Origin of the sequence: Undibacterium sp. Ji49W (genome assembly GCF_049340205.1) — a bacterium.
Taxonomy (GTDB): Bacteria; Pseudomonadota; Gammaproteobacteria; order Burkholderiales; family Burkholderiaceae_D; genus Undibacterium.
The window spans coordinates 1-115,343 of record NZ_JBMPOW010000008.1; the positions used below are offsets into that span (position 1 = coordinate 1).

The window sequence follows — 115,343 nt, forward strand, 5'->3', positions numbered from 1 at the left end:
CATGCCGCCAGCGTTCAATCTGAGCCAGGATCAAACTCTTCAGTTTAATCTCTGTTTTTCGACAATTTCTTGTCTATGTCACCGTAGTGACATGTCGCTCACTCAAAATACTGACAGTTCAGTGACTCATTACTAAGTCACTGTCTTGCTTTATACTTCTTGTGAACACTTGCTATATTATTTAAGCATTTCCAAACAACCTAAGTTATTTGGTGCGCTTCGCAAAGTGCCCACATTTATTGACTGTTAATTGTTAAAGAACTGAAATCTTTTCTGCTTCACCAGACTACTTATTCATCCAGTTTTGCGTCGCAGCGTTGTGTGCGTCAGCAGCAGAGAAACGAGATTATGAAGCACTTTATCTTCACTGTCAACACCTGCAACTCATTTCGTTTCTCTTCGCTCTTTCGAACTACTTAAACTGTTGCACGGCATTCACAGCTACCGGCTTATTCCGCAATCTATTCAATCGCTCATTTCGCCAGCTTTACTTCGCTTCATTTCTCCCCGCTCTTCAGCGGGAGGCGAACTATAGCAAACTACCCGCCCTCTTTGCAAGCCTTTGCCGTAAATTATTTAGCAGGTTCCTGGGTGCTGCTGGTTTTGTAGGGTGCGCTCCGCGCACCGGCTTTTGGGGTTGATCAGACGTCTTATATAAACGTAATGCAATGGTGCGCGTGGCGCACCCTACTATGCTTTGGCTTTTTGCCATGGGGTTTCCTCTCAAGGAAATCCTGATGCCCCTGTCACATGCGGTTAAAATACGGGATTCATCAAATCATTAAACCAGCCCACTGCTATATAAGAGCAATGGGCGCTTAGTGTTATCCGGACCGAATTTATGTTGCGCATTACCGATTTACAACTCCCGCTGGACCATACCGACGCAGAACTGAGGGCCGCCGTATTGGCTGAACTGGGTATCGATGACAAGGAGCTTGTCAGTTTTTCCATTTTTCGCCGTGGTTATGATGCACGTAAAAAAACCGCGATCATTCTTATATATACAATCGATATCATCACTACGCAGGATGAAGAGTTACTGCGCCACCACAAGAATCGTCCGCGCCTGTCCCCAACCCCGGATACAGAATACAAATACGTCACACGTGCCGGTGATACGCCATTTCAGCGCCCGGTAGTCATCGGGTTTGGCCCCTGTGGTCTGTTTGTGGCACTGCTGCTTGCGGAAATGGGATTTCGCCCTATCGTACTCGAACGTGGAAAACCGGTCAGGGAACGTACCAAGGATACCTGGGGTCTGTGGCGCAAGCGTGAACTGCATCCGGAATCGAATGTGCAGTTTGGTGAAGGCGGTGCAGGTACTTTCTCTGACGGCAAGTTGTATAGCCAGATCAAAGACCCGAAACATTATGGCCGCAAGGTGCTGGCCGAATTCGTCAAGGCGGGTGCGCCGGAAGAAATTCTGTATGTCAGCAAACCACACATCGGCACCTTCCGCCTGGTCAAGATGATAGAGGAGATGCGCCACAACATAGAAGCCCTGGGCGGGGAAATACGTTTCCAGCAAAAAGTGACGGATATTGATGTGGTGGATGGCAAAGTCCAGGGCGTGCGCCTGAACGACAGCGAATATATAGCGACATCACATGTGGCACTGGCCATAGGCCATAGCGCCAGGGATACCTTCAAGATGGTGGCAGAGCGCGGCATCTATGTCGAAGCCAAACCATTTTCCATAGGCTTTCGCATTGAGCACCCGCAATCCGTGATTGACAAGGCGCGCTTTGGACCGAATGCCGGCAATGAGATTCTGGGAGCAGCCGATTACAAGCTGGTCCACCATGCAAAGAATGGCCGTTCTGTCTACAGCTTTTGCATGTGCCCGGGCGGCACTGTCGTGGCAGCAACGTCAGAGCCGGGCCGGGTAGTGACGAATGGCATGAGCCAGTATTCACGCAATGAACGGAATGCCAACAGCGCCATCGTGGTCGGCATTACACCGGCAGATTACCCTGGCGATCCTCTGGCCGGCATAGAGTTGCAAAGAAAGCTGGAAGAAAAGGCGTATGCCATGGGCGGTGGCAACTACAACGCCCCCGGTCAGTTGATAGGCGATTTTCTGGCGGCGCGCGCTTCGACTGAGCTTGGCAGTGTGGAACCATCCTACAAACCGGGCATCACCTTGTGCGACCTGGCAGAAGCCTTGCCCGACTTCGCCATACAGGCCATGCGCGAAGCCATTCCGGAATTTGACAAGAAGATCAAGGGCTTTGCCATGAAAGACGGGATATTGACCGGCGTAGAAACACGGACCTCATCTCCGATACGCATCAAACGCAATGATGGTGATTTACAGAGCCTGAACACACGGGGCTTGTTCCCGGCAGGTGAAGGTGCGGGTTATGCTGGCGGGATTTTATCTGCTGCCGTCGATGGCATCCGGGTTGCCGAAGCGATGGCAACGGATATACAGGGCATACAAGCTCAATAAATCAAACAGGGCAGATGCCAGTCTGGTCATCTGCCCTGCCTCATTCCTTCTTGCTGGCGGACCTAACCCAGCAAATCGTCCAATCCGGCACTCAACTCACTCAAAGGTGGCATGTCAACGGTGACCACTTCGGGCTTGATGCCCAGTTTCTGCGCAACATCGACAGGGAAAGTTGCTTCCTGCTCTTCTTTGGAATAATGATTTTCTTCACCACGGGCACACCAGGATGCCAGGTGAACCACGGCACCAATCTGATCAAACTCAGTCTGTTGCAAGGGTTCAGCACAAGCCTTGATAGCCGTCGCAAAACTGTCCGGGAAACGCCAGCGCTTTGACAACTCGGCACCAACATCAAAAAAATCGTAGCCAAATGAGGTGCGTTCCACGTCTGGCCTGCGGACATCAAGTGGGCCAGCTATTTTATCGATCTGCAACATTTGCTCAGGCATGCCTGCATGCATGACCAATTGGCCGATGGCATGCATCAAACCAACGGTAAAGGCAAAGTCTGAATTGGCATGGGCTTTTTTTGCCAGCCATTTTGCCACTACCGCCGTATGCAGGCTGTAACGCCAGAATTGCTTGAGGTCGACACCTGGCATGGACTTGAAACCACTGGTCAGGCCACTGCTGACCACCAGGGTACGTACTGTCATAAAGCCCAGCATCAATACGGCATCATCGACAGAACCCACCGTTCTTGATGCATGGTAGTAGGATGAATTAGCCAGACGCAGCAGTTTGGCACTAAGTACCTGATCTGCCGAGAGTTTCCTGGCAATTTCGTCGATAGACACGTCATCGTTATTAAAACTGTCTATCACTTCCTGCACAACCTTGGGAATGGAAGGCAAAGCATTTTGTTGCTGGAACAGTGTCTCGATTTTCATAGGGCATCTCCTTTAGATGAGGGGACAGCTACTACATGTCTCTCTTTTTATGTCTGGAAATTGATACGCCAGTCAGCAAATTGCCCAGGACGCATTTCATTAACCAAACTGGAACGCATCCTAATAATGTAAGAGCATTAATTCTTGCTATAAAAAATCATACTCTGATATGCGTTTTTCAGAAATGCTTTTTTTGATATCAGCATGGTTTTAAACATAAGCCACAATTGAGGCAACGCATTTATTATGTGTACGTCGCATATTTCGGGATGTTTCAGTCATTCAACGAGATATGCGTCCATTCATAAACGAAAATGACCTGACCTCCCCGCCCTGCCTCGTCGCTCCCGGAAGATTTACAAATGCAATACTCTCTTTGCTTCACTTCCAGCCAGACATGGTGGTAAAGTAAGTTTGTACACGCGATGCCGTAGTAACCAGACAGGAGACAAATCATGAAAAATGCACTTGAACTGGCAACACAGGTCGGTGAAGAACTTAAATCCAGAAAACTGATACTTACCACAGCCGAATCATGTACCGGCGGTGGCATTTCACACGCCATTACCGAAATTGCCGGCTCTTCGGAATGGTTTGACTGTGGTTTCGTCACTTATTCCAATTCATCGAAGACTGAGTTACTCGATATTCCTGCGGCACTGATTGCGCAGCATGGTGCAGTCAGCGAAGAAATCGCCGCAGCCATGGCACAGGGAGCCATCGCCAATTCAGAAGCACATATTTCGCTGTCCACCACCGGCATTGCCGGGCCTACAGGTGCAGTCCCCGGCAAACCCGTAGGCACCATCTGTTTTGGCTGGCATGTTGGTGGCATCACACATACGGAAAGGCTGGTCTTTCCTGGCGATCGTCAGGCCGTGCGTGAACAAACCGTGGTTCATGCATTGGACAAATTGCTGAGGTTCGTCAAGGAGTTGTGATTTGTCACTGAACACAGGGCGCCTCCAGGTATTGCTGGTTGACGATGACGCTGACATAGGTCAGTTATTGAGCAACTACCTGGGAAAATTCGATATCACCTGTGTCGCCGTCCAGGATGGTGTGGCGATGCAGGCGGCTATCCAGGCGCAGGACTTTGATGTTATTTTGCTCGATCTGATGTTGCCCGGCGACGATGGTATGACTTTATTGCGCAAGCTGCGCCGCCATGACACAACACCGGTCATCATGCTGACTGCAAGAGGCGAATTCGCCGACAAGATATTGGGGCTGGAATCTGGTGCCGACGACTATCTGATCAAACCGCTGGACGCACGTGAACTGGTGGCTCGCATACAAAGCGTGGTCAGGCGTTGCAGCACGGCGACAAGACCCATCCATGAAACGACTGAAAACCAGCAAACGGAACTGCGCTTTGCATCCTGGACCCTGCATATAGCAAGCCGCCAGTTACGCAACCCGGACAAACTGGTCATCCCGCTATCGAACGCCGAATTTCGTCTGCTGCATGCCTTCATCCAGAGGCCCGGTCAGATACTTAGCCGGGATCAGTTGCTTGACATTGCCCGCAATAAATCCAGCGAAGTATTTGACCGCAGCATAGACTTACTGGTCTCCAGATTACGCCAGAAACTGGGGGATGACCCGCGCCACCCAGGTATGCTGAAAACCATACGTGGCGAAGGTTATATGTTCAGCGCCAGCATGAAATGAAACGACTGATTCGCGACACCATCTTCAGCCGCCTGTTTGGCCTGGCCATGGCCGCCGTTGTGGTCAGCCATATCGCCACCTTCATATTGATGTTTGTATTTCTGGGCGATCACCGGCCACCACCCCGGCCAGGACCACATTTGCATCATCATCCGGAGCCTGGTTTACTGGGCGGCCCTTTTATGGGCTTTACCCTGAGTATGCTGTTGCAACTGCTGGTGCTGGCCATCGCCGCATGGATAGGCTCGCGCAGCCTGGCCCGCCCCATGCAGGACCTGGCTGCCGCAGCGAGTACGCTGGGCGACGCAAAAAAACCCACACCTATACCTGAGACCGGCCCGGAAGAGGCCAGACAAAGTGCACTGGTATTTAATCAGATGCAACAACGCCTGTATCTGCAAATGGAAGAAAGGGAACGCTTCCTGGTCGCCGTTTCGCATGATCTGCGGACACCGCTGACCCGCATGAAATTGCGGATTGCCCAGATACATGAAGACGGCAATGGCGAAAAACTCTTGCAGGACGTGGAAGAAATGCGTCTGATGCTGGATGCCACCCTGGAGTATTTGCGCGGCAGTGAAGAAACCCTGCAAATGCTGGATGTCAGTTCCCTGGTTGCCGCCATAGTCGACAATATGCAGGATGAAGGTAAAGCCGTCAGTATGCAGGGTACAGCGAGACCCTTATTGGCATTACCGAACGAGCTAAGACGCTGCCTTTGCAATTTGCTGGAGAACGCCATTTTTTACGGCAAATCTGCCGACATCTTCCTGCAAGACAGTGATGCAGAACTATTAATCCGCATTACCGACCAGGGACCAGGGATTCCGGAACAAGAGCTGGAAAACGTATTTTCACCCTTTGTTCGCCTGGCTACGTCACGGAACAAAAATAGCGGTGGCGTTGGCCTGGGCCTGAGCATTGCCAGGGAAATAGCCAGACGACACCGTGGTTCACTGATACTCAACAATCGCAAGGAAGGAACTGGCCTGATAGCAGAATTGCATCTGCCACGGCATTAGGGGCAACTTGTTGGGGCAGCTTTTTTGTTACAGACCACATATCCTGACTACGTAACTTTACATTTGCCCTGATTTTGTATCAACACCGATACAAAGCCGACACAAGCAGGCAACATCCAACTGACACACTGACATCTGACTGATAGTGGTTAGACTTCCAGGAGGATGCGATGACAAGCGTAAGTGGTGTAAGTGGCAGCAGTAATTATTACTCCCAGGCCAGCAGCGGTGTTCAGAGACAGGGGCGCGGCGATCCGGCAAAAATAGCGGACAGTGTATTTTCCAAGCTGGATACAAAAAACCAGGGTTATCTGGAAATATCAGACCTGGAAACAGCGTTTGGAAATATTTCCGGGACATCATCCAGTACAGCCCGCAGCACTACTGCCAGCACCGCTACCGGCGCGAGCAGCACTTCCAGCTCATCAACCGTCAATGATCTGTTTAAAAAGCTGGACAGTGATGGCGATGGCAAGGTCACCAAGGATGAGTTCAGTAGCGGCATCAAGAAATTAAGTGATGAACTGGAAACCCAGTTCAATGCACGTCGTACCAGCGGCTCACGTCCGCCACCACCACCTGATGGCGGCGGTGGTCAGGGTGAAGATGGTGGCCTGGATAAAACCCAGCTGACAGATCTTGCCTCCAAAGTCGGTGAAAGCAATAGCAGTGCGGGTGCAGCCTTGACGCAAGTGGCTCAGAACTTCGAAGCAGCCGATACCAATCAGGATGGCAAAGTCAGCATACAGGAATCGATTGCCTATCTCGAAAAGACAGCATCCGCCAGCGGTAGCTCCAGCACAGGCACCAGTACAAGCGCTACTGCCAGCACAACCAGTACCAGCGCTTCTTCTGGAACGTCCACCAGCAGCGATAGTACAGGTACCAGTGCGACCTCGGGCACCAGCGGTACGACAGCAAGTTCCAGCACGGACAGTACCAGCAGCACCAGTGATGCGGCGATTTTCAAGAAAGCCCTGCAACTGCTGCGCGCTTACGCTGTTCCTCCGCAAGATCAGACCCAGGGTCTGTCAGTCACGGCCTGAGCTTATTGATACTGCATTGACGCCGCACTGCGGCACCGATATCCCGGCAGGCAGGTTTTGGAAAACAAAAAGCCCGGACAGTCATTGAAGACTGTCCGGGCTTTTTTGAAGTTGCAGCCAGAACTCGTTTCACCATTTCACAAATAGGGGTGAGATGCGTTCTAGTTATTCAGGATCGCGGTTTTGCATGAGCAGCTCATTAATCAGTACCGATTCGACTTTGTCGGTTTGCAAACCCTTGTTCAACCCCTCCTTCAATTGAGCCCTGACCAATTCAAACCCTGCTTCCGAATGCAGATCGTCAGGATTCACCTTGGCCAGCTCAATCTGGTAATAGGTGGCAAGGGTTTTTTTGTTTTCATATAGCCAGTCCTTGTCGTCTTCCCTCACCTGTATGGTGACCTTCATTCGCACCACCTGGCCATCCACATACGCCACCTGTTGCGGCAGTTCGATATAGGCCAGCCCGGCGGCATTGCCGCGTATCGTGCGAAAGTAAAAGAAAATTGCCAATAAAATAGCAAATCCACACAGAATAATCAGCGCAGCATAACGGCCAAAGTGATCGGGTTCAGCGGCTTTTGTTACTTTACCAGGCTTTCTTTCCAGCGCAGGTTTTTTGGATGCTGTGGATGATGCCGGACGCTTGCCGGTTGTAGCAGGCCTTTGCGCAGCAGATACTACAGGCTTGGCAGTTGCCGGTGGCTCCAGCTCAAATTCCAGCGTATCGCGCTCTGGCGCCCTGGATTCACCATCAATGGATTCAAAATCCAATTGCTCACTTAACAAGCTGGCCTTTGACCTGTCTTTCGGCATACCTACCTTATCTAGCAAACATCATGCGTTTGGCCATTACATAGTTTTCCATGAGGAAACTTTTTGAGAGGATAACTCAGCTTAAGTTCCCTGTATTTTACTTAAATTAAGTGACCGCTTGATAAAATCGGGAGAGTAATTTTGTCCAAAAAAATGATGTACAACAATTCATGATCAAGTTTCGTTACAAACTAAGGGTATAAAACAGCAGCTGATTTCGCTATCATGGCGACATTTCAAGCATTTGTATTAATCGCATGTCAAGCCCCTCCACACTTTCCGACCGAAATTCCAGCATAGACAATATCAAAGCTGTTTTGATATTTCTGGTGGTTTTTGGCCATCTGATAGAAATATATGTGGGTGAAGATCATGTCTTGCGTTCCATCTGGATTTTTGTCTACTCATTCCACATGCCGATGTTCGCCCTCATGTCCGGCATGTTTTCCAAAGCACAATGGAATGAGAAGAGTTCAAGCCAACTGATTTCTGGCGTACTTGCGCCCCTGCTGGCCTTTGAAATCATTTATGAACTGACAGAATTTGCCCTGAAAGGTAGCGTCAGCGTCTATGCCAATCTGGTGGCACCTTACTGGATGCTGTGGTATCTGCTGAGCCTGCTGTGCTGGCGTCTGTTATTGCCACTGTTTGCGCGTATACAATTCCCGGTCATGCTGGCGCTGGCGCTGTCTTTGGTCGCCAGTTATTCCGAACATGCAGGTTATTTCCTTGGCGTTTCGAGAACCCTGGTCTTCTTCCCGTATTTCTTACTGGGCTGGCAGTTGGGTCAGCGTGGACTGGCAGACAAGAAAAAAGAAAAACTGATCTTCAGCGCCGCGGTGGTACTGGCAGCCCTGATCGGTTCTTTCATGCTGAAAAGCGATTTCGATTATCGCTGGTTTTATGGCAGCTATTCCTTGCACAGGCTGGAAATGGCGACGCTGGCCGGTTCTGCTTATCAACTGCTGCAATATGCCGTGTCGACAGTCATCGGCCTGTCTGTGCTGTATTTGCTGGCACAAAAGAATTTGCGTCTTGCCGGCATCGGTCAACGTTCGATTTATGTGCTGGTATGGCATGGAATGGCTTTGATCATCCTGCAAGAATCAGGCGTATTGCGCCATATCTTCAAGCTGGACCATGGAATGGCCTTGCTGATTTCGGCCCTGGTATCGATGGCTATCGTCTGGCTGTGCGCACATGAAAAATGTGAGGCAGTGACCAAGCGCTTTATTCTGAACCCCATGAGCTGGCTGCTGACAGCGCAAGGCAACAGCAACAACCCGGCTACAGTGGCACCAGCCACGGCAGAAACCGGTAAAAAAGCCCTGAGCCAGGAACCTTAAAGCCCCAACCGTCGCAGATGGTCTGGGCTGCGGTAAACACCACCAATAAAACAATTGGCCATGTACTGACATGGCCAATGCCGCTTAATCCCTGTTTTGATCCTTGTTGCCAGTCTGAATAGTCTGGCTATCAAACTGCTGTGGATTCTTGCCAGCAATACCGCAATAAAACTGCTGAATCTCGGCCATGTCGGCAGCGATATCTCCGGTTGGCATAAACATCTTGCCTATACCACCGGCTTTACGTTTGAAATCGAGGTAACCGAGTGCAATGGGTACACCTGCTCCCAGGGCAATGTAATAGAACCCGGTTTTCCAGTGCGTCACCTTGCCACGGGTTCCTTCTGGCGGCACGATCACTGTCAGGCGTGGATTTTCATTGAAGGCATCTACCGTACCCTGCACCAGATTACCGGATTTGCTGCGGTCCACAGCAATGCCCCCCAGCCAGCGCATGATGCCGCCTATGACAGGTGGAAACAGGCTGGATTTGCCCATCCAGTACACCCGCAGGCGCAAGGCAAAGCAGACCGCCAGAGTGACTGGAAAATCCCAGTTGCTGGTATGGGGTGCCGCAATCAATACATATTTCTGCTCTGCCGGGACGATGCCTTCAACTTTCCATCCCGCCAGGCGCAAGCCCATGAGAGACAGGTAGCGCATGATCGCATTAATGATGGGAGTTTCAAAAATAGTAAGGTGCATGCCGTAAGTCTTTGATCACAAAAGAGAATTTTGCCTTCTCTTCAAGCAAGCGGCATTATAGTGATCTACGGCAAATACAGGGGAGTAAATCGGGAAGTTTTTCCAAATTTCACGAAATTGTCATACCAGTTGAGAGAAGTCCGGCCTAGGGGCGCTAGCTGTTTTTAAGCCACTTCAATACTTCTTCCCACTGCGGTAAGTCTTTCTCGACACGAGATGGGGCGACATCCCAAAGGGTGGCACCATGGGCAGCCAGTTGTACATAGTTCTGGGTATCACGCAAAAACCCCAGCACTGGCAAACCCAGTTGGCCAACGTAATGGCCCAACTGATCGGCCGCGCGGCTACGGGTATTCACACGCATGCCCAGGATGCCAATCTGGCTGTCCAGCTTCATTTTGGACAGGGATTTCAAAAAATCCTCAGTTGCCAGAATATCAAAAATCGACGCCTGCAAAGGAACGATCACCTTGTCCGCCAGCTTCAATACGGCTTCCAGCCGATTGCCCTTCAGACCAGCCGGCGTATCCAGTACCACATGGGTGGTCCCCTTGGGTGGTTTCAAGACTTTGCCATCGGCGATGTCCCAGGGATGGATGACAGGTAAATTGCCGGGGCGCAAAGACAGCCAGGTGCGAGAAGATTGCTGTACATCGGTATCACCCAGCATGACCTTGTGCCCCTGCGCAGCAAAATAACCTGCCAGATTGGTAGCGACCGTGCTTTTTCCTACCCCGCCCTTGGGATTGACAATGGCAATGACTGGCATGTGTGTTCCTTTTATTCAATTCATGGAAGCGATACCTGCCAAATAGCAGTTCTGCTTCCCAATTTCATGTCTAAAACCAACAATCTACAAGCAAACCATCTACAGCAATTAGAAATGATTGTCCTTATGGTACCAGCAAGCCCAGTTGTTCGGGTGTAAGGTAGCACCATTCGCCTTCCGCGATATCCAGCGAGGTCAGCGTCAGCTTGCCTATGGCGGTACGCTGCAGGGCGGCGCAATGGTTGCCCGCAGCGGCCAGCATGCGCTTGACCTGGTGGTATTTGCCCTGTTCCAGCACAATTTCTATCAGGTATTCATCCAGTTTCTGGCAATGCACCGCTGCCAGCGGGGCAGGTTCATCATGCAGCTTAACCCCTTGCAGCAACAAACTGACCAGTTCGTCTGTCACCGGCTCTGCCGTGGTTGCCTGGTAGACCTTGGGCACATGTCGCTTGGGTGAAGATTGTGCGTGAATAAAGGGGCCATCATCCGACATCAGCAACATGCCGGTCGTGTCATGATCCAGACGCCCTACCGGCTGCACATCACGCCAGCTAAATTGTTCTGGCAGTAGCGTCAACACGCCAGGGTGATGGCTGGGCTTGCGTGAGCATTCGAAATTCGATGGTTTATTGAGCACGATATACACGCGCTCACGGTATTCCCAGTCTTCATCAAAGATATGGAATTGCAGGCCACTGGTTTCAAAGCTCAACTTGGTACTGCGTACCACTTCGCCATTCACGCTCACTTCGCCATCTTCCACCAGATCGCGACAGTATTTCCGGGTTCCAAATCCTTGCGACTGCAAGATTTTATCTAAGCTTAATTTTGTCATGACGCGACTTTATCAGATGTAGCCACTACCACGCTAGCCGGGTCCAGGCTTTCATGTGGTATGACCTTGCTCATCGTCATTCAGTTTCGGGGCCAGCGGCAAAGTAATTTTAAAACTGGTTCCCTTGTTCAATTCGCTTTCTACAATAATATTACCGCATAAGACTTCATTGACCAGGTTATAGACGATATTCAAACCCAGCCCGCTGCCACCTTGCCCCAAACGTGTGGTAAAGAAAGGGTCAAAAATACGACCGAGATTGACTTCCGGTACACCCTTGCCATTGTCACTGACTACAATTTCTGCAAATTCTTCATCGATCACCCGTGCCATGATCGACACTGTACCGCGATAATCACCTTCAAACGCATGGATGAAGGCATTGTTGATCAGGTTCGTGAGCACCTGCCCCAAAGGTCCGGGATAACTATCCATCATCAGTTTAGGCGGCACTTTAAGGATGATATCGTGACGGGTCTTGCGTATGGTCGGGCCCAGTGTGACGATCAGTTCGGACAGCATTTCATCCAGGGCAAACACGCGGCGGTTGGCGCTGGTACGGTCTACTGCCACCTGCTTGAAGCTGATCACCAGTTCCGAGGCTTTGCTCAAATTACGTAACAACAAGTCTGCGCCAGTCTTGGCATTCTTCAGGTATTCTTCCAGCACCGAACGACGCATGCCCTTGTCAAATTCCAGCAAGACATCATCGGTGTGCTGCGCCAGCGTACTGGCCACGGTGACACTGGTGCCGATAGGTGTATTCAGTTCATGCGCAATACCTGCCACCAGCGAGCCTAGTGCTGCCATTTTTTCGGTGCGCAAAAGCTCGCGCTGGGCGCGTTGCAGGTTTTCCAGCACCACCGTCAATTCACTGTTTGCCACTTCCAGTGCCTGGGTTCGCTCTGATACCCGTCTTTCCAGCGTGGTGTTCATGTTACGGATTTCCTGTTCATTCTGGCGCTTTTCGGTAATGTCTTCCTGCACCAAAATAATCAGCGGTTCATTTCCCAGCCGTATCATGCGTCCCGATACCTGGCAAAGAATAATTTTTTCTTGCCGCCCACAAGTCAGCCAGGCTTCGTAATCATGAATTTCACCATCACGCTCAACGATACGCAAAATTTCAAAGAAATCATTTTCACTGCGCCACAAGGCTTTCTGGGTGTCGGTATCTCCCAGGATTTCATCATGTGACCATAAAAACTGCCTGACCCAGGCATCATTGACGTCAATCATGTTGTAGTGCTGTGACTTGCGCAAGACAGTCATGGCAACCGGGGATGCCTGGAAGATGCCGATAAATTTTTCTTCGGTAATCTTCAATGCCTGTTCGGCACGCAGGCGCTCGTTCAATTCCTGTTGCAGGACAATGTTTTGCGCTTCGCGCTCAGTAATCAGACGCCCCAGGTTCAAGCGCATTTTATCCAGGCCCTGCGCCAGGTTGCCGATTTCATCCTGACGCAACCATTCCAGCGGCTGATCCAGCTTGCCACGTGCCAGACGGCCGGTTGCCAGTTGCAACTCCTGTATCGGCCTGACGATGCGACGCTCAAACAGCAACCAGATCAGGATGAAAGAAAATATCACCTGCACCAGCAAGGCCAGCCCCAGCTTGAGGAAGTCGGCCCACAATTCTTTTTCTATGTGTTCCGTGGTCAGTTCCAGCATGACCGTGCCGATCACCTTGGTTTCCAGCAAGATGGGTCTTTCCTCATGCAGGAATTTGGCGTCGGCTTTTTTGAATTTGGCGCTGCGTGCAAAGATGGATTTGGATTCGTCAAATACTTCAACGCTCACCACTTCGGGGTTGCGCATGACGGCCTGGATAAATTGATTGGCAACGGCCTTATCCAGCGTCCAGACCGGCACCGCCATGGCCCGGGACAGCATGTCAGCATATTGCGACATGGGATTGCGGACGCGTAACTGCAACTCGCGTTCGTAACGGTCTTGCACCAGAAAACGCCCCAGCACGGTCGCTGGCAATACTATCCCAACTACAACGCCAAGAATAAGAATTTGTCGGAGAGAGAGCGTTCGCAATGGATTACCTGTCGTAAGCGGCAGTTACTTCGATTGCTGCTTGCGCCATAACTGTATATTCGACGCAATCAATTTATTCATCACGTTCTGTTTATCCAGTTTGTATACGGCCTTGGCAATCCGCCCGCGCATCTCCGGTGTATTGCAAGGCGATTTATGCGACAGGGTCAGATACAGGTTTTCATTCGTGATGGGCGGCGAGACTGTTTTCAGTCCCGTGATATTCAGCTTGGCTACATAGGCCAGACCAGGGTCTTCTTCATAAATCAGATAATCGGCCCGCGACAGGCTCAACATCTTCAAGGCTTGTTCCAGGCTGGGCACCATGGAAATTTTAAGGGATTCCTTGGCATAGCGGTCAAACTCTTCGCCAAAGCTGTTATTGATCACGGTCACGCCTTGTTTGCCAGTCAGATCAGCCCATTTTTTGTAGGGCAGATTGAAATTGCTGCGGGTCCAGATCACTGTGCGGGTTTCGCGAAAAGCCGGATAAAAATAATCCATGTATTCCAGCCGAGGCTGAGTAAAAAAAGCGCCAGCGAGCAAGTCGACGCGACCCAGCTTTGCTTCTTCCTGCACCCGCCCCCAGGGGCCGACATATTTCACGTCAATCGGCACACCAATTTCTTTGGATAGCAGTTGCATCCATTCAGCATTGGCCCCAATCAGGCGATTTTCATCTTCAGGATCACGCCACAGATAAGGAGGATATTCAGGATTGCCGGTTGCCAGCAAACTCTTGCAGGATTCATTGGCATGAGCCGGAAAGCCAACAACCATCAGTGCTACCAGTATCATCCAGCAAGCTAGTTGCCACACGGCACTACTGGAAGGAATAGCTTTGCAAGAATACCGCTTCATAGCACAACCTTCTCAGCAAGAATGGGGGAATAGATGTTTAAGTCTAACTGCTGGAATTAGGCTTGGCAAGAAAGTAGTTGTGCTTAAGGAACGGTTTCCAAAAAGAAAATAATTGACCGACGTTTGCCGGTCAATTTCACCCTGTTCCATGCAGCCTATGCATACGCTGCACGGCAAAACAAAGACAGGACAAGCCGACTTAACGTCTGGCGATACTGTTGCCGTTGCTTCTCACCAGATCACCAGACATCATGCCAGGGTCATGTTCAAAGCTATAGGTTTGTTTGTTGCCACCTTCGAACACCACCGTGACATTCCAGATCTTGGTGGTTTTTACTTTTTGCTCGATTTTGTGGCCAGCCAGGGCACCGCCTGCGGCTCCGGCGATGGTGGCCAGATCACGTCCGGTGCCACCACCAACCTGATTACCCAGTAAAGCACCAGCAACACCACCAGCAATCACACCCAGCGCACCACCCTCGCCTTCCTTCTCGGCCATCTCTACTGCCACTACTTTGCCGCATTCAGGGCAAACCGGTTCTACCCTGGCAGCAGCAGGTGCGGGAAGCGACTTGCTCATGTTTTGTTTGGCCTGAACCAATGCCGCATTGTATTCCGCCCTGGCGTCGCGCAGGCATTGCATTCTGGCAGATGAAGTGGATGCGTCTGCACACAATTTTTTATCATCGTTATAGCGGACTGAAGCACGTTTGCTTTCCTCAGCATAACGTTGCCTGGCAGCAGGATTTTGCGCAAATGCGCCAGTCACTGCAGTCAACATCAGGCTGGCAATCAGCACTTTCTTGTTCATGTAAAGCTCCTTAATTAATCAAAATTTGTATCGCTTTGCGAAACATATTACTTATAACGTCGATACGGGAAATTTGATGACCTAAATTACAATAATTGACAGTTCCTGTCCTGCATTTAAGCAAGAATTTAAACGATGTTGCGCACGCCCACAGGCTTGCTTGTTGTCGCTGACGAACTTAGTGACGCGAGGATCTTGTCGCGGCAGATCGACAGGATTTCGTCGGCCAGGGGTGAATCGTCCGGGCAGGCCCGCGACATGGCAATGGCACCAACTGCATGCGCCAATATGTCCAGGGACCTGGCTCGCGCCTGGCCTGCGTCTGCACCATCCAGCGACATGTCTTTCTGACTCAGCGCAGCCAGCAGACTCTCAATGCCGACTGCAAACGTGGTCCGGACAGCTTCCGGTTGACGCCCGGCATCCCCGCACAACGCAGCCATCGTGCAGCCGGTCCCACGCGTGTCGCGATGCTCGCGTGAGAGGTAAAGCCGCACAAATTCCGACATGTCCACACCAGCGGTCTGCGCCGCAGCCTGTGTGATGGTGCAGGCTGCCGATTCCGCCATCAGATCGGCCTTGGAGCGAAAGTGCTTGTAGAAGCCGCCGTGGGTAAAGCCAGCAGCAGCCATCAGATCGGCAACGCCAACCCCATCGTAGCCACGCTCCCGAAACAATGTGGATGCCGTCTCGACAACATGTGCCCGGTTGGCCTGCACCTGGGCCTTGGTGATCTTCATTTCTCGTCCTCGGTGGATTTAAGCATGTATGAAGACCTCATTATATATTGATGTCAATCGTAATCAAAGTCTTGACAATTTAGATTATGATCGTCATCATTATAAAAATACTCAACACCTGAGGCCGAAGCAACATGACCAATAAACCACTTTTCGAACCTTACGACCTTGGCAGTCTGAGGCTCGTCAATCGCATCGTCATGGCGCCGCTGACCCGCAGCCGGACCAGTGCCCAGCATGCTGGCCTGATCATCACCCACCCCTTGCAAACGCTAACGCCCAGTAAGGTCGGCGGGCCGCGCATCGGTGTGGCCTCAATCTGCATATCACCCATCGGGGGCTGAGCCCCTTTTTAACCCAGAGAGAAAACACATGACTACATCTACCTCCGTTCTTATTACAGGCGCTTCCACCGGTATCGGTGCAACCTACGCCGAGCGTTTCGCGCGCCGTGGCCACGATCTCGTGCTGGTGGCACGCGACAAAGTGCGACTGGATGCCCTTGCGGCCCGCCTGCATCAGGAGCATGGCGTTACCGTCGATGTCCTGCCGGCTGACCTTACCAAATCCAGTGACCTGCTCGCCGTCGAAGCACGTCTGCGTGATGATGAACGCATCGAAACGCTGATCAATAATGCCGGGATGGCACAGTCTGGCAGCTTCATCGAACAGACCCCCGATCAGGTCGAGCGGCTTATTGCGCTTAACACCATCGCCCTGGCACGACTCTCAAACGCAGTTGCTCCACGCTTGGTGCGTGCTGGTAAAGGCGCAATCATCAACATCAGCTCAGTTGTTGGCCTGGCACCTGAATTCAGCATGTCGGTCTATGGCGCAACCAAGGCCTTCGTGCTATTTCTTTCGCAAGGCCTGCACCTGGAACTATCGCCCAAAGGCGTCTATGTCCAGGCCGTGCTTCCCGCTGGAACCTACACTGAAATCTGGGAACGTGCGGGTATCGACATCAGTACCTACTCCGAGATGATGAAAGTAGACGATCTGGTTGATGCAGCGCTGGTCGGCTTTGATCGCCGTGAACTGGTCACCATTCCGCCGCTGCAAAACGCTGCGCGCTGGGACGCTCTCGATACAGCGCGCCAAGTGCTGCTTTCGGATATTCAACAAGCGAACGTGGCCGGGCGCTATCGTCCACAAGCCTGACCCTGACCATTTCCCCCTAAGCTTACCCGAAGATCCACGCCATGCCGTCTCTATTGAGAACTACCCTTTGCCTCCTGGTGCTGTGCGCGGCGCTTGTTTCACCGTTCGTTTCACCGCTTGCCGTGGCCAGCGATGTAATTGCAACGAACGTCAATACGAGCACTGCGACCACACCACAGGGAGTGACGTGGAGGGACGTACCTACGCAGAGCGTGTCCGCTGGCGGCGTGGACTTCGCGTATCGTGAACTCGGACAACACAACGGTGGCACACCGGTGGTGTTTCTCGTACACCTGGCTGCTGTCCTGGATAACTGGGACCCACGTGTTGTTGACGGGTTTGCTGAAAAACATCACGTGGTCACGTTCGACAATCGTGGCGTCGGTGCATCGACGGGCACGCCTGCAAACACGATAGAGCAAATGGCGGATGACGCCATCACTTTCATCAAAGCCAGGGGATACAAGCAGGTTGATCTCTTCGGCTTCTCGATGGGCGGAATGATCGCGCAAGAGATTGTGTTGAAGGAGCCTGACTTGGTACGCAAACTGATCCTGGCTGGCACAGGACCTGCGGGTGGCCCAGGTATTAGTACGGTGGCGGGTGTGGCCAACTACGATTTGCTCCGTGCGACCTTCACCGGTCAGGATCCCAAGCAATATCTCTTCTTCACGCGTACACCGGGCGGCATCGAAGCTGGGAAGGCCTTCTTGACGCGTTTGCAAGAGCGCACCCAGAACCGCGACAAGGAAATCACAGTGCGGGCCTACGTGGCACAGCTACAGGCGCTCGGCGCGTGGGGACAGAAGCTTCCTGCCGATCTCTCGGTGGTCAAGCAAGCCGTTCTGGTGGCAAATGGCGATGGCGACCGGATGGTTCCGACCAGTAATTCGCATGACCTCGCCAAGCGCCTGCCACATAGCCAGTTGATCATCTACCCAGATGCTGGCCATGGCGGGATATTCCAGTACCACGAGGATTTCGTATCCAAAGCGCTGGCATTTCTGGCGAACTGAGCTTTCATCCCTTTTTTTGCTGTTCTGAATGATGCTTAACATATCAAACACCTAACCCCACAGGAGAAACAACCATGACATTCAAGGCACTGCTTACCAGCAAGACGGGCGACGTGATTTCCACCACCCTGGTCGACTTTGACGAAGCCGACCTGATGCCGGGCGACGTCACCGTCGCGATCGACTATTCGACAATGAACTACAAGGATGCGATGGCGGTCAGCGGCCGCTCGCCGGTGATACGCCAGTTTCCGCTGATTCCAGGCATTGACTTCTCGGGCACTGTTGAAACCTCGTCGCACCCAGGATTCGCAGTGGGTGACCGCGTTGTCGCCAACGGTTGGGGTCTGAGTCAAACCCACCATGGCGGTTTCGCGCAGAAGGCACGCGTCAACGGCGACTGGCTGGTCAAACTGCCTGACGTGTTTTCAACGCGCGATGCCATGGCCATTGGTACGGCAGGGTACACCGCAATGCTGTCGGTGCTCGCGCTGGAGCATGCGGGTGTGACGCCGGGCAAAGGTGATGTGTTGGTGACTGGGGCTGGCGGTGGCGCTGGCTCCATCGCTATCGCTTTGCTGTCCAAGCTGGGTTATCGGGTGGTCGCCTCGACCGGGCGACAGGAAGAGACGGACTACCTGCGCGAACTGGGTGCAGCCGAGGTCATCGATCGCAGCACGCTGTCCGGGCCGGGCGCGCCGATCGCCAAGGAACGCTGGGCCGGAGCGATCGACTCGGTGGGTAGCCACACACTGGCCAGTGTGCTGGCACAAACCTGCTACCGTGGCGCGGTAGCAGCCTTCGGACTTGCGCAGGGCGCGGACCTGCCCGGCTCAGTGCTGCCCTTCATCCTGCGCAACGTGACCCTGGCCGGTATCGACTCGGTCAACGCGCCGCAGGACGTGCGGCTGCAGGCATGGGCACGTCTGGCCACCGATCTGGACTTGGGCAAGCTGGCCCGCGCAACGCAGGTCGTCGGCCTGGCCGATGTACCTGGTCTTGCTGCTCCGGTACTCCAGGGCCAGGTACGTGGCCGCACGGTCGTGGATGTCAACGCGTAAAGGCCTAGCCTGCTACGCCACATCAATTAACCAACATTCGAGTTAGTGAACACGGTTCTCCAGGAAAACTCGCCGTGGCGGGCGTCAGCGAACATGAGCCCAATTCGATGCTAATGTCCGGTTAAATAAAAAAACCCGCCGGATGGCGGGTTTGCACTGAGGACAACCGGAACACTTACAGTTTTGCCTTGATCAGCTTACCGAGTATTTCCACACCCTGATTGATGCGCTCTGGCGATACGGTCACGAATGACAGGCGGAAGGTATTCGGTGCTGGATTATTGGCATAGAAAGGACCGCCTGGAACAAAGGCCACGTTTTGCTGTATCGCTTCATCCAGCAACTGCTTGCTATCCATATGCGCAGGCAGGGTCACCCAGATGAACATGCCGCCTTCTGGCCTGGTCCATTGCACGCCTTCCGGGAAATATTTGCTCATGGCTTCCAGCATGGCATTGCATTGCTTGGCATACAAAGTACGGATGGTAGGAATATGTTCGGTCAGGAAACCATCCTTGATGACTTCATACACCACCATCTGTGTCAGTTGCGCCGTATGCAGATCAGCTGCCTGCTTGGCTTGTTCCAGCTTGCGTATCAGTGGTGCAGGGCCGACTACATAACCAAGGCGTATGCCTGGTGTCAGTACCTTGGAAAAAGAACCCATATAGATGACGCCACCCGGATTCATGTTCAGCATCTTCGGCAGGGGTTCACCGCTATAGCAAAGATCACCGTAAGGATTATCTTCAATCAGCGGTATGCCCATGCGGGCGCAGGTTTCTACTAACTCGAAGCGACGTTCTACGGACAGGGTACGACCGGTAGGGTTCTGAAAATTCGGCAAGGCATACATCAGGCGTGCGCCTTCACCCTTGGCAGCGACAGATGCCGGTACGACGCCATGTTCGTCAGTATCCACCGATTCAAATTCAGGACGATATACAGAAAACGCCTGCAAGGCACCCAGATAGCTGGGCGTTTCCACCAGAACTTTGCTGCCCTCATCGACCAGTACTTTGCCTAGCAGGTCCAGACCCTGTTGCGAGCCAGATACCATCAGCAATTGATCTGGCAATATTTTGGAGTCACTGGTAGACAAGGAATCTGCCAGGAATTCGCGCAGCGGTGCATATCCATCGGTAGGACCGTATTGCAGGGCCGATTTGCCCTGTTGCGACAATACCTTGTCAAAGGCGGCGCGCATGCGCTTTACCGGGAAAGTTTCAGGGGATGGCAATCCACCAGCGAAGGAAATAACTTCAGGACGCATGGTCACTTTCAGAATTTCGCGGATGGCCGAGCTTTGCAACTGCTCTGCACGTTGGGAAAATTTCCAATCTATCGGGCTGGGATTCTCAAGTTTCATGCTGGTCTCACTGTATAAGGATTGCCATCACAGGCAGGTTATCGTTTTATAAAATTTAAGCGATTTCGGCGATCAATTCGATTTCCACGCAAGCACCCATAGGGATTTGCGCCACACCAAATGCTGAACGGGCATGCTTGCCCTGCTCGCCAAAAATTTCGCCTATCAGTTCGGAAGCACCGTTAGTTACCAGATGTTGCTCGATATAGTCAGGCGTGGAATTCACCAGGCTCATAACTTTGACGATGCGTTTGACGCGGTTCAGGTCGCCGCCGCAAGCAGCCTGCAACGTAGCAATCAGGTCAATCGCCACGGCACGTGCCGCCAGTTTGCCTTCTTCAGTAGTAATATTTTTACCCAACTGACCTACCCATGGCTTGCCATCTTTTTTGGCAATGTGGCCAGAGAGGAAAACCGTATTTCCGGTTTGTGCATACATCACATAAGCCGCAGCCGGAGTTGCTACTGCTGGCAATTCAATGTTCAGTGCTTGAAGCTTTGCATAAAATGACATGTGTTTTTTCCAGGAAAAGTCGGACAGCCCTCACTGGCCAACATAATTAAATTAAATTTTTATTATTGTTTTTTGCAGAAAAAAATCTGCTTCTGCAAAATGAAGAATCTCGCCCACCAGTTGAGGAATAACGGAAGTCTTCTTATTAGACCTCTATTGTAAGCCCCTGCCACCCCGATTAACACCCCCAAAGCTGGCGCTGAAGGCAGATTAAATTCGGTCATGGCTTTTTTTCAAGCCGTTTCAGCGCCGGATATTCATGCGCCTGCCAAAGCCCACCACCACGATCACCGCCAGCGCAAACAGGATTTCTCTGCCACTCAGGGTTTCACCCAGTATCACAGCCGCGCCCAGCAGGCTCAAAAAGGGTTGCAGTAATTGCACTTGTCCGACACGGGCAATCCCGCCCAATGCCAGCGCCTTGTACCAAAAGAAAAAGCCGATGAACATGGAAAACACGGATACATAGGCAAACCCGGCCCAGGCCCGGCCCGATGCCTGAATGCCATAATGCCAGCCCAGCCACAAAGTAATTGGTAACAATACCGGCATCGCCAGTAGCAAGGCCCAGGAAATCACCTGTTGCCCACCCATGCTTTGTGACAGGCGCCCGCCTTCGGCATAGCCCATGGCAGCGGCGATCACGGCCACAAACAAGGCCAGGTCAGCCATCTGGAAAGAACCGCCCCCTTGCATCAGAGCAAACACGATCACCAGGCCACTGCCAAGCAGGGCCATCAGCCAAAAGCCCATGGAAGGTTTTTCATTGAAACGCAATGCTGCAAACAAGGCGGTTGCCAGTGGCAAGATACCCAGCACGATAGCACCATGTGAAGCCGGCACATGCGCCATGGCAATTGAACTGAACAGGGGAAAACCCACTACCACACCCAGCGCTGTGATCAGCAAGGGTTTCATTTGCGCACGCTGTGGCCACTTGCCGCCCTGCATCCATAACAATATGCCGGAACAACAGGCCGCCACCACGGCACGCCCAAGCGCGACAAATACAGGGTTCAATTCTGCCACTGCCATGCGGGTAAATGGCAGGGTCAGGCTGAAGATGATGACACCGACCAGGCCCAGTACCATGCCCTTGTTTTCCTGTATCACCATGGCGAACCTGTCCGTTCAATAAATAAGTTGTTATGCATCATGAAGTCACCAGCATGGGGTACAGCGACAAAACCAGCAGCAGGGCCATGCCATAGTTGAAGATGCGCAGATTCCGTTCCACCTTCAGTAAATGCCTGACTTTGGCACCAAACAGCACCCACAGACTGATACTGGGTAAATTGATCAGGGCAAACACAGCCGCCGCCAGGGCGACCACCCAAAAACCACTTGAGGCCGGAATATAAGTGCTAAAAGCACCGAGAGCCATGATCCAGGCTTTGGGATTGATCCATTGAAACGCTGCCGCACTCATGAAACTCATGGGACTGGCTTTATGCGTGCCATCCTGGGTCTTGTTTTCCGACGAACCGGCATTGGCGATATTCCAGGCCAGGTACAGCAGATAAGCTGCGCCGCCCCATTTCAAGACAACATACAACCATGGAAAAACTGCAAACAGGCCAGCCAGGCCCACACCTACGGCCAGTACCAGCACCATAAAACCCAGGTTGATGCCCATCATATGTGGCAAAGTGGCACGAAAACCGAAATTGACACCAGAAGCCAGTAACATCAGGTTATTGGGGCCCGGTGTGATCGAAGAAACCAGGGCGAACAGGGCAAATGCCATGAAAGTATGTATCGCCATATCAAGCCGCCAATAAAGTAAGGGGCTGCAATGTGTGCTGGCTGAATGTAAGTGTCTCGTCCATCATGATTCTCCGTTTTTTGCTTTGGTGTTGTGCTATCCTAAACGCAAAAACCAATACAGTACCAATACACTACAACCAATAATATTCATACTGTAATGGCTCTTTATCCATTACAGCACGGAGACATGGCATGCTGACACCCACCTTTTATATCTCGCGCGACTCTGGCGGTTCACTGGTAGAACAAATCGTCAATGCGGTGGCAACCCGCATAGACGACAAACTGTTGCGCACGGGGGCACGCATGCCGTCGATACGCCAGTTTGCCGATGAACAGGCGGTATCGCGCTTTACCGTGGTGGAAGCGTATGACCGGCTAGTGGCCAAGGGTTACCTGGAGTCGCGGCGTGGTGCAGGTTTTTTTGTACGCGAGCGGGCGTCCATGCTTAACAATGTGCCTAGCACAGCACAGGCCATTCTCCCCACCCAGAATCTGGATGTGGTGTGGCTGGTACGCAATATGTTCCGTCAATTGCCGCCACAAAAAATGCCAGGATCAGGGGTCTTGCCACACGACTGGCTTGATGGCGAACTGGTCGCCAATGGCCTGCGCGCCATCAGCCGCCTGAACCAGAACTTGTTATTGCATTACGGCACCCCACAAGGTTTTTTGCCGTTGCGTCAGCAGTTGCAACTGAAACTGGCTGAACTGGAAATTGCTGCATCCCCAGAACAGATCGTCATGACCAGTGGTGTTACACAGGCGCTGGACCTGGTCGCACGTGAATTTACCCAGCCCGGCGACACCATCTTTGTCGATGATCCTGCCTGGTTTTTGATGTTTGGTTCTTTCGCCATTCTTGGCACCAAAGTGATAGGCATACCGCGCCTGCATGATGGTCCGGACGTGGCAAAACTGGCAGAACTGGCGGCCTTGCACAAACCCAGGCTGTATATCATCAACTCGGTTTTGCATAACCCGACCTCGACGTCGCTGTCCGCTGCCAAGGCTTTCCAGGTATTGAAAACTGCCGAAGAACATGATTTCATCGTCGTCGAAGACGATGTGTATTGCGACATGCATCCGGGCCCGGCAGTACAGGCCGCCACCCGTATTGCTGCACTGGATCAGTTGCACAGGGTGATTTATCTGGGTGGATTTTCCAAGACACTGGCGGCAAATCTGCGGGTAGGTTTCATCGCCACCTCACCAGAACTGGCGATACGCCTGGCTGACCGTAAAATGCTGTCAACCCTGACCACTACTGAAATTGGTGAAAGGGTGGTCTACAAGATCCTGTCGGAAGGACATTACCGCAAGCATGTCGACCGCATACGCGTCAAACTCGATGGTGTGCGTGATGACATCACCAAACGTCTTGAGCAACTGGGCATGAAGATCGATTACCGCACGCCGGCAGGCATGTTCTTGTGGACAGAAACCGGCTGCGACACCAACAAGCTGACCGAAAAAGCCATGGAGCAAGGCTATTTGCTGGCTCCGGGCAGCCTGTTTTCACCCAATCAGCTACCGTCCACCAGGATGCGCATCAACATCGCTGCAATGTCTGACCCTGGTGTGTGGGAATTCTTGAAACGAGAAGCACGCTGATGCAGCTTGATGCAACTGAATGCAACTGAATAGCGGCTCTCTTGTGACAATTGTGACAATTGTGACGAATTACGTATCAATGCAGGCTGGCGTTCGCCAGTTTGACTCCAAACCAGACAAACAGGCCACCTACGCCACTGGACAGGCTGGCCGACAGGCGGCGACGCTGGCTAAAGCCGCGTGCCAGGCGTGCGCCCACAAAAATCAGTACGGACAAGTACACTGAACTGAACACCATCACCACCGCACTGAGGACAAGGAAGGGAATCGCCGGTGTCGGGTAATTCGGATCGATGAATTGCACAAAGAAAGACAACAGGAACAAGATCGCCTTGGGGTTCAGCAAACTGATCACCAGCGCGCGCTTGAACGGGTTTTGCATATTCACCGCAACCGCCTGTGTTTCAGTCACCGTTACGGTTTTGTTGCGCCACTTTTGAACAGCCGCCCAGATCAGATTGATACCCACCCACGCCAGGTAAGCCGCACCTGCATATTTCACCATCAGGAATAAGGCTGGGTAGGTACGTAAAATACCGGCAGCGCCCAGGGCTGTCAGCGTCAACAGCACACTGTCACCAACAAAAATACCCATGGCCCCCTTATAGCCCTCGCGCACGCCGCGTGCGGTAGCAACTGCCAGCACATAGATAGAATTCGGGCCCGGCAACAAAACTATACCCAATGCACCCAGCACATATGTCCACAAATCGGTTACGCCATAAAAACTCATTTTTCACCTGCCCTCATTGATAACTGATCGCTGATTATGCATGCCCACGTGGGCATCAAAACTCATGCGGATACAGCCTCAAGATTACCAGTTTGCCTTGCTTCCCGCTCGTGCCTGACCAATGCCTCACCGGCTCTGCGCATCAGGCTGAGGGCGGTATCGCCTTCACGCAAGGTTGCCGTACGTACCGAAGCGCTGATCTTCATTTCCTTGCCGGATACGGCAATAGGCATGGCCACCACGGTAGCGCGGGCGCGGTCAGCAATCTTGTCGGCATCCTCTGCCGATGCTTCTGGCAGCAACACGCAGAATTCTTCACCGCTATAGCGGGCGATGCAGTCATAAGAGCGCATCGCCCGTTTGACGCGCCTGCTTACTTCGACCAGGATGACATCCCCTACCTGTGGCCCATGGATATCATTGATATGTTTGAAATCATTCAGATCCAGCACCAGCACCGATAACTGTTTGCCCAGCCGCGTGTGGCGCTGTAGCTCTGCATCGGAAACACGCATGAACTCGCGCCAGTTGGCAACGCCGGTGACCGGGTCCGTATTTGCCTGTCTTTCCAGTTCCTGTTCGGCACTCAGCAATTTTCTTCTGTACCGGTGCACATAGGCTGCAATTGCATGGCCGGTAATGGCAACGGCTGGCAGGATAAGTACCACGCTGGCGGCCTGGGAAAACGTGCTGGCCTGCTTATACAGCAACAAGAAACAGGACGCTGCCGCAAATACAAACAGCGGCGCGCGTAACTGGGTCAAAGCCAGCGGAAAGGAAATAAAAGCCATCAGTATCAACCAGGCATCCACCATGTAATGCCCGAAATATTCACGCGGCAGGCAGGCATTGCTGATGAACTGTGTCAGCAATACCATCACTATCCAGTGCAGGGCATAGCGGTCCAGTACCGGCACATTTTCCACCTTCGCATATTGCCTGATCAGCCATATCGAATAAGCCAGCACAGCAACGCGCAGCAATAACAGGCCAGCCAGTGGCCAGCCTATATCATGAAACAACACATCCACCAGTGCCAATGGCAAAAATGCCCACAGCATGATGCGTACCACCCGACGTACCTGTGCCCGGTCCTGTTTTGTATATTGAGAACGGTAATTCTCTTCGCTGACATCTTTGTAGTTCATCTGGATTCCGGAACCTGACTTTTTATCATGTTTGTGATGCTTTACTTCTCAGTCAATTATTATCAATTGAGCACTTCGTTTGGCCATATATGCATATCTATGCTACATTCTCATTCTGAATTTCCGTCGCTTCAGATAAGCCCTATAAAGCACAACAAAGCCAGACAAAGCCCGACTTAATTATATGCCCCACTTGCAGCAACAACATGTTAAAGATTGCATAGGCAACGCGCCTTTGCCTGGCATGTTCGCGCGCGCAAACATAGTCACGCCAACAGGCGCAGCAGTCTTCCAAGCCACCTGCTGTTGTTGTTGAGTCTGCACAATTAGCGCAGAAGGGCACTGCCCTACCCCTGCCATGCGATGCATCAGGTCACACCTACCACATTTTCAATTTCATATTTTTATAACAAGATGGACATACTTCTCTACGACAATTGGGAACGCCGCCTGCGCCCCTTCAGCCCGCTGAACAAAGACTGGGTCGGCATGTATTGCTGCGGCCCTACCGTGTATGACTATGCCCACATCGGCAACCTGCGCACCTATCTGTTTGAAGACTTGCTGCGTCGTGCTCTGGAATGGAATGGCTATACCGTGCGTCACGTCATCAACATCACCGATGTTGGTCATCTGGTGTCTGATGGTGATGACGGTGAAGACAAGATGGAAAAAGGCAGTCGCAAAGCCGGTGAATCTGCCTGGCAGATTGCTGACCGCTTCACCGCCGCCTTCAAGGATGACCTGCACCGTCTGCACATCCTGGAACCGGCCATCTGGTGCAAGGCCACCGATCACATTGCTGAACAGATCGATTTCATCGCTGCCATAGAAAAAAATGGCTACACCTACCGCACCAGCGATGGCATTTATTTTGATACCAGCAAACAGGATGACTATGGCTTTCTGGCGCGCATCAAGCGTGATGCCATCAAGGCTGGCAGCCGTGTTGACCTGGGTGAAAAACTGCATGCAACCGATTTCGCCCTTTGGAAATTCAGCCCGCCAGATGAACACCGCCAAATGGAATGGGATAGCCCCTGGGGCCGTGGCTTCCCTGGCTGGCATATAGAATGCTCGGCCATGTCAGCCAAATACCTGACGCCCTGGTTTGATATCCATTGCGGTGGTGAAGACCATATCGCCATCCATCATAGTAATGAGATAGCGCAAAACCAGGCTTGCCATGGTACCCGCCTTGCCAACTTCTGGATGCATGGTTATTTCCTGCAAATCGATTCTGGCAAGATGTCCAAATCGACTGGTGAATTTTTGCGCCTGCAAACCCTGCTGGACCAGGATATTGATCCGCTGGCATATCGCTACCTGTGCCTGACTGCGCATTACCGCAGCCAGATGCAATTCAGCTTTGAAGCCCTGCTATCCGCACAGACAGCCTTGCAACGCTTGCGTGAGACTTATCACGCATGGCCAGAAGGCGGCAACGTCAGTGCCGAATACCGTGAGAAATTCACTGCCTTCATCAATGAAGACCTGAATGTTCCGCGTGCTTTGGCACTGGTCTGGGAAATGCTGAAAGCCGATTTATCCGACGCCGACAAAAAAGCCACGCTGACAGAATTCGATAAAGTCTTTGGCCTGGGCCTGGCGCAATGGCAACCTGCCGTGCTGGCAATTCCGGCAGAAGTGCAACATCTGGCAGAACAGCGCCAGGCAGCGCGCAAGGCCAAAAACTGGGCCGAAGCAGACCGCCTGCGCGGCGAACTGCATGCATTAGGCTATGAAGTAGAGGACAAGGCCGAAGGCATGCAGATCAAGAAACTGTAATAATTAGCAGCATAAAAATAATTAACAGCATAAAGCCAGCAGGGGAAACAACCGTTTCCCCTATTTTCTTTCAAGACCAGGGGAAGCATCATGCAAAAACCTTCACTGTTAAGCAATGCAGCAATCATCGCCAGCATGATGGTACTGCCGGGTTTCAGCCAGGCGGGTACTTATATCGAGGGCAAGGACATACCCGCAGACTTGCGCCCCTTCGTCACTGCCGATACCAAACTGCTGGCCTTTGTCAGCGCGGACCTGAACGGTGACGACAAGGCTGATTATGTTTTCATTGTGGAAAAACAAAAGAAACGCCCTACAGATGAAGATATAGAAGATGGGCAGCGCCCTTTGCATATCGCCATACGCCAGGCCGATAGCAAATTGAAACTGGTCAAGACCAATGAAAAAATCGTCCTCTGCTCCACCTGTGGTGGCATGATGGGCGACCCGTTTGCCGACCTGACGGCAAACAAGAAAAGCTTCACAGTGTCCCATTACGGCGGCAGCGCCTGGCGCTGGGCGAATGCCTATCAGTTCAATTATTCGCGCAAGGACGATACCTGGCAGTTGGTGAAAGTGTCTGAATCTTCCTTCCACACCAGCGAACCGGATAAAGCCAAAGAAAAGATTTATACGCCACCCAGGCATTTCGGCAAAATTGATATCGCCGATTTCAATCCTGAAAAATTCAAGAATCCTGGAATCAAATAAAAACAGGGGAAATGAATTCCCCTGTTGCGTCTATAAATTGCGCCTATAAATTGCGTCTATAAATTGCGTCTATAAACTCCTCTCAACCTGCAAACGTATCGTTGTACTTCCCGGCGTCACCGAACTGCGCAGCCTGCGGCCGTCCTGATCCTTATATTGCGAGGCCTGCAGCACATCCTGATGCAAGAGATTGCTGATCGACAAACGCAGTTGCACTTTATTTCCCAGCTTCCACAAACCATACATATCCAGGTTACGGCTGACACCACTATAGTTGCGCAAGCCAGTGGCGACCTGTACATTGCCACCCGTCTGCAAATTGAAGTTGAAACCAAATGACTGCTGCTCACCGGGCTTGTAATCCATACCCAGATTGGCGGTCAACGGTACCTGATCAGTCAGGCGATTGTCCGGCCCTGGTATGGCATCCAGCTTTGACCAGTTACGTGCCGCATTCACACGCACCTCCACCGGGGGTGCCGCAAGCAGCCAGTTCTGCAAGGCAAACCTGGCGTCAAACTCTATACCCATCACCCTGGCTGTGCCATGGTTATACGGAGAGGTAATCCAGACTTTGTCTTTTTCATACAGATTTTGCACTGTCACGTCCTGTACCCGTTTGGCATAGGCAGACAGGCTGAACATACTGTTCTTGGCAAAATAAGATTCATATGCCAGATCAGCTCCCCAGGCCAATTCTGGTAAAAGCTTGGGATTACCCTGATAGTCTGGATTATTCGGGCCATTGTCATTATTGGCCGTATAACGGCGCGGCACCAGGCTGCGCGGGGTCGGTGCCTTGTAGGTGCGTGATAGAGCAAAGCGCAACTGGTCTTTTTCCTGCTCTGGCAACTTCCACAATAATTGCATGACCGGGCTCCAGACACTGGACCGTGTTTGTACCACTGGCATAAGGCGCCCTGCGGTTTCGGTATTCAAACCTTCCCAGCGCAAACCCAGATAGGCTTGCAGGCGATTCGTCATATCCCATTCATCCTGCATAAACAAGGCCAGGCGACGTACATTGGCCTTGTAATCTTCATTCAGATCCTCCACAACACTGCTACCCGGTTGGCGATCAAATTGCAGGCGCGCTTCGCTGCGCTGCGTCAGCGCTGCATCCCAACCCAGCGCCAGGCTATGGTCATCGCGAAAGCGGCTCAGGTATTTACCGCTGCTGCTGACACTGCTGTCTATCGCATTCGATACCACATGGCGATTGAAAGGCAGTACCTGTTCCTGTGGGTAACCATAGAAGTTGTAATCCGTCTCGCGCTTGTTGTAACTCAGGCCCAGCTTCGCATTCAGCTTGCTGTCTGCATTGATTCTGTGCGCCCAGTTCAGGTCAGACCGCAACATACCCGTATGCGAAGAAGCACGGTAATTATTGTCGGGATACAGCGTGTGGTCTCCCTCCAGGAGAATTTCATGATCACGTCCCCAGTTCACATTGCGATAATAATCAAGCAGGCTTTGCCAGCTCAGCGTATCGCCATTGTCCAGTTCCCAGTTCAGGCGTGGCGTAAGCGCCAGACGCCAGAAATCAGCCAGATTTTTTTGCTGTATCAAACGCAAGGTCCGGGCCTGTGTGGCTGTGCCGTCAAGACTCTCGGTCACCACGGGTGCATTCTCATAACCAGTTTTTGACAAGGTGCCAGTGACGGCATAAGAAAAACCTGCATTCTTGTCGGCCCTCTTGTCAGTCATCTCCAGGGACAGCGAAGGGTTCCAGTTATTTTCGCCGTGCGCAAGACTGAACTTGAGAACTTTCCTGGCACTGCTCACTCCTTTTTTCAAGATGATATTGATGCTACCGGCCACTGCCTGGGCACTGAATTCCGCGCTCGTCGTACGCAGGATTTCCACCCGTTCTATCAATTCAGGCGCAATGCTGTCTATGGAAAATCCGGGAGCTACCGCATCACCATTCAGTAATATCTGGGTATAACCAGAACCCAGGCCGCGCATGCGCAGCTCATTCCCAACGACGGAAATACCCGGCTGCCGCTTCAAGACCGAAGATAATTGCGCGTCTCCATATTGCAATAACTCTACCGCGTTAATGACGATTTTGGCAGCGGTATCGTTTTTCCTTTGGGCACTGGCACCCGGCCCAGCCACCTCCACTGTTTGTACCACATCGTCTTTTTTGGCTGGCACGTCCGCAGCATGGAGATGATTACCCCAAAGCAGAATGGCACTTCCCAAACCGGTAGTTCCCGTTTTTATGAATGTTTTGAGATACAAAGAGGACGTGCGCGTTGGACGACTTGAGACAAGCTTGGACATGACGATGATCAGGTTGGGCGGAAATTAAATATGGCCAGATGTAGCAACTAAATCGATAGCTAAATCGACTGCCGAATCTGGAAAACAGGAGAGATTATGAAGTGGGAAAAACCATCACAGAATCAGCTTGTGACCAAAACCCGCAATGAGGTGACAGAGCAAGAACTTTTAAGCGCTTGTTATCTCAAGCTTTTATTTTGCGGGTTGCAATCCTGATCTGGTGTATTTGAAAAACTCATCAAGGATGCGGGCAATACTGCCGTCATTTTTCATCGCCAGCAAATTGGCGCTCAAAACTTTAGAAGTGGAACTGGTGGCAAATTCTGGCCGCACCCGCATCACATGGGAACCATAGGCGATCACCAGGCTGGGGCCTAATAACTGCATGGACGCATTTCTTTCTGCCGCAGCCAGGATAGCCGGCTGGCTACCGACAAGGCCGGAAATACGACCAGCCTCCAGCATACGCAAGCCATTTTCCAGGTTATTGATTTCCACTTTCTTGACACGTTCATCCTGCCCGAAAGTGCCATAACTCAGTCTGCGCATCATGCCTATGCCTTTTTCCGCAGACAGGGCAATCAAATCATCAAAATTTCTCAGGTTTACCCCACGCTGCGCGACGACAATGATGGGGTATTGCGTTACCTCGGACAAGATAACACCATCCAGATCGGTAAAATTTTCAGCCTGTGAGATGCTATAGGCTTCTTTGTCCGCAGGAAACATCGCAACATGGCGGGAACTAGGTACGACCTGCACCTCAATGGGCACCGCAGATCGCCTGCGCAATTCATTCACTATGCGCACATTAATGCCATCGTAAATAGTTTTGCCATCCTTGCTGTCCTTGATAAAGGCAAAAGGGGCCACTTCCGTCAGGTACAGGTTTGCCGCCATGAGCTGCGGGGCATACCCGCATAGCCCCAATAGTCCACATAACCCACATAGCAGACAAAACCCCGGCAAATTCAATACCTTAAGCAACATTCACTCACTCCATGCGCCTGGCAACATTAGCAAAGGATTCAATCATCATGAAAGTTTAGTAATTTTTTGCAAATATTACAAATATGTGTACAACTAAATATGCATATCTGTGCATAAGCCATGAATATTTCATGTTTTTTCTACAACGATCTTGAAATCCACTAAAGCGGCCTCACCTACCGCTAGCAAAATCAATGTTGCGATAAAAAGCAGCAGGCAGGTAGTTGCTACCACTTGCTATCACTTGCCGCCACTACATAATGAAATCTTTGAGGGAAACCATGTCAGAAAAGCAAACCCTGGGCTTTCAGGCCGAAGTCAAACAACTCTTGCAGTTGATGATTCACTCCTTGTATTCAAACAAGGAAATATTTTTACGTGAACTGATCTCGAATGCGTCCGACGCGGCAGACAAACTGCGTTTTGAAGCCATCAATGATGCCAGTCTATTTGAAAACGACCCAGACTTGCAGATTCAGGTCAGCTTCAACAAGGAAGCACGTACCATCACCATTGCCGACAATGGCATAGGCATGAGCAAGGCAGATACGATAGAACATCTGGGTACTATCGCTAAATCCGGCACCAAAGAATTTTTCGGCAAACTGTCGGGCGACCAGCAAAAAGATGCGGCCATGATAGGCCAGTTCGGGGTCGGCTTTTACTCCGGCTTTATTGTCGCTGACCGCATCACCGTAGAAACCCGCCGTGCCGGTCTGCCTGCAGACCAGGCCGTGCGCTGGGAATCCGAGGGCGCGGGCGACTTCAGTGTCGAAGACATCGTCAAACCTGGTCGCGGCACCAGCATCACCCTGCATTTGCGTGAAGGTGAAGATGAATTCCTGTCGGCATGGAAACTGAAATCCGTCATCCGAACCTATTCCGACCATATCTCCCTGCCGATCAAAATGCAGAAAGAAGAATGGGATGAAGAGAAAAAAGAACAGGTCCTGAAAGACGAACTGGAAACCATCAACCAGGCCAGTGCCTTGTGGGCGCGCAGCAAGTCTGACATCACGCCTGAGCAATATGATGAGTTCTACAAGCATGTATCGCATGATTACACCGCACCACTGACACATACCCACAATCGTGTCGAAGGCCGCAGCGAATATACGCAACTGCTGTATATACCCGCACGTGCACCGTTCGACATGTGGGACCGCAACAAGCGCGGCGGCATCAAGCTGTACGTCAAACGTGTCTTCATCATGGATGATGCAGAACAACTGATGCCGGTATACCTGCGCTTTGTCAAAGGTGTCATCGATTCGAATGACCTGCCTTTGAATGTCTCACGCGAAATCTTGCAGGAAAGCCGCGACATCAAGGCCATACGCGAAGGCTCCACCAAGCGTGTACTGGGCATGCTGGAAGACCTGGCAAATGCCGATGGTGATGACGACGCACAAACCAAAAAAGACAAATACACCACGTTCTGGAAAGAATTTGGCCAGGTCCTGAAAGAAGGCGTGGGCGAAGACAGTGCCAACAAAGACCGCGTCGCCAAACTGTTGCGCTTTGCCTCTACCCATAATGACAGCGATGTACAGAATGTCTCGCTGGCAGATTATCTGGCACGCGCCAAAGAAGGCCAGGACAAGATTTACTATGTGACAGCTGAAAGCTATGCCACAGCCAAAAACAGCCCGCACCTGGAAATCTTCCGCAAGAAAGGTGTAGAAGTCTTGTTGCTGACTGATCGCGTGGATGAATGGATGCTGTCCTTCCTCACCGACTTCGAAGGCAAGGAACTGGCATCTGTCGCCAAAGGTGGCCTGGACCTGGGCGAACTGGAAGACGAAGCAGAAAAGAAACAGCACGAAGAAACGCAGACCGAGTTCAAAGACCTGGTCGAGAAAATGAAAGTTGCACTGGCCGATAAAGCCAAGGATGTACGCGTGACTTTCCGTCTGACTGACTCACCGGCCTGCCTGGTGGCGGATGAACATGATTTGTCCGGTAACCTGGCGCGCATGTTGAAGGCAGCAGGCCAAAGTGCGCCGGAATCCAAGCCTATTCTGGAAGTCAATCCTGACCACCCACTGGTTCAGAAATTGAAATATGAAGAAGCGAAATTCAGCGACTGGTCACACATCCTGTTTGATCAGGCCCTGCTGGCCGAAGGCGGCAATCTCAGCGACCCTAGCGGTTTCGTGAAACGCCTGAATGAATTGCTGTTGGATAAATAAACAGATCAAACAGAAAATTCGCTCAAAAAAAACGGGCTCAGTTCAAACTGAGTCCGTTTTTTTATACGCCATCAAAATCAGCGTACAGGAAAAATCTTTTCCTTTTGCTGCTTGTTGAACCAGTCGCGCAGCATCTGCTCTTCATACTGAAAACTGGTATGACCGCTGGCAACGCCCAGACGCATGAGGAAACTCATGTCCTTCACATCTTCGGTGCCAGATGCCACGGTTTTTCCCTGTTCATCCTTAAGATCAAAGCGAAAGCTCATGCGTGGCCAGTATAAATCCCGGATCACACGAACATCATTCACCATAGGGGTAAAGAATGGTCTGACATCACCAGCCAGATCGACATCTGTCACCGTAATTTCCCATACATAACCATCCGGCAGTTTTTTGGCCAGATCGTCAAAAATGCGGTCAAATTCCTTGATGACTCTTTCCTGAAAACCGATCTTGCTTTCATTGGTGGGGCGAATATCGGTAAATTTCTCCGGCTCTTGCCAACTGACCCTGACACTCCCGGCATATGCTGGCCCCACCATGGCGAGAGCCAGCAACATTACGGTACAAATCTTTTTCACTTTGAGCTCCTTTTCCCTGCCCGCGGATAATGCATTGATGATGCACCAGAACCCTTACTATACTTGAATTCCGGCACGGCCCGTATCAGCAGAAAGCTGAGGGAAGCACGGAATAAAGCACAGAAAACAGGCGAATCCACTCTTCAAGCATAGTCGATGAAAACAAAAACGACCAGACTGGCTGGTCGTTTCCGGAGATCGAATTTGTGACAAGACTTTTCAGCCCCTGGCCTCAGTCTGCCAGGACAAACATACGGCTTCCTGCCAGAATCAATGTGTTACGCGGGTAGTCCTGCCATTTGACAGCAAACGCACCCTGTCACCGGCGCGGAATGGTTCATCCGCATCCTGGGTAATGGCGCGCAACTCACCATTATCCAGCTTGACCGTAATTTCCAGACCGCGCACCTGTGTCGCATTCTTTTCCACATTCTGTCCTATCATGCCACCTGCAATCGCGCCGACAATACCGGCTGCCAGGGCACCGTTACCCTTGCCTATGGATGATCCGGCGGCAATACCGCCCAATGCTGCACCTGCAGCAGTACCGACACCACTCTGGCCACGGTCTATGGTGACGTCACGTATTGATTCTACATAACCCATACGTACACTTTGCTCATTCTGGGTCTGTCTGGAGTTATACACGCTACCCGAATTGTGCGACGTAACGGCACAGGCACTCAGGCTGGCTACTGCGGCCAGAATAATAAGACGTTTCAAGATACACTCCTTTATCATTTCAATTAGCATAAAACGCACGACTTTCAATAAGGTTGACCGGCAATGATGCTGGTAAGTTCCCTGCCTTATTTTCCCCATGCCGGCACGCAAGCAAAATTGATGAATGCTTGCTAAGCTGACGCAAGTTCAGGCTTCACAAATTCACGCTTTACCAGTTATCACTACGAAAGAACAAGGCATGCAGGCTGATATAAGGCCACTATTACAGGGTTTCCCTCCCGTCATTGATCAGCACACCCATACGCTGGTGCTGGGCAGCTTCCCTGGTGAAGCCTCCTTGCAGGCGGTTCAATACTATGCATATAAGCAAAACCAGTTCTGGCGCCTGATGTCCGCCTCGCTGGATACCGATATGCTGGCTCTGGCTTATCCGCAGCGCCTGGATTGTTTGCTGGCGCATGGTGTCGGTTTATGGGATGTGTTTCATTCTTGCCTGCGATCGGGCAGTCTGGATTCGGCCATACGTGAGGGCAAGCTGAATGATTTCAGCGGATTGCAGGCACAGCATCCGCAGTTGCGTAAGCTCTGCTTCAACGGCCAGACTGCTGGCAAGATGGCTGGCTATTTCAGTGAACGTGGTTACCAGACGGCTATCCTTCCGTCCTCTTCACCGGCGTATGCCATGCGGTCTTTTGAAGACAAGCTGCGGGAATGGAAGGCGCAATTTCAAGGCGAATGACGGGCAGCATTCCAAACTGAAATGTAATGCTGCTCTTAACACCCTGATGTGGGTGTCGCGGGTGACATGGCGACATTTTTGGCAAATAGCTGGTTTATGTCTGGAAATCTGTTCAAATGAGTCATTTTCAGGCGAAAATCATGACTGACAACAGGAATCATGTAAATTTCCTTTTTAAGCGTCAGGTGACTGGTTAAAATAAGCCCATGCTAATCAAACGAAAATCCATAGAAGCCGAAGCGAATCATCGCTCCGGCCCCAAAGCTGCGGTCATCAAGAAGGCCAACCGCAAACCCAAATTTGCCCCGGTTACCCTGTCCGAATTCGACGGCGTACGCTTTCTCCATTTCGGTACCGAATGGGTGCAAGGTGCCATGCGTCTGCGCAAACCGGACGCCATAGAACTGGAATACGCTCAACAGATGATGGCCTGGATGCTGTTCATCGACACACCTGACCATCTGGTACAACTGGGTCTGGGCACCGGAGCACTGAGCAAATTCAGTTATCGCCAGTTTGCAAATGCGCGTGTAACGGCAGTGGAATTGAATCCCTCGGTGATTGCCATCTGTGAAAGCATGTTTAAACTGCCACTCAATGATGAGCGCCTGCAAGTGCTGGAAATGGATGCCCTGGAATACGTCAACGATGAAAACAATCATGGCATTGCTGATGCCATGCAGGTAGACCTGTATGATGCCACCGCACGTGGCCCGGTACTGGACAGCGCCGAGTTTTATCAGGCCTGCGCCGCCTGCCTGAAAGACGATGGCATACTGACCGTCAACCTGTTTGGTGACCACCCCAGTTATACCCGCAATCTGAAAGCATTGCGCTTTGCCTTTGACCAGGTATTGTGCCTGCCAGAAGTGCATGAGGGGAATGTCGTAGCGATCGCCTTCAAGCAAAGAAAAACACTGGACTTCGACAGCCTGTATGAACGCGCAGAGCAGATCAAGGCCAGCACCAAACTTCCTGCCAAAACCTGGGTCAATGGGCTAAAAGCGGCCGGCAATCCAAAATGATTATTTGAAACGTCAAAACAATATGAATAAACCCGCACACCGCAGCCTGAATCTCCAGCAGATTTTTACCTGGTTGATGGCAGATGGCATCGTTCCCAAAGAAGAAGCAAAAGCACATTTTAATGCGACCCAGGCCTTGCTGAAAAATGGCCCGGCTTCCATGCATCCGCTGACGGCTGTGGCACAGGCAAAAATACATTCCGCCATTTCGCCGCATATTTTGCTGACGCTGGACTGGTTGACGGAATGGACTGCCGGTAAGGTCAATATGCCTTTCTACCGCATAGACCCGCTGAAAATTGACTTCACCAACGTCTCGGACGTGATGTCATCTTCGTATGCGACACGTTTCAACATCCTGCCGGTGGAATCCAATGCGAATACGGTGGTCATTGCCACCACCGAGCCTTTCAATCTCGAATGGCAGCAGGAAATCCTGAAATTCACGCGCAAGGAAATTCGGCTGGTATTGGCGAACCCGCTGGAAATTTCACAATACATCGTCCAGTTTTTCTCATTGGCGAAATCGATCAAGGATGCGCGCAAGGCCAACAAGAATGATGCAGCACTGCGTCAGAACTTTGAACAACTGGTCGAACTGGGCAAAGCCAACAAACAGGTAGACGCCAACGACCAGCACGTCATCAACATCGTCGACTGGCTGTGGCAGTTTGCCTTTGACCAGCGCGCCTCGGATATCCATCTGGAACCGAAACGCGACATTTCCATCATCCGTTTCCGTATCGATGGCGTGCTGCATCAGGTCTACCAGGTGCCAGCCACCGTCATGATCGCCATGACAGCACGTATCAAATTGCTGGGCCGTATGGACGTGATCGAAAAACGACGCCCGCAGGATGGTCGTATCAAGACCAGGACCAATGATGGCCAGGAAGTGGAATTGCGTTTGTCCACCCTGCCCACCGTCTTTGGCGAAAAAATGGTCATGCGTATTTTTGATCCGGAAGTCGTGGTCAAGACCCTGCCCGAACTCGGTTTCCCCATCAATGATGCGAAACGCTGGGACCATCTGACCAGCAAGCCGCATGGCATCATCCTGGTGACCGGGCCTACCGGGTCCGGCAAGACCACCACTCTGTACACCACTCTGAAGGCCCTGGCAACACCGGACGTTAACGTCTGTACGGTGGAAGACCCTATTGAAATGGTGGAAGGTTCGTTCAACCAGATGCAGGTACAGGCATCGATCGATCTCGGTTTTGCCGATGGTATCCGGGCGCTGATGCGTCAGGATCCGGACATCATCATGGTGGGTGAGATCCGTGACCTGCCCACTGCTGAAATGGCGATACAGGCCGCGCTGACCGGCCATCTGGTCTTGTCCACTCTGCATACCAATGATGCGCCGTCGGCCATCATGCGTCTGCTGGAACTGGGAGTGCCGTATTATTTATTGGAAGCAACCATCATCGGTATCCTGGCACAGAGGCTGGTCCGTACCCTGTGCAAACACTGTAAATCCCCCGACGGGGAAATGCAGGATGCCGTCTGGTCGTCACTGGTAGAAGACTGGGGCATTCCCAAGCCACAATCGATTTATCGCCCGGTCGGCTGTCCGGAATGCCGGCAAACCGGATTCCTCGGGCGTACCGGCCTGTATGAATTGCTGACCGTCACCCTGCCGTTCAGCAAACTGATCACCGAAGAAGCTGATATCCATGCCTTACGCACACAAAGTGTCAAGGATGACATGAAACCCTTGCGCATTGCAGGTGCCTATAAGATCATAGAAGGTATGACCACCGCCGATGAAGTATTGAAAGTGACTTCATCACTGATTTAGCGCAGTTTTCAGGGTAAGCAGGAATGCAGACAGCACCGTCCAGCACATCCATTACAAGGCGACAACTGCTACAGCAAATCCTGGCAGTCGCCTTGGTCTATGCGGTGCTGGGACGGCTTTCCCTGCTATTGGCCATCCCACCCGGCTACTCTATCGCCATTTACCCACCAGCCGGTATCGCCCTGGGTGTGGTACTGGCAGGCGGTTACCGGCTCTTGCCTGGCGTCGCTGCCGGTGCCCTGTTCGCCAATCTGCTCATCAATTTTGAACTGAACAGAGGGCTGGATGCCAATGCCTGGATTGCCTCATCCGCCGTCGCTATCGGCGCAATGTTACAGGCAGCGGCTGGTTGCCGCATGGTGCGTCATTTCTTGCAGGACGATCTGTCACTCGACACAGACAGACGTATTTTCCAGTTCTTTTTTTATGGCGCTCTGGTCGCCTGCCTGATTAATGCCAGCATAGGCGTGGTCACGCTGGCGATCCTGGATATCGTGCCCTGGCCAGAATTCACCAACAACTGGATAGCCTGGTGGACCGGTGACACCTTCGGCGTGCTGACGATCACCCCCATCGTCATGGTCATCTTTGGCAAACCCCGTGCCATCTGGCATGCCCGCAGATGGAGTGTCATGCTACCGCTGTTTGTCTGCCTGCTGTTGGTGGTCACAGCATTCACCTTCACCCGCTATCGCGAAGAACAGAAACAGCAGCTTGAATTTCGCCTGAAAGCAGAACGTGTCGGTCAAAGCCTGCAAAACCGGCTGGACAGTCATTCCGACATCATGCGCAATGTCGAGCGTTTGTATGCCAGTTCCAATCATGTGGACAGGGGGGAATTCGCCACGTTCGTCAGCCACACTGTCGCCAATCAAAAGGCTATTTCCTTTCTGGCATGGGTACCCAAAGTGATGCAGTCGCAAAGGGAAAATTTTGAAGTATCAGTGCTGCGCGAAGGTTTTGCCAACTTCCAGATACTGGAAATGAATGAACAGCAATCGCTGGATGAAGCAAGAATCAGGGATGAATATTACCCCATCAAATATATAGAACCATTTATCAGCAACCATCAATTGTTCGGCTACGACATGGGTTCCAGCGTGTTGCGCAGGAACGCTATTGAAGATGCACGCGACAGCGGCAACCTGACCGTCACCGATCCGCTGACATCACTGGAGGCTAGCGACCAGCAACTGCATGTGCTGCTGTTCGCCCCGGTCTATGAGCATGGCAAGCCGTTGGATAACATAGAGCAGAGAAAGGCCGCATTTTCAGGTACGGCAGTCAGCATGTTACGCATGGGAAGCCTGGTCAAGGACAACCTGGCAAGCGAAGACCTGAAAAATCTCAGCGTCAAATTCTATGACCTGTCCTACCCCGGTAAAAAAGGTATCTTTCTGGACGACATTGCAGAAATCGACAATCGTTACCTGTTCCAGGCCACCATCAATTTCGGCGGCAGACAATACGCCTTCCTGGCACAGCCTTCGTCCGAATACTGGAAATCCCATGTCGCCTGGATCACCTGGATCACCATGATAGGTGGCCTGCTGTTCACTGGCTTGCTGGGCGCTTATTTGCTGGTAGCTACCGCGCATACCTATGGCATTGAAAACCTGGTGGCGCAAAGAACCTCGCAATTGCACGACAGTGAAGAACGCTTGCGCACGATACTCGACAATGCGGCGGAAGGCATACTCACGACCGACGAATATGGGATCATCGAATCGGCTAATCAATCGGCAGAGATCCTGCTCAAATACGAACATGACAGCCTGCTGGGCCTGAACATGCTAAACCTGTTTCCCGATCCCGATTCCCGCATGCTGCTGATACGCCATCTGACCAGCTCAAGCCTGGGCATGTCATTTGAGGAGACTGGAAAAAGCGACAGAGAAGAAGTCATGGCCATCAAAAAAGATGGTCAGGAAGTACCGGTAGAGTTGGCCATCACCCGCGTCAAGCTGGGACAAAAGATACTGTTGGTCATCATCATGCATGATCTGTCAGAGAAAAAACGGGTAGAAAAACTGAAGACGGAATTTGTCTCTGCGGTCTCGCATGAATTGCGTACCCCGCTGACATCCATACGCGGCGTACTGGGTTTGCTGGTAGGTGGTGTCGCCGGGGAAATTCCTGACAAGGCACATACCATGCTACTCATGGCAAATGACAATGCGACGCGCCTGACCACGCTGATCAATGATTTGCTGGATTTTGAAAAACTCGAATACGGCAGCATGCAGTTTCATTTTGAAACCCTGCAACTGGATGAACTGGTGCAAAACACCATACAGTCGAATCTGGGTTATGCACAGAATTTTGGTGTCGACATACGCTGCAAGTTGCTGGCAGAACGGGCCTTGCCAGTCAGGGTGGATTCACAGCGCTTTACCCAGGTTTTGTCGAATCTGCTGTCCAACGCAGTCAAGTTTTCACGTGAAAACGGGCGGGTTGATGTCACCATCAGCGCCAACATCAATTATGCCCGTATCGAAGTGCAGGACTATGGCATCGGCATTTCAGAGGCATTCAAGAGCAGTATTTTTCAAAAATTCACCCAGGAAGATGCCAAGGCTGCCCGCAAATATGCAGGCACGGGACTGGGCCTTAGCCTGAGCAAGACCATGATAGAAAAAATGGGAGGCGAAATCGGTTTCCAAAGCGAAGAAGGTCAGGGCTCCGTCTTCTTCATTATCCTGCCGCTGGAATCCAGTGCAGCCAGCACCCCTTCCCTGACCGAGCTATAGCGCAGGCGCACGCCCAGCTCCAGCTTGATGCGCTGATTACGCAAACGCCGCGATTCAGACATGAAAGACAGCAATACCGGGCTGACCTGCTGCGCCAGTTCTGCCCTTGGCAAACGTGGCGGGCGTGGTAATTCAAAACTATCTGCCACCAGATCAAAATAGGTGGCCATCTTCATATCGCTGTCATCCACCGCATGATAGATGCGATTGGGTAAAGCGCGAAACAACGCCAGCCGTATCAGCTGCGCCAGGTCATCGGCATGGATATGATTGGTGTAGACATCATCCGCCTCAATCAGGGCTGGCGTACCCTTGCGCAAGCGTTCCAGTGGCAAGCGCTCTGCCGCATAAATGCCAGGCACACGCAAGATCGACAGGTAAGACTGGCTACGTCTGGCCCAGGCGCGCAGGCTGCGTTCTGCCGCCACCCGCCGTGTTGCCCGGGCATTTTGCGGTTTCACGCTTCTGGTTTCATCAAATTCGGCACCAGCACAATCACCATACACACCGGTGGTGCTGACGTACACCAGTTGGCTCTTGTCAGCCAAAACCGCAATCAGGTTTTGGGTACGGATATCGGTATTCCCTTCGCTGCGTGGCGGTGCCAGATGCACCACCCGGCTTGCCAGACCAGCCAGCCGTGCCAGGCTATGTGGCTGGTCAAGATTCGCCACGATGGGCACCGCCCCCGCTGCCCGCAACTCGGCACAGCGGGCTACCTGGCTGGTCAGGACAAATACCCGGAAATGCGCCTGCAACAAAGGCAGCAGGCGCATGCCCACATCACCACAACCGACGATAAGCAAGCGTGGCTTGCCGATTTGTTTACACTGTTTTTTCATGTTAAGGACTAGGTCCGGTATGCGCAGGAAAAATGCCATACCGGCGACGCTGGTCATAAAATTGCAACTTACACCACTTACCTTGGCGTAGCCCTACGCACAGACGTTGAATCCAGCCTGAATACGCTGACGGCATTGGTCAAATGCACTGCCTGGTCTTGCATGGATTGCGCGGCGGCAGCTGCTTCTTCCACCAGTGCGGCGTTTTGCTGGGTGACTTCATCCATTTTAATGATGGCAATGTTGACTTCTTCTATACCACTGCTTTGTTCCATCGTGGCAGAACTGATTTCGTTGACGATGTCACTGACTTTGCGCACACTGTCGACCACTTCTTCCATGGTGCTGCCAGCCTCGCTCACCAGCTTACTGCCGGCACCGACTTTTTCTACCGAGTCATTGATCAATTCCTTGATTTCCTTGGCAGCGGAGGCACTGCGTTGTGCCAGGTTACGTACTTCGCTTGCGACCACGGCAAAACCACGCCCCTGTTCACCGGCACGTGCAGCTTCCACCGCGGCATTCAGCGCCAGGATATTGGTCTGGAAGGCAATGCCGTCAATGACGCTAATAATGTCCACAATCTTGCGGGATGATTCATTGATGGAGCTCATGGTCGCAATCACTTCACCGACTACTTCGCCACCCTTGCCAGCCACTTTGGAAGCAGACGCAGCAAGGCTATTGGCATGACGGGCGTTATCTGCATTCTGTTTTACAGTAGAAGTCAGTTCTTCCATCGCCGATGCGGTTTCTTCCAGCGAAGCTGCCTGTTGCTCAGTCCTCGAGGATAAATCCAGATTGCCGGTGGCAATCTCCTGCGATGCCGTGGTGATGGCGTCAGTGCCTTCACGCACCTGGCCTACCAGTTTTTGCAAGCTGGTATTCATCGCCTGCATGGCGCGCAGCAACTGACCGATTTCATCTTCAGAACCGACTTCAATCGATACCGTCAGGTCACCACTGGCAGCACTTTCGGCAATGCTGACTGCGGCACGCAATGGCCGGCTGATCAGGCGGGCAATCCACAAGGCCAGAATCACGCTAAGCAGCATGGCGACAGCCAGTATGCCGACTATCCATAAACGCGATGATGAAAACAGGCTGTCATTGGTCACAAGGGCGCGTTCACTTTCGGCCTGGCTCAGTTCAACCAGTTTATCGACCAGATCATTGACGGCACGGAACAGCTTGACGGAATCACCACGGATCGCCTTGCGGGCTTCTTCGGTATTTCCGGCGCGTGACAATACCAGTAATTTTTTGCTGGCATTTCCATAGGCTGTGAAAGACTGTGCCAGGGAATCGAATATCTGTTTTTCTTCCGGTGAACTGACCAGCGAGCGGTACTTGGATTCATAGCCCATAAATTCCGTGGAACGGGACTCTATGCTTTTTTCGTAGTAGCTGTAGTCAACCTCTTCATTGGACAGGATGTGCTGCAACTCGGACACGCGCATGCGGTTGAGGGTTGCCTTCATCAGCAAGGCGTAACGTACGCTGGGCAAGGTATCGGTCAGCACACCAGTGGAGGCCACATTCAGGCGCGAGATTTGCACAATCCCGAAAATGCCTGTGGCCAGTGTCAGGCTCAGGGCCACCAGAAAAGAAAGCAACAGTTTGTAGGCAATCTTCAAGTTCAGGAACCAGCTCATATCAACTCCTTTAAAGCTTTTGCGACGACACATGCCGTCATGTTTTTGTTGCAAAGTACCATTTTCAATGCCAGAACACATTCTGCAACCAAGAAAACCGGCACTTGAGCCTTGAATGCACTCAATATGACAATTGTACTGGGTTCCCCGGAGGAAATAATTAACATAAGTTAAATACACTGCAAAAGTGGCAAGGTATCTGTTCCCTATTTTCATGGCTTGTATGCCAATGAATTACTGTACCCCAGGTACCGTCAGTATGCGCGCTTTTGGTCTTGGCGGATTTACGCTATCATGTCTTCCCGTTTGATTTCTGTCTGCCTCTCATTTTGGCAAAGCAAGCCCGGCGCAAGCGTCCCGGTATGCAGATACAGACTCACCTAATTTCATAACATTCCCGATGACTTTTCAAGTAACTGTCAGCCCTAGTGGTCGCCAATTCAGCTGTGACGAAGATGAAACCGTGCTCTCAGCCGCCCTGCGCGCTGGCATAGTATTGCCCTACGGCTGTAAAAACGGTGCCTGCGGCTCGTGCAAAGGCAAAGTGGCCAGCGGCACCGTCAAACATGGCCCGCATCAGGTGCGCGCCCTGCCGGAAGCGGAAGAAGCCCAGGGCATGTCCCTGTTTTGCTGCGCCAAACCGCAATCAGACCTGACCATAGAAGCACGTGAAATCGTTGCTGACGGTGATTATCCGGTCAAGAAAATGCCTAGCCGCATAGCAAAACTGGAAAAACTGTCTGACGATGTCATGCTCATCGCCCTGCAATTGCCCGCCAATGAGCGCCTGCAATACCGCGCTGGCCAGTACATAGAATTCATGTTGCGAGATGGCAAGCGCCGCAGCTACAGCATGGCAAATGCCCCGCATCTGGATGAACATATCACTCTGCACGTGCGCCACATGCCAGGCGGCCTGTTCACCGACCAGGTCTTTTCCACACTGAAGGAACGCGACATCCTGCGTTTTGAAGGCCCGCAAGGTACTTTCTTCCTGCGCGAAGATAGCGAAAAGCCAATTATTTTGCTGGCATCCGGTACCGGTTTTGCCCCGATCAAGGCACTGGTGGAACACCTGATCCACCTTGAGTCAAAGCGCCCTGTCAGTCTGTATTGGGGTGGCCGCCGCCCTGCTGACCTGTATATGGATGACCTTTGCAAAGACTGGGCCACGCAATTGCCCGGTTTTAGCTATATCCCGGTCATTTCTGATGCCCAGCCGGAAGATGGCTGGACTGGTCGCAACGGCTTTGTGCACCAGGCTGTCATGGCAGATCATGCCGACCTGTCGGGCTACCAGGTGTATGCCTGTGGTGCACCGGTGGTGGTGGAATCGGCCAAGCGGGACTTCACGGCACAGTGCCAGTTACCTGCGGACGAATTCTATGCCGACTCGTTCACCTCAGAGGCTGATCTGGCGAATTGAATCTGTTAGAGCCTGCCGCATGTCATAAAAACATGATATGAAAATCACCTTAAACGGGATTTACGCAAAATCGTCCCAACAAGGCTATCGCTTTTAGGAAACCTCCCTTGCAAGGGAGGTTCGTTACGTCGGCAGACAATGTATTGTCTGAATCCCCGACTGCACCTATCGCTTTTAGGAAACCTCCCTTGCAAGGGAGGTTCGTTACGTCGGCAGACAATGTATTGTCTGAATCCCCGACTGCACCTATCGCTTTTAGGAAACCTCCCTTGCAGGGGAGGTTCGTTACGTCGGCAGACAATGTATTGTCTGAAACCCCGACTGCACCACAAGCGACGAAGACAGTACGAATAGTACGGCAAGGAGCTGCAACGCTTTGGGGCGCTTTTGCGTAAGTCCCACAAATTTATTTTGACGCATTGCGCAAAAAGTCCTACTATCCGTTTTATGAAAATCTTTACTGACATGTCCTCACCAAATATTGCACGACGTCGCGTCTCGCCAAGCGAGCCTGGGCCGATGTAAGAGTGAGCGTGCGCGTAAAAAGCGACACCACGAATATCAAGCCACAGGTTCGGTCCTGTGGCTTTTTTTTATCCTGATTTTTTGTCCTTCCCCCCTGTAACGACCTTAGGAGTCTTGAAATGGAATTCAGTCAGTACAACGTAAATTCCCTGATGTACATCACACCGCGCCCCGAACTTGTGTTCGTCGAGGGCAAGGGCATGTGGCTGACTGATCACAAGGGCAAGCGATATCTCGACTATCTGCAAGGCTGGGCTGTCAACTGCCTGGGCCACAGCCCTGACGTGATCCATGAAGCACTGGTCAGCCAGTCCAAAAAATTGCTGAACCCTTCCCCGGCTTTTTATAACGCCCCGATGGTGGAGTTTGCCGATCTGTTGACTAAAAACTCCAGCTTTGACCGTGTGTTTTTCACCAACAGCGGTGCCGAAGCCAATGAAGGTGCCGTCAAACTGGCGCGCAAGTGGGGCCAGTTGAACAAGAATGGCGCATTTGAAATCATTACCTTTGACCATGGCTTCCATGGCCGCACCCTGGCAATGATGTCGGCATCTGGCAAACCCGGCTGGGACACGATTTTTGCCCCGCAAGTCAGCGGCTTCCCCAAGGCTGATCTGAACGATATCGCTTCGGTAGAAAAGCTGATCACCGACAAAACCGTGGGCGTCATGCTAGAGCCGGTGCAGGGTGAAGGCGGCGTCATTCCGGCCAGTCCGGAATTCATGCAGGCTCTGCGTGCACTGACCAAAAAGCACGGCATCCTGCTGATCGTGGATGAAGTGCAATCCGGCATGGGCCGCACCGGTGAATTGTTCGCCTATCAGTTGTCAAATATAGAACCAGACATCATGACCCTGGCCAAGGGCATCGGTGGCGGCGTACCGCTGGGTGCCCTGCTGTGCCGCGAAGAAGTAGCCTGTTTCGTACCAGGCGACCAGGGCGGCACCTACAACGGTGCACCGTTGATGACCGCCGTCGGCATTGCCGTGTTCAAAGAACTGACCAAGCCTGGCTTCCTGGCATCTGTCAAGGAAAAAGGCGAGTACCTGAGCCAGCAACTGGAACAATTATCTGCGGAATTCGGCATGCAGGGTGAACGTGGCTTTGGTTTGTTGCGCGCTCTGAAGCTGGGCGACAACATCGGTGGCAAGCTGGTGGATGCTGCACGCGATATGGAACCGGTCGGCTTGCTGATCAATTCACCCCGCCCTGATCTGCTGCGCTTCATGCCGGCATTGAATGTGACGAAAGAAGAAATCGATCAGTTGATCAGCATGCTGCGCGTGGTGATACAGGAAGTGAAAAGCAAGGCCGCTTGATTTTTCGTTCATAAAAAATCAAGAATTATTTCTTCAGTAAAGGCATGCACAATCGTTTTTCTTTTGTGCATGCCTTTAGCCATTTTAGAGCCGGGGCTCGAATCGGAATGGAATACAAATTCTCCGGCTTTCAGCTTGCCATCTTGGCATTTTACATGGGTATAATGCATGATCTCTTTCACTTGCGGAAGCGCTCATGTCCTTGTTCAAACAGAATTTATTCTTCAAATTAACTGCCTGCATTTTTTGCAGTATCAGCCTGCTGGGCCAGGCACCTGCCCAGGCCGCAACGGAAGCAATTCCTGTTGCCAGTTTTTTCAAACATCCTAAATTCAGAGAAGCGCGTCTGTCACCAGACGGCAAATCCATAGGCATGCTGATGCTGGGTGCCAATGACCGTGTCATATTGGCAGTGCTGGAAGTCGGTCAGTTAAAGCCTGAAGTCATTGCCAATTATGAAGACAAGGATGTCCGTTCTTTTCACTGGATCAATAACGACAGGCTGGTGTATGACCTGACCAATTATCAACACAAGGACGTTGAGCAATTCTTTGGACCTGGCCTGTACGCCGTCAATAAAGACCGCTCGAAACGTTTGCGCCTGGTCACGCATCAATACACCAGTGCACGCGAGAAAGTAACCGGGCCGTCACTGGCATGGCACACTTACTTTCTTGATGTCGTCCACGGTTCCAGTACACCAGATGTCTATGTACAGCAGGCTCAGGATTCCGACTCCAGAACCTATGACCTGTATCGCCTCAATACCATGACCGGCAATACCGAGCTGATCAAACGTCCGGGCAAGGTCAGCAAATGGCTGATCGACAAATCCGGTGTGCCACGCATCGCTGAAACCATAGATGGTGCCGAGTCCACCATGTTTTACATGGACCCGAAGACCAATGCATGGCGCAAGCTGGCATCATCTCCCTGGACCTCAAATGCACGTCTGGACCCGACCTTTTTCAGTCCTGAAGGTGACTTGTATGTGCGTGCCTACAATGGCAAGAACACGCGCGCCCTGTATCGATTCGACCTGGAAAAGAACCAGCTGGATGGCGAGCCTGTGCTTGAACTCAAGGGATATGACTTCGATGGTGGTCTGATCTACAGCGACCAGCAAAAGAAAGTGCTGGGCATACGCTATGAAATGAGCAAGCCAGCCACGCGCTGGTTTGATACAGTAGCTGCCGAAAGACAGAAAAAGATCGACGCACTCTTGCCGGACACAGTCAACATGCTGACTTTCGCCGACGACAGCAAAGCCAGCGTCGCGATTGTGCATTCTTATTCCGATACCAATCCAGGTGTGTGGCAGTTATATGATTTTGCCAGCGACAAACTGGTCCGTCTGGGCAGCAGCAATCCTGACATCCAACCCGAGCAAATGGCCACCAAGGAAATGCTGCGCTACCCTGCTCGCGATGGTCTCGAAATTCCAGCCTACCTGACCTTGCCAGTACATGGTGATGGCAAGAATCTGCCTACCATCGTGCTGGTGCATGGTGGCCCTTACGTACGTGGCGGTCACTGGAACTGGAATCCGCAAGTCCAGTTTCTGGCATCACGCGGCTATGCCGTGATTGAACCGGATTTTCGGGGCAGCACCGGCTTTGGTGTCAAACATTTCGATGCCGGAATGAAACAATGGGGCCTGGCCATGCAGGATGACGTGGCCGATGCCGCCAAATGGGCCATCGCCAAAGGCTATGCAGACCCGAACCGTATCTGCATCGCAGGCGCCAGTTACGGCGGCTATGCCACCCTGATGGGCCTGATCAAGGATCCGGATTTGTTCCGCTGCGGCATAGAATGGGTGGGTGTGACCGACATCAACCTGCTCTACAATATTCACTGGAGCGATGCTTCCGATGAATGGAAATGGTATGGTATGCCAGTGCTGATTGGTGATCAGACCAAGGATGCAGCGCAACTGAAAGCTACTTCGCCACTGGAAAATGCGGCCAAACTGACGCGTCCGCTGTTGATGGCTTACGGTACACGCGACCGCCGTGTACCAATAGAACATGGAACTAAATTCTACCGGGCCGTGAAGGAAAAAAATGCCGACGTCGAATGGGTGGAATATGCTGAAGAAGGCCATGGCTTTTACCTGTTGAAGAACAATATCGACTTCTGGGGCCGCATCGAAAAATTCCTTGACAAGCACATAGGCAAAACACCGCAACAGCCGGCATCAGCCAATAGTAAATAATACATAGTTTTCCCCGCAAAAAGGCCACTTTCGTGGCCTTTTTCAATAGCCGCTACATTTTCTCTCGGGCTGTCTCAGACAGCGACATTTCGCTAAAAGCAGCCCTTATCAAGCAAGCACTTCCTGCCTATACTGGTATTCATGGTCAGCACCAGGCTGGCTCACAATAACAGCCGATCAAAGCCGGGGGAGAACAGGATGAATACCATCAATTATCAGTTCCAGCTTGCCAGCCGCCCTCAGGGCAGTGTCAAAGCCAGCGATTTCAACTACGTAGCCGAACAACTGCGCGATTTGCAGGACGGTGAAGTCTTGATCAAGAACCTGTATATCTCGCTGGACCCGGCGATGCGTGGATGGATGAATGAAAACAAAAATTCTTACATGCCGCCAGTCGCCATCGGCGAAGTGATGCGCGCCCTGGCCGTTGGCCGGGTGGTCGCCAGCAAGAATCCCCAATTTGTTGCCGGTGAGCATGTCAGCGGCATACTGGGCATGCAGGAATATGCGTATTCCGACGGCAAGGGTATCAGCAAGGTGGATGTCAAACTTGCACCCTTACCTCTGTACCTGAGTACACTGGGCATGCCGGGCATGACGGCTTATTTCGGCCTGCTTGAAGTAGGGCAACCCAGGGAAGGTAATACAGTCGTGGTATCCGGTGCTGCCGGTGCCGTCGGCGCTATCGTCGGCCAGATTGCCAAAATCAAGGGGGCGCGCGCAGTCGGCATCGCCGGTGGCGCCGACAAATGCCGTTACCTGACTGAACAACTGGGCTTTGATGCAGCCATCGACTACAAGACCGAAGATGTGAGTGCCGCCTTGCGACAGCATTGCCCGGATGGCATAGACGTGTATTTCGACAATGTTGGCGGCGATATTCTTGATGCTGCACTGGCACAACTGGCTTTTGGTGCCCGCGTTGTTATCTGCGGTGCGATTTCACAATACAACAATACCACCCCGATCAAGGGGCCATCAAATTACCTGAACCTGATGGTGAAACGTGCCACGATGAAGGGTGTGATGGTATCCGATTTTTACCCACGTGCCGTGGAAGCAGCCAGGGACATGGGAGGCTGGATCAGCTCTGGCAAACTGAAAAGTCGTGAAGATATCGTGGAAGGGCTGGAAAAATTTCCTGAAGCTTTTCAGAAATTATTCACTGGTGAAAACAATGGCAAACTGATTCTTAAAGTGATGCAAAGTTGAAGCGCCCGGGGAAAAAAACCGTCAGTATGCTGACGTCTTTCAATGATCAGGGCTTCAGCACAAAATGCAGCACCGAACGCGCCGGCAGGCTGTAGCTAAACTTGTTTTGCGCAATATTGCTCAAACCGCTTCTGGCGGTGACTGCAGTATTCGTACCGCTGACGCCCCAGACCTGTACTGATTTCAGTGTCACCGGATGACTCAGTTGGAAACTGCTGTTGAGTGAACTGGCCAGACGGTTGATGGCGATCACATGGATGACATTCGGGTCATTGCTGTCAACTGCTGCATACACGGCTGCATTGGCATTATTGCTGGCCACAGCCTTGACCGAAGTCGCAGGAAAGACCGATTTATTGCCATCATAATTTCTGTAGATTTTGAAACCAGAGGCGATAAAGCCTTCGGCATCACCAAAATACGTAGCCAGATAAACACCCTGCCTGCCGAAGCTACCCAAAGCATCGGCCTGGGCAATGGCACCGGTAATATCTGACTTGCCACCAAAATCATATTCGGTCACAGCCAGCTTGGTACCTGGATAAAAATCCGTGATGGCCTGTTGCAGCTTGGGCAGCATTTGCAGCCCACGGCCATCGGTAAAACCATTGCCAGACTGGGTGATCCAGGTGGGTTCTACATATGTTGCATCCCACAGGCTGCGTGCAGCCTGTACCCGGTCGGTAGTGGAGCTTGAAGCCTGCGGGTAATAGTGGAATGAAAACACATCCAGCAAACGCTTGCCTGCTGTTTGGGAAGCCTGCTGCATCTTCGCCAGATAGGTAGTTGCCATGGTCATGCCGTTGTAGCGATAACGGTCACCACTACCATTGCTGACATAGGGCTCGACATTGTATTGCGTCCAGTCAGCTGGCTGATGAGATTGCGAACCATCCCAGATTGCCCACAGGCTGAACAAACCCAGATAGCCGCTAATGGCTGGACCATAGGTTTCAGCCCCGCCATCCATACGTTTAATGGTCTTTGCCAGCGCGATATTCTTTTGCAGCACATCGCTGACGGTTGTCACTTGCGGATACAGATTGGCATGGGTACCACTTTCGCCACTGCTGGTGGTCCAGTGGTGCCACAGGTCTGGTTCATTATCCAGTTCATAACCCTTGATACCGCTGCTTGTTGCTGCCGCACCATACTGTTGTACCAGGAAATTGATTTCTTCATCAATATACACCGCACCATCCGTCAGCCCCGGTGCCAAACTCAGGGCGCCAGCAGCGGCGGGCTTGTCATTGACGATGTCAACCCAGCGCGCCGTATCCACATTGGCTGGCCCAGCAGTGCTTTGCCATAACTGGGAACCGTTGCAGGTAGAAGGGGGATTCAGATTGACAATATCTTTTGGCAACTTGCCGGCAGCAGGCAATTGCAACAGGGAATATGTACCCAGCAGCAGCGACTGGTCATGAAAACTTTTGAGGGCAGCGCCGGGCGCATAGTAAGCCAGCCCGGCAGTCTGGAGAGGGTCACCGGCACCACTCATCGCACTCACACCTGCATTCGATGAATTGCACCAGTCTGCGCCGGAATTGCTGACACCATTTTCCCAGTTATAGCTGGTCATATTGTTGCCGCCCAGACGGCGCGAGCGCAGGTTCAGACCTTGCAGGCTGGCCAGACCACCCTGATTTGCCAGACCGGCACGGTTGCTGCCGTCGGCATAGGCGTTATATCCATAAATCAGCGGACTGATGGCTTTGCGTTCAGCCTGCGTGTCGATAGAGAACGTGACATTCTGTGCCGACGATGTCGAAAATTCTGCCGAAATAAATAGAATTGCAAGAACTTTGCAAACGCTGACTTGTCTCATCATGACTCCTGGCCTGCCACAGCACCATTTCCACTTGGAAATATTAAAGTGAAAGTATGCCAGAAGTTAGCTTTCTTTATCCTGCAAATATGTAATATTTATTTACAATTGCCGCAATATTTGCCGTTTTATTCATTAGCTATGCAGCATATTTGATACAAAAACAAAAAAACTTGCTCCCATTCTCTTATTTCCACACCAATACCAGACAAAAATGAGACTTTCTACACTTGCGCTTACCCTCAGCCTGGCAGGCCTGAGCACAGTAACTACCATGAAGGCATGGGCTGCACCGGCTTATTATCGTTTCCCCAGCATACGTGCAGATGCAGTCGTGTTTACTGCCGAAGGCGACTTATGGAAAGTGGCAAGTCACGGCGGGCAGGCACAAAGACTGACCACGCACCCGGCGGCAGAAACCTTGCCTGCCATCTCGCATGACGGCAAATGGCTGGCATTTTCAGCCGCCTATGAAGGCCCGACGGAAGCCTATGTCATGCCCATGAGTGGTGGTGTACCCAAGCGCATCAGTTTCGAAAATGACCAGGTAAACGTACTGGGCTGGACCACCAGCGGCGAAGTCCTGGTCAGTACACTGAACAGCACCGGCCCTTCATCGCACCGCGTGGTTGCCGCCATCAACCCGCAGACCATGCTGCGCCGTGTTTTCCCGGTGGCAGATGCGAATGAAGCGGTGCTTGATGACAGTGGCAAGTACCTGTACTTCACCCGCTTTGGCTTGCAGATGACAAATGACAATGTCAAACAGTATCGCGGTGGTGCCACGGCACAGGTCTGGCGTTATGACGTCCAGGCCAAAACCGAAGCCACGCAGCTGTTTGCCGGCGACACCAGCAATAACCGCCGCCCGATGTGGTGGAAAGGTCGCCTGTATTTCGTTAGCGACCGCAATGGTGCTTTCAATATATGGAGCGCCAATCCCGATGGCAGCGATGCCCGCACGCTGACCCAGCACAAGGACTGGGAAGTGCGCAACGCCAATCTGGGCGATGGCAAGATTGCCTATCAACTGGGGGCAGACCTGCGCGTGCTGGATATTGCCACTGCCAAAGACGAACTCATCAACATAGACCTGGTATCTGATTTTGACCAGCAGCGCAAACGCCAAATCAAGACGCCACTGGAATACCTGACGAATGTAGAAATATCCGGCAAGGAAGAACGCCTGCTGTTCACCGCCCGCGGTCGCGTAACGATTGCCGGTACTGGCCCGCAACGTCGCATAGACTTGCCCATACCTGAAAATGCACGCGCCCGCGAAGCGATTTTTTCACATGACGACAAATCAGTATTCGCGATTGTCGACACCAGTGGTGAAAATGAAATATGGAAATTCCCTGCCAATGGCGTAGGCAGGCCAGAAATGCTGACCACCAATGGCAATGTATATCGGTATCACATTTATCCTTCTCCCGACGGCAAATGGCTGGCGCATACCGACAAGCGTGGTAAGCTATGGTTGCTCGATCTTGCCACAAAAACCAATCAGGTGATTGATGATGCTGGCAAAATCGGGGCTGAAAGACAGGAAGAAATCGTCTGGTCCCCCGACAGCAAGACCATCTCCATCGTCAGGGCAGACAACAAACTGCAAAGATCGCAGATAGGTCTGTATGCGCTGGACAGCAAGCAATTGCATTTTGTCACCAGTGACAGATACAACTCGCACAACCCTGTGTTTTCACCGGATGGGCATTGGCTTTACTTCTATTCTGAACGCAATTTCCAGGTCAGCAATCGCGCGCCCTGGGGCGACCGCAACATGGGGCCGCATTTTGAAAAACGCACCGGCATCTACGCACTTGCTCTACAGACTGGCAGCCGCTTCCCGTTCAAAGCAGATGATGAACTGAACAAGACACCAGACAAACCGGCAGACAAAGCAACCGACAAGCCCGCAGATAAATCCGTCGATAAATCCATCGACAAATCAGCTGAAAAAACTGGTGACAAGACTGGCGACAAGACTGTAGACAAAACCACGGATAAAGCCGAGGACAGCAAGAAACCGGCAAAACCCGCCCTGCCCGCCATTCAATATGCTGGCCTGGCAGACCGCCTCTACCAGGTACCGCTGGCCTATGGCAATTATCGTGATCTGGCAATCGATGACAAGCGCCTGTATTTTACCGAGCTCGAAGGCACCGATGGCAAGGCCACACTGAAAACCCTGGCCATCAGCAAAACGGCACCGCAACCCGACATTTTTGCTGGCAATATACGTCAGTTTGATTTGTCTGCCGACAAAAAGCATGTGTTTTATCGTACTCATAGCACCAATAGCCCGGGGGATTTCATCGTCGTTGAAGCTGGTGCCAGACAACCGTCGGATATCAGCAAGGCCAAGGTGAATATCAGTGACTGGAGTTTCTTCCTCAGTCCTAAACTCGAGTGGCAGCAAATGTATGCCGATGCCTGGCGCATGCACCGCGACTTTTTGTTTGATGACAAAATGCGCGGCGTGGACTGGAACAAGGTGCGCAGCAAATATGCGCCGCTGGTGGATCGCGTGACCGACAGGGCCGAGTTGAATGATGTACTTGGCTTGATGGCCAGTGAAGTCAGCACCCTGCATTCGCAAACCCGCCCTGGCGATGTCCGCCGTGTAGCTGCGGAAGGCCAGGCTGCTTCGCTGGGTGCAGTACTGAGCCGCACTAATACAGGCTACCGTATCGATCATATTTATCATACCGAACCGGAATTGCCATCCGAAAGCACGCCGCTTTCGCAACCTGATCTGGATGTAAAAGAAGGCGACATCATCACCGCCATCAATGGCCAGCCTGTACTGGAAGCGCGCGACATTTCGGACCTGTTGACCAACCAGGCCGATAAACAGGTATTGATGCATGTAAAACGTGGAGACCAGGCAGTCCGTGCCGTTATTGTCACGCCAGTGAATATGATGAAGCATGCCAATCTGCGTTACAGCGACTGGGAACAAAGTCGTAGCGAACAGGTCAACAAGCTGACTCAGGGTCGCATCGGTTATCTGCACCTGCGTGCCATGGGCGCGCAAGACATCAACAGCTTTGCCCGCGATTTCTACAGCAACATCGAACGCGATGGCCTGATCATCGACGTGCGACGTAATCGCGGCGGCAATATCGACAGCTGGATCATAGAAAAACTCTTGCGCAAGGCCTGGGCATTCTGGTCCACCCCAACATCAGCCCCTTATGTCAACATGCAGCAGACCTTCCGTGGTCATCTGGTGGTGCTGGTCGATGAATTGACCTACTCTGACGGTGAAACCTTTGCTGCTGGTGTCAAGTCCTTGAAGCTCGGCCCACTGGTCGGCAAACGCACTGCCGGTGCCGGTGTCTGGCTGTCCGACGGCAATACCCTGTCCGACAATGGCATGATCAGAGCAGCCGAAAATGCGCAATTTGGTATGGATGGTCGCTGGCTGGTCGAAGGTGTAGGCGTAATACCGGATGTGGAAGTTGACAATCTGCCGCACGCCACCTTCAACGGCAAGGATCAACAACTGGAAACCGCCATACAACTGCTGGAGAAAAAACTTAAAGAGCAACCAGTTAAAGCGCTGGTGCCTCAAGTCATTCCCCCGTTGAATAAATAGTTTTTCTTGCTGCATAAAAAATCCTCATAGCTGAACGCTATGAGGATTTTTTCATTTGACCTGTATGTTTTTCTATTTTCGCTGTTCTCGGTGTTTTTCCTGCTAAGTGACATACCGCACAGAGTATTGACCAGTTGGCAGATAGCCTGTAAGCACGTGTAAAAGTATGTTGAAAGAAAGCAGGCATTGCATGATTATCTCGCCCATCAGTTCAGTGACGACTCCTGGATTGCAAGTTACGGCGGCACTCAGTCTGGATACGGTCAGCGCGCTCTCCCTGACATCAGGCATAGGCGCTGATTCCAGCTTGCTGGACACGGCACGCAACAGCAATATTACTGTTGATGTTTCTCGTCTGGGTGAATTACTGGCCTACGTGGCCAAATTGCAAAACCGGCAAACTGAGGATGTCGCAATTACGGATGGTGTCAATCGCACCGACACAGCTCAAACCGAAACAGACTTTGCCCAGTTCACTGCCATCGCAAGTTCATTTGTGGATGCCTTTAATCAACTGCAAGCCAGCAATTCCAGTCTGTCCAACAACCCCCTGGTCCCGACCAGTAGCGACAGTCTGTTGCAGGCAATCAATGCTGGCGCACAAAATGCGGATGGCACCAGTCTGTTCGAACAATTGGGAGGCATAGGGATTAATCTGCAAAATGCATCCCAGCCCGATAGCAATAGTTTGCTGACACTTGACGTGGCCAGTTTTCAAAACGCACTGGCAAAAGATAGCTCAGGCACGATTGCTTTGCTGACGCAAGCACTACAGGTGTTGGGTAGCGCAGAGAGTACGGTCATTACACAAAATCAGGAATTCGCTTCCGGCAATATCCTGGCGAATACCGGCACCAATTCAATTGAGAATACCGCAACAACGAATGCAGCCAACAACAGTAACAATATCAATGCCAACAGCGATCCCAAAACTGACACCACTGGCGCAACAGCAACAGGCAACGTGAATACTGTTACTCCGGCGGCTAATGCAGGGGCACTACTACAGCAAACACTAGCGGACGAGGCATTGCAGGCTGAAATCGAAACCGCCAGAAACTCTAAGACTGCAGTAAATGCCGATGTATCAAACACAGTTACTGTCAATACTGTGGACGACGCTGCGCAGGCAATACCTGGTATCCCGGCATCACCTGAAACCAGGGCAGCAGGATTACCTGCTTCAAATGACGCTACAAACACGGCACAAATTAATACGCCTACCAATGCAGGTTTGACGATAAGTACGAATGGTACTAATGGTACTAATGGTACTAATGCTACCAATGCAAGGATTGATACAGTTCCCGATGCTGTGGCCAACACAGGAACAGGCATAGATTTGAATGTGGCATCAAATACGCTGGCCATTGATGCCGGGGCAACTGGCAGCACACTGTCAATCACAGCAGATACGGCAAACACAGCCAACACTACCTTGCCACAGTCACTGAATATACAAACACCGGCACAAACATCGGTACAGACGCCACTCCAATCGCCATCAACTGAAATCGTGGACACACCCAAAGCTGTACAGGCAAATACAGTGACTGAAAACAAGCTGGCCACAAATGTGACAACACCGGTGACAACACCGTCGTCGCTGCTGACGGAAAGCCGGCTGGAAAACAAGATCGCTGCAAATTCAATACAATCCAATGAAAACGCTGCATCCACCACGGCATCAGGCAATACGAAAACAGCCCCCAACAACTACTCTGCATTGGCAGAAGTGAGCCAGACACTGGATACCACGCTGGCTACAATTAATCAGACCAGCACGACAGCAAGCAATATTACGGCCAGCAATCAAAGCCCGCCAGTCAGCCTGGCTTCGACGACAACTGCGAATACAGTGACCAGCAATACCAGCACCCAGCAAACAACGCCTGCCAGCAACAGTGCCGCAGTCAATGCCAATATCAATGCAACTGACATACCGCACATACAGGACGGCATCAATCCCCTGATTTCCGCCGCGGTAGCGGCATATCGTGTGAGGGATGGCATTCAAGCCAATACAACAGAAAAACCGCGTCCAGCGCAAACTGACACGGTGACAGCGACAGAAGCAATCACCGTCGTAGAACCGGTGACACTGGATTTACACGAACATTCCCAAAACCAGCGTCATGATGCAGAGGCTGATTCTGCCTATCATGAAGCCGAAGAATTGGGTGAGCCGGATAAAATTGCAGAAGTCGCGGGCAATATCAATGTCAATGCCTGATACTGAAAGTGATTCGCCTATTGACGATCATCGGCATGACCGATCACCTCTTTATACGCATGCCAGGTCGCATGGCCTATGATGGGCATGATGATCAGGAAACCGACGTTCCATGTCATGAAACCCAGCACCACGCTGCCAATAATGAGTGTCGCCCAAACCATCGTCACCGGTACATTGACGAACAGGGCCACGCAACTGATGATCATGGACGTGATGGCATCGGTATCCCTGTCCAGCATCAGCGGGATGGATACCCAACTTATTGCAAATACCAGACTGGCGAAGATAAACCCTATACACAGATAGACAGCCAGAAATTCCAGATTATCCAGGGAAAACAGCTGGGCCAGAAAACCGTGCATGGTCGGCATACCCTTGTTGTAGAAGAGCGCAAAAATCACCAGAGAAGCACGCGCCCACACCATCATGATGACGGCCAATACCAGTGCCAGCACACCAATATTACTCCACCGCCCGCGCATGGAAAATACACTACCCAATAGACCGGAGCGCACATTTTCCAAACGGCGGCTGATATCGTATAAGCCCAGCGCCAGCAAGGGGCCAACCAGCAGGAAACCACAAGTCAGGGCTGACAGATATTCTGGTGCATTGTTCAGCACCAGTTTCAACACCAGGCCCATGGCAGCAAAGCAAACCCCATAAAACAAACTGGCGCCACCGGATGCACGGAAGTCTTGCCAACCCATTTTCAACCAAACGAAAGGACGCAAAATCCCCACCCTTCGCAAGGGCGGAAATACCGCCTCGTTATCTATCACTGTCTTGATATCGGGTGGGGCGCTATCCCCATCCCTGGTTTGATTGCTCATTGCCTGTCCCCGTCTTATGCTTGTTTGATTTATATCCTAAGTCAGTAAGAGGTGAAAGGCAATGCCTGGTGCTGATAACTAGAAACTAGAACTCATTTCAACTTATCGCTTAAAAAACCGGTCAATGCAGATGACAGTTCAGGGGCCAGCGGCAGCGTGGGATCGCCATACGAAGCCATTTGTTGGCTCATATCGCCGGTGACTATTTTCAGCACGTGATTCATATTGTGCACGAGTAGCTGTGCGGCATCCGGTTTGGCTGCTTTAAGGGCAGTCAATTGTTTTGCATCGACCTGTATGTCATTGTCGCCCTGTAACAGCAATACCGGACAAGTCAGTTTGCCGATTTCATTTTCCGGGGTATAGCGGAACCAGGAAACCAGATAGGGTTGAACGCTGTCGCGATAAAAAGCTTTCAGTTCTGGCGGCACATCACTGACCAGCTTTCCGGCTTTCCGGCTTGCAGGGCGCTGATAATGTCTTCATTTTTTTGTGCCAGCAAAGGTGGCAATTTACCCTGGAATTGCTGACGTAAGATATCGCCTGCATTTTTCGCCGGGCCCGCTACTGATATCACTGCGCCCACCTTCACTTGCTGTGCCGACAGGATGGCTATCAGTGAGCCTTCGCTATGGCCCAGCACGGCCACGCCAGAAAAACGCGCATCGGTTTTCAGCAACTTCAACCAGGTGACCGCATCCTGGACATAGGTTTCAAAACGCAAAGCAGACTCATTGGTGGCTCCCGCACCGCTGGCTGCAATACCACGCTTGTCAAAACGCAGGGACGCAAAACCGGCAGCGGCCATGTCCTGCGCCAGCATTTTCAGGGAATTGTTTTTCCCCTTCATGCCTACAGTATTGCCATCCCTGTCTGTCGGGCCAGACCCGGCAATGATCAGTACCACCGGTACTTTAGCCTGACCAGCACCGGCAGGTAACAGCAAGCTGCCAACTATCTTGCCTGTATCGGTAGCAAGGACCATGTTCTGCTCAGTAATTGGTGCCGTTGCTGTCACTGCTGTCGCAGACTGTTCTGCCGCAACGCTGGCGGCGCAAAAACTGAAACTGGCAATGCTTAAAACGGCAGATAAAATAATACGCATGGCTTTATTAGATCAATGAATTGCAAAGTACTGGAATCAGACGCCGGCTATTTAAACATCATGGTGTGCCAGGGCTCTTTCGATACGGCGATCAGGTATCAGCCAGATCATGGCCATGGTGACATACAAGGCCATGGAAACCAGCGGGTACCAGAAAGCCAGCAAGATTCCTGTAGCATAGGTAATCGGCGACAGTTTGCCCTTCCAGTCATTGCCAACAGCTTTTTTCAATATCGAATCTGGTCCCTGGGTTGCAATAATCTGTTGCTGCAAGATGAAATAGGCGATGGCCGCCATCAACAACACCAGACCATACAGCGCCGCCGGCGCTGAGGCAAAATGATTTTCTCCCGCCCAGCCAGATGCAAAAGGGATCAAGGACAACCAGAACAACAGATGCAGGTTCGCCCACAGAATGCCACCAGTAACCCGGTGGCACATATGCAGCATGTGATGGTGATTATTCCAGTAGATGCCGACGTAGATAAAGCTCAGTATATAACTAAGGAATACTGGCCAGACCGGCAGCAGGGTGTCCAGCGTGCCGCCATGTGGCACCTTCATTTCCAATACCATAATGGTGATCAGAATAGCGATAACGCCATCGCTGAATGCTTCCAGTCGGGTTTTTCCCATATTCACTACCTCATTCTTTAGTCTTGTCTGTGCGATCGGATATACCCTTCTGCCGCCAGCAGCAAGCTGCTACGGTGTTCGCGTGGAACCAGGGTGTACTGAGCCAGCCGTCATGGTATACCGGTCAGCGCCGATTCCAAAGCGCATTTCGTCAGACAGCCTTACACCCAGACTCTCAGGTATGCAGCAATCGCCCGCCAGCAAATGACCAGTTTTCCCAGGCAGTTTCCCTGAAACAGACCATGATGTTTTCCGGATTCATGCTCTTGTCGCAAAGCCGCTTCATCAAGGTATCCAGCAATTTTTTCTTGATGCTGACACTGCGGCCAACGGACCAGAGTATTTCGATCAGGACAAAATCCTGATTACGGTTCTTGTGCAGGTCGGGATAATGCGGATCGAAGCGAAAATTCTCGGTATCCAGTTCCAGGATGCGTTGGAACTTGTCGGTTTCCGGCACCCCCGCTTCAACCAGTGCCGCATGTATGGCATTCAATACGGTTTCTTTGAAAAGCAGGGATTTGGGCTTGCAGACGGTGATTGTGACTAAAGGCATGATATGTCTCCTTTCCACGCAAATTGTGGCAAGCAAGACGACGCCGGATGTAGCATAACGTCGTCTGGCAGACCTTAGGCTGAGGCAGCTCATTCCCTTTGTTGGAATGAGTATTACCATTTTATCAAATTATTGAAAATCATTTTCAAATTTAGCAAGGAGATAACCTTAATAGCCAACCAGGAAGCAGATTAATGGATGGAATATGTTAATTTGCGTCAACTTGTTCCCCCTCGAAAAACCACGTCACAATCCAGTCTGAGCTACTGGTATGATCAGTGCATCCTTCAAAATGAGAAGATTACGTGCAAGACAAGTCGCCTTCTATTTTTCGTGCCTATGTGAGCGCTTATGTGAGTGCCTATGCCCGTCGGTTGGCAGGTCTGCTTTTGATTTGCTGCTCTTGCATGCAGTTGACAGCGCATGCAAAAACCGTCGTACCATTATTGCTGCCAGAGACTCGCGATGAAAATGGTGAGATTGCGCCCATACGCCCTGAAAATCAAAAAATCCTCCATTATTTTGAGCATGCACTGGATATAGAATTTGATGTGCGGCGCTATCCGCTACCGCGCGTCATCGAAAATATAGGCAAGGGCGAAGGAATGGGTTTTGGTCTGTCCAAGAATACCGAAAGACTGAAAACCATGCGTTACTCTGATCCTGTGTTTTCAGATTTTGTCTGGGTCGTGGTCAGGGATGACAGCAAGATGGAGTTTTCCAGTATCCGCGACCTGAAGGGTAAATCAGTTGGCATCGTGCGGGGTATACGTTTTGGCGATGAGATTGACAGCAAACGCAATGTGCTGTTCAGGGTGGAAGAAGACCAGCCACAAAACAGTTCCCGTTTAAAAAAGCTCTTGTCAGGACGCATGGATGTGATGCTGGTTAATTCGCGCATGTCGAATGCCAAAGACCTCGAAGCAGAATTGAATAAATACCTGAGCGACAAAAACATCCGGACTGAAATGCAGGTGAATTTTGGTGTAAAGGTATTTGCCAAACCCTTTCTGGTTGATCACATCCACTTCACTTCCAGCATAGACAGCGCGCCGGAAGTCATCAATAAAATCAATGCCGCCATCACCAGAGGCAGGAAGTCAGGCGACTTGCCTGCACTCTGGAAAAACTGATCCTCAATCAAGCTTGCGGCACAGTGACAGTACATGCCCCTGATCCGGGCGCGCAGAACCACCCAGCATGGCTTCATAGACCTGGCGCACATCGGCTTCGCCGTATCCGTGAGTGACCTGCATCCATGGCTTTTCAGCGGCCATGAGAGGCTGCATGAAGGCTTGCCAGGCATGTGCCAGGCGTGTCTGTACGCCGCCCGGGCCCCAGTCTGTCATGCGCTTTTTAATTTGTGCGGGGGCAAAAAACAGGGTTGGTCTGGCACCCGGCAAATCGGATGCACCGCTCAGTTCGTCCCAGTGGGTACCGCCAACGGCACAACTGTATTTCATGTTGTCACCAAAATGATGATGTAACTGGCTGCGCAATTGTCCATTACCTGCCATGTCCACATAAACCACAGCCTGATCGGCTGCCAGTGTGGTGACCTGATCATAACTGATCACCTGGTCATAGATACCCATATTGCGTACGAATTCCAGGTTGGCTGCCGACGTCAAGCCGATGACTTTACAAGCCTTTTCCTTGCGTAGTGACAGCATGAACGCCAGGCCATAGGCCGTTTTGCTTGATGCGCTGGATATCAGTACCGACTGCGCGCCAAAGAACTGATTATCATCGAGAAAATCATCAATCATGAAGGACGTGATAAACAGGGGCCGCAACAAGACCTGCACATCTTCAGATTCTTTGGTATAGCCAGGATCAGTCGTGGTTCTGACGTAGTGGTTATACAAGCCATGCATGGCCTGGCGGTGTTCTGCGCCGTCAGTAAAACCGGCATCCGACACCCTGGTGGCATTGACCGTCAGATGGGTTGCCATCGGGTAGTAACCATAGAAGCGTTCACCCACACTCACACCGTCAACCCTGGATGCCAGCACGTCGGCAAAACCCCAGACCGGGATATTGCCCCAGCCCTCTTCTGTAGGAAAGAAATTCCAGTATTGCATGGCCTTGCCAAAAGCTGCGTAGGTGACATTGTTGGAGGTAAAAGCAAAGCGGTCTATCTGCAACAGCACCTGCCCGTCTTTCAGATCCGCCGGTTCTGGGACATGCAGCGGAACAAACCTGGACTCTGGCAAATTGCTTTTATTTACGATGAATTCTTTGGGTTGGATGCTCATGGTCTCGTTATATGTTTTTTAAAAAACCAAGTATTGCATGATTTATGAAATTTTTCCGGCTCTGTATTTCAAATTCAATAGTTTTCAAAAATATAATAATCTAGCCATCCTGCATTCATTGCATTCCGCGCCGTTTTCACCCCCGCTCACACCAAACTTCTGCATCTGGTCGCATCGACGTTGAGGCACGGCTGCTGTCTGCTTAAGCTCCATCTGTCGCACAAACCACGCCGTATTCATCTATTCAATCTGCACAGGAGCCTCATATGTCCCTCATTCAAACCATTGCCGGTAAAAAATTCCTGCTGGCCAGCAGCCTGTTCTTTGCCCTGTCATCCCAGGCACTGGCATTTTCGGATACCCAGTTTCAGGCGGCTTTCCAGCAGTTCATACAGCCCGCCAAGGGAAATGAAGAAAGTACCGCGAATGCCTTCAATGAATTGCTGAAGCAGGACCCCGCCAGCCCGCTGTTGATGGCGTATGCTGGGGCCAGCACTGGTAAATTGGCTGTTACCACGATGTTCCCCTGGAAGAAAATGTCGTATGCGGAAGAAGGTCTGGCCATGCTGGAAAAAGCCCTGCAACTGGCTGCCAGCAACGAAAACGCCCAAGGACATGGCAGCACGCCCGTCATACTGGAAGTCAAATTTGTGGCAGCAACGACTTTTCTGGCAGTGCCGGCCTTCATGAATCGCGGCCCGCGCGGTCTCAAATTGCTTAACGAGGTGCTGGAACACAAGCAGTTCGAAAAAGCAGAACCGGGCTTTCGTGGGTCAGTACTGATGCGTGCAGCAAACCTGGCCAATGAACAAAAAAGACCTGAAGACGCCAAACACTACCTGAACGACGCCATCAAACAGAATGTACCGCAGGCAGAAGCCGCCAAAGCCATGCTGAAAGGAATGCCATCATGAACCTGGCAGCCCTGTCACCTGCAATTGAACTGCGTGCAGTTCACAAAACCTATCGTCTGGGCACCCATGTGGTCAAAGCCTTGCAAGGCGTAGACCTGTCGCTGGCCCGTGGCGAACTGCTGGCACTGACTGGCCCGTCAGGTAGCGGCAAGAGCACAATATTGAACCTGTGCGGATTGATCGACGATGTCGATTCCGGCGACATTCTGTTGAACGGCGTCAACATTGACCAATACAGCGACACACAAAAGACTCTGCAAAGACGCGACACCATAGGTTTTATCTTCCAGAGTTTTAATCTGGTACCGGTCATGACGGTAGCTGAAAACGTGGATTACCCCCTGTTCCTGACAGGTGTGCCGCTGGCAGAACGACGTGAACGTGTCGCGGCACAATTGAAGGCCGTCGGCCTGCATGAACATGCGCAGCATTTGCCGGATGCTCTGTCGGGCGGTCAGCGGCAAAGGGTGGCGATTGCCCGTGCCCTGATCAAACGGCCCAGCCTGGTGATTGCCGACGAACCGACGGCCAGCCTGGATTCACACACTGCTGACCAGGTACTGGACCTGATGCGCGAACGCGGCCATGCCGAAGGCGTGGCTTTTGTGATAGCCAGCCACGACAGCCGCCTGACTAGCCGCAGCGACCGTATCGTGTCCTTGCTGGATGGGAGACTGCAATGAAACAGAGCTGGATGAAATTTGCGTTTTATAACACGCTACGCAATCGCCGCCGTTCCAGCATTACGGTTGCGGTAGCCGCCCTGGGCACGGCTGCCATTTTGCTGGCCGGTGGTTTTGCCTATTCGACTTATGAGGGCCTGGCACAGATATCAGCGCGTAGCACCGGCCACCTGATCATAGGCAAGCCCCAGCACTTCACCAGCGACCAGGATGTGCCTTTACAGTATGGGCTGGATAATGCCGGTGACCTGAAAAACAAAATCCTGGCAGACCCTGCCGTGCGCTATGTCTTGCCGCGCATTGAATACAGTGGCCTGATCAGCAATGGCGACAAGTCCACCATCATGCTGGCGATAGGCATAGACCCCGATGCCGAGTTTTCTGTCAAGGGCCCTACCCTGACAGTCAAGGAAGGTGAACTGATACAGACTGAATCGACAGAAGCAGAAATCGTCCTGGGTGAAGCCTTGGCACGCAGCCTGAAAGCCAGGCCCGGCAGCAGCCTGACACTGATGGCAAGCACCACCGACGGTGCCCTGAATGCGGTGGATGTCACTGTCAAAGGCTTGGTCTCAACCGGTGTGCCTGATCTGGACAAGCGTCTGGTGTATTCGAATATCAGGACAGCACAAAAACTGTTGAATACGCAGCGGGTTTCCAGCCTTGGGGTTTTCCTTAATTCCATGGAAGCAACCATGCCAGCCCAGGCAAGGCTGGCACAGACACTGCCCGAACTGACGGTGCAAAACTGGCTGGAACAGGCTTTCTTTTACAAGTCAGTCCGCGATTTGTATAACCGCATCTTTGGTGCACTGGGTGCCATCATCAGCTTCATCGTGGTGTTTGTGGTGGCGAATGCGATGGCCATGGCCATTATTGAACGTACCCGCGAAATCGGCACCCTGCGCGCCATGGGTACTTTACCCGGACAACTGACACGCAGCTTTTCTTACGAGGGCATGTTGCTGGGTGGTGCAGGTGCTGTACTGGGCGCAGTCATAGCAATCAGCGTGGCTTTGCTGCTGACGGTGTTCCCAGTGCAGATGCCCCCGCCACCAGGACGCTCCAGCGGTTATCCATTGCTGATCAGCATAGATGCGGCAATGTATGCGATCACCATCTTCACGATGATTGCTCTGTCGATGCTGTCTTCAGCACTGATCGCCCGCAAGACGCTGCGTCAGCCCATCGTCGATGCACTGGCACACAATTAAAAAACGGAAAACACCATGAAAACTTATACACGTATCGCCATCCTGCTGCTGGCAAGCAGCGCTGGCCTGGTCAGGGCAGATGAAGTCAGTGACTTGCTGAAAGCTGCCGACCTGTTTCGCATAGGTACAGAAAACATGCAGGTGGAAACCGAGATCACCACCTATGCCAAAGACGGCAGCAAGGAAAAAGAAAGAAATTACCTGGTATTTTCTCAAACCAATCATCAGTCACTGGTGTTGATGAAAAGCCCGGCAGAAAAAGGGCAAAAGGTTTTGATGCTCGGCGATGATTTCTGGATGCTGTTACCTGGCAGCCAACGCCCGCTGCGGATTACGCCCATGCAAAAATTGCTGGGTGACGCCTCCATCGGTGACATAGCCACCATGAGCTGGTCCCAGGATTACACCGGCAAAATCATAGGCGAAGAAAAATGCAATGACAAACCCTGTCTGCACCTGAGTCTGAATGCCGTGCGCAAATCGGTGGCTTACCAGCGCATAGAACTGTGGCTGGGCAAAACCCGGCATGAACCGGTCAAGGCAGATTTGTATGTGCAATCAGAAAAACTCGCCAAGCAGGCCAGCTTCATTCTGGACAAGCCACAAGCGCCGACAGCCGTGTCTGAAATGCTGTTGCTGGACCAGTTGAGCAGCCATAAAGAGACGCGGGTACGGTATATCAGCCGCAAGCAAAAAACAGTGCCAGAACAATGGCTGAACCCTATGTTCCTGGCGAAAAACCCCAGTCTGGAGTAAGCATGCCTGATTTCAAACACCATGCACTTGCCAGCTTGCTGACAGTATTGTTCTGCACACCCTTTGTGGTAATGGCTGAAGAACCCGATTTCAGTGGCCAGGTGCGGGGGCTGGTCAACAGCACGACCAGCAACAGTGCCAGCCAGCTAGCCATAGCGAATCAGCTTGCCCCCGGGCTGACCAGCAGCCATGCGCAGTTGGCCGTCATGGAAACCGAGTTGCGCGCCAACGCCAAGGGCATCAATGCAGTCGCTACCGTGCAAGGACAGATGAATGATGGCGGGCGCACTCAGGCCACTGCATGGCTGAATGAATTGTATGGCAGCATGGGGGATGGTGCCTGGCAGTTCAGCGCTGGTAAAAAAACCATCGCCTGGGATGTAGGCTATGGTTTCAGGCCAAATGATGTCGTGGCGCAGGAAAAGCGCCGTTCACTGATCAGCAACACCGTCATAGGCAAAGCTTTGGCCAGTGTCGAATACTTCAATGCGACCACGTCGGTGTCTGCGGTCTGGGTCAACCCTGGCCATGCAGCAAGCACCGATGTCGCGGATGAACAAGCCCTTGCCGCCCGCGTCTATCATCACACTGGCGGTGTCGATTTACATGGCTTTGCCCGTTATGGACAGAAAAATGGCGGCAGTGTCGGTGCAGCAGCGTCATGGGTGGCGACCGATGAAATGGAAGTACATGCATCCCTGCGCTATATGCAGCGCAATACAGGTCTGCGCATGAATGCCGACAGCAGCCTTTTGCAACGCAACACACCCTGGAAAAACAGCACGCAAAATAATGTCGTGCAAGCCATGCTGGGTGCCAATTACACGACAGAATCGCAACACAGTTTTTTCCTGGAAGCCTGGTGGGATGGCACCGCCCTGTCCGGCCGGGAATGGCAAGACTGGAACACCCGCAATCAAGCCTTGCAGGCCAGCGTAAATTATCTGCCGCAAATGCGGCAAGTGATTGGCTATAACCTGGCCTGGCAAAACCAGGCATTGTCAGCGTCGGGCAATATCCGTCGCAAGAACGTTTTCGCGCGCTGGAGCTGGCAGGAAAACAACTGGCAACCTTCGCTGGATATTTTGTGGACGCCGGAAGACAATGGCCGCATCATCACTGCAGCCGTGGGCTGGCAAGGTGACCGCATCAGCATCAATGCCGGCCTGCGTCTGTATGGCGGCCCCACCAAGGCGGTACTGGCGCAACTGCCAGATAGCAGGATGGCTTATCTATCGGCCAGTTGGGCGTTCTGATCAGCCCGCGGTCCTGATCAGTAATCTCATCGCCCTGCCCGGCTGTTTGCGCTATTGTTCATGTGTGCCCGCCGTGACCGGCCGACAAGAAGGATGCAGCAACGCCGCTGGCTGTATCGGACCGGGGAAGATGGTCCATGCGCACAGCATTGCGCCCTGAAAGTTTTGCCGCATACAACATGGTATCGGCACGCTGGAACCAGGTATCGGTGTCTTCGCCAGGCAGTTTTTTGGCGATACCAATAGAAACCGTTACCGGGTATTCGCGCAGCAGTTCTGATTTTTCTACCAGTGCACGCAATTCTTCGGCAAAGCGGGCACCGGTGACGTCGTCAGCGCCCATGGCAATCACCACAAACTCTTCGCCTCCATAGCGAAACAGGCTATCAATGGCACGAATGCGCCCACGTAACAGTGAACAGAAATTGATCAGCACCTGATCCCCTACCGAGTGACCAAACTGGTCATTCACTTTCTTGAAATGATCCAGATCGAGTATCAGCAGGCAGGCATTTACCTGGGAATGATCATCGGCACAAATTTCCTGCAACTTGCGGTCAAAGGCACGGCGATTGCCTACTCCGGTCAGAAAATCTTTTTCGGCCTGCTGGTTCAGTTCAGAATGCTGTAGGTTGGTTCTATGCGAGAAAATGGCAGCGAACAGATTGATCAGTACCAGCGTCACGACGATGCTGGACAGATCCAGTACCGACATCGCACTGAACAAAATGCCTATCAGGCACGCCAGGGAGACGGAGTTGATCATCAGGGCTTCGTTGGCACGCAGGATAAAGAATGCGGCAATCATGGTGGGATAGACCCAATACACGATGGCCTGCCCTTTGATATAGATGGCGGCCAGCATGCCCATGGAATAAAACACGGTAACGGCCAGACCTGCAAAGCGCACGCGCCGGGTACGCCAGACAAACAGCATGATGCATAACATGCCGGCAACAATCAGCAAATCGACGGTTGCCAGCAACCAGTTCTTCTGGGCCATGCGGATAAGGCCGAAAGGAAGTATGCTGGGTATGCTCAGTCCGCAGAGCATCAGCAAGATGATTTCTTCTTTTGAGCGTTTTAAAAACATACTGAATTTCCCTGGCAGCTAAGCTGGCGAGCAATCAGACACACGACATCTTACTCATCGGGCTTGAGTTCAATTTTGCATTTGTTCGTCTCCAGACTAACTCATACAGGGCGCCTATGTCCAACACAAAACGCTAGCGTTGGCAGGAAAAAAACAGCTTTGAAAATATTGACTGACAATCCAGTGAAAATGCCGCCGACAATCAGTCGATCATGTGCGGATGCAGCAATGCGTACATCCAGAAATTACCCGGCTTGCCACGTACCATGCGAAAGGCCCGCAAATAGCCCTCGCGCTGAAATCCCAGACGCTCCAGCACGCTCACCGAATTGACATTCGTTTCCAGTACCGTGGCCTGTATCCGATTCAGCCCGCCCTCACCAAAACCCCATTCACACATGGCCCGGGCGGCGGCAGGCATGATGCGTTTGCCCCAGTATTCAGGTGCCAGGTCATAGGCCAGTTCTGCACTGCGGTTAACGTCGGACATGGTATGAAAACCGACTGTCCCTATCAGCACATCATCCACCTTTCTAGCGATAGCCAGACGTATGGGCGAATTGACCGCATCTGTTTCATACATGGCAAGCTGGGGCAGCAAGTCGTCTGCCGATTCCAGATTCCAGCTGGTATGACGTATGGCATCGGGGTTCTTCAGGTAGGCATACCATGCACTGGCATCATCAACACGGATATTGCGCAGTGTCAAATCATCAAGACCCGGATCAGGGATGTTGGTTATCTGCATATCGAATACTAAAAAGGCAAGTCTATTGTTTGGCGATAAGCTTGCGTACCACCGAATTGAATACTTCGACCATCTGTGGATCAAACTGGCTGTCACTATTGGCATTGATTTCTGAAATGGCGCTCAGCAGGCTGCGCTTGTAGCTGCGATCTGAACGTTCATTGGTGACCGAGCAAAAGGTATCGACGATGGATAGCATGCGGGCGCCCGGATGAATCTGCTCGCCCTGCAAGCCATTTGGATAGCCGGAGCCGTCAAAGCGTTCATGATGATCCAGCACCATGCGTGCGGCTTCATCCCAGCCACCAAAGCGCAATAGTAGCTGGCTGCTGGTGACCACATGTTCCTGGATTTTTTTGACTTCTTCCTTGGACAGGACACCTTCCTTGTTAAAGATGCTATGCGGGATGAAGCTCATGCCCACGTCATGCATGAGAGACGCGACTTTCAGTTGCTCTGCATCGACCAGAAAGTTCAACGCCTCATTCAGCGACTCCGTCAATTGCGCGACCTGGTCAGTACGGTTCTTGCGGTAGATACTGAGATTGTCAATATGCGCAGCAAATTTGCGCATCAGCTCCATGTCGGCCGGCAATTCCAGTACAACCTTCTGGGGTTTTGACACTGTGTCATTGCTTTCGGCTTTGCCATCCAGCAGTGCAATGGCATCCTTGAAGTGTTGAGGCTGAAAGCCATGTGCACTGTTTTTTTGCAGTGCATCACACAAGTCAAATAATTTCTTGCGCCGGATATCGCTGGTAAAACCATGAGCGATCAAATCATTCAGCAAATCTTCGACTTCATCATTTGCCAGCAGTAAAAATTCGCCCAGTTCGCGGAAATAAGGATCCTGGTTCGCGCGAACTCTGGCGACGATTTCTTCTATGCGGTGCAGCAAATCAGTAAAAGGCCCCAGCCCCACCATCTGGCAATTGCCCTTGAGCGAATGCATGGCACGGAACAGGCGGTGGATATAGGCGGTACCGCCACCACTATTGAGTTCCTTGACACAAGCCTCGGCCTCTTCACACGCCTCACGCGTGCAATCGACAAAATCGTCGATGATAGTACGTTCCATGGCCAGAAATTCCGGGCAGGTAAAGGTATCAGCGCCATGCGGTGTGTTCATTGTGGACCGTTCATATTTGTACTGCATCAGTGGAAAAAGATGAATGTAAAGAATGGAGGAAATTATAGTGGCAGACCACACCCTCATCAATTCCTGAAGTGTAGTGGCAGTTTTGCATGTCGTGTCACATGAATCAATATTTTGATTAAAAGAAAGATTGATCAAATGGCAAATATCTCTCTCGTGACAAATTTATGATGCATTATTTACATTTTTTACTGCCTTAAAGCATGGTATTCATAGGCAAATAAAAAAGTCCCGAAACCTTGCGGCTTCAGGACTTTTTAACGCATCTTCAATTCTGCCCACTGCGCTTTATTCGGCAAAAACCTTGCTGGCAGGTGTAATGCTGACTGCTTCCGCCTTGATGTTCAATTTGCGGTTACCGATGACCTGGTCTTCATCCAGCAATTCCTTAGGTTTTTCGGAGTTGTATTTGATCGCAGAAAAACCATCAGACACCAGCTTGTCTTTCAGACCCACCGCATCCTTGGCAATCATGACCACCGACATGTTTTGCGCCGACAGGTGTTTTTTCATGGCGGTATTGACATCGGTCAGACTGAGTTTAGACAAATTATCGCGCATCATTTTCGTGAACTCTGGCGTGCGATACCATTGTGCATCCAGGGCATAACCCAGTTGCTGGTCTTGCGTTGCCGTCATCATGAAGACATTCTTCATCAAGTAAGTGCGGGTAATTTCAAACTGTTCCTTGCTCAAACCCTGATTCACCATCTTGTCCAGTTCAGCCACGGCGACACGCAGGGCCATATGGGCATTTTCCGGCGCTACCGGGCGTATCCAGATTTCAAACAACTGCGATTGACGGACACGATTAGGCGTCGGGAAAGACATGAACATGCCACCCGGGAAGGCTTCGATATACGCATAATCACCATAGTTCATGCCGCGTATTTCACGTATGCGCTGATACAGATGGGAAGAACTGGAGCGATGTTCACCCAGCCAGGTTTTCGCCAGCCACAGTGCTGCAAAGTCAGGATGTGAACGGGTAACCGCAATAGGAAAGCCCATGGAAATCGCTGTTGCACGGGTATTCTTTTCTATGATTTCGACTTCCATTCCCTGACTGACTTTGCCGACTGGTGCAGTAATGGCAGCCATGCCGGCACCATCCGGCAGTTTGTTCAAGGTTTGCTTCAGACTGGTCACCATGGCGTCAGATACATCACCGGAAATACCGACTTTCAGCGCACCCGTGGTATAGGCTTTTTTCCAGAACTGTCTGACATCATCCAGGGTAATGGCATCTATAGCCTTAACCGTTCCCAATACCGGATGGGCATAGGCAGAACCGGCAAACACATTGGTCTGCAAACGTTCCTTGGCAAACTCTTCTTCGTTATTGTCTTTCAGGTCCAGCAACAAGGCATTTTTCTGTTCATCCTTGATACGGCGGAAGTCTTCTTCACGGAAGCCGGGTTCCAGCAATTGCGGCAAGGCGATCTGGACAAACTCTTTCCATTTTTCCTTGTGTACGGAACCACTGAAGCTGGTCATTTCCTTATCTGTCTGGGCCGAGAAACTGGCTGCCAGCGGGAACAGGATTTTCTTGACTTCATCGATCTTGCGTTCTTTCGAACCGGCACTGTCTATCATCGCTGCCGTCATTCTGGCCAGGCCTTCCTTGCCAGCCGGGTCTTGTGCCGAACCAGCAGCAAACACCAGCTTGAAGCGGATTTGTGGCAACTTCGATGCCTGCACCAGTACGTCGAACTTGCCGTCCACAGCTTTGTCATTGAAGCTGGCCAGTTTCGGCAGGCTGCTCAACTCTGCTGGCAGGGCTGCATTCGACAGACTGGTAACGACCATACCGTCATCAACCAGGTATTTCCTGGCGACTGCCTGCAAATCTGCCGGTGTCAGGCTATCAATCACTTTATAAAACTGATTGATGGTGGCGTAGGAACGTTTGTAATGAACAAAGCGTGCCAGGGTGCCAGCGATCTGGTCTGTATTATCAAGGCTGCGTATCAGGCCATATTTAAGTGCGGATTTGGCGTCGGCCAGTTCCTGATCGGCCAAGGGTGTCTGTACGATGCGGGCAATCTTTTGCAGGATGGCGTCACGCACGTACACGGTATCTTCAAGCTTCTTGACGCGCGCGCCTATCACCGCCAGACCTGGATCCACAGAGGGAGGGGTGAAATCAAATAACTGATCTACCTTTTGTTCATCCTGTTGCAAGCGCTTGTAGATATCTGAAGTACTGCCAAAGGACAAGGACAGTAACATGCTCAATGCCGCATGTTCCTTGTTCGTCACAGAAAAAGCCGGTGCATGGAAAGCAACGGCGACATACGGCAAGGTTGGGCTAGGCCACTGCACATGTTTATACAGGGCGCCCGTCGCTGCCGGTTCGGCCGGTACCGGGGGCTGGGCTTTACCTCGCTGCCATTGACCCCAGTATTTTTCTATCATGGCGATGGTGGATTTGGGTTCGACATCACCGGCCACGATGATGGTGGTGTATTCCGGGCGGTACCAGCGGTCGAAGAAAGTTTTGGAATAAGCGTACTGATTCGGCATGTCCTCAATATCCTTGAGGAAGCCCATGGTCGTATGCTTATAGGTATGTTTCTGGAAAGCAGTATCACGCATCACTTCCAGCAATTTGGTGATGGGATTGGCGCTGTTTTTATTGTATTCACCCAGCACGGCCCGTGATTCCGTCTTGAAATCACTTTCGCTATATGAAAGATGCTGGAAGCGATCTGCTTCAATTCTCAATACCGTTTCCAGGTCTTCCTTGGAAAAAGTCGTGTAGTAATTCGTCAGGTCATCACTGGTATAGGCATTCTGGCGTGCGCCGGTGGCGGTCAGGATATCCTTGTATTTTTCTGCGGGGATGTCCTTGGTGCCGCGAAACATCATATGTTCAAAAAAATGAGCAAAGCCGGATTTGCCAGGTTCCACCTCATTGCGTGAACCGGTCTGCACCGGAATCTGTACCGATACGATATTTGGCAGGCCAGTGGGCACGATGATGATTTTCAAGCCATTTGGCAACAGCTTTTCTGTAGCCTGGAATGGCAATACATCCTTGCTACCCTGTGCTTCCTTGACAGACTTGTTGGCAGATTTGACGCTGCCGGTGCCAGAATCTTGCGCTTGCAGAGGTAAAGCAAGGCCTAGGCCTGCCAGTGCCAAAGCAAGAGTCAAAGCCGGCGTGGCGGGTAGCATTTTTTTCATTTTTTCTCCGGATAAGGAAATCATTTAGGTAGATGATATTGTCGTCATAAGACTGCAAATGCAAGAACAAGTTCAGCAAAAGCACATTCCCTGCCAGGTTTGCGATTGCGACTATCGCTACTACCACCGCCACAAAAGCAAAACCCCGCGGCAGTTTCCTGCAACGGGGGTCATACCTGCTTACTGCCAAATTACTTTACTTCTTGCGCTGCGGTGGCAAATCGGTACAGACACCTTTATACACTTCAGCCGCCATGCCTATCGATTCACCCAGGGTAGGATGTGGATGGATGGTCTTGCCGATATCGACTGCATCTGCACCCATTTCAATCGCCAGGGCGATCTCGCCTATCATGTCACCGGCATGCGTGCCGACGATGCCGCCACCGACGATACGTTTGGTTTCTGCATCAAACAGCAACTTGGTGAAGCCTTCGTCACGGCCATTCGCCACGGCACGGCCAGAAGCTGCCCATGGGAAATGACCTTTTTCAAGCTTCACGCCCTTGGCCTTGGCTTCATCTTCCGTCATACCTACCCATGCGACTTCAGGGTCGGTATAGGCAACGGATGGAATCACGCTGGCATCGAAGTAAGCTTTTTCACCGGATGCTGCTTCGGCTGCGACGTGTGCTTCATGCACGGCCTTGTGTGCCAGCATGGGCTGGCCAACCAGGTCACCAATCGCAAAGATATGCGGCACGTTAGTGCGCATTTGCTTGTCGACATTGATGAAGCCACGGTCAGTCACCGCCACGCCTGCCTTGTCGGCAGCAATTTTCTTGCCGTTGGGGCTACGGCCTACCGCAACCAGCACCAGGTCATAGACTTGTGGTGCGGGTGCAGTTGCGCCAGCTTCGGCAGCTTCGAACGTGACCTTGATACCTTCAGGCAGGGCTTCAACAGCAACCGTTTTGGTTTTCAACATGATGTTGTCAAAACGTTTTTCATTGAATTTTTGCCAGACCTTGACCATGTCACGGTCCGCGCCCTGCATCAGGCCATCCAGCATTTCAACGACGTCAATGCGTGAACCCAGGGTGGAATACACGGTCGCCATTTCCAGACCAATGATGCCGCCGCCGATGACCAGCATGCGTTTTGGTATCTGACGCAATTCCAGCGCGCCGGTGCTGTCAACAATGCGTGGATCAGCCGGTACGAAAGGCAGGTTCACGACAGAAGAACCAGCGGCAATGATCGCCTGCTTGAACTGTACGGTTTTCTTGCTGCCATCCGCCGCGGTGACTTCAATATGGTTAGGACTGAGGAACTGACCCACACCCTGCACTACATTGACCTTGCGGGCTTTCGCCATGCCATTCAGGCCAGTCGTCATTTTCTTGATGACGCTTTCCTTGTAGCCGCGCAGTTTGTCGATATCGATTTCTGGCTTGGCAAATGTCACGCCATGCGCAGCCATCGATGCAGTTTCATCAATCACGGCGGCCACGTGCAACAGTGCCTTGGATGGAATACAACCTACGTTCAGGCAGACACCACCGAGGGTGGAATAACGCTCGACCAGTACTGTGTTCATGCCCAGATCAGCAGAACGGAAGGCGGCAGAATAACCGCCAGGACCCGCACCTAAGACCATCATGTCGCATTCAACATCGACCTTGCCGGTGTAGCCGGAAGCGATTGGTGTGGGGGTGGCAGATGCGGCAGGGGCGGCCTGAGCAACTGGAGCAGCAGCAGCAGCAGCAGCAGCAGCAGGAGCAGAAGCTGCCTGACCTGCGGCTTCGACCAGCAACAACAAGCTGCCTTCAGCAACCTTGTCGCCGACCTTGACCTTGATTTCTTTTACCGTACCCGCATGGCTGGATGGAATCTCCATACTGGCCTTGTCAGATTCGACGGTGATCAGCGACTGGTCTACCTTGATGCTGTCGCCAACCTTGACCATGACTTCGATGACTTCAACTTCCTTGAAATCACCGATATCAGGGACTTTGACTTCTATGATACCGACTGGTCCGGCAGGTGCTGCAACCACAGGAGCAGGCGCAGCGGCGGGTGCTGATGCTGGCGCAGGAGCGGCCGCAACTGCCGGAGCAACCGCAGGCGCTGCACTTGCCGTAGCCCCCTCAGCCTCAATCACTAGCAGCAGGCTGCCTTCGGCAATCTTGTCGCCCAGTTTGACTTTCAATTCCTTGATGACACCGGCACGGCTGGATGGAATTTCCATGCTGGCCTTGTCAGATTCGACAGTCACCAGCGATTGATCGACCTTGATGGTATCACCCACCTTGACCAGCAATTCGATGACTTCAACTTCCTTGAAATCACCGATATCGGGTACTTTGACTTCGATAGTGCTCATAGTCTGGTCTCCGTTCACAGCAAGGTTTTACGCAGATCGGCCAGGACATCGGCCAGATAAGCGGTGAACTTGGCAGCCATGGCACCATCAATGACGCGGTGGTCATATGACAGCGACAAAGGCAGCATCAGGCGTGGCTGGAATTGTTTGCCATCCCAGACTGGTTTGATACTGGATTTGGACAAGCCCAGGATCGCCACTTCAGGCGCATTGATGATAGGCGTGAATGCTGTGCCACCGATGCCGCCGAGTGAAGATATGGTGAAGGTTGCGCCCTGCATGTCAGCAGGTTTCAGTTTGCCATCGCGTGCCTGGGCTGACAACTCACCCATTTCAACGGCGATTTGCGACAAGGTTTTCTGGTCTGCGTTTTTAACGACTGGCACCACCAGGCCATTCGGCGTGTCAGCAGCAAAGCCGACGTTGTAATACTGTTTCAGGATCAGGTTTTCACCTGTCGCATCGAGCGAAGAATTAAATGCCGGGAATTTTTTGAGTGCAGCAACGCTGGCCTTGATAACAAAAGCCAGCATCGTCAGTTTGACGCCGGATTTGACCAGGGCTTCGTTCGATGACTTACGGAATTCTTCGAGGTCGCTGATATCGGCTTCATCAAATTGCGTGACATGCGGGATCATTACCCAGTTGCGGTGCAAATTGGGGCCGCTGAGTTTTTTGATACGTGACAAAGGCGATGTCGTGGTCGCGCCAAACTTGCTGAAATCCAGCGATGGCCATGGCAATACATCGAGACCAACGCCACTGCCATTTTTTGCAGGAGCAGAAACCGCAGCAACGGCTGTGCTGCCCGCCATGATGCCCTTGACGAAGTTTTGTACGTCTTCTTGCGTGATACGGCCTTTTTGACCGGAACCGGCAACGCGTGTCAGATCAACACCCAATTCACGCGCAAATTTGCGTATGGATGGGGACGCATGAGCCTTGCCTGCGCTGGCTGTTGCTACAGGAGCAGATGGTGCTGCTGGCGCTGCAACTGGGGCAGGCGCGGCGGCTGGCACTGGTGCTGGGGCCGCTGGTGCTGGTGTTGCAGCTACTGGCGCTGCTGGGGCCGCTGGTGCAGATCCCGCCGCAGGTGCTGCGGTAGTTGCCGTAGTTGCCGCAGCATCAACCACGACCAGCAAGGAACCTTCAGCAACCTTGTCGCCGACTTTGACTTTAATTTCTGTCACTACGCCTGCATGGCTGGATGGAATTTCCATGCTGGCTTTATCTGATTCTACGGTGATCAGTGACTGATCCACCTTGATGGTGTCGCCGACTTTGACCATCAGCTCAATGACTTCAACTTCCTTGAAATCACCAATATCCGGCACTTTGACTTCTACGCTACTCATAATTTTCTCCATTGTCGCCCCGCTTTATCGCAGGGCGGTTGGGGTGAAGCCAGGCTTTTACGCTGTCTTCACGCTCATCCTGCCCTTCTCTAAAAATGAAAGAGGCAGGAAATGTTAGTGGGTGTCAGACGTAAAATTACACAGTAACCGGATTAGGTTTATCTGCATTGATACCGTATTTGGCAATTGCCTGCGCCACCACGGATGCAGACAAGGCACCTTCATCAGCCAGTGTTTTCAAGGCAGCGATGACCACGAAGTAACGGTTGACTTCAAAGAATTCACGCAATTTGGCGCGGGAATCAGAGCGACCAAAACCATCCGTACCCAGGACCTTATAGCTGCGGTTTTTTGGAACAAATGCACGGACTTGTTCAGCGAAGGTACGCATATAGTCTGTTGCCACGACGATAGGGCCAGCCGTGTCTTTCAGACATTGTGCGATATACGGCACCCGTGGCTCTTCAGTCGGATGCAACATGTTCCAGCGTTCTGCATCCTGACCATCACGCGCCAGCAGGGTGAAGGATGGTGCAGACCAGACATCGGCAGCAATGCCCCAGTCATTTTGCAACAGTTCAGCACCAGCGATCACTTCACGCAAGATAGTGCCTGAGCCCATCAGTTGCACGCGATGCTTGGTGGTCTGTTCAGATTTTTGCAACAGGTACAGGCCCTTGATGATGCCCTCTTCCTGACCCGCCTTCAGACCTGGGTGGCTATAGTTTTCATTCATCAGGGTGATGTAATAGAACACGTCTTCCTGATTGGTGACCATACGACGCAAGCCATCATGCATGATGACTGCCACTTCATGGGCAAAGGTCGGATCGTAAGGAATACAGTTAGGGATGGTGGAAGCCAGTACATGGCTATGACCATCTTCATGCTGCAAACCTTCACCATTCAGCGTCGTACGACCGGCAGTACCACCGAGCAAGAAACCACGTGCACGCATATCGCCAGCAGCCCAGGCCAGATCGCCAATGCGCTGCAGACCGAACATGGAGTAATAGGTATAGAACGGGATCATGACGCGGTTATTGGTCGAGTACGAAGTCGCCGCAGCGATCCATGAACTCATACCACCGGCTTCATTGATACCTTCCTGCAAAATCTGACCGGCTTTATCTTCGCGGTAGTACATGACCTGGTCTTTATCGACCGGTTCATACAACTGACCAACCTGGCTGAAAATACCGATCTGACGGAACAGACCTTCCATACCAAAGGTACGGGATTCATCGACCATGATAGGCACCACGCGCTGACCCAGGCTGGCGTCGCGCAGCAAGGCAGTCAGGATACGTACATAGGCAGCCGTCGTCGAAATTTCACGGCCTTCAGCCGTTGGTTCCAGCATCGCCTGGAAGGCTGTCAGTTCTGGCACCACCAAAGCCTCGTCGGCTTTTTGACGGCGCTGTGGCAGGTAGCCACCGAGTTCTTTACGACGCGCATGCAGGTATTGCATTTCTGGCGTGTCGTCAGCCGGTTTGAAGAAAGGAATATTCGGCAGTTCAGCATCAGCAATCGGCAACTGGAAGCGGTCACGCATGGCCTTGATGGCTTCATCGTCGAGCTTCTTGGTATTGTGGGCGGTGTTGCGTGCTTCGCCGGATTTGCCGAAACCAAAGCCCTTGATACTTTTCGCCAGGATGACGGTAGGCTGCCCCTTGTTTTCCTGGGCAACTTTGAATGCAGCATAAATCTTGTGTGGATCATGGCCACCACGGGTCAGGCGCCAGATGTCGTCATCCGACATTTTACTGACCATTTCCAGCAATTTTGGATGCTTGCCAAAGAAGTGGCTGCGTACATAGGCACCGTCCTTGGCTTTGTAGTTCTGGTATTCGCCATCCACGGTTTCCATCATGACTTTTTGCAGGATACCGTCCTTGTCCTTGGCCAGCAATTCATCCCAGCCGCTACCCCAAATCACTTTGACGACATTCCAGCCGGCGCCACGGAAATCCGATTCCAGTTCCTGGATGATCTTGCCATTACCACGTACCGGGCCGTCCAGACGTTGGAGGTTACAGTTGACGACGATCACCAGATTATCGAGTTGTTCGCGGCCAGCCATGCCGATCGCGCCCATGGATTCCGGTTCATCCATCTCACCATCACCACAGAAAGCCCAGACTTTGCGCTTCTCTGTGTCAGCAATGCCACGTGCATGCAGATACTTCAGGAATCGTGCCTGATAGATCGCCATCAGCGGGCCCAAACCCATGGATACGGTAGGGAATTGCCAGAAGTCTGGCATCAGTTTTGGATGCGGGTAAGAAGACAGGCCTTTGCCATCGACTTCGCGACGGAAATGCAACAATTGCTCTTCAGACAGACGGCCTTCGAGGAAGGCACGGGCATAGATACCAGGGGAAGAATGGCCCTGGATGTAGAGCAGATCGCCGCCATGGTCTTCAGTCGGGGCATGCCAGAAATGGTTGAAACCTATGCCCAGCATGTTTGCCAGCGAAGCAAAGCTGGACAGGTGACCACCAAGGTCGCCATCTACGCGATTGGCCTTGACCACCATGGCCATCGCGTTCCAGCGCATATAGGAACGCAGGCGCTCTTCGATTTCCAGATTGCCAGGGCAATGTTCACCCTGGTCAGCAGGAATGGTATTCACGTACGCCGTATTGCTGGAGAACGGGATATGGGCACCACGACGACGCGCCAGGTCCACCATGCGCTCCATCAGGTAATGAGCACGTTCTGGCCCTTCCGTTTCGATAACGGCTTCCAGCGCATCCAGCCATTCATTGGTTTCAACTACATCGGGATCATTGGCGGCCTGGGCCAGCACCTGGTCTATCTGGGGTGACATAGAAGGGGTCTCCTGTTATTGCACGTTTGGGTGAAACGCGCGTGGGCGAATCGACAAATTACGGCTTGAATTTTGTTTTCGCAAGCATTTTAACAGGACTTTTTTATTTTTCAAATAGCGATATATGATTTCACATTATGAAATTTAAGCTGCAATGCAGCATTTTGACCTCTTGCCACCATGCCAGAACACTCGTCCAGTTCCTGGATTCTGTCTACGATCTTAATGCTCCTGAGGCCCGGTTATGGCCACGCAGCATGTCCGCAGCAATATCATAAGCAGGCACCTAAAGACAGGTACGCACAGGCACCTGCCAATTCCAGGCTATTTGGTATTGAACGCCATAAAGCTGCCATAACCGCTGGTGCCTTTGTTCACATAAAGAATGCCATTTTTAGACAAGGCCAGATCGCCACCTCGTGGATAAGACCACACCGTCTGATGGCTGCTCAAATCGACAGCAAATACGGTACTAAAAGAACCAAGCAATAAAACATTATTGGTGACAATCATGTTTTGCAGATAGCCATTGGCACCAATCGGTTTTTGGTCATAGTAAACGCCGTCCGGAAATTTCCACTGCCACAGCAAGGCCCCGGTGCTGAGTGAACGGGCATCAACGCCATATCCATTGAGGATGTACAGGGTAGAGCCAGCACAAACAGGATTACTATAAAACGTGTCTTTGACGGTCCATTTAATTTTTTGCGAAGCCAGATCAAAATTCACCAGACTCAACCCATTACTTGCAATCAATAAATTCACACCATCACACAGCGTAGGCTCTACCCTGGTCATTGATGCCTGGATATTAGAAGCAGCGATCAGCGTCGTCTGCTTGCCGGATTGACGATTAATTATCGCCAATCCGCTTGGTCCGGCAGTATTTCCCTTGGGGACAAACATATAAACGTAATTGGCATCTACCGCTGGCGACCAGAGTGCATCCATATTATCGGATGCAAAATTCCAGTTACTACTCAGTGTATCCGCCGACGAACTGGACAGGAACTGACTCTGTGGCCCATTTCGGCTGAAAACAGTTTGCCCATCAACCACCGGCGCATAAAAATAGCTGCTTGTTGTGATGACGTTCGTTTTACCCAATCTATTGCCATTGGATTGATCCAGCATCCACAAGCCTGAGCTTTGTGTGGCAGTATTCATGAAATAGACTTTACCGTTTTGCGCAGCAGGTGGGTTCACCCAGCCATCAGCAACCGGAAACGTCCATTTGACCTTGCCATCAGATTCATTCACAGCGAATACCGCTCCACCACTTCCACCATTTGCTGCCTGTGCTGAGAAATAAACTGTGTCACCCTGCGTAGTGATTTGCCCCTGCGCCATGTATTTGTTGCTGTCGATCTCAAACAGGAATCGCGGCGCGAAGGCGTTCACATTCAGCGTTACCGGCACGTAACCTGTATGTGCCACATTACCCTGGTAGCCATTCCAGTCGGCCGCGCCCGGCGTTGGTGTCAGTGTGCTGGTATTCGTTTTTACTTCCAGGCTGTAGGGTATTTTCCAGGGGTTGATCTGATAGGGGAAATCACATGAATTAATATTCCCTCCGCACAAGCGTACTTCCAACGCCCCGACATATTTGCCCACTGGCGGTTTTGAAGTCATCCTAAGGGTGGTGCGTATGGTGTTTTTATCGATCTTGGTCACTGAATTACCGTTGGTCAGCAAACCGGCTGGATCGGTGACACTGACACCGACGCGATTGATGAAATCGATGCCTGCTTCACTTTTGACTTCAAGCTCAAATGACTTTTCTTCGGCAGGGACAAATGATGCTGTGATCTCCGCTGGGCTGATCGTAATACTTGGCGCTCTTACTTCAAAGCTGTATGGCAGCTTCCAGGGTGAGCCTTCATGCGGCTGCGCGCAACTATAGGGACTGTCCTTGCATAATTTCACCTCCAGTATGCCGCTATATCTGCCCGGCTTGAGGCTTCTAGTCGTGACACTTGCCTGGTAATTATATTTATCAATCGCCTTGATCCTGATATCGTCGGTAATAACACCTGTTGTGTCGATTATCGCGACATTCACCACATCCGGGAAATTGCGGTTCGCACGTATATCAAGCGACAAGGTTTTATTTTCGTAAGGCAGAATAGTCGCCGTCAAACTGGATGGCGTAAAGCTCAAGCCACCATCGTTGGATACTACCGGCAGCGTGTCAACCGGATTACCTGTACTTGTGCCCGTATTTGTACTTGTATTCGTACCTGACCCGGCACCGCCACCGGAACCACCGCCACAGCCCGTCAAAAGCAAAGATAACAACAGAAAGGAGGTGAGTTTTTTGATGTTTTTCATAAAGATTGAGAAAATTTACCGCAGGTGAAAGCAAATCAAACCATGTGGTGCACTGGCTATTGAAGCGCGAGGAATCTGCGGGGAAATCCCGCTTCGCCAATCAGGACAGATTCGTCCCTTGCACTGCCCATCAATACACAATCAATGAGCGATCAGTTTCCCGGTCAGTTTCTTGCTGCCGGAAGCATCTGCCAGCAATACCAGCAGACGATCAATATTCGGGTGCTTGCCCGGGAAAGCCCTGGCATCTGCCGTATGTTCAGCATACAACTGCAGGCCCTTTGTAGCGGCTGCGGTATTGATTTCGACAAACTCCTGTAACAGGGCATGATAGACACGTACGCTACCAGCCGAGCCCGGCTTGTTATCTATTTGTGCGACCAGTGTTACGCCATCAAATAATTGAATGGCAGCCAGGTGATCAATGACAGGCAGGGTGGGCAGAATTTCGCTGAATTGCATGGATGTTTCCTTCAAAGTCATGTGATGCGCATGAACACTTTCCGCGCAGTCGCCAACAGGCGCGTTAAAAAGACTGCATTTTACGGGTTGGGCCATTTTTTAGCTAACGGCATTGCATGAACATAAAGCCAGACAAAAAATATCTATCGTCAAACTTATCATTGACGGCGGGCATGGCGATAAAAAAAGAGCGATGATTTCTCATCGCTCTTTATCGCTTCATTAGCGCAATTCGACTTGCGTCGAATTGAACCTGGTTATCCAGCTATTATTTGAATTGATATTTCAGACCAACTTTGAAGTAACGACCCAGTGCGCCGCTGGAATCCATAGGATTGAAGCCCATGGCACCGTAAGTCAAAGGATCCAATGGAGCCACTTTGTCAAACAGGTTGGAGACGGAACCGAATACTTCCAGGTTTTTCATTGCTTTGTAGCGGAAAGACATATCCAGCGTAGTGAAGGATGCCAGTGTGCAACCTGCTGGCGCATCAGTGCCGTCAGCAAACTTGTTAGCACATGGCTGACCTTCTTCGGAGATGTTTTTCAGGGAGCCGCGATAGCTGATGATGCCAGTCACGTTCCAGTCACCCTTGTCCCAGGCCAGTACAAAGTTGACTTTGTCTTTTGGTGTACCGACACAGTTGGATGTATCGCAGTTACCGTGTGTGCCTGCATATTGATGCTGAACTGCACCGTCAACACGCAACCATGAGATGACGTGTGTCCAGTTCAGGTCTGCATTCAGCTTGCCGTATTCACCCAGGTTGAAACGTTGTTTCGCGTTGAAATCAACACCCTTTACTTCGGTGTAGCTGGAGTTGGCATACGGAGCTGCGCCACCGATGATGGTACCTGTGTTAGGTGTCACTACGCCGTTGATGGTCAGGTTATTGTCCTGACGCAGTACACCTGGCAACGCTGCTGCTGTCTGGAAGGACATGGAGTTGATTTCATTGTTACGACGAATCAACCAGCCATCTACAGCCAGATTGGTATCAGGCAGCGGATCCCAGACTACGCCCAAAGTGTAACCTTTGGATTTTTCTGGTTGCAGGTTAGGATTGCCGACTTTGAAGCCTGTGAAAGTCGTTGCGCAATCAGATGCCTGTGCGCCTGCCAGTGGCGTGCCATTCGGGCAGCGAACTGGGTCCCTGACAGTTGCGGTACCAGCACTAAAGCTTTCTGTACCGGATTCAGGTGCACTCGGTGCACGGAAACCTTCAGAGTAAGTACCACGCAGAGCAAAAGTTTTTACCGGTGTCCACTTGGCACCAACTTTTGGTGTCACGGATGAGAAGTGAGAATATTTGTCGTAACGCAGCGCGCCGGACAACTCTACTGTTTTGATCACTGGAGCCAGTACCTCTGCATACAGGGCAGATACCGTTTCATCACCTTTGGCAGCAACATAGCTGCTGTTGATGGAGCCGTCTTTACTGCCGTCCAGGGATGGCATGTTGTAAGACTCTTTACGGTATTCAGCACCAACCGCCAGACCCATCATACCGCCCGGCAAAGGCATCAACTCACGAGAAGCCTTGAAGTCGATGATATCCATCTTGGTAGGCGCATCCAGGGATGCTGTCTTGACCATGGCAGCGTACAGGGCAGGATTGTTTTTGCTTGCCTGTGTACCGATATAGTATGGGAAGTATGGGCTCTTAGAATCGCCCAAGGCTGCCTTCAACACGTTCATGTTGATCATGTTGGTGTAGTCGAGGTGCAGTTTGGATTCGGAATGCAGAATCGCAGTATCGAATTCCCAACCTGCCATCGTGCCTTTCAAACCGGCAACAGCGCGGTAGAAAGAGTTGTCAGCGATACGGCGATTGGCACCTACGTCAAACATCGAATAACGCAGACGGACCGGCGCGCCATACGGGTTTTGCGGATGATCTGCTGCCATCACGATGACCGTACCGTAATTGATGTTACCAGTCGGGCTGGTTGCATTTGGCGGGAAGAAAACGTTGGAAGATGTCGCAGGAGGCGTTACCGTGAAGGCTGCTTTACGCTGGGAATAACCAAATTCTGCATAAGCTTGCAGATCTTCATTGATCTGGAATGTGCCACGGCTGAACAGATTCACGCCATCGATTTGTGGCAGCATGGAACGGAACTGATCCGCATACCACAAGCAACCGCCGCCTACGTCTTGTACTTTGGTTGCGGACAATGTCGAGCAACCTGGCAGGGATACATAATTCAGTGTCTTAGGATCGCGCAGGGAACCTGTAGGGCTTGGGGAAGCGCTGTTATTGCCGGCGATGTAACCATTGGTGAAAGAACCAACCGTGTTCATCGGGTAGCCCCAACGACGCCAGTCGCCTGTACCGATCCAGTCACGGTCAGAACGCTGGGAATTCATCAGTTCATTGGACTTGTAAGCCTCTGCATTGATGATGATGTTGTATTTGTCTTTTTCCAGATTACCAAAACCTGCGGTAATCGAAGCTTTGGCCTGGTTGGCATCACGTGAACCGGAAGTACCTGCAGTAGCGCTGACTGTTACGCCTTCGTAGTTCTTTTTCAGAATGATGTTGACCACACCGGCGATCGCATCAGCACCATAGATGGAAGAAGCGCCATCTTTCAGGATTTCGATACGTTCTACCACTTCCATAGGAATAGTGGAGATATCGGTAAATGCTTTTTGACCGTCATCAGCACGACCGAACTGCGCCATACGGCGACCATTCAGCAATACCAGTGTGGATGTGGCACCCAGACCACGCAAGGAGATTGCTGTAGAACCAGCAGCAAAACCGTTACCGAAACTGGTTGGCAAAGAACCGGCGCCATCAGCAGTCAGGGTTTGCAGGTATTCAGCAACAGTAGTCTTGCCTGCCTTGTCAATATCGGCACGGGTAATGATCTGGATCGGGGAAGCAGATTCAGCTTCAGCACGCTTGATGCTGGAACCTGTCACTTCCACCCGTTGAACTTTACCATCATCCTGCGCCAATGCAGGTTGTGCCAGCAAACCGGCGGTTACGACCAAACCGCCAGAAAACATAATGCGCAGCGATCTCGAAATTACTTTTTCCTTCAGCATATATTTCTCCTTTTTAATTGAATCTGGGCATTGCGACATCAAAATCAGGTCACGATGAAAAACTTTTGAAAATTAATTTTCACAGATGGTATGAAGCCATTCCTGAAATGTGAAGTCAATTACAACCCTGCGAATGCGATGAGAAAACAACAGACCCGTGACAAACCATAACCAAATGAGAAAATTTTTCTACAAAGAAGTAATTAATGAATACAAATTCAATATTTTTATGGCAACTTATTGTAATCAATATTGTGGTTAAGAAATCCCGGAAAAAACCTCTTGCCTTCACTTGTACTCACTCAGAAGAGTCATTCAGCGCGCATCATTTATAATCGAGGCTGATTTCCACTTACTTCTCACCTCATTTTCACTTAATCGCCCAATCATGACTGCTCAAATTATCAGCGGAACCCAGCTCTCCCAACAAATACGCGCCGATGTGACCAAGCGCGCAGCGGTACTGACTGCCAAAGGCCATCAACCTGGCCTGGCCGTCATCCTGGTGGGTGAAAACCCCGCCTCCCAGGTCTATGTGCGCAACAAGGTGAAAGCGTGTGAAGACTGTGGTTTTTATTCAGTCATGGAAAAATACGAGGCTGATTTGAGTGAAGAAGCCCTGCTGGCCCATATAGACAGATTGAATAAGGATGCAAAAATCAATGGCATCCTGGTGCAATTGCCCCTGCCAGCGCATATCAATGCCAACAAGGTGATAGAAGCCATTGCTGCCGAGAAGGACGTGGATGGTTTCCATATCAGCAATGCCGGGCTACTGATGACAGGACAACCACTGTTCCGCCCCTGCACACCGTATGGTGTCATGAAGATGCTGGAGTCGATTGATTATCCTGTACGCGGCGCGAATGCGGTCGTGGTCGGTGCTTCCAATATCGTCGGCAAGCCACAGGCCATGCTGCTCTTGCAAGCCGGTGCAACCGTCACCATCTGTAATTCCAAGACCCGGGACCTGGCGGCCCATACCCGCAATGCCGATATTCTGGTAGTTGCGACCGGCAAACGCAATATCGTCACGGCGGACATGATCAAACCTGGCGCCGTCGTTATTGACGTCGGCATGAATCGCGACGATGAAGGTAAATTGTGCGGCGACGTTGATTATCTGCCAAGCAAGGAAGTGGCAGGCTATATTACGCCTGTGCCAGGCGGAGTCGGCCCGATGACCATCACCATGTTGCTGGTCAATACCATAGAAGCTGCTGAGAGAATTTAATATGAGCCAAGATAATCCCCTGCTGGACTTTAGTGATCTGCCACGTTTTGCCGATATCCGGGCCGAGCATGTTGGCCCTGCCATTGCGGCCCTGCTGGAGGAGAATCGTGCCGTTATCGCTGAGCTCGAAAAAAATACTGTCCCGGTCACCTGGGACAACTTTGTCGAACCACTGGAAAACGCTACCGAAAAACTGGGGCGCGCCTGGGGTATCGTTGGCCATTTAAACGCAGTGGTCGATACGCCCGAAATGCGGGCTGCCTACAATGAAAACCAGCCCGCCATTACCGAATTCTGGACTGAACTGGGACAAAACCTGTCTCTGTTCGCCAATTACAAGGCACTGAAAAATGCGCCTGACTTTGGTAATTTGCCGGAAGCAAGGCAAACCATTATCCAGAACGCCCTACGTGATTTTCGCCTGAGTGGTGCAGAACTGCCGGAAGCAGAAAAACAGCGCTATGCCGAAATCCAGGAAGAACAGGCTGCCCTGTCGACAAAATTCTCGGAAAACCTGCTGGATGCGACCAATGATTACGGCTTGTTTATCGAAGATGCAGCCGACCTGAAAGGTTTGCCTGAAGATGTCCTGCAAGCGGCTAAAACGGCCGCAGAAGCCGATGAAAAAACCGGTTATAAATTTACCCTGCATTTCCCTTCGTATTATCCCTTGCTGCAATATGCAGAAAACCGTTCCATCCGCGAAACGATTTATCGTGCCAGCGCGACCAAGGCTTCCGAACTGGGTGCCAAGGCAGAGTGGGACAACAGCAGCATCATGAGTGATCTCTTGCGCTTGCGTAAGGAAGAAGCCGGATTGCTGGGTTATAAGAATTTTGCCGAGGTATCGCTGGTCAGCAAGATGGCAGAATCACCGGCACAGGTCAGCCAGTTCCTTGAAGACCTGGCCAGCCGCGCTCGCCCCTATGCCGAAAAAGACCTGGCCGAACTGCGCGCTTTTGCAGCAGAACAATTGGGTATTGCCGAGTTACAAGCCTGGGATTATGCCTTCGCTTCGGAAAAATTGCGCCAACAGCGTTATGCGTTTTCTGAGCAGGAAGTGAAAGAATACTTCCCCGAACACAAGGTGGTGGATGGTCTGTTCCGCGTCATCCAGACCCTGTTTGCAGTTGAGATCAAAACGGACCAGGCAACCACCTGGCACAAAGACGTCAAATTTTATCGTCTTGAAAGAAATGGCGAACTGATAGGCCAGTTTTATCTGGACCTGTACGCACGCAATGGCAAGCGTGGTGGCGCATGGATGGACGATGCCCGTGGCCGCAGGCTCACCAGTACAGGTATACAAACACCTGTTGCCTATCTGACCTGCAACTTCAGCGCGCCTGTCAGCATCAATGGCGTCAGCAAACCGGCCCTGTTCAGCCATGATGAAGTGATTACCCTGTTCCATGAATTTGGTCATGGCCTGCATCATTTGCTGACCAAGGTGGATGATCTGTCCGTCTCCGGTATTTCCGGCGTGGAATGGGATGCAGTGGAACTGCCTTCACAATTCATGGAAAACTTTTGCTGGGAATGGGATGTGCTGCAACATATGACGGCCCATGTTGATACCGGTGCAAGCTTACCTCGTGCCCTGTTTGACAAGATGATTGCGGCAAAAAATTTCCAGTCCGGCTTGCAAACTTTGCGCCAGGTGGAATTTTCGCTGTTTGACATGCGCCTGCATGATGCCTTTGATCCTCAGGGTAAGCAAACCGTGCAGGACATACTGCAAGTGGTCAGGAGCCAGGTCGCGGTACTGCACCCGCCAGCATTCAATCGCTTCCAGCATTCCTTCAGCCACATTTTCTCGGGTGGGTATGCGGCAGGCTATTACAGCTACAAGTGGGCTGAAGTCTTGTCGGCAGATGCCTATGCCGCATTTGAAGAGCATGCCAAAGAAGCCGGCAGCACCCTGTCGCGCATTGTCGGTGAACGCTTCCAGACTGCCGTACTGGAAGCCGGTGGCTCGCGCCCCGCGCTTGCTTCATTCAAGGCATTTCGCGGACGTGAACCCGTTATCGATGCCCTGTTGCGACATAATGGCATGAGTGCATAATTTTTATCCGGAGAAAACGATGAAATCAAGTAAAACAATCCTTGCCTGCTCCCTGCTACCGGCGCTATTGTCTGCAATGTTTTTCAGTTCGGGTGCGCAGGCGCAAATGTATAAATGGGTCGGTCCGGATGGCAAGGTCACTTACAGTGATCAGCCACCTCCACCAGGGCAAAAAAAGGTGGAAAAGAAAAGCTTTTCCAATGGCCCGGACATGGGTAATCTTCCTCCGGAACTGGCTGCAGTCGTGGCAAAAAATCCCGTAATCCTGTACAGCACGAACAATTGCTCACCTTGCAATGATTCCCGCAAATTTCTGACAAGTAACGGCGTTCCATTTTCTGAAAAAACCATCAGCAATAACGCTGACCTCGACAAGCTCAAGCAGGTCAGTGGTGATACGCAATTGCCGTTCATGATGATTGCCAATGTCAAATTCCAGGGCTTCAATTCTGTAGATTGGAGAAAAGCACTGGACAGTGCTGGTTATCCCGCCACCAGCAAATTACCCAAGGATTATCGCTATCCCGCAGCAGAACCGGCAGCCCCGGTGGTAGCGACTGCCGCCAAAGATGCAGCGGCCCCACCGAAACCGGCGACACCCTTGCCACCACAAAAACCAACACAGGACAATGGCATACGCTTTTAATATCGCATGACACGGATCGATTTTCATAGCAATGTGGCCGACAAGCTGAACTATACTTGCCGGCTGATACGCAAGGCGCATGCGGCCAAAAGCAAAATGGTCGTGTTTCATCACGACCGGGTTTTCCTGCAAAAGCTAAGCATGGCCTTGTGGACCCTGACCGAGGCAGATTTCTTGCCGCATGTGATGCTGACCGACCCTTTGTCATCCTGCACGCCTATCGTGCTCAGTTATGACGACAGGGCAGCCTGTCCGCATTATGATGTGTTGATCAATCTGACCGCAGAAACACCTGCCAATTTCACCCAATTTCAGCGCATGATAGAAGTCATCTCCGCTGAAGATGCCGACAAGCTGGCCGGACGCGAGCGTTACCGGCACTATCAGCAGCAAGGCTATCCACTTACTCACTCAGTGGCAAAATAAAATGAACAATCAAATTGATGCCAGCATCCCGGTACTGACCGAAGTCATACTGCCGGAAGAAATCGCTGCGGTAAAAGAACCTGTAACTGCGCCTGTCGCCCCGGAAACGTCGTCTGTGACCACGAACAATGTGACTGATGACCGCAGTGAAGAAGACTGGCAGGCACTGGAGCAGACCTTGCATGAAAACGTCTTGCGTCAGGTACTGGCACGCATCGATTTCGTACTCGAACACAGAGTAAGAGACAGTCTGGCGGATGTACTGCAAATTGCTGTCGAGAATCTGGCTGGTGAAATACGCACGGGATTGCATAAAACCCTGGAAGAAGTCATCACCCGCGCCATCACTCAGGAAATTAGCAAGGTAAAGTCCTCAAAATAATCAAAAATTCTCAAATTATTTTTATTTTTAAACACAAAACTCAATTTCGCTTTCAAAAATAAAAATCAACGCATCGCTTTTGATTACCCGGAAAAGCAAAGTATTTCTACAATCTCCTTAATCGATCAGATCAGTTTCAGATCACTTAAGGAGATTTCCGCAATGAAAGTCATCGTTCTTGGTTCCGGCATTATTGGCACGTCCTCGGCCTGGTTCCTGAAAAAACAGGGGCATGAGGTCATCGTCATAGATCGCCAGCCTGGCCCTGCACAGGAAACCAGTTTCGCCAACGGTTGCCAGATTTCGGTATCGCATGCGGAACCCTGGGCTAATCCATCAGCCCCGATGAAAGTACTGAAGTGGCTGGGCAAGGAGGATGCGCCGCTATTGTTCCGTCCGCGCGCCGAATTGCTGCAATGGTTATGGGGCCTGAATTTTTTGCGCGAATGCACGCCAGCCCGCACGGCTAACAATATCCGGCAAATTGTCGCCATTTCTGAATACAGCCGGCAAACCCTGCGCGCCCTGCGTGCAGAAACCGGCATACAGTATGATTGCCTGACCAAAGGCATACTGCACTTCTATACCGATCAGAAAGAATTCGATAGCTCCCTGCCTGCTGCCAGGCTGATGCGTGATCTGGGTTGTCCGCGTGACTCCATATCCGCTGACGAAGTCGTCAAACGAGAACCGGCGCTGGCTGGCATACGCGACAAGATCGTCGGTGGTGACTATACCGAAACCGATGAATCAGGCGACGTCTATCAATTCACCACCGGTCTGGCAGACAGGGCCAGGGCAGCCGGTGTACAATTTCAGTTCAACACCACCATCACTCGCCTGCTGTCTGAAGGTAGGGGTGCTGCCGCCAAAATCACAGGCGTGGAAATCATCGATGCCGCGGGCCGCCACAGTGTGCTAAAGGCTGATGCCTTCGTCATGGCCATGGGCAGTCATTCGCAGGCCTTACTGAAACCTTTGGGCATTTCGCTGATGATTTATCCGGGCAAAGGCTATTCCGCCACCTATCGCATAACCCGGCCTGAACTGGCACCGACAGTATCACTCACGGATGACGGATACAAACTGGTGGTATCGCGTCTGGGTGATCGCCTGCGGGTAGCTGGCACCTGTGAAATCAACGGTTATGACCGCGACCTGAACACGGCCCGTTGCGAAGCCATCACCCGTCGCACGCGTGAACTGTTCCCGGATGCCTGCGATTATGAAAATCCCGTGTACTGGACAGGCTTGCGTCCGCTGACGCCATCGAATGTCCCCTACATAGGCAAAACCCGGTTCGATAACCTCTTCCTCAATACTGGTCACGGTACGCTGGGCTGGACCATGGGAGCAGGATCTGGCCGCGCCATTGCCGACATCGTCTCCGGCCTGACACCTGAAGTCGATTTTGCCTTTACCGGCATTGCCCGCAGCCAACAAAAAAGCCAGTTGCAGCCAGCCTGATTTCCTTCAGCCTGAACGCTTGTCTACACAAAACCGGGCGATTGTAGAGAAATAGCAGAGATATAGCAGAGACATAGCAAAGCCCCGAATTCCGCTTCCCCCTCACGCAAGTTGCGTTTCAGCATCACAAGATGCGGCAACTTGCGTTCTTTTGTCATCCATAACCCTGCCAGCCGCGTTTTTAGAGTAAATTATTTACCTGTGCGCACGGGCAGCTCAGCTGCCTTCTCGTCAAATGCAATACGGGTAGTGAATTTGGCTCTCTTCATGGGGAAACGCGAGTGGAAATGACGGACATTGCCCGACCCCGAAATTGCGCGCCGCACAAACTGGTAATAAGCGTCCATATCGATCACATGCACAACCAGGAAATAATCATACTCCCCAGACACAAAATAACACTGCATGACTTCGGCTTCCTTATTCATGCGGGCTTCAAATTCACGCATGAATTCATCGGCCTGATTTGTCAGCGACACTTCCAGAAAGGCCAGCATGCCATAGCCCAGCGCAAAGCTGTCGACCATTGCCACCTCGGCGCTGATGACCCCGGCTTCACGCAGTTCGCGGATACGCCGCAGGCAGGTCGGCTGCGAAATATGCAGCTTGTCGGCAAGGACTCTGGTGGGGGTTTGATTGTCTTTCTGGAGCAGGTTCAGGAGCTTGCGATCCAGCTTGTCAAGGGTGCGATATTGGGGCATATAAAAAACGTCAGTTTGGAGAAAAAACCACACAAAATAGCTTTGCGAAATATTTTTTCTGTTGTACCTTCTTGCTGTTCAGTTATCTGAATAAGTCAGAGATGCAGTGTTGTTATCCTACTTTTTTTATTCCTTAGGAGTATGTTCATGTCGTTCAAAACTAAAATGATTCCACTGGCTGGCGCAATTGCATTCGCTTTCGCTGGTGCTGCGGCAGCTCAAGATCTGGTTGTTAAAATTGGTCACGTTGGTCCGATCTCCGGCGCGATCGCCCACTTGGGTAAAGATAATGAAAACGGCGCCAAAATGGCGATCGAAGAACTGAACGCCAAAGGTGTCATGATCGGCGGCAAAAAAGCAAAATTCGAACTGCTGGCTGAAGATGATGCAGGCGATCCAAAACAAGGCACAACCGTAGCACAAAAACTGGTTGATGCGAAAGTAAATGGCGTTATCGGTCACTTGAACTCTGGTACTACCATCCCTGCTTCCAGCATCTACAATGCTGCTGGTATCGTTCAGATTTCCCCATCTGCAACCAATCCAAAATACACACAACAAGGTTTTAAAGGCGCATTCCGCGTAGTTGCGAATGACGGCCAGTTGGGTGGCACACTGGGCCGTTTCGCGGTTCAGATCAACAAAGCGAAAAAAGTCGCTGTCATCGATGACAAAACAGCCTACGGTGAAGGCGTTGCTGCTGAATTTATCAAAGGCGCCAAAGGCAAGGGTGCTGAAATCGTTGTTCAGGAACATACAACTGACAAATCCACAGATTTCAACGCGATTCTGACCACAATCAAAGCGAAAAAACCTGACGTCATCTTCTTTGGCGGTATGGATGCAGTTGCCGGTCCTATGCTGCGTCAGATGAAAGCACTGGGCATTACTGCCAAGTTCATGGGCGGTGATGGTATCTGTACGACAGATCTGACCAAACTGGCTGGCGATGCAATCGGCGAAGGCCAGGTTGTCTGCGCTGAAGCAGGCGGTGTTCTGGAAGCACAGAAGAAAGTCAATGATGACTGGAAAGCTGCTTACAAGAAGAAATTTGGTATCGACGTACAGATCTACGCACCATATGTTTATGATGCAGTCATGACGATGGTTGATGCGATGGTACAGGCCAAATCTGCTGAACCAGCAAAATACCTGCCATTCCTGGCTAAAATCAAGCACAAAGGTGTGACAGGCGATATCGCATTTGATGCCAAAGGCGACATCAAAGACGGTACTCTGACTTTGTACACATACAAAGGCGGCGCTCGTGAATTGCTGCAAGTTGTGAAGTAATATTACTTCCTTCTGCAAAAAAACAGCCAGCGCAAGCTGGCTGTTCTTTTTCTGCCGCCAAAATTCGTCACACATAAAAAAACCAGAGTAGAACCTCTGGTTTTTTATATTACCGGCTAGCCTGTCTGCATTGCCTTGTTTTACTTATCAATAAGATAATTTACTATCATACAGGCCGCAAGCCCGATCACTTCGTGTTTAAAATCCATTTGACCAGGGTCTTTGCTTCGGCTTCAGTAACCTGTGCATTGGCAGGCATCGGAACTGCGCCCCAGACGCCACTGCCACCCTTCAAGACCTTTTGTACCAGCTTGGCTTCGGCTGTCTTGTCGCCAGCGTACTTCTTGGCCACATCCTTGTAGGCAGGACCAACAACCTTCGCATCAACCGAATGGCACGCCATGCAGTTTTTTGACTTTGCCAAATCCATATTTGCCATTGCTGAACCAGAAGCCATGACTGCCAACACCGAACCTACCAACAAAGAATATTTCATTGCTCTCTCCAGGTTAAAAACTATCTACCATTTTACCGCTTTTTCCCACATCTAACGTTTAGTGTGAAGCAAAGGTTGACCTGAAGCAGATTCAGCGTTGAAAGGTATAATGAATCTGTCACAGTTACAGTGCAGTCAACGTTCAGGACAGGGACTTTTCTGTTCAGGTAAGATAGGATGCCTTGTTTGCGCCGATTCTGCACCAGTCCCATACAAAAAGGAAGTTAGCCATGTTTGCCATCATTGTCCTGTTTTTGCTGCTGGTATTGAAACTCGCAGAGATATCCATTTTTGCCAGCATGTCCTGGTGGTGGATAGTCGGCGGTGCTTTCGCTGCTTTTCTATGGTTCGAGATCTTTGAACGTTTATTCGGGCTGGACAAGCGCAAGGACCATGCACATTATGAGAAAATCCAGAAAGAGCGGGTAAAACGCGCTTTCGAGAAAAAAACCGGCAGACGCTGATCAGATCAGCAAAACAGGCCGGTAGCTGCAATACGGCTGAAATCCGCCTGAAACACTCCATGCCGATACCCGAAACAAGACACCTCGAATTGCGTCAGTTGCGTTATTTTCTTGCTGTTGCCGAAGAAATGCATTTTGGCAAAGCGGCAACCCGACTGCACATGACCCAGCCGCCGCTGTCCCAGGCGATACAGGCACTGGAAAGCATACTGGGCGCGGACTTGTTCATCCGCAATACCCGCAATATTGCCCTGTCTTCTGCCGGAATAGCGCTATTGCCGGAAGCCAGGAGGCTATTACAGCAGGCCCAGGCCTTACCCCAATTGGTACAACTGGCTGCCAGCGGTGCCAGCGGTCAGTTGTCACTGGCCTTTGTGTCCATTGCCGACTACAGCATATTGCCGCCCGCGCTGCGTGAATTCCGCCAGCAGCATCAGGCTGTACACATAGACTTGCGTGAAGCGACCACAGATGTGCAACTGGATGCGCTGGAAAAAGCCGAAATCGATGCCGGCTTCCTGATTCCCCCCATCCCTGAAAAGCTGCAACATGTGCTGAGTTACCAAAAAGTATTATCCGAACCGTTAATGCTGGCGGTGCCAGAAAGCTTTGCCCAGGGACGCCACAGCATGGGACTGGCAGAATGCGAAAACATGCCGTTGATCCTGTTTCCAAGAAAAATTGCCCCGGCATTGCACGATGCCATACTGGGATGCTTTCATGGTGTTGGCCTGACGCCAGAGATTGGCCAGGAGGCGATACAGATGCAGACCATCGTTGGCCTGGTATCGGCTGGCATGGGAATCGCACTTGTGCCACAATCCGTGTCGAACCTGCAACGCCCCGGTGTTCTGTACTTTGATTTGCCGGACAGCACGGCGGTGGTGGAAATTGGCCTGGCCTGGCGCAAGAACAATCACTCAGCAGTACTTGGTGCCTTTGTGCATCTGTTTAACCAATAATTAGCAATAATTACCAATAATTGACCAATAATTGCAATAATCGAACTTCATGCTCATTCATCCCAATCCTGACCCCATTGCATTTTCCTTAGGCCCGGTTTCTGTTCACTGGTACGGCATCATGTATCTGGTGGCATTTGTCCAGTTCATCATCCTTGGCCGTGTCAGGCTGCGACAGCCCCATATTGCGGCCAAAGGCTGGACCCGCGAACATATCGACGACATGCTGTTTTTCGGGGTATTGGGGGTCATCATAGGCGGACGCCTGGGCGAAGTCCTGTTTTATGGTTTCTCTTACTATATGTCCCACCCGCTGGAAATTTTCGCGGTATGGAAAGGTGGCATGTCTTTCCATGGTGGTTTTCTGGGTGTGCTGGTCGCGATGTATTTATGGGCACGCAAGGCTAAATTCCACTTGGCTGATGTGTACGATTTTATTGCGCCGCTGGTGCCGCTGGGTTATGCCGCGGGCCGCCTGGGCAATTTCATCAATCATGAATTGCCGGGCCGTGTGGCCTCTGCTGACCTGCCATGGGCCATGATGTGGCCAGGCATTAATTACCCCGTTCACCCTTCGCCGATATACCAGGCACTGGTAGATGGTCTGCTGGTGTTCATCATCCTGTGGCTGTTTGCCATGCGGGCCAGGCCGCGTCTGGCAGTAGGCGCGCTGTACGTGACCTTGTATGGCTGCACACGCTTTTTTACCGAATACTTCCGCACACCGGACTACGAAGTTGATTTGCTTGGATTCACGATATCGGCAGGACAGATGCTGTCGCTGCCCATGATACTGGGCGGCTTGTTACTGCTGTTTTTTTCCTACAGATTTGCTGCGAGACCGGCACGCAAGTCCTGACCGGAAGCCGGCGAAAAACAAATGAGGGATGGAGGAATGAGTGCAGAGGATCGTATCCTGTGCACTCATCTTTTCAAGCGGATTGAAGTTTCAGAAAATTCTGCTTGACGACAGCGCCAGATATCTTTTACATTAAGCATATGAACTTTCTTACCTACACATCTGATGCGCACACCGCGACTACTGGCAAGCTCTTGCCAGCGGTACAGATGCCTATGTCGGTAACACTATCTCTACTATCCGCACTATCCGGCGCGCTACTATAAGCTCCATTAGCTTCGCTTTTCTGTCGTACCTCCAGCTTCACATCCACAGTTTATTCAGCAGTACCTTTAGCGATCCTGTACGCAGGAAAAAAACAGCATGACACATTTGATCAACTCAGCAAAGATTTCTGCCGGTGACCAATTCACCCTGACGGCGATCGTCCCTGCTGTCTGCATGCTGCGCCTGGCTGCGCTACGACTACTGATCGGTTAACTGGCCTCGTATTTTTCGTGGCAGCCGGTTAGCCTGAAGCCACTTTTTCCATTGCAATTCAAACAGACATCAGCGCATCGCTGAGGCACTGTGCTGTCCTTTACAAAAGAGAACAAGATGATCATCGACCCAAGTAAAAAATATCAGCCCTTCCCTACCGTTGATCTGGCAGACAGGCAGTGGCCCAGCCGCCGCATACAACAGGCACCCATCTGGATGAGTACCGATTTGCGTGATGGCAATCAGGCCCTGATCGAACCCATGGATGCGGCAAAAAAACTGCGCTTCTTTGAAATGCTGGTGAAGGTAGGTTTGAAGGAAATTGAAGTCGCCTTCCCATCAGCTTCGGAAACTGATTTTGCCTTTGTGCGAAAGCTGATAGAAGAACAGCGCATCCCGGCCGATGTCACCATCGAAGTATTGACACAGTCACGTGAAGACCTGATACGTCGCACCGTTGATTCGGTGCGGGGTGCAAAGCGCGCCATCGTGCATTTATACAATCCCATTGCACCAGCTTTCCGGCGTATCGTGTTTGGCAAATCGCGGGAAGAAATCAAACAGATTGCCATCGATGGCACCCGCCTCATCAAACAACTGACAGACAGTATGCCGGAAACGGAATGGGTATTTGAATATTCCCCCGAAACCTTCAGCATGGCAGAACTGGATTTTTCAAAGGAAGTCTGCGACGCAGTGGCCGCGATCTGGGGTCCTACACCTGAACGCAAGATGATCATCAACTTGCCAACCACGGTCGAATGCGCGACACCGAATGTGTATGCAGACCAGATTGAATGGATGCACCGGCATCTGGCACAGCGCGATGCCATTATTCTGAGTGTCCATCCGCACAATGACAGGGGCACTGCCGTTGCCTCTGCCGAACTGGCGGTGATGGCGGGTGCTGACCGTGTCGAAGGCTGCCTGTTCGGTAATGGTGAACGCACCGGCAATGTCGATCTGGTGACGCTGGCCCTGAATCTGTACACCCAGGGCATACATCCTGGACTGGATTTTTCTGACATCGACAGCGTGCGTCAGTGCGTCGAAGAGTGCAATCAGTTGCCGGTCCATCCACGTCATCCGTATGTAGGTGATCTGGTGTTTACCGCATTTTCAGGTTCACACCAGGATGCCATCAAGAAGGGCTTCGCCCAGCAAAGCGCCGATGGCATCTGGGAAGTTCCGTATTTGCCGGTAGATCCGGCCGACCTTGGTCGCAACTACGATGCGGTGATACGCGTCAACAGCCAGTCAGGCAAAGGCGGCATGGCATTTTTGCTGGAACAGGAATATGGCATCAGTCTGCCACGCCGTCTGCAGATTGAGTTCAGCCGGGTAGTACAGGCCTTTGCCGATCAAAGCGGCAAAGAAATGCAGGCACAACAGATACACCAGATTTTCAGCGACACCTATCTGCATCCGGCAAACCCTTTAAGTTATCAGGCACATCATGCAAACCCTGTCCCGCATCACGGGACCTCGCCATCTGATTCTGCACAGATATCCCTGTGTCTGGATTTGCTGCACCAGGAACAGCCACAAGCTGCGCGCGGTACAGGTCATGGTATTTCAGATGCACAGATACAGGCTTTTCAGGCTATCGGTTTTAACATCAATATCATGGACAGGAGCGAGCAACAGGTCACGCGCCATGGCAAACAGCAATCGGTCTGCATCATTGAAGCGCGTATCAATGACGGTAGCAGCCAGCACGGTGCTGCCATCGCTGACGATGCAACGACGGCCAGCATCAAGGCCATCATCAGTGCCATCAACCGGCATGCGCTGGCAACTTCCGGTACGGAACTGGACATGCTGGCGGCCTGAACTGGAATAACAGCGATTTGATGCGGTGTGAGTTGCTATTGGTTGCTATTGGTCGTTCTTGAACACACTGGCCAGCAACATCACACTGCGCTCGATCTCAGCCACATCCAGTGCAGCAAAACCCAGTAACAAACCTGAGGGATGGCTGGCAGTCCTGCCAGCCTGACCGGGTATGCCGACATAATGCGACAAGCCGCGCAACTCCAGACCGAGCGCCAGTCCAGCCTGGATGATACGTTCTTCATCACGGTTTTTTTTGAAATACACGGCAAGATCCAAACCACCATCTTGTGCGCCACATTCCAGTTCATCATCCAGTACGCGGCGCAGGCAGTTGACCAGGCAGGCCTGACGTTCCGCATAGATTTTGCGCGTGCGTTTGATATGCCTGCCAAAATGGCCTTCAGCAATAAAATCTGCCAATACCATTTGCGGCATAACGGCAGTATGTTTATCAATCACTGATTTGCCCTGTATCAGCGGCTCACGCAGTGTCTCCGGCAAGACCATATAACCAAGACGCAGGCCTGGAAACAATACCTTGGACAGGGTGCCTACATAAATCACGCATTGCCGGGTATCCAGGCTTTGCAGGGATGCCAGTGGCGAACTGCCGAAACGGTATTCACTATCGTAGTCGTCTTCCACTATCCAGGCTGCATTCTGTTGCGCCCATTCCAGCAAGGCCATGCGTCTTTGCAAACTCATGGTCATGCCCAGAGGCATCTGGTGCGAGGGCGTGACAAAGACCAGTTTCGCGTCGGGAAAATGGCCGGCGGCATAAGCGATATCCATGCCTTCTGTATCTACCGGCACCAGGCACATCTGCGCCTGTGCTGCATGTAAAGCGGCGGTGGTACCGCGATAACAGGGTGACTCTACCCAGGCCTGCTCACCCACATCCAGCAACATGGTACTGAGCAGGTAAAGCGCCTGTTGTGAGCCTGATGTGATCAGTATTTGCTCCGGCGTGCAATTGACGCCGCGTGCTGCTTTGAGATATACCGCCAGTAATTCACGCAAGGGGCGGTAGCCCGCAGGGTCACCGTAACCGAGCTGCCCTTTGTGGTGACGGCAATGCCGCGCTTCCAGCCGCGCCCATACATCAAAAGGAAACAGGCCCAGGTCCGGCATGCTGACGCGGAAAGCGCGCACCGGCCCTTCATGGAAACGGGTACTGCCACGTGGATCAATATACCGGCTGCCACGTCGCGAAACACCCCGCTGTTCTTGAGCCACCACACTGTCAGTCATCTGAACATCCCTGGATTTGCGTGTCTGCACCTGTGCGGGCAAGTCTTCATTGACAAAGGTACCCTGCCCGACGCTGCCACGCAGATACCCTTCCGCCAGCAATTGGTCATAGGCATTCAGCACGGTTTGCCGGGAGATATCAAGGGCCAGACAGAATTCACGGCTGGGCGGCAACTGCATGCCCGGCAGCATCTGGCCACCGAGTATGGCTTTTCTGATTTCGCCATATAGCTGTCTGTACAGCGGCAAACTATGCTGCCTGTCCAGAGTGATACTGGCCATTAATGGCGATACATGCATGGGTCAAGGCTCACTCAAGAAATTGGTATTCTTATTTTACTTAAAATTGGCACTTTTAAATAACCAATATAAAAATTAAGATAAAAACCAATTTCTTCCAGACGGAGTAACAAATGCATCAATACCAGGCAAAAATTAACTGGGAACGTGGTCAGCAGGTATTCACTGATAATAAATACAGCCGTGCCCACCAGTGGGAATTTGATGGTGGACTGACAGTGCCGGCTTCATCTTCCCCCTTATCTGTGCCGCTGCCCATGTCAGAAGCAGGTAACGTCGATCCGGAAGAAGCGTTGGTCGCGGCGCTGGCGTCCTGCCATATGCTGTTTTATCTGTCCTTCGTGGCACAGCGTGGTTATGTACTCGATCAGTATCAGGATCTGGCGGTCGGCATCATGGATAAAAATGCACAAGGCAAACGAGCCATCACCCGTATCCATTTACGCCCGCATGAAAGCTATACCGGAGCACAGCAACCCGGCTTACAGGAACGCGAGGAACTGCATCATATGGCGCATGAGCAATGCTATATCGCCAATTCCATTCACGCAGAAGTTATCATAGAAATCGAATAATCATGTATTTGCCAGATCATTTTTCCGAACAACGCCTGGATGTATTGCACGCCCTGATACAGGCCCATCCTCTGGCCGCCATGGTCACGCACAATGAGGATGGCCTGGATGCCAATCACCTGCCTTTTCTGGTGACACCACCGACGGCAGATGCCCCGTATGGCATCTTGCGTGGCCACGTTGCCCGCAATAATCCGGTATGGCAAAGTGCGGCTAGCGGCAAAGAACTGCTGGTGATTTTCCAGGGAGCGCATGCCTATATCAGTCCACGCTGGTATGCAGAAAAAAAACGTACTGGTGCGGTTGTGCCTACCTATAACTATGCGGTCGTGCATGCACACGGCCCCATGCGCATCGTCGAAGACAGGCAGCAATTCCTGGCCTTGCTGACAGAGCTCAGCGCACATTTCGAACACAAGCTGGATCAACCCTGGCAGGTCAGCGATGCACCGGCAGAGTACATAGACCGGATGATGGACATGATCGTTGGTATAGAAATCCCCATACGGCGCCTCTGTGGCAAATGGAAGACCAGCCAGAACAAAACCACAGAGGACCGCATAACGATAGCGAGCGGCTTGCGTGAAACCGGTAATACGGAAGTGCAGGACATGGCAACGGTCATGGAACAGCAATTATTTATTTAAAGACTTTGAGAAAATATCGTATGCAAGAAAACATCGTTGTCAGACTCGTCAAAAAAGAAGACTTTGCCGCCTGGTCTGTCCTGTGGGATGGCTATAACCGTTTCTATGAACGCACTGGCCCGAATGCATTGCCGGATGCTGTCACGCAGATGACCTGGTCGCGGTTTTTTGATGGCTATGAGCCAGTACACGCACTGGTGGCAGAGCAGGACGGGCAATTGCTGGGGCTGGCCCATTACCTGTTCCACAGAACTACCAGCCGCATCGAAGCCAGTTGCTATCTGAACGATCTGTTCACGCTACCGGAGGCACGCGGCAAGGGGGTGGGACGGGCACTGATCCAGGCGGTCTATGAACAGGCAAACCTGGCCGGTAGCACCGTGGTGTACTGGCAAACCCATGAGACCAATGCAACTGCCCAGCAACTCTATAATCAGGTAGCTGATCGCTCTGGCTTCATTGTCTATCGCAAAAGCCTGGTTTAATCTGCAACATAGGCCAGCCATTTTTGCCGGGGTGCTGCATAAAGTTTCTTTAAAATAGCTGAACTTTGCCCAAGTAAAAGCATCTACATTTCCTGATTCAATACCTATATACAGGAAATATTATGTCCCGCACCCTGATTTCCCTCGCACTGGCTGGTTTGTTTGCCAATGCAGGCATGGCTACCGCCTTTGCTGACAATGCTGCGCCCACGACAGCAGCAAGTCATAAACCGGCTTCCGGCATTGATCTGCAATGGATAGATAAAAGCGTACGACCACAGGATGATTTTTTTCAGTTCATGTCAGGCAAATGGCTGGCAACAGCAGAAATCCCGGCAGACCGTAGTCGCTTTGGTTCTTTTGACCAGTTGCGCGAACTGTCTGAGCAAAGGTCTTACGACATCATCCAGACGCTGGCCAAAGATGGCAAACTGACTGCCGGTTCAAATCAACAAAAAATTGCTGATTTATACAATAGCTTCATGGATGAAGCACGTGCCAATGCGCTGGATATCAAACCCTTGCAAACAGAATTTGCGCGCATCGATGCATTAAATGACAAGAGCAAACTGCCTGCCCTGATGGCGCACCTGAGCAAGCTGGGCATCAACCTGCCCGTGGCAGCCGGTATCAGTCCGGATGCACGCGATTCCAGTCGTTATGCCGTGTATCTGAGCCAGAATGGCCTGACCATGCCAGACCGTGATTATTACCTCAAGGATGACGATGCCAAGCTCAAGGGTTTTCGTGATGCCTATCTGAAGCATCTGGAAAAAATGCTGGGCATGAGCGGCCAGGCGAATCCAGAAAAAAGTGCTGCAACCATCCTCGCTCTGGAAACAGAGATCGCCAGGATACAGTGGACCAAGGTCGCCAATCGCGATCCAGTCAAAACCTACAACAAGAACGATCTGAAGCAACTGGCGCAACTGGTACCGGGCTTTGACTGGAAAGCCTACTTCGCGGCAAATGACATGGCAGACAAGGTCGACTATGTGATCGTGCGTCAGCCTGATTTTTTCAGCGGACTGGCAAAAATAATCGACACGACGTCACTGGATACCTGGAAAACCTATTTGAAGTGGCAAGTCCTGAATGCGTATGCGCCTTTCCTCAGTCAACGTTTTGTCGACCAGGACTTTGAGTTCACTCACAAGACCTTGCGTGGCGTGCCTGCCAATCAGGTGCGCTGGAAAGGCGGCGTTGCCCGCGTAGAAGAGGCGATGTCGGATGCGCTGGGACAATTGTATGTGGAAAAATACTTCCCGCCAGAAAATAAGGCACGTATGCAGGCACTGGTGAATAACCTGTTGCAGGCGTATAAGCAAAGCATAGAAACCCTGAGCTGGATGAGCCCTGAAACCAAGAAGGAAGCACTGGCAAAGCTGGCCAAGTTCAATCCCAAGATTGCTTACACCGACCAGTGGCGCGATTACAGCAAGCTCACGATCGCCAAAGATGACCTGGTCGGCAATGTCATGCGCGGGCGTGAGCATGAATACCAGCGGCAGTTGAGCAAACTGGGCAAACCGGTCAGTCGCAAGGAATGGAATATGAGTCCGCAGACGGTCAATGCCTATTACAACCCACGCCTGAACGAGATTGTGTTCCCGGCAGCGATATTGCAAGCACCATTCTTTAATCCGGCGGCGGATGATGCGGTCAACTATGGCGGTATCGGTGCGGTGATTGGGCATGAAATCAGCCATGGCTTTGATGACTCCGGCAGCCAGTCTGATGGCGATGGCAATTTGCGCGACTGGTGGACCAAAGAAGACAAGGCCAACTTCGGCAAACTGACGACCGCCATGATTGCCCAGTACAACGCCTATAGCCCGCTGCCAGGCTACTATGTGAATGGTGCCTTGACCCTGGGTGAAAATATCGCAGATAACTCTGGCCTGTCGATTGCCTACAAGGCTTATCAGATTTCCCTGGGTGGTAAGGCTGCACCAGTGATCGATGGCTTTACCGGCAACCAACGTGTGTTCATGGGCTGGGCGCAGGTATGGCGCGGCAAGTCACGCGATGGGGAATCCATCCTCAGGATCAATACCGACCCACACTCACCTTTTGCCTTCCGTGGCAATGGCCCATTGACGAACCTGCCTGCATTCTATTCCGCCTTCGGTGTCAAGGAAGGTGACAAGATGTACATAGCGCCAGACAAGCGCATCACGATCTGGTAAATCCAGCCCCCCACTATTTTCCATACTGTCATGTCTGATGCAAAACCTGCCTGTATCAGACATGACTCATTACCCCTTTCTCAAAAAAGCGGATTACCCGACTTTTACTGACAAAGCTTCCAGAAGATGCCGCCATTCGCGCGCAAAGGCAGAGAAGCTTGTCATTTTTTAAGCAAGCCGTATCAAGTTTGTTATTGTTACAACGACTGAGCCATCCACCTGTGGCAAAATACACGCTGAAATCCTTAATTTTTGAAAGTCCATTTATGAGTTTTGTGCGCCGTATCCAACAAGATCAGTATGATGTTTATGACAACGACGACGTGCATGCTCGTTTACACTTTTTTAAACACCTGCAAACCATCACGAATGCCATCCATTCGACCAGCAATATTGAACAGATCATGCTCGATATGTCGCAAAGTATTTGTGAGTTGTTTGAGTGCGAACGGCTGACCCTGTATTCGGTCAATTACAGAAAAAATGCGATTGAATCCAAGGTCAAGACCGGTCTCAGTTCCTTCAAGGACTTTGCCCTACCGATATCGGAAAAGAGTGTTGCCGGTTACGTAGCCATGACCAAGCAAACCATCAACCTGGTTAATGTTTACGACGAAGCCGAGTTGAAAACCCATTCGCCAAAACTGGAATTCTTGCGCCGGGTGGATCAACGCACCGGTTTCCGCACCAAGCAAATGATGGTCGGCCCGCTGGTGCATGAGCAAAGCAATGAATTGCTGGGTGTGCTGCAGTTGATCAATAACCGCAATGACTGTCAGTTCCCACAATTGCTGGAAGAAGGTTTCCGCTATCTGCGCAATACCCTGGCGGTGGCATTTGCCCAGCGCCTGATGTCACCGCAGGTGATCCATACCAAGTTTGACAGCCTGATCAAATCTTCCATCCTGTCGATTCCCGAACTGGGCCTGGCCGCCCGTGCTGCGCGCCGCAAGGGCATGGATGTGGAAGAGATACTGGTCGATGAATTCGAGGTCAAGCCCGCCGATATCGGCCAGTCACTGGCTACTTATTTTGAATGCGAGTATCAGCCCTATAAGGCAGACCGGGTGCGTCCTGATGCGCTGCGAAACTTCAAACGTGCCTATGTTGAAGACCATCACTGGATCGTCCTGGAAGAAAACGCCGACAGCCTGGTCATCATGACCACTGATCCGGAACGGGTGATGGCATCACGCATCGTACATAGCCTGTTCCCGATTGCAAAGATACAGTATTGCGTGACCACCCAACGCGAATTCAAACAGACTGTCGATCAATTCTTTGGTGAGAACGAGAACACAATCACCAACATCGAAGCAGCGAATCAGGATGCCATCGAAACCGTGACAGCTGCCGAAACGGCCTTGCTGGCGCAGGTCAGGGAAACCATCGCCGATGCCTTTGGCAAGAACCATCCTGAATTCCAGATCGATGTGCGTTCGCGCGAAGACAAAACCGTCAGCCGCATGCACAAGGACGGCTCGGTACAACGCATCGCCGGGCAGGTGATTGTTGATTTTCATGTCGATTTTCTGGATACCGGCATGAGCGCATCTGCCTGAGTGCGTCACAGCACATTCGATTACTGCCCACTTTCTCCAAAGCGGGCCAGGTCTGGCCGCTGTCTGGCGATGATTTGCCAGACCAGCCGGGATTCGGCATAAGCGCGCTTGCCTTGCAATGTGGCTGCATACAATACCCATTCTTCAACCGCAGCCTGCTGATCTGGCCGTAAGTCAGTCAATGCTGCGGCTTCGGATTTGCTGGCCAGTCTGAATTCGGCGCGTGATAGCTGGGTTTTGCCATCCCTGGCAGAGACATAGCTAACCTGCCAGCGATAGGTTCTGCCTTCTTCCAGTCGTATATTGTCGGGCAATTGCCAGTTATTTTCTTTCAGCTTGTGCCTGACAATGGGCTTTTCGTCTGTGAGTTTTTCATCCACGGCCTGGATGCTGATGTCAAATTCAGCCGCTTCGGCCGCCATCCAGCTGAATACAGGTCGATCACCCAGCAACAGGCTATTATTTTCTGGTGCAGTGATGGCGATACGTGGCGGTAACTGACGCATGCGTACTGCGCCGGCAATCACATTACTGGTTTCTGCTGCGCGTACCAGTTTTTCTGCCATGGGCCTGACCACGGCTTTTTGTCCTTGTAGGCTGACGACGCCCTCTTTTTCTATGCTGACCTGTGCCGGACCGGTCACCTGGTATACCGACCTGGTGGCATACAGCGACAGCGAAACCCTGGAACCTGCATCGACCGTGATCTGCATTTTGGGCTGTAGATAAGCCAGCAATTGCAGCTTGCTGCTGGTGCCATTCACTTCCATCCTGCCATTGCCCTGCACATCCAGCACCATGCCCAATGCAGTATCGGCATGCGCAGTCCTTACTATCAAGCTGAGCAACATACAGGCCAGCAGGGCGAAAGCATGTGCCACGCCAGCCGGCCGACGTAAGGTGAATACGGATATCATGGATTTGCCTGTTTCTTTAAAAGATTGGTGGTGGTTTCTTGCGGCAATTGCCAGCCAAAAACCGCCATGGCTGAACGACCTTTGAGATGCTTTTCACCCAGGGACACAAAAGTAACCAGGTCCAGCAATTTGTCGGCCACGGTGTCGGAACATACCACGGGATAACCAACATCCTTGCACAGGCCTTCTATCCGGGCTGCGGTATTCACAGTGTCACCAATGGCGGTATATTCGTGCCTTTCGGCAGAGCCAACCTGGCCGATAACGGCATCGCCGCTATGCAGGCCTATGCCTATAGCCAATGGTGGCTTGCCTTCCTGCTGCAATTCAGTATTCAGGTCCGCCAGTGCATACAGCATGTCACGCGCCGCATCGAAGGCACTTTGTTCGGGGCTGGGCAAGGTATTCGGGGCACCGAAAAATGCCATCATGCCGTCGCCGATAAACTTGTCTATGGTGCCACCATGTTCATGCACGGCCTTGCTCATCACCGCAAAATAACGGTTGAGCAGGCTGACCACTTCCTCTGCCTGGGCATGTTCGCAAAGAGTAGTAAAACCGCGGATGTCTGAAAACAGTACGCAGACCGGCAAGCGACGGCTATGGGTATAGTTGTGTTCACGTCCTGCGACAATTTCATCCATCACAGCCGGGCTGACCCGGCCTGAAAATGCCTTGCTCAAACGCTGTTTGTCGATGAAATGACGCCAGCCCTGATAAGCACTACTGGAACCCAGCGCCAGCAACCCAGTCAGCAAAATAGCAGTTGGTGGCAGCCACACATCATATTGCATGGCAATGGTGCTGGCAGCCAGCAAAGTGGTCACGGCCAGCACGAACAACGCCACTTTCCAGCGTACCGAGCGACCGAACCAGAACAACACGAAAACACAGCAAAGCGTGAACAAGACTTCATGGCTGCTCGGCTTCAGCATGCGCTGGTTCATGATACTTCGCAGCAGTTGTGCATGCGCCAGCACACCAGGATTGGGGACACCATCCGGCAGCCAGGACGCCAGTGACACGGGTAAATCTACCAGATCAGTCGCTTCCATGGTCGCGCCCAATAACACGATACGGCCTTCAAAGCGGCGTTTCAATTCACCGATATTGCCCTTGTCTGATAAGTGCAGCACGTCTTGCAGAGGGATATAGTCAAAACGCGGACCAAGGCGGTAGTTGATCAGACCCGACCAGTCTTGCCTGACGCCGGCAGCAGCTGCGACTTCTGTTGCCAGGCCACTGGCACCACCATCTGGCTGACACTGTTTTCCAGGGAAACGGCGTATGCGCTGATCGCTGTCTCGGCAAAATTCTGCCGACGCCACCGGCTGGAAGCGTGCATTCTGCATGCCCAGCACAGCTGCGTAATCGACCTGGATATTGATAAAATGCCGGCGCTGCGTATCCCAGACCTTGGCCGCCACCACAGGCGTCCCCTGTATGGTTTCCAGCATGCCGGACAGCAGGGCCTTATGAAAATCGGCATCGGCCTTGCGGGTAGAGACCAGGGTATCGTAGCGTTTTTCTGGCAGGCTGACATCCATGCCGACCGCTTTGGCACCAGCCAGGTTCATGGTTTTCAGGAATTCGGCCAGGTACACATGGTTCAACACCAGTGGTTCATCGACTTCATCCAGAAACGCTTCATTGATGCCGACGATGACGGGTTCATGCTCTACCGTCTGTGGTGAATACTCACGCGCCAGCCAAAACTGGATATCCAGCAGCTTGTTATCCATCGCCTGTGTCCCAGACCAGTTGAGCAACAACGCAGCAAAGCCGCACAGCAGCACAGGCACCCACCAGCCTGGCCCGGGGCGAAAGCGTGTGAAAACAGGATGGGATGTCATGGCTGGCCTGGCATTGGCAAGATCAAGGCTTCAACAGACCGGTAGCCGTGGGCAGCAATCCGCCGCGTCCAGCCGGACTGAGTGAACTGCCGTTACCGATACGACATAAATCCATGGCCAGATCTCCCAAATCATAGGCTTGTGCCGACAAGGTCAGCAGGCTGGCTGCAAAATCAACTTGCGGGCTGCTCAATCTTATCACTCCGTTCACGCCGTCAGGGGCCGCAGCCTGAATAAGATTGCCACTATTGCGGCTAAAACTCAATGGCGGACCACCTATGCGTAGCTGGTTGCCAGTGGCGATGGTGGCATCGACCTGAACATTGACATTGCCACCAGAGGCAGCAGGTGCTGCCGTATTGGCCTGCACAAAGCCGTTTCTGAGGACCAGCGCCGGTGCGGTAATGCTGATATCACCGCCATTACCGGTCTGTAGCCCGTTGACTGAAGTAATCACTTGCGAGCTATCCAGCAATAGCGGGCCACCGCCACGCAGCACGATACTGCCACCATTGCCATCCTGGGCACTGGTGGTAATGGCACTGGAACGGCTCCACAAACGGCTGGCGTAGCTGATCTGGATATCACTGGCTGCGACATTGCCGCTGGCAGATGCGCTGATTTGCGCCTGTTGTAACTGTATGTCGGGCGCATTCACGGCCAGCAAGGTTTTGCTGATGGCACCGGGTTGATCTGGCCTTGCGGCATTGCTGATGGACAGTATGCCCTGATCCATATGCAGGTTTTCTGATGCCGTCAGGTTGATGCTACCGGCGTATCCGCTGGAAGCAGGCCCGGCTTCTGAACTGATGCTGGCATTACTGCTGATATCGATAGTGCCACCACTGACGCTGACTGCACCCGCCTTGCCTTTGGCAAAAGCACTGGATGAAATCTGCGCGGCATTGCGCATGGCAATGCTATTGGCACTCACATTGACGCTGCCAGCATTACCAACCGAGTAGCGGGTATATTCATCCCCCGCATTGGCGCTGCTGAGTATGCCTGTGACGGGTGCAGGCAGATCGCTATCAGCGTTCGGTGTCGCCGATGATTTTCCATCCATATCAAGACTGCCAGCAATAACTTTGACAGCGCCAGCGGAACCGGTGCTGTAACTGATGGTGGCGGAGGAAATCTGCCCGCCATCGGTCAGGCTCAGCTTGCCGCTGACATTCACGTCCACGCTGCCCGCATTGCCCTGTGCCTGGGTGCCGGCGTCACTGTAAATACCGGTGGCCAGGCCCTTGCCATTGATATCGATTGCCGCCGCATCAACCCTGACGGCACCGGCATTGCCGACAAAGCGAGTAGAAGAGGAGATGCGGCCCCCGGCCTCCAGCAATACAGACTGACTGGCCTGTACCTGGATACTGCCGCCGTTACCGACACCTATGGTCTCGGCACGCACGCCGGATTCACCACCGCTAATGCTCAGGTTCTTGCCAATGATGCTGATATTGCCGCTATTGCCTCTGGTGTAGGTGGTGGATGAAATTCTGCCACCATCAACGAGCGTCAGTTTGTCGGCAATGCTGACATCAATATTGCCGCCATTGCCCCCCTGAAAACTGGCCAGCATGCGGAAATCACCTGCATCGCTGTAAATACCGGCACTCAGACCCTGGCCATCAATACCCAGACTATTCGACTGAAACTTGATGGTGCCTGCATTGCCCTTATCAAATGCAGAGGTGGAAACACCACCCTCAGCCAGCATGGTGGCAGCACCACGTACATTCACATCGACATTGCCGGCATTGCCCTTGCCACCAGAGATACTGTTAATGCCGGTTGACAGGCCATCACCATTGATCAGCAATTCACCCGCGCTGACTTTGACATCACCACCCTGCCCGGTGGTATAGGTGGCAGATGAAATCTGCGCGCTGCTCAAGATAGTCAATTTGCCGCTGGCCGATACATCGACCCTGCCAGCATTGCCGCTGCCAGCATTCACATTATTGGCAGTCGAGACTATGCCAGTATCGGGGCCGTTTGCTTCGCTGCCATCCAGCATGATCTCATTTGCGCTGACGATGACCGTACCGGCATTGCCCTTCGCATTGCTGGAAGAAGAAATCAGGCCGCCATTCAGTACCGCCAGCTTACCTTTGATATGGATGTCCAGATTGCCGGCATTGCCACCAAAATCATTCGCCTGGCTGTAGATGCCACCGACCTGGCCCTGGCCATCCAGTACGGCGCTATCGGCGTCAACACGGATAGCACCGGCATTGCCATTGGTAAAAGTCGATGAAGATATGCGTGCACCGCCCAGAATGTTGAGTTGCCCTCTGGCCGATACCTGTATGTCGCCCGACCTGGCGATGCCATCTTTCGCGTTGCTGAACACGCCGGTGTCCTGCCTTGCGCCCCCGGCATCAATGACGATATCGCCGGCCTGTATGCGTATCTGTCCACCATCAATAAAACCACTGCCGGGGCTGTTGATGCTGCCGCCATTGACAATAGCAAGCCGTCCATTCATACCTGTCACATCGGCAGTTGCAAGTGACACATCCAGTTTGCTGCTACCCACGGCAGCGACCCGGATATTGCCACCCGGTGCCTGCAAGCTGGCATTGTCGATGCTGACATCACCAGCGACCAGGCTGATTGCCTGCTGCGACCGGGTTGACAATGTGGCGCCATCCCGCAGTTCCAGCGTAGCGCGGGTGCTGCCTAGAAATCCGAAAGCCTCGGGTGCTGCTGCTGAAAGAGTGCTGGCGCGCGTGGCATCAACATAAAAATTACCATCAGAAAATTTCAGATAATTGGCGGTACTGATGTGCAGACCCGCCGGCACATCCAGTGCCGCGCCCGCACCAAAAACCACACCTGCCGGATTAATGAAATAAAAATTAGGCTGACTGCCTGTGGCCGCTGTCAATTGCAACAAACCATTGATCTGCGACGCCGTACCACCAGTGATACGGGCGATGACATTCTGCAAGGCAGTCGTGGTCGTGAAATTGGCTGATTCACCACTGTCTATGCTGAAGCTGCGAAAACTGTGAAATAAATTCGCGCCTTTGGTCGTACCCAGGTTTTGTGGAATCACAAAATTGCCGGATAAATTTTGTACCGGGCCTACCGTACCATCGGTGACAGCACCAGCTCTTGCCAGCAAAGGCGTCGTGCCGAAGGCAAACAACAGACTAACGCGGATGACTGTGCGCATGGCACGCATGGACTGTTTGCGATGTTTCTGCCTTACAGGAAAATGTAGCAGGGTCACGTTCATAACCAGCTCCCGACCATGATAAATGGTGCCCAGTAAAAAGGATGACTGTAGTTGTCGTTTTTCAGCAATTCCAGTTGGGCTTTTTGCAGGGCCTGTGCCTTGCTGTTGGCGGGGGTGGAAAGATTACGATAAAACTGCACCATCAGGGCGCTGGCAGCGTCATCAGACACCGGCCACAGCGAACCGAGTGCACTTTTGGCATGCGCCTTCAAGGCTGCGCCGCTCAGGCCCAGCGGAGCCCTGTCATCGCCCTCTGCCGTTTCGCAGGCGGACAGGGTCAGCAGTTCCAGACCACGACTGTTTTTTTCACCTGCACGCAGCAATTGCTGCAAGCCGTTCATGGTGATGAGGTCATCATGCGCCATCAGGAAGCTGTTGTCTGCCGTGCCACCGAATACGCCATGCGAGGCAATATGCACGATCTGGAAATCGCCGGTTTTCATTTTTCCGGCGAAGGCAGACACGGTAAAACCACCGTTCAGCAAGGTCTGGCCGGGATTGAGTTTTTCCAGCATGCGTATTTCTTCATCAACACCGTTAAGCAAGAGCATTTGCTGCAATTGCCGGTGCCGCTGCTGTTTCTCAGTAACAGACATAGTAGCGCTGCCGTCAGCGCCAGATTTGCCTGCTGGCAGGCGACGCATGCTGCGGGTGAAACTGCCACGGCTGATCTGCCGGCCAGTGGTTGCTGTGCTAGCAGTTTGCGGACCGGCGGCCAGCAACTGCTCTACCATCACGGCAGGTAGTTTATCAACGACGGCACCGGGTTCACTCATACCGGCCAGCAGGGTTTTCAGATTTGAACCTTGTTGTTCGCGCGCAGTGGTATTTGTGAGTGTCAGTGCCGGGACGATGGCTATCGCATATTTTTCTATGGCAAAGCGCTGGCCGTCATGCAGGGCAGCAAATGGCAACAGACGCAAGACACCGTCAGGGATAATCACCAGGGTTTCAATTTTCTCTTGTTGCAGCAGACTGTCTACCGGTGCCAGCAGCATATCGTACAGGCGTTTTGCTTGCGGTTTGAAGGACAGGTTATCGCGAATGTTGCTGCCAAATTCAATCACATCGGCACGTAAGCTGTCTGCGGAAACCGCAATACTGCGGTGCTGCATGCCATTTGCAGTTTCCAGCAGCAATTCCATGCGGTTTGGCAAGATCACCGGATAGATAATGGCCGTGCCAGGCGCGAGTGTGGATGAACGGCGATTGGCGCGTGCGCTTTCAACCGCACAACGGTCACCCAGATAATCTTGCAGCTCGGTCTGCTTGATGAGTTCAAGAACATTGCGGGCACGTCGCAATTGCTGGTCTTTGTTAGCGGCATTCAGTTGATCTGCGCCCTGCAACAGCATATCTGCCAGCCCCAGGTAAACCGGCTCCAGCGTTTCACGGAATGAGGATTTTCCATCCTGGTATTC

91 protein-coding genes and 3 pseudogenes (1 of these 94 running past the window's edge) are annotated in these 115,343 nt (G+C 51.9%); 48 read left to right on the forward strand and 46 right to left on the reverse strand.

The genetic code is table 11. The features are described 5' to 3' along the window. Positions 1-841 precede the first annotated feature (841 nt). The gene (locus ACO0LK_RS11305; protein WP_422975059.1) at positions 842-2,455 is read left to right on the forward strand and encodes an NAD(P)/FAD-dependent oxidoreductase; all 1,614 of its coding nucleotides are present in this window, start codon (positions 842-844) and stop codon (positions 2,453-2,455) included. Positions 2,456-2,517: 62 nt separating this feature from the next. Here the strand turns inward: ACO0LK_RS11305 and ACO0LK_RS11310 are convergent, their stop codons facing one another. Then, a complete protein-coding gene (locus ACO0LK_RS11310) occupies positions 2,518-3,345 on the reverse strand; it encodes an HDOD domain-containing protein (RefSeq protein WP_422975061.1) in 828 nt (275 codons plus the stop codon). A 455-nt stretch (positions 3,346-3,800) separates the two neighbouring features. On the opposite strand from ACO0LK_RS11310, the gene ACO0LK_RS11315 reads away from it, so the two are divergent. The 4 genes from ACO0LK_RS11315 to ACO0LK_RS11330 all read left to right on the forward strand — a co-directional run bounded on the left by ACO0LK_RS11315 (position 3,801) and on the right by ACO0LK_RS11330 (position 7,087). Further along, a complete protein-coding gene (locus ACO0LK_RS11315) occupies positions 3,801-4,286 on the forward strand; it encodes a CinA family protein (RefSeq protein WP_422975063.1) in 486 nt (161 codons plus the stop codon). A gap of 1 nt (position 4,287) precedes the next feature. Beyond that, positions 4,288-5,019 (forward strand): response regulator, encoded by a 732-nt coding sequence (locus ACO0LK_RS11320; protein ID WP_422975065.1) that lies wholly within the window; start codon positions 4,288-4,290, stop codon positions 5,017-5,019. After that, positions 5,016-6,041: an ATP-binding protein gene (locus tag ACO0LK_RS11325; protein WP_422975067.1), complete on the forward strand. Its 1,026-nt coding sequence runs from the start codon at positions 5,016-5,018 to the stop codon at positions 6,039-6,041. Before ACO0LK_RS11320 ends, ACO0LK_RS11325 begins: the two co-directional genes overlap by 4 nt. A gap of 170 nt (positions 6,042-6,211) precedes the next feature. Further along, positions 6,212-7,087 (forward strand): EF-hand domain-containing protein, encoded by an 876-nt coding sequence (locus ACO0LK_RS11330; RefSeq protein ID WP_422975069.1) that lies wholly within the window; start codon positions 6,212-6,214, stop codon positions 7,085-7,087. A gap of 165 nt (positions 7,088-7,252) precedes the next feature. Here ACO0LK_RS11330 and ACO0LK_RS11335 read toward each other — a convergent pair whose 3' ends face one another. After that, a complete protein-coding gene (locus ACO0LK_RS11335; protein ID WP_422975071.1) occupies positions 7,253-7,903 on the reverse strand; it encodes a flagellar basal body-associated FliL family protein in 651 nt (216 codons plus the stop codon). A 257-nt stretch (positions 7,904-8,160) separates the two neighbouring features. Here ACO0LK_RS11335 and ACO0LK_RS11340 point away from each other — a divergent pair, with 257 nt between their 5' ends. Then, on the forward strand, positions 8,161-9,249 hold the full coding sequence (locus ACO0LK_RS11340; RefSeq protein WP_422975073.1) for an acyltransferase family protein: 1,089 nt from the start codon (positions 8,161-8,163) through the stop codon (positions 9,247-9,249). Positions 9,250-9,333: 84 nt separating this feature from the next. Here the strand turns inward: ACO0LK_RS11340 and ACO0LK_RS11345 are convergent, their stop codons facing one another. The 7 genes from ACO0LK_RS11345 to ACO0LK_RS11375 all read right to left on the reverse strand — a co-directional run bounded on the left by ACO0LK_RS11345 (position 9,334) and on the right by ACO0LK_RS11375 (position 16,019). Further along, positions 9,334-9,954, reverse strand: coding sequence for a lysophospholipid acyltransferase family protein (locus ACO0LK_RS11345; protein WP_422975075.1), 621 nt, complete (start codon positions 9,952-9,954; stop codon positions 9,334-9,336). A gap of 154 nt (positions 9,955-10,108) precedes the next feature. Continuing rightward, entirely contained in the window at positions 10,109-10,723 is a 615-nt protein-coding gene (locus ACO0LK_RS11350; protein ID WP_422975077.1) for an AAA family ATPase, read from the reverse strand. Positions 10,724-10,847: 124 nt separating this feature from the next. After that, positions 10,848-11,561, reverse strand: coding sequence for a pseudouridine synthase (locus ACO0LK_RS11355; protein ID WP_422975079.1), 714 nt, complete (start codon positions 11,559-11,561; stop codon positions 10,848-10,850). A gap of 51 nt (positions 11,562-11,612) precedes the next feature. Beyond that, positions 11,613-13,550, reverse strand: a complete 1,938-nt coding sequence (locus ACO0LK_RS11360; protein ID WP_422975081.1) for an ATP-binding protein — start codon at positions 13,548-13,550, stop codon at positions 11,613-11,615. 81 nt (positions 13,551-13,631) lie between these two features. After that, positions 13,632-14,468, reverse strand: a complete 837-nt coding sequence (locus tag ACO0LK_RS11365; RefSeq protein WP_422975083.1) for a substrate-binding periplasmic protein — start codon at positions 14,466-14,468, stop codon at positions 13,632-13,634. Positions 14,469-14,667: 199 nt separating this feature from the next. Continuing rightward, complete coding sequence (locus ACO0LK_RS11370) at positions 14,668-15,279, reverse strand: glycine zipper 2TM domain-containing protein (RefSeq protein WP_422975085.1); 612 nt, start codon at positions 15,277-15,279, stop codon at positions 14,668-14,670. A gap of 128 nt (positions 15,280-15,407) precedes the next feature. Then, positions 15,408-16,019 carry a TetR/AcrR family transcriptional regulator gene (locus ACO0LK_RS11375; protein WP_422975087.1) on the reverse strand — a complete coding sequence of 204 codons (612 nt, stop codon included), beginning with the start codon at positions 16,017-16,019 and terminating at the stop codon, positions 15,408-15,410. 134 nt (positions 16,020-16,153) lie between these two features. Between ACO0LK_RS11375 and ACO0LK_RS11380 the strand changes: the two are divergent. From ACO0LK_RS11380 to ACO0LK_RS11395, 4 genes and pseudogenes are all read left to right on the forward strand, one after another. Further along, a pseudogene (locus ACO0LK_RS11380) lies at positions 16,154-16,288 on the forward strand (alkene reductase); the annotation flags it as partial. Positions 16,289-16,391: 103 nt separating this feature from the next. After that, on the forward strand, positions 16,392-17,180 hold the full coding sequence (locus tag ACO0LK_RS11385; protein ID WP_422975089.1) for an SDR family NAD(P)-dependent oxidoreductase: 789 nt from the start codon (positions 16,392-16,394) through the stop codon (positions 17,178-17,180). Between the two features lie 41 nt (positions 17,181-17,221). Then, complete coding sequence (locus ACO0LK_RS11390; RefSeq protein WP_422975091.1) at positions 17,222-18,196, forward strand: alpha/beta fold hydrolase; 975 nt, start codon at positions 17,222-17,224, stop codon at positions 18,194-18,196. Positions 18,197-18,270: 74 nt separating this feature from the next. Then, entirely contained in the window at positions 18,271-19,257 is a 987-nt protein-coding gene (locus ACO0LK_RS11395; protein WP_422975093.1) for an MDR family oxidoreductase, read from the forward strand. A gap of 175 nt (positions 19,258-19,432) precedes the next feature. On the opposite strand, the gene ACO0LK_RS11400 is transcribed toward ACO0LK_RS11395, so the two are convergent. From ACO0LK_RS11400 to ACO0LK_RS11415, 4 genes are all read right to left on the reverse strand, one after another. Continuing rightward, positions 19,433-20,626, reverse strand: a complete 1,194-nt coding sequence (locus ACO0LK_RS11400; RefSeq protein WP_422975095.1) for a PLP-dependent aminotransferase family protein — start codon at positions 20,624-20,626, stop codon at positions 19,433-19,435. A 55-nt stretch (positions 20,627-20,681) separates the two neighbouring features. After that, complete coding sequence (locus tag ACO0LK_RS11405) at positions 20,682-21,140, reverse strand: RidA family protein (protein WP_186947975.1); 459 nt, start codon at positions 21,138-21,140, stop codon at positions 20,682-20,684. 243 nt (positions 21,141-21,383) lie between these two features. Continuing rightward, positions 21,384-22,256 (reverse strand): DMT family transporter, encoded by an 873-nt coding sequence (locus tag ACO0LK_RS11410; RefSeq protein WP_230412222.1) that lies wholly within the window; start codon positions 22,254-22,256, stop codon positions 21,384-21,386. Between the two features lie 37 nt (positions 22,257-22,293). After that, positions 22,294-22,905, reverse strand: coding sequence for a LysE family translocator (locus ACO0LK_RS11415; protein WP_422975098.1), 612 nt, complete (start codon positions 22,903-22,905; stop codon positions 22,294-22,296). 194 nt (positions 22,906-23,099) lie between these two features. Between ACO0LK_RS11415 and ACO0LK_RS11420 the strand changes: the two genes are divergently transcribed. After that, positions 23,100-24,521, forward strand: a complete 1,422-nt coding sequence (locus ACO0LK_RS11420; RefSeq protein ID WP_422975100.1) for a PLP-dependent aminotransferase family protein — start codon at positions 23,100-23,102, stop codon at positions 24,519-24,521. Positions 24,522-24,597: 76 nt separating this feature from the next. Here ACO0LK_RS11420 and leuE read toward each other — a convergent pair whose 3' ends face one another. Both leuE and ACO0LK_RS11430 read right to left on the reverse strand, forming a co-directional pair. Next, on the reverse strand, positions 24,598-25,254 hold the full coding sequence (gene leuE / locus ACO0LK_RS11425) for a leucine efflux protein LeuE (RefSeq protein ID WP_422975102.1): 657 nt from the start codon (positions 25,252-25,254) through the stop codon (positions 24,598-24,600). 62 nt (positions 25,255-25,316) lie between these two features. Continuing rightward, a complete protein-coding gene (locus ACO0LK_RS11430) occupies positions 25,317-26,402 on the reverse strand; it encodes a GGDEF domain-containing protein (RefSeq protein ID WP_422975104.1) in 1,086 nt (361 codons plus the stop codon). Between the two features lie 414 nt (positions 26,403-26,816). On the opposite strand from ACO0LK_RS11430, the gene cysS reads away from it, so the two are divergent. Further along, entirely contained in the window at positions 26,817-28,190 is a 1,374-nt protein-coding gene (gene cysS / locus ACO0LK_RS11435; protein WP_422975106.1) for a cysteine--tRNA ligase, read from the forward strand. Between the two features lie 90 nt (positions 28,191-28,280). Continuing rightward, positions 28,281-28,901, forward strand: a complete 621-nt coding sequence (locus tag ACO0LK_RS11440; RefSeq protein WP_422975108.1) for a hypothetical protein — start codon at positions 28,281-28,283, stop codon at positions 28,899-28,901. A 69-nt stretch (positions 28,902-28,970) separates the two neighbouring features. Here the strand turns inward: ACO0LK_RS11440 and ACO0LK_RS11445 are convergent, their stop codons facing one another. Both ACO0LK_RS11445 and ACO0LK_RS11450 read right to left on the reverse strand, forming a co-directional pair. Then, positions 28,971-31,061 (reverse strand): TonB-dependent receptor plug domain-containing protein, encoded by a 2,091-nt coding sequence (locus ACO0LK_RS11445; RefSeq protein ID WP_422975110.1) that lies wholly within the window; start codon positions 31,059-31,061, stop codon positions 28,971-28,973. A gap of 321 nt (positions 31,062-31,382) precedes the next feature. Then, positions 31,383-32,090, reverse strand: a complete 708-nt coding sequence (locus ACO0LK_RS11450) for a hypothetical protein (protein WP_422975112.1) — start codon at positions 32,088-32,090, stop codon at positions 31,383-31,385. A gap of 371 nt (positions 32,091-32,461) precedes the next feature. Here ACO0LK_RS11450 and htpG point away from each other — a divergent pair, with 371 nt between their 5' ends. Beyond that, complete coding sequence (htpG, locus tag ACO0LK_RS11455) at positions 32,462-34,372, forward strand: molecular chaperone HtpG (protein WP_422975114.1); 1,911 nt, start codon at positions 32,462-32,464, stop codon at positions 34,370-34,372. A 77-nt stretch (positions 34,373-34,449) separates the two neighbouring features. On the opposite strand, the gene ACO0LK_RS11460 is transcribed toward htpG, so the two are convergent. Beyond that, complete coding sequence (locus tag ACO0LK_RS11460; RefSeq protein WP_422975116.1) at positions 34,450-34,956, reverse strand: DUF3016 domain-containing protein; 507 nt, start codon at positions 34,954-34,956, stop codon at positions 34,450-34,452. Between the two features lie 270 nt (positions 34,957-35,226). Beyond that, on the reverse strand, positions 35,227-35,679 hold the full coding sequence (locus tag ACO0LK_RS11465) for a glycine zipper 2TM domain-containing protein (protein WP_422975118.1): 453 nt from the start codon (positions 35,677-35,679) through the stop codon (positions 35,227-35,229). A gap of 199 nt (positions 35,680-35,878) precedes the next feature. Here ACO0LK_RS11465 and ACO0LK_RS11470 point away from each other — a divergent pair, with 199 nt between their 5' ends. From ACO0LK_RS11470 to ACO0LK_RS11495, 6 genes and pseudogenes are all read left to right on the forward strand, one after another. Next, positions 35,879-36,379: a DNA-deoxyinosine glycosylase gene (locus ACO0LK_RS11470; protein WP_422975120.1), complete on the forward strand. Its 501-nt coding sequence runs from the start codon at positions 35,879-35,881 to the stop codon at positions 36,377-36,379. 206 nt (positions 36,380-36,585) lie between these two features. Next, positions 36,586-37,404: a spermidine synthase gene (locus tag ACO0LK_RS11475; protein ID WP_422975122.1), complete on the forward strand. Its 819-nt coding sequence runs from the start codon at positions 36,586-36,588 to the stop codon at positions 37,402-37,404. A 22-nt stretch (positions 37,405-37,426) separates the two neighbouring features. Beyond that, positions 37,427-39,208 (forward strand): GspE/PulE family protein, encoded by a 1,782-nt coding sequence (locus tag ACO0LK_RS11480; RefSeq protein WP_422975124.1) that lies wholly within the window; start codon positions 37,427-37,429, stop codon positions 39,206-39,208. A gap of 23 nt (positions 39,209-39,231) precedes the next feature. Further along, positions 39,232-40,575: pseudogene (locus ACO0LK_RS11485) on the forward strand (CHASE domain-containing protein); the annotation flags it as partial. Positions 40,576-40,743: 168 nt separating this feature from the next. After that, positions 40,744-41,433: pseudogene (locus ACO0LK_RS11490) on the forward strand (PAS domain S-box protein); the annotation flags it as partial. Between the two features lie 15 nt (positions 41,434-41,448). Further along, positions 41,449-41,958, forward strand: coding sequence for a sensor histidine kinase (locus tag ACO0LK_RS11495; protein ID WP_422975464.1), 510 nt, complete (start codon positions 41,449-41,451; stop codon positions 41,956-41,958). On the opposite strand, the gene ACO0LK_RS11500 is transcribed toward ACO0LK_RS11495, so the two are convergent. Further along, positions 41,883-42,800 carry an SDR family oxidoreductase gene (locus ACO0LK_RS11500; protein ID WP_422975126.1) on the reverse strand — a complete coding sequence of 306 codons (918 nt, stop codon included), beginning with the start codon at positions 42,798-42,800 and terminating at the stop codon, positions 41,883-41,885. The genes ACO0LK_RS11495 and ACO0LK_RS11500 overlap by 76 nt on opposite strands. Before the next feature lie 77 nt (positions 42,801-42,877). After that, positions 42,878-44,455, reverse strand: a complete 1,578-nt coding sequence (locus ACO0LK_RS11505) for a methyl-accepting chemotaxis protein (protein WP_422975128.1) — start codon at positions 44,453-44,455, stop codon at positions 42,878-42,880. Between the two features lie 400 nt (positions 44,456-44,855). Between ACO0LK_RS11505 and ACO0LK_RS11510 the strand changes: the two genes are divergently transcribed. Beyond that, entirely contained in the window at positions 44,856-45,881 is a 1,026-nt protein-coding gene (locus ACO0LK_RS11510) for a CDP-6-deoxy-delta-3,4-glucoseen reductase (protein ID WP_422975130.1), read from the forward strand. Positions 45,882-46,525: 644 nt separating this feature from the next. Next, positions 46,526-47,725, forward strand: coding sequence for an acetylornithine transaminase (locus tag ACO0LK_RS11515; RefSeq protein ID WP_422975132.1), 1,200 nt, complete (start codon positions 46,526-46,528; stop codon positions 47,723-47,725). A gap of 8 nt (positions 47,726-47,733) precedes the next feature. Here the strand turns inward: ACO0LK_RS11515 and ACO0LK_RS11520 are convergent, their stop codons facing one another. Next, positions 47,734-47,895: a hypothetical protein gene (locus ACO0LK_RS11520; protein WP_422975133.1), complete on the reverse strand. Its 162-nt coding sequence runs from the start codon at positions 47,893-47,895 to the stop codon at positions 47,734-47,736. Between the two features lie 26 nt (positions 47,896-47,921). Here ACO0LK_RS11520 and ACO0LK_RS11525 point away from each other — a divergent pair, with 26 nt between their 5' ends. Together ACO0LK_RS11525 and ACO0LK_RS11530 are read left to right on the forward strand one after the other, a co-directional pair. Beyond that, positions 47,922-49,943, forward strand: a complete 2,022-nt coding sequence (locus ACO0LK_RS11525) for an alpha/beta hydrolase family protein (protein ID WP_422975135.1) — start codon at positions 47,922-47,924, stop codon at positions 49,941-49,943. A gap of 198 nt (positions 49,944-50,141) precedes the next feature. Then, entirely contained in the window at positions 50,142-51,155 is a 1,014-nt protein-coding gene (locus ACO0LK_RS11530) for an NADP-dependent oxidoreductase (RefSeq protein WP_422975137.1), read from the forward strand. Between the two features lie 46 nt (positions 51,156-51,201). On the opposite strand, the gene ACO0LK_RS11535 is transcribed toward ACO0LK_RS11530, so the two are convergent. Then, entirely contained in the window at positions 51,202-52,983 is a 1,782-nt protein-coding gene (locus tag ACO0LK_RS11535; protein ID WP_422975139.1) for a glycoside hydrolase family 44 protein, read from the reverse strand. A gap of 214 nt (positions 52,984-53,197) precedes the next feature. On the opposite strand from ACO0LK_RS11535, the gene ACO0LK_RS11540 reads away from it, so the two are divergent. Both ACO0LK_RS11540 and ACO0LK_RS11545 read left to right on the forward strand, forming a co-directional pair. After that, positions 53,198-56,587 (forward strand): S41 family peptidase, encoded by a 3,390-nt coding sequence (locus ACO0LK_RS11540; protein WP_422975141.1) that lies wholly within the window; start codon positions 53,198-53,200, stop codon positions 56,585-56,587. Positions 56,588-56,777: 190 nt separating this feature from the next. Further along, positions 56,778-58,820, forward strand: coding sequence for a hypothetical protein (locus ACO0LK_RS11545; RefSeq protein ID WP_422975143.1), 2,043 nt, complete (start codon positions 56,778-56,780; stop codon positions 58,818-58,820). A gap of 17 nt (positions 58,821-58,837) precedes the next feature. On the opposite strand, the gene ACO0LK_RS11550 is transcribed toward ACO0LK_RS11545, so the two are convergent. The 5 genes from ACO0LK_RS11550 to ACO0LK_RS11570 form a co-directional block, all read right to left on the reverse strand. Beyond that, on the reverse strand, positions 58,838-59,656 hold the full coding sequence (locus ACO0LK_RS11550; RefSeq protein ID WP_422975145.1) for a DUF2189 domain-containing protein: 819 nt from the start codon (positions 59,654-59,656) through the stop codon (positions 58,838-58,840). Positions 59,657-59,748: 92 nt separating this feature from the next. Next, a complete protein-coding gene (locus ACO0LK_RS11555; RefSeq protein WP_422975147.1) occupies positions 59,749-60,087 on the reverse strand; it encodes a hypothetical protein in 339 nt (112 codons plus the stop codon). Then, on the reverse strand, positions 60,072-60,761 hold the full coding sequence (locus ACO0LK_RS11560) for an alpha/beta hydrolase (RefSeq protein ID WP_422975149.1): 690 nt from the start codon (positions 60,759-60,761) through the stop codon (positions 60,072-60,074). The genes ACO0LK_RS11555 and ACO0LK_RS11560 overlap by 16 nt, the downstream gene beginning before the upstream one ends. 51 nt (positions 60,762-60,812) lie before the next feature. Beyond that, positions 60,813-61,397 carry a TMEM175 family protein gene (locus ACO0LK_RS11565; protein ID WP_422975151.1) on the reverse strand — a complete coding sequence of 195 codons (585 nt, stop codon included), beginning with the start codon at positions 61,395-61,397 and terminating at the stop codon, positions 60,813-60,815. 175 nt (positions 61,398-61,572) lie between these two features. Next, positions 61,573-61,953: a tautomerase family protein gene (locus ACO0LK_RS11570; protein ID WP_422975153.1), complete on the reverse strand. Its 381-nt coding sequence runs from the start codon at positions 61,951-61,953 to the stop codon at positions 61,573-61,575. Positions 61,954-62,360: 407 nt separating this feature from the next. Between ACO0LK_RS11570 and ACO0LK_RS11575 the strand changes: the two genes are divergently transcribed. Continuing rightward, a complete protein-coding gene (locus ACO0LK_RS11575; RefSeq protein ID WP_422975155.1) occupies positions 62,361-63,086 on the forward strand; it encodes a substrate-binding periplasmic protein in 726 nt (241 codons plus the stop codon). 3 nt (positions 63,087-63,089) lie between these two features. On the opposite strand, the gene ACO0LK_RS11580 is transcribed toward ACO0LK_RS11575, so the two are convergent. Then, positions 63,090-64,211 (reverse strand): DUF2855 family protein, encoded by a 1,122-nt coding sequence (locus ACO0LK_RS11580; protein ID WP_422975157.1) that lies wholly within the window; start codon positions 64,209-64,211, stop codon positions 63,090-63,092. A 266-nt stretch (positions 64,212-64,477) separates the two neighbouring features. Between ACO0LK_RS11580 and ACO0LK_RS11585 the strand changes: the two genes are divergently transcribed. Genes ACO0LK_RS11585 through ACO0LK_RS11605 form a run of 5 tightly spaced genes read left to right on the forward strand, consistent with a single transcriptional unit; the run spans position 64,478 to position 69,034 of the window. Then, entirely contained in the window at positions 64,478-65,125 is a 648-nt protein-coding gene (locus tag ACO0LK_RS11585; RefSeq protein WP_422975159.1) for a hypothetical protein, read from the forward strand. Then, on the forward strand, positions 65,122-65,808 hold the full coding sequence (locus ACO0LK_RS11590) for an ABC transporter ATP-binding protein (RefSeq protein ID WP_422975161.1): 687 nt from the start codon (positions 65,122-65,124) through the stop codon (positions 65,806-65,808). The genes ACO0LK_RS11585 and ACO0LK_RS11590 overlap by 4 nt, the downstream gene beginning before the upstream one ends. Continuing rightward, positions 65,805-67,022: an ABC transporter permease gene (locus tag ACO0LK_RS11595; RefSeq protein WP_422975163.1), complete on the forward strand. Its 1,218-nt coding sequence runs from the start codon at positions 65,805-65,807 to the stop codon at positions 67,020-67,022. Before ACO0LK_RS11590 ends, ACO0LK_RS11595 begins: the two co-directional genes overlap by 4 nt. 15 nt (positions 67,023-67,037) lie before the next feature. Further along, a complete protein-coding gene (locus ACO0LK_RS11600; RefSeq protein WP_422975165.1) occupies positions 67,038-67,778 on the forward strand; it encodes an outer membrane lipoprotein-sorting protein in 741 nt (246 codons plus the stop codon). 2 nt (positions 67,779-67,780) lie between these two features. After that, positions 67,781-69,034, forward strand: coding sequence for a hypothetical protein (locus ACO0LK_RS11605; protein WP_422975167.1), 1,254 nt, complete (start codon positions 67,781-67,783; stop codon positions 69,032-69,034). 58 nt (positions 69,035-69,092) lie between these two features. On the opposite strand, the gene ACO0LK_RS11610 is transcribed toward ACO0LK_RS11605, so the two are convergent. The 10 genes from ACO0LK_RS11610 to ACO0LK_RS11655 form a co-directional block, all read right to left on the reverse strand. Next, entirely contained in the window at positions 69,093-70,127 is a 1,035-nt protein-coding gene (locus tag ACO0LK_RS11610; protein WP_422975169.1) for a GGDEF domain-containing protein, read from the reverse strand. Between the two features lie 202 nt (positions 70,128-70,329). Then, entirely contained in the window at positions 70,330-70,875 is a 546-nt protein-coding gene (locus ACO0LK_RS11615; RefSeq protein WP_422975171.1) for a GNAT family N-acetyltransferase, read from the reverse strand. Positions 70,876-70,897: 22 nt separating this feature from the next. Beyond that, positions 70,898-72,004: an HD-GYP domain-containing protein gene (locus ACO0LK_RS11620; protein WP_422975173.1), complete on the reverse strand. Its 1,107-nt coding sequence runs from the start codon at positions 72,002-72,004 to the stop codon at positions 70,898-70,900. A gap of 315 nt (positions 72,005-72,319) precedes the next feature. Further along, positions 72,320-75,220: a M16 family metallopeptidase gene (locus ACO0LK_RS11625; RefSeq protein WP_422975175.1), complete on the reverse strand. Its 2,901-nt coding sequence runs from the start codon at positions 75,218-75,220 to the stop codon at positions 72,320-72,322. Positions 75,221-75,416: 196 nt separating this feature from the next. After that, entirely contained in the window at positions 75,417-77,546 is a 2,130-nt protein-coding gene (gene lpdA, locus ACO0LK_RS11630; protein ID WP_422975177.1) for a dihydrolipoyl dehydrogenase, read from the reverse strand. Positions 77,547-77,560: 14 nt separating this feature from the next. Next, a complete protein-coding gene (gene aceF / locus ACO0LK_RS11635) occupies positions 77,561-78,901 on the reverse strand; it encodes a dihydrolipoyllysine-residue acetyltransferase (protein WP_422975179.1) in 1,341 nt (446 codons plus the stop codon). 136 nt (positions 78,902-79,037) lie between these two features. Then, the gene (gene aceE, locus ACO0LK_RS11640; RefSeq protein WP_422975181.1) at positions 79,038-81,734 is read right to left on the reverse strand and encodes a pyruvate dehydrogenase (acetyl-transferring), homodimeric type; all 2,697 of its coding nucleotides are present in this window, start codon (positions 81,732-81,734) and stop codon (positions 79,038-79,040) included. A gap of 324 nt (positions 81,735-82,058) precedes the next feature. Continuing rightward, on the reverse strand, positions 82,059-84,065 hold the full coding sequence (locus ACO0LK_RS11645) for a PQQ-binding-like beta-propeller repeat protein (protein WP_422975183.1): 2,007 nt from the start codon (positions 84,063-84,065) through the stop codon (positions 82,059-82,061). A gap of 141 nt (positions 84,066-84,206) precedes the next feature. Beyond that, on the reverse strand, positions 84,207-84,527 hold the full coding sequence (locus ACO0LK_RS11650) for a DUF2322 family protein (protein WP_422975185.1): 321 nt from the start codon (positions 84,525-84,527) through the stop codon (positions 84,207-84,209). Positions 84,528-84,795: 268 nt separating this feature from the next. Continuing rightward, a complete protein-coding gene (locus ACO0LK_RS11655; RefSeq protein ID WP_422975187.1) occupies positions 84,796-87,585 on the reverse strand; it encodes a TonB-dependent receptor in 2,790 nt (929 codons plus the stop codon). 388 nt (positions 87,586-87,973) lie between these two features. Between ACO0LK_RS11655 and folD the strand changes: the two genes are divergently transcribed. The 6 genes from folD to ACO0LK_RS11685 all read left to right on the forward strand — a co-directional run bounded on the left by folD (position 87,974) and on the right by ACO0LK_RS11685 (position 93,805). Then, positions 87,974-88,819 (forward strand): bifunctional methylenetetrahydrofolate dehydrogenase/methenyltetrahydrofolate cyclohydrolase FolD, encoded by an 846-nt coding sequence (folD, locus tag ACO0LK_RS11660; RefSeq protein WP_422975189.1) that lies wholly within the window; start codon positions 87,974-87,976, stop codon positions 88,817-88,819. A 1-nt stretch (position 88,820) separates the two neighbouring features. Beyond that, positions 88,821-90,884 carry a M3 family metallopeptidase gene (locus tag ACO0LK_RS11665; protein ID WP_422975191.1) on the forward strand — a complete coding sequence of 688 codons (2,064 nt, stop codon included), beginning with the start codon at positions 88,821-88,823 and terminating at the stop codon, positions 90,882-90,884. A 19-nt stretch (positions 90,885-90,903) separates the two neighbouring features. Next, a complete protein-coding gene (locus tag ACO0LK_RS11670; RefSeq protein WP_422975193.1) occupies positions 90,904-91,530 on the forward strand; it encodes a glutaredoxin family protein in 627 nt (208 codons plus the stop codon). Positions 91,531-91,536: 6 nt separating this feature from the next. Next, positions 91,537-91,956: a DNA polymerase III subunit chi gene (locus tag ACO0LK_RS11675; RefSeq protein WP_422975195.1), complete on the forward strand. Its 420-nt coding sequence runs from the start codon at positions 91,537-91,539 to the stop codon at positions 91,954-91,956. A 1-nt stretch (position 91,957) separates the two neighbouring features. Next, positions 91,958-92,338: a hypothetical protein gene (locus ACO0LK_RS11680; protein WP_422975197.1), complete on the forward strand. Its 381-nt coding sequence runs from the start codon at positions 91,958-91,960 to the stop codon at positions 92,336-92,338. A gap of 162 nt (positions 92,339-92,500) precedes the next feature. Then, positions 92,501-93,805, forward strand: coding sequence for a D-amino acid dehydrogenase (locus tag ACO0LK_RS11685; RefSeq protein ID WP_422975199.1), 1,305 nt, complete (start codon positions 92,501-92,503; stop codon positions 93,803-93,805). Between the two features lie 191 nt (positions 93,806-93,996). Here the strand turns inward: ACO0LK_RS11685 and ACO0LK_RS11690 are convergent, their stop codons facing one another. After that, positions 93,997-94,506 carry an Lrp/AsnC family transcriptional regulator gene (locus tag ACO0LK_RS11690; protein ID WP_422975201.1) on the reverse strand — a complete coding sequence of 170 codons (510 nt, stop codon included), beginning with the start codon at positions 94,504-94,506 and terminating at the stop codon, positions 93,997-93,999. Between the two features lie 147 nt (positions 94,507-94,653). Between ACO0LK_RS11690 and ACO0LK_RS11695 the strand changes: the two genes are divergently transcribed. Beyond that, positions 94,654-95,799, forward strand: a complete 1,146-nt coding sequence (locus ACO0LK_RS11695) for a branched-chain amino acid ABC transporter substrate-binding protein (RefSeq protein ID WP_422975203.1) — start codon at positions 94,654-94,656, stop codon at positions 95,797-95,799. A 187-nt stretch (positions 95,800-95,986) separates the two neighbouring features. On the opposite strand, the gene ACO0LK_RS11700 is transcribed toward ACO0LK_RS11695, so the two are convergent. Then, a complete protein-coding gene (locus ACO0LK_RS11700; protein ID WP_422975205.1) occupies positions 95,987-96,295 on the reverse strand; it encodes a c-type cytochrome in 309 nt (102 codons plus the stop codon). Positions 96,296-96,525: 230 nt separating this feature from the next. Here ACO0LK_RS11700 and ACO0LK_RS11705 point away from each other — a divergent pair, with 230 nt between their 5' ends. From ACO0LK_RS11705 to leuA, 4 genes are all read left to right on the forward strand, one after another. After that, positions 96,526-96,759 (forward strand): TIGR04438 family Trp-rich protein, encoded by a 234-nt coding sequence (locus ACO0LK_RS11705; protein WP_422975207.1) that lies wholly within the window; start codon positions 96,526-96,528, stop codon positions 96,757-96,759. A gap of 59 nt (positions 96,760-96,818) precedes the next feature. Next, positions 96,819-97,721 (forward strand): LysR family transcriptional regulator, encoded by a 903-nt coding sequence (locus ACO0LK_RS11710; RefSeq protein WP_422975209.1) that lies wholly within the window; start codon positions 96,819-96,821, stop codon positions 97,719-97,721. A 49-nt stretch (positions 97,722-97,770) separates the two neighbouring features. Beyond that, complete coding sequence (gene lgt, locus ACO0LK_RS11715; RefSeq protein ID WP_422975211.1) at positions 97,771-98,580, forward strand: prolipoprotein diacylglyceryl transferase; 810 nt, start codon at positions 97,771-97,773, stop codon at positions 98,578-98,580. A 597-nt stretch (positions 98,581-99,177) separates the two neighbouring features. Then, a complete protein-coding gene (gene leuA / locus ACO0LK_RS11720) occupies positions 99,178-100,893 on the forward strand; it encodes a 2-isopropylmalate synthase (RefSeq protein ID WP_422975213.1) in 1,716 nt (571 codons plus the stop codon). Positions 100,894-100,938: 45 nt separating this feature from the next. On the opposite strand, the gene ACO0LK_RS11725 is transcribed toward leuA, so the two are convergent. Next, positions 100,939-102,447, reverse strand: coding sequence for a PLP-dependent aminotransferase family protein (locus ACO0LK_RS11725; RefSeq protein ID WP_422975215.1), 1,509 nt, complete (start codon positions 102,445-102,447; stop codon positions 100,939-100,941). 113 nt (positions 102,448-102,560) lie between these two features. Here ACO0LK_RS11725 and ACO0LK_RS11730 point away from each other — a divergent pair, with 113 nt between their 5' ends. The 5 genes from ACO0LK_RS11730 to ACO0LK_RS11750 all read left to right on the forward strand — a co-directional run bounded on the left by ACO0LK_RS11730 (position 102,561) and on the right by ACO0LK_RS11750 (position 107,905). Continuing rightward, complete coding sequence (locus ACO0LK_RS11730; protein WP_422975217.1) at positions 102,561-103,022, forward strand: OsmC family protein; 462 nt, start codon at positions 102,561-102,563, stop codon at positions 103,020-103,022. Positions 103,023-103,024: 2 nt separating this feature from the next. Next, positions 103,025-103,669 carry an FMN-binding negative transcriptional regulator gene (locus ACO0LK_RS11735; RefSeq protein WP_422975219.1) on the forward strand — a complete coding sequence of 215 codons (645 nt, stop codon included), beginning with the start codon at positions 103,025-103,027 and terminating at the stop codon, positions 103,667-103,669. Between the two features lie 20 nt (positions 103,670-103,689). Continuing rightward, entirely contained in the window at positions 103,690-104,154 is a 465-nt protein-coding gene (locus ACO0LK_RS11740) for a GNAT family N-acetyltransferase (RefSeq protein WP_422975221.1), read from the forward strand. Between the two features lie 122 nt (positions 104,155-104,276). Further along, positions 104,277-106,343 (forward strand): M13 family metallopeptidase, encoded by a 2,067-nt coding sequence (locus tag ACO0LK_RS11745; RefSeq protein ID WP_422975223.1) that lies wholly within the window; start codon positions 104,277-104,279, stop codon positions 106,341-106,343. A gap of 266 nt (positions 106,344-106,609) precedes the next feature. After that, positions 106,610-107,905: a GAF domain-containing protein gene (locus ACO0LK_RS11750; RefSeq protein ID WP_422975225.1), complete on the forward strand. Its 1,296-nt coding sequence runs from the start codon at positions 106,610-106,612 to the stop codon at positions 107,903-107,905. Positions 107,906-107,925: 20 nt separating this feature from the next. On the opposite strand, the gene ACO0LK_RS11755 is transcribed toward ACO0LK_RS11750, so the two are convergent. The 4 genes in view from ACO0LK_RS11755 to ACO0LK_RS11770 are tightly spaced (at most 22 nt apart) and all read right to left on the reverse strand, a layout consistent with a single transcriptional unit that may run on beyond the window. Further along, entirely contained in the window at positions 107,926-108,822 is an 897-nt protein-coding gene (locus ACO0LK_RS11755; protein WP_422975227.1) for a hypothetical protein, read from the reverse strand. After that, entirely contained in the window at positions 108,819-110,675 is a 1,857-nt protein-coding gene (locus ACO0LK_RS11760) for a CHASE2 domain-containing protein (protein ID WP_422975229.1), read from the reverse strand. Before ACO0LK_RS11760 ends, ACO0LK_RS11755 begins: the two co-directional genes overlap by 4 nt. Before the next feature lie 22 nt (positions 110,676-110,697). Continuing rightward, the gene (locus ACO0LK_RS11765) at positions 110,698-113,922 is read right to left on the reverse strand and encodes a beta strand repeat-containing protein (protein ID WP_422975231.1); all 3,225 of its coding nucleotides are present in this window, start codon (positions 113,920-113,922) and stop codon (positions 110,698-110,700) included. Beyond that, positions 113,919-115,343, reverse strand: the 3' portion of a protein-coding gene (locus tag ACO0LK_RS11770; protein ID WP_422975233.1) for a CHAT domain-containing protein. Its footprint extends 912 nt past the window's final position; 1,425 of the gene's 2,337 nt are visible here — the last part of the coding sequence; the start codon falls outside the window, past its right edge; the stop codon is at positions 113,919-113,921. Before ACO0LK_RS11770 ends, ACO0LK_RS11765 begins: the two co-directional genes overlap by 4 nt.

Coding starts and splice junctions, on each gene's coding strand:
- ACO0LK_RS11305 (WP_422975059.1), top strand. CDS start 842: ATGTTGCGCATTACCGATTTACAACTCCCGCTGGACCATACCGACGCA.
- ACO0LK_RS11310 (WP_422975061.1), bottom strand. CDS start 3,345: ATGAAAATCGAGACACTGTTCCAGCAACAAAATGCTTTGCCTTCCATT.
- ACO0LK_RS11315 (WP_422975063.1), top strand. CDS start 3,801: ATGAAAAATGCACTTGAACTGGCAACACAGGTCGGTGAAGAACTTAAA.
- ACO0LK_RS11325 (WP_422975067.1), top strand. CDS start 5,016: ATGAAACGACTGATTCGCGACACCATCTTCAGCCGCCTGTTTGGCCTG.
- ACO0LK_RS11330 (WP_422975069.1), top strand. CDS start 6,212: ATGACAAGCGTAAGTGGTGTAAGTGGCAGCAGTAATTATTACTCCCAG.
- ACO0LK_RS11335 (WP_422975071.1), bottom strand. CDS start 7,903: ATGCCGAAAGACAGGTCAAAGGCCAGCTTGTTAAGTGAGCAATTGGAT.
- ACO0LK_RS11340 (WP_422975073.1), top strand. CDS start 8,161: ATGTCAAGCCCCTCCACACTTTCCGACCGAAATTCCAGCATAGACAAT.
- ACO0LK_RS11345 (WP_422975075.1), bottom strand. CDS start 9,954: ATGCACCTTACTATTTTTGAAACTCCCATCATTAATGCGATCATGCGC.
- ACO0LK_RS11350 (WP_422975077.1), bottom strand. CDS start 10,723: ATGCCAGTCATTGCCATTGTCAATCCCAAGGGCGGGGTAGGAAAAAGC.
- ACO0LK_RS11355 (WP_422975079.1), bottom strand. CDS start 11,561: ATGACAAAATTAAGCTTAGATAAAATCTTGCAGTCGCAAGGATTTGGA.
- ACO0LK_RS11365 (WP_422975083.1), bottom strand. CDS start 14,468: ATGAAGCGGTATTCTTGCAAAGCTATTCCTTCCAGTAGTGCCGTGTGG.
- ACO0LK_RS11370 (WP_422975085.1), bottom strand. CDS start 15,279: ATGAACAAGAAAGTGCTGATTGCCAGCCTGATGTTGACTGCAGTGACT.
- ACO0LK_RS11375 (WP_422975087.1), bottom strand. CDS start 16,019: ATGAAGATCACCAAGGCCCAGGTGCAGGCCAACCGGGCACATGTTGTC.
- ACO0LK_RS11385 (WP_422975089.1), top strand. CDS start 16,392: ATGACTACATCTACCTCCGTTCTTATTACAGGCGCTTCCACCGGTATC.
- ACO0LK_RS11390 (WP_422975091.1), top strand. CDS start 17,222: ATGCCGTCTCTATTGAGAACTACCCTTTGCCTCCTGGTGCTGTGCGCG.
- ACO0LK_RS11395 (WP_422975093.1), top strand. CDS start 18,271: ATGACATTCAAGGCACTGCTTACCAGCAAGACGGGCGACGTGATTTCC.
- ACO0LK_RS11400 (WP_422975095.1), bottom strand. CDS start 20,626: ATGAAACTTGAGAATCCCAGCCCGATAGATTGGAAATTTTCCCAACGT.
- ACO0LK_RS11405 (WP_186947975.1), bottom strand. CDS start 21,140: ATGTCATTTTATGCAAAGCTTCAAGCACTGAACATTGAATTGCCAGCA.
- ACO0LK_RS11410 (WP_230412222.1), bottom strand. CDS start 22,256: ATGGTGATACAGGAAAACAAGGGCATGGTACTGGGCCTGGTCGGTGTC.
- ACO0LK_RS11415 (WP_422975098.1), bottom strand. CDS start 22,905: ATGGCGATACATACTTTCATGGCATTTGCCCTGTTCGCCCTGGTTTCT.
- ACO0LK_RS11420 (WP_422975100.1), top strand. CDS start 23,100: ATGCTGACACCCACCTTTTATATCTCGCGCGACTCTGGCGGTTCACTG.
- leuE (WP_422975102.1), bottom strand. CDS start 25,254: ATGAGTTTTTATGGCGTAACCGATTTGTGGACATATGTGCTGGGTGCA.
- ACO0LK_RS11430 (WP_422975104.1), bottom strand. CDS start 26,402: ATGAACTACAAAGATGTCAGCGAAGAGAATTACCGTTCTCAATATACA.
- cysS (WP_422975106.1), top strand. CDS start 26,817: ATGGACATACTTCTCTACGACAATTGGGAACGCCGCCTGCGCCCCTTC.
- ACO0LK_RS11440 (WP_422975108.1), top strand. CDS start 28,281: ATGCAAAAACCTTCACTGTTAAGCAATGCAGCAATCATCGCCAGCATG.
- ACO0LK_RS11450 (WP_422975112.1), bottom strand. CDS start 32,090: ATGGCGGCAAACCTGTACCTGACGGAAGTGGCCCCTTTTGCCTTTATC.
- htpG (WP_422975114.1), top strand. CDS start 32,462: ATGTCAGAAAAGCAAACCCTGGGCTTTCAGGCCGAAGTCAAACAACTC.
- ACO0LK_RS11470 (WP_422975120.1), top strand. CDS start 35,879: ATGCAGGCTGATATAAGGCCACTATTACAGGGTTTCCCTCCCGTCATT.
- ACO0LK_RS11475 (WP_422975122.1), top strand. CDS start 36,586: ATGCTAATCAAACGAAAATCCATAGAAGCCGAAGCGAATCATCGCTCC.
- ACO0LK_RS11480 (WP_422975124.1), top strand. CDS start 37,427: ATGAATAAACCCGCACACCGCAGCCTGAATCTCCAGCAGATTTTTACC.
- ACO0LK_RS11495 (WP_422975464.1), top strand. CDS start 41,449: ATGCAGTTTCATTTTGAAACCCTGCAACTGGATGAACTGGTGCAAAAC.
- ACO0LK_RS11500 (WP_422975126.1), bottom strand. CDS start 42,800: ATGAAAAAACAGTGTAAACAAATCGGCAAGCCACGCTTGCTTATCGTC.
- ACO0LK_RS11505 (WP_422975128.1), bottom strand. CDS start 44,455: ATGAGCTGGTTCCTGAACTTGAAGATTGCCTACAAACTGTTGCTTTCT.
- ACO0LK_RS11510 (WP_422975130.1), top strand. CDS start 44,856: ATGACTTTTCAAGTAACTGTCAGCCCTAGTGGTCGCCAATTCAGCTGT.
- ACO0LK_RS11515 (WP_422975132.1), top strand. CDS start 46,526: ATGGAATTCAGTCAGTACAACGTAAATTCCCTGATGTACATCACACCG.
- ACO0LK_RS11520 (WP_422975133.1), bottom strand. CDS start 47,895: ATGCATTATACCCATGTAAAATGCCAAGATGGCAAGCTGAAAGCCGGA.
- ACO0LK_RS11525 (WP_422975135.1), top strand. CDS start 47,922: ATGTCCTTGTTCAAACAGAATTTATTCTTCAAATTAACTGCCTGCATT.
- ACO0LK_RS11530 (WP_422975137.1), top strand. CDS start 50,142: ATGAATACCATCAATTATCAGTTCCAGCTTGCCAGCCGCCCTCAGGGC.
- ACO0LK_RS11535 (WP_422975139.1), bottom strand. CDS start 52,983: ATGAGACAAGTCAGCGTTTGCAAAGTTCTTGCAATTCTATTTATTTCG.
- ACO0LK_RS11540 (WP_422975141.1), top strand. CDS start 53,198: ATGAGACTTTCTACACTTGCGCTTACCCTCAGCCTGGCAGGCCTGAGC.
- ACO0LK_RS11545 (WP_422975143.1), top strand. CDS start 56,778: ATGATTATCTCGCCCATCAGTTCAGTGACGACTCCTGGATTGCAAGTT.
- ACO0LK_RS11550 (WP_422975145.1), bottom strand. CDS start 59,656: ATGAGCAATCAAACCAGGGATGGGGATAGCGCCCCACCCGATATCAAG.
- ACO0LK_RS11560 (WP_422975149.1), bottom strand. CDS start 60,761: ATGCGTATTATTTTATCTGCCGTTTTAAGCATTGCCAGTTTCAGTTTT.
- ACO0LK_RS11565 (WP_422975151.1), bottom strand. CDS start 61,397: ATGGGAAAAACCCGACTGGAAGCATTCAGCGATGGCGTTATCGCTATT.
- ACO0LK_RS11570 (WP_422975153.1), bottom strand. CDS start 61,953: ATGCCTTTAGTCACAATCACCGTCTGCAAGCCCAAATCCCTGCTTTTC.
- ACO0LK_RS11575 (WP_422975155.1), top strand. CDS start 62,361: ATGCAGTTGACAGCGCATGCAAAAACCGTCGTACCATTATTGCTGCCA.
- ACO0LK_RS11580 (WP_422975157.1), bottom strand. CDS start 64,211: ATGAGCATCCAACCCAAAGAATTCATCGTAAATAAAAGCAATTTGCCA.
- ACO0LK_RS11585 (WP_422975159.1), top strand. CDS start 64,478: ATGTCCCTCATTCAAACCATTGCCGGTAAAAAATTCCTGCTGGCCAGC.
- ACO0LK_RS11590 (WP_422975161.1), top strand. CDS start 65,122: ATGAACCTGGCAGCCCTGTCACCTGCAATTGAACTGCGTGCAGTTCAC.
- ACO0LK_RS11595 (WP_422975163.1), top strand. CDS start 65,805: ATGAAACAGAGCTGGATGAAATTTGCGTTTTATAACACGCTACGCAAT.
- ACO0LK_RS11600 (WP_422975165.1), top strand. CDS start 67,038: ATGAAAACTTATACACGTATCGCCATCCTGCTGCTGGCAAGCAGCGCT.
- ACO0LK_RS11605 (WP_422975167.1), top strand. CDS start 67,781: ATGCCTGATTTCAAACACCATGCACTTGCCAGCTTGCTGACAGTATTG.
- ACO0LK_RS11610 (WP_422975169.1), bottom strand. CDS start 70,127: ATGTTTTTAAAACGCTCAAAAGAAGAAATCATCTTGCTGATGCTCTGC.
- ACO0LK_RS11615 (WP_422975171.1), bottom strand. CDS start 70,875: ATGCAGATAACCAACATCCCTGATCCGGGTCTTGATGATTTGACACTG.
- ACO0LK_RS11620 (WP_422975173.1), bottom strand. CDS start 72,004: ATGAACACACCGCATGGCGCTGATACCTTTACCTGCCCGGAATTTCTG.
- ACO0LK_RS11625 (WP_422975175.1), bottom strand. CDS start 75,220: ATGAAAAAAATGCTACCCGCCACGCCGGCTTTGACTCTTGCTTTGGCA.
- lpdA (WP_422975177.1), bottom strand. CDS start 77,546: ATGAGCACTATCGAAGTCAAAGTACCCGATATCGGTGATTTCAAGGAA.
- aceF (WP_422975179.1), bottom strand. CDS start 78,901: ATGAGTAGCGTAGAAGTCAAAGTGCCGGATATTGGTGATTTCAAGGAA.
- aceE (WP_422975181.1), bottom strand. CDS start 81,734: ATGTCACCCCAGATAGACCAGGTGCTGGCCCAGGCCGCCAATGATCCC.
- ACO0LK_RS11645 (WP_422975183.1), bottom strand. CDS start 84,065: ATGAAAAACATCAAAAAACTCACCTCCTTTCTGTTGTTATCTTTGCTT.
- ACO0LK_RS11650 (WP_422975185.1), bottom strand. CDS start 84,527: ATGCAATTCAGCGAAATTCTGCCCACCCTGCCTGTCATTGATCACCTG.
- ACO0LK_RS11655 (WP_422975187.1), bottom strand. CDS start 87,585: ATGCTGAAGGAAAAAGTAATTTCGAGATCGCTGCGCATTATGTTTTCT.
- folD (WP_422975189.1), top strand. CDS start 87,974: ATGACTGCTCAAATTATCAGCGGAACCCAGCTCTCCCAACAAATACGC.
- ACO0LK_RS11665 (WP_422975191.1), top strand. CDS start 88,821: ATGAGCCAAGATAATCCCCTGCTGGACTTTAGTGATCTGCCACGTTTT.
- ACO0LK_RS11670 (WP_422975193.1), top strand. CDS start 90,904: ATGAAATCAAGTAAAACAATCCTTGCCTGCTCCCTGCTACCGGCGCTA.
- ACO0LK_RS11675 (WP_422975195.1), top strand. CDS start 91,537: ATGACACGGATCGATTTTCATAGCAATGTGGCCGACAAGCTGAACTAT.
- ACO0LK_RS11680 (WP_422975197.1), top strand. CDS start 91,958: ATGAACAATCAAATTGATGCCAGCATCCCGGTACTGACCGAAGTCATA.
- ACO0LK_RS11685 (WP_422975199.1), top strand. CDS start 92,501: ATGAAAGTCATCGTTCTTGGTTCCGGCATTATTGGCACGTCCTCGGCC.
- ACO0LK_RS11690 (WP_422975201.1), bottom strand. CDS start 94,506: ATGCCCCAATATCGCACCCTTGACAAGCTGGATCGCAAGCTCCTGAAC.
- ACO0LK_RS11695 (WP_422975203.1), top strand. CDS start 94,654: ATGTCGTTCAAAACTAAAATGATTCCACTGGCTGGCGCAATTGCATTC.
- ACO0LK_RS11700 (WP_422975205.1), bottom strand. CDS start 96,295: ATGAAATATTCTTTGTTGGTAGGTTCGGTGTTGGCAGTCATGGCTTCT.
- ACO0LK_RS11705 (WP_422975207.1), top strand. CDS start 96,526: ATGTTTGCCATCATTGTCCTGTTTTTGCTGCTGGTATTGAAACTCGCA.
- ACO0LK_RS11710 (WP_422975209.1), top strand. CDS start 96,819: ATGCCGATACCCGAAACAAGACACCTCGAATTGCGTCAGTTGCGTTAT.
- lgt (WP_422975211.1), top strand. CDS start 97,771: ATGCTCATTCATCCCAATCCTGACCCCATTGCATTTTCCTTAGGCCCG.
- leuA (WP_422975213.1), top strand. CDS start 99,178: ATGATCATCGACCCAAGTAAAAAATATCAGCCCTTCCCTACCGTTGAT.
- ACO0LK_RS11725 (WP_422975215.1), bottom strand. CDS start 102,447: ATGCATGTATCGCCATTAATGGCCAGTATCACTCTGGACAGGCAGCAT.
- ACO0LK_RS11730 (WP_422975217.1), top strand. CDS start 102,561: ATGCATCAATACCAGGCAAAAATTAACTGGGAACGTGGTCAGCAGGTA.
- ACO0LK_RS11735 (WP_422975219.1), top strand. CDS start 103,025: ATGTATTTGCCAGATCATTTTTCCGAACAACGCCTGGATGTATTGCAC.
- ACO0LK_RS11740 (WP_422975221.1), top strand. CDS start 103,690: ATGCAAGAAAACATCGTTGTCAGACTCGTCAAAAAAGAAGACTTTGCC.
- ACO0LK_RS11745 (WP_422975223.1), top strand. CDS start 104,277: ATGTCCCGCACCCTGATTTCCCTCGCACTGGCTGGTTTGTTTGCCAAT.
- ACO0LK_RS11750 (WP_422975225.1), top strand. CDS start 106,610: ATGAGTTTTGTGCGCCGTATCCAACAAGATCAGTATGATGTTTATGAC.
- ACO0LK_RS11755 (WP_422975227.1), bottom strand. CDS start 108,822: ATGATATCCGTATTCACCTTACGTCGGCCGGCTGGCGTGGCACATGCT.
- ACO0LK_RS11760 (WP_422975229.1), bottom strand. CDS start 110,675: ATGACATCCCATCCTGTTTTCACACGCTTTCGCCCCGGGCCAGGCTGG.
- ACO0LK_RS11765 (WP_422975231.1), bottom strand. CDS start 113,922: ATGAACGTGACCCTGCTACATTTTCCTGTAAGGCAGAAACATCGCAAA.